We start from the raw sequence: 110097 nt of genomic DNA, 5'->3' as shown, positions 1-110097 counted from the left end.
GCAAAAGGCCCGGCTCTTGCGCGTGCCCTGCTCGCCCGTGGTTTCCCAGTGGCTCGGCGTGCCGGTGGTGCGGACATCGGCGCCGAAGAAAGTGAGGTGCGAGCTGTGGCCGGTGCCGCTGGCAAGCTGGCACTGGCGGCACTGGCAATGGTTCATGTCGACTGGCTCGCCGATGACTTCATAGCCGATCGCGCCGCAGGCGCAGCGGCCGGTATAGGGCAGGCTTCCGGGCATCGTCCGCTCCTTGCTGGATCGTGGTTCAGTCGGCCTCGGCCTCGGCCTCGGCCGCGACGGTGCCGACCCGCTTCACCACGTTTTCCCAGCCGCGGTGCATATTGGTGAAGGCAGTCTCGTTGCGCGGCAGCTCGAAGCCCGAATGGGTGAGCTGCAGCAGCGTGCCGCCGGCCACCGCCGCGAGATCGAAGGTGACCACGGTGTCGAGCCGCGAGCCATAGCCCGCGTTCGCGGCATGGCCGCCGACCCAGCTATAGGCGAAGCGCGTGTTGGGGACGACGGTGAGCACTTCGCACCGGATCGTGCCGTCCCATTCGCCGGCGGGCGTGGTCTGATAGGTGAAGCGGTTGCCCACCACCGGCTCGAAGCCCCTGGGCTCCATCAGCCAGCGCCCCATCAGCGCGCCGCTGGTCAATGCCTTCCAGATCAGCTCCGGAGCGTGGGGAAGCAGTTCCTCGACGAGGATCTGCCGGGTGGCGGCATCGGTTTCGGTCATGGGTCGATTTCCTTGAGCAGGCTGCGGAGGTCGGAGAAGCGATCGCGCCAGAACAGGTCGTAGTGGCGCATCCAGTCGAACAGCGGATCGAGGCCGTCGGGCCGCGCGCTGTAGAAGACCTGGCGCCCCTGCGGCCGTTCGGCGACGAGCCCGGCCTGTTTCAGCGATTTCAGATGTTGCGAGATCGCTCCCTGGGTGACGCCGCTGCCGCGCGTGAGCTCGGCGACGCTGATCTGGTCGCTGCGCACGATCCGCTCGAACACCGACCGCCGGGTGGGGTCGGCAAGGGCGCGCATCACGGTGTCGAGGGGGGCTGCCTGGAGCATGAAGATCAATTAGTATATGCTAATGCATTAGTCAATACTAATTGATCTGACATCCGGATGGCCGGTCGGCCTGATCCGCGCCATGGCGGGTGGCTTTCACGCCGGCGACTCGCTAGGCTGTGCCATCGCTGGCAGTTCCGTTCGTAGGCGCCAGCGACTGAGAGACCTCCGTGCTCCCGCTTACGCAATGGGAGCCGCGCATTGGACCTCGACACGCCGCCAAAGGATCCGGCCGGAGAAGATGCGGCCAAGCCGTTGCGGACCAATGGTTTCCGGCGCAAGTTCGCCGAAGCGCGGCTCTCGCCCGAGAGCGTGGAGCGTCAGGGTCGCGTTGCGCGAATCGCGTTCGAGGCGCTGGGGCGCGACGGCGCCACTGCCTTTCTCAACGGACATGACGACGCGCTGGGCGGGCGCCCGCTCGACCTCGCCATTGCGAGCGCCGAGGGGCTGGTCGCCGTCGAGCAGGCGATCGCCGCGCGCCGCAGGGCGCAGTGAGGCACGGGGCGGCGCGCGATGCCGTCATCGTCACCACCCCCCGAACTGATCCGCGCACATGCGACGCTGCGGCGGGGCTCGCATTTCCTGGCGCTCGGCCTGGGCGGCCCCGGCGCGGCGCCGCGCGCGATCGAGGGGCGCCACCGGGCCAAGGTGATCGGCAACGGGCTGCGCGAACTCGATTGTTTCCTCAACCTGCTGGTCGGCGAGGCGGCGCGCTGCCGCGGCATTGCCATGCCCAGGGGCGAACGCAACACCGCGAACAAGCTCGCCCGGCTGCGCCGCGCGCTCCGCGTGCCCGATCCGGACCATGCGCGACTGATGGCGCTGGGGCGCTCGCGCAATTGCCTGTTCCACTGCGCGGGCACGGTACGGCGCGGCGACCGCCGCGGCGAAGCGGCGATGACCACGGGCTGGCACGGCGAAGGCGGCGCCCTGCGGCGCGTGCCCGTCGGCGCGGAGCTGGCCATTTCGCCCACCGATCTCTCCGAGGTCTGCCTCTTCTATCGCGATATCGCCGACCGCCTGCTCGCCGAGGCGCGCGGCATCTCGAACGGAACATCATGAACCCGAGCAACCCGCACCATTATGCCATCCGGATCGAAGCGGACGATATCGACGCGCTGGGGCATGTGAACAACGCGATCTACCTGCGCTGGGTACAGGCGGCGGTGGTCGATCATTGGGAACGGCTGGCTCCGCCCGAAGCGGTGGCGGCGCATCGCTGGGTCGCCGTGCGGCACGACATCACCTATCGCAAGCCCGCCTTCCTCGCCGACGCGCTGGTCGCGACGGTGGTGCTGGAGAGCGTGCGCCGCGAAAGTGCGTTCTACGACACGGTGATCCGCCGCGGCGCCGAGACGCTGGCCGAAGTCAAGTCGCGCTGGTGCTGCCTCGACGCCGCCACCCTCCAGCCGGCACGGCTGCCGGCGAGCACCGTGGCATGTTTCCTGCCGCCGGTGGGGATGGCCATCGCTTCCTAATTTGGCGGTCCCGCCTTTGCCTCCCCCGCACCGGGATGCTTTACTTCGGGCCAATATACCCATAGGGGGTATGGGTATGGCGCATCTCTCCCATGGTAACGACGCGCTGCTGGCGCGGGTCCGCCGGATCGGCGGGCAGGTCGGCGCGGTCGAGCGGGCGATGCAGTGCGATTCGAGCTGTGCCGAGATATTGCAGCTCGTCGCGGCGGTGCGCGGGGCAGTGAACGGGCTGCTCGACGAAATCATCGCCGACCATCTCCAGGCGCATGTCGCGCATCCTGCCCTCAGCGATGCGGAGCGCGCCCAGGGGGCCGAAGACCTGCTGGCGGTGATCCGCCGCTACGCCAAATAGGATCCCCCATGGCCACCCTGCCCGAAATCGATGCGTTGGCGCACGACCATGTCTTCCTCGGTGCCGCGCATGACGCGAATGCGCGGCGGACCTTGTGGGTGGTCTGGCTCACTGCGGTGATGATGGTGGGCGAGATCGCCGCGGGCTATTGGACCGGATCGATGGCGCTGCTCGCCGACGGCTTCCATATGGCGACGCATGCCGGCGCCCTGGCCGTTGCCGCTGCGGCCTATGCCTATGCGCGGCGGCATGCGCATAGCGCAGCCTATAGCTTCGGAACGGGCAAGGTGGGCGACCTGGCCGGCTTCGCCTCGGCGATGGTGCTCGGGCTGATCGCGCTGGGGATCGGCGTGGAATCGGTGCTGCGGCTGTTCGAGCCGATCCGGGTGGCGTTCGGCGAAGCGACGATCGTCGCGGTGCTGGGGCTGGCGGTGAACCTTGCCAGCGCGCTGCTGCTCTCGGGCGGGCATCATCACGGCCATGCCCATCGGCATGGCCACGACCATGATCATGGGCACGACCATGACCATCCCCATCGCGGCCACGACAACAATCTGCGCTCGGCCTATATGCACGTCCTCGCCGATGCGCTGACTTCGGTGCTGGCGATCGCGGCGCTGCTGGCCGGGCGCTATCTCGGCTGGGCGTGGATGGATCCGGCGATGGGGATCGTCGGCGCGGTGGTGATCGCGCGCTGGTCGTGGACGCTGATGCGCGACACCGCCGCGGTGCTGCTCGACCGGACCGACGATTCCGTTGCCATGGAAGTGCGCGCGCTGGTCGAGGCCGGGGGCGATGCCCGGATCGTCGACCTGCACGTGTGGCGCGTGGGCCCCGAGGCGCGGGCGGCGATCGTGAGCGTGGTGGGCGTCGATGCGGATGCGATCCGCGCCCGGCTGGCGCCGGTGCACGCGCTGGCGCACTTCACCGTGGAGTGCCGCTGACGCCGCACCCGGCGCATGGCCGGGCGCGGCGCGCGGAGCTCAGTCGATGGCCTCGATGCCCAGGGTCTCGAGGCGTTCGATCGCCGCCTTCATGTGCTGCAGCTGCTCCGGGGAATGGCCCTGCCATTCGGCGACTTCGCCGACCACGCGGAGCGGCGCGCGCGAGCGGTAGGAGAGCGTCGGGTTGCCGGGGAATTTCTGATCGGTGAGGTTGGGATCGTCGACGACCCCGCCGGTCGGCTCGACGATGTAGATCCGCGCGCGACCCGTGCCCCGGGCGAGCTCGGCGCCCCAGATCGCCGCTTCGAGCGTGCCGGTCAGATAGACCCAGCTCGCCTGCTTCCGAGCGCCATAGTTGGAGGCATGGCCGATGGCGATCAGGTCGCCATGGCCCAGGTCCGCGCGGGTGCCGTGATAATAGATCATGTGCCGTTCCCTCAGTTGCGAATCGAGGGCGGCTTCATGGAACAAGGGCCCCGGCTTGCCGCAAGCCCGGTTCCGCGTTAGACAATGATAGTGGGAAGAGGCCGTGGCGAAGCGCCGGCTTCCCCGCTCTCCTCCTCCATCGCGCACGCACCGCCGGCATTGCATGCCGGCCGCTCAATCGCGGCGGTTGAACCACCACCAGGCAAGACCCGCCGGCACCCCGTAGCAAAGGCCAAGATCGACACGCTCGATCGTCCATGGCCGATAGGCGCCGAAGAACAGCAGGCGATCGATCGCATGATAGGCGAGTTTGCCGGCCAGGGCGCCGCACACCGCCGCGACCAGCCCCATCCAGGGGCGGTCGCGCCAGCGGCGGAGCAGGCGGGCCGCGGGAATGCCGAAGACGAACAGGCCCAGTGCCACGAAGGGAAGCGCGATCAGCCCGTAGATCGCGACGATCGGGACCATCGCCCCTGCATCCGACCAGTCGAGGCCATCCGGCTCCGACGACCAGGCGAGCAAGCACTGAAGCGCAATGCCCGCATAGGCGCCGGTCAGCGCGGCGCTCAGAAATGCGGGCAGGCGGCGCGGATGCGCCGGGTCGCGCATGCTCGGATCGGTCATGGCGGCAAGCAGGCCTATTTCTTCAGGATATCCAGCGCCGCCGCGGTCATCGCCTCGGTCGCGGTGCCGATCACCGCTTCGGCGTCGGGCGCCCAATAGGCACTGTGAAGCGAGGGAAGCGGCTTCCTGCCATTGTCGGACGCGGCCCATTTGTCCGCCGGCACGCCGCCCACCCAGAAGATCAGGCTCTGGATCGACTGGTCGGCCAGCCAGTAGCGGCTGAAATCCTCGCCGCCCATCACCGCGCGGGTCTCGGCCACCCGGTCCTTGCCGAAGCGCGCCGTCCACAGGGACTTCATCCGGTCCGAGAGCGGCTGGGTGTTGAAGGTGGCGGGCGTGAAATTGTCGCGGACCTTGACCTCGGGCATGCGATCCTCGGGCACGCCGGCGGCGATCGCCTCGCCCTTCGCGATCCGGGCGATGCCGTCGAGCAGCAGCTTGCGGACCTCGGGCTTGAAGCTGCGCACGGTAAGCAGCATCGTGACGTCGCTGCCGATGATGTTGTGCGTCGAGCCGCCCTTGATCATGCCGACGGTGACGACCGCGGCTTCCTGCGGATCGACTTCGCGGCTGACCAGGGTCTGGAGCGACGTGACGATGCGCGCGGCGAGGACGATCGGGTCGCGGGTGGTCTGCGGATAGGCGCCATGGCCGCCGACGCCCTTCACCAGCACGTCGACCGAGTCCACGTTCGCCAGGGCATAGCCCGGCGTCACGCCGATCTGGCCGGCGGGCTGGCTGGCGCTGTCGTGGAAGGCGAGCGCGAACTGGGGCTTGGGGAAGCGCGTGAACAGCCCGTCGTCGATCATCGCCCGGGCGCCCATTCCGCGCTCCTCGGCGGGCTGGGCGATCATGACGACGGTGCCGTGCCACTTCGCCTTCATCGCGGCGAGGTTGCGCAGCGTGCCGATCCAGCTCGCCATGTGCGTGTCATGGCCGCAGGCGTGCATCACGCCGGTCTCGATCCCTTCGTCGTTGGTGGTGCGCACCTTGGAGGCGAAGGGCAGGCCGGTGGCTTCGGTGACGGGCAGGCCGTCCATGTCGGCACGGATCAGCACGACCGGGCCGGCGCCGTTCTCGAGCACCGCGACCACGCCGGTGCCGCCCACTTTCTCGGTGACCTTGAAGCCGGCCTTGCGCGCTTCCTCGGCGAGCTTGGCGGCGGTCTTCACTTCGTGGAGGCTGAGTTCGGGATTGGCGTGGAAGTCGCGATAGAATTCCATGAGCTGGGGCAGCGCGGCCCTGGTCGCGTCGTGCACCGGATCGGCGGCGGAGGGCGTGGAGAAGCTCATCGCAGTTGCGAGAAGAAGGTATCGAAGCATAAGGTTCCCCGCTGCATGGAGGTTTGAATGTCGCGTGGGGATGCCGGGCTGTCAAACCTCTCGCGCCGGGCGCTGCTCGCCGGTGCAGCACTGCTGGCGCTGCCGGCCCGGGCCTGGGCGGCCGAGGATTTCGCGATCGACTGGCAGGGGGGCGAGCAGACGCCTGCCATCGCCGCATCGCTCGCTGCGCAGATCGCGCTGGTGAAGGCGCTCCGGGTGTCGGACGCGGCGCGGGATTTCTTCGCGGCTCAGGTGATCACGGTGGACCTGCAGCCGGGCACCAGGACGCGGGCGGGGCCGCGCGGCGTGTTCTTCGCGCGCGAGACGCAGCCGGCGGCGAATCCGGTGCTGCTCCACGAGCTGATCCATCGCTGGCAGTTGCTCAGGATGCCGGGCGGGCGGGAGAATCCCGACGTGCTGCGCTTCTATGGCGAGGCGAGGGCAGGCGGGCGCTGGCCGGCCCAGTCCTATATGTTGACCAACCCGTTCGAATTCTTCGCGATGACGGCGAGCGTGGTCCTGCACGGCACCGCCGCGCGCCCGCCCTTCCGGCGCGAGAATGTGAAGGCGAAGGCGCCGGAACTCTATGCGTTCATCGTGAAGGAGTTCGGGCTGCGGGAATAGCGGAGGCGCGCGCCGCCCAGCTCAGCCCGCCGGGATCAGCTCGATCACGTCGAGCTTCGATTCGAAGCCCGGATAGGGCAGGACCAGCCGCCAGCGCGCTTCGCCGATGCGCTCGACATAGCCGATCATGTCGCGCGTCTGGTCGACGCCGTAGCGCAGGGGGGCGGTCTCGTCGCCCAGGACCATCACGCCGATGAACATGGGGCGCGCATCGGTGTTGGCGTAGATCAGCCCGTCGGGGCGCTGCTCGCCGTCGAGGCGGACGAAATGCGTCTCCGGGCCTTGCACGGTGATCCGGCACCGGCCGGCAGGATAGGCCGCGAAATAGGGCGTGAGCGGCTGCTGCGAGCCGAGCTTGAAGGTGCGGCAGCGATATTCGCCCGCGGGCGGCATCCCGGCGCCCAGCGCGCGATCGGGATCGAACAGGTCCGGCTCCGCCGCGATAGCCGCCGGTGCCGCTGCCTTGGCCGGCGCGAGCGCGTCGTCCCAGGCGCGGCGCCAGCTGCGGATGCGATCGGCGTCGGCCTCGGTCATCACCTTGCGCCAGCTCCAGCCGGCGGGCGGGCGCGTGGCGGTGGCGTCGCGATAGACGCTGCAGCCGGTAAGCCCGAGCACGAGCAACGCGGCGGCGGGAATCCCCTTCATTGTTCCAAGCCCCTTCTCAGGCCGCGGTCCAGCCGCCGTCGATCGAATAATTGGCACCGGTGATCTGCGCCGCCTCGTCCCGGCACAGGAAAAGCACCAGCGCGGCGACCTGTTCCGGCTGGACGAACTCCTTGGTCGGCTGCGCGTCGAGGAGCACGTCGTTGATCACCTGCTCGCGCGTCATGTTCCGCGTCTTCATCGTATCGGGGATCTGGTTCTCGACCAGCGGGGTCCAGACATAGCCGGGCGAGACGCAGTTCACCGTGATGCCGCTGGTCGCGACTTCGAGCGCGATCGTCTTGGTGAGCCCGGCAATGGCGTGCTTGGCCATCACGTACGCGCTCTTGTTGGGGCTGGCGACCAGGCTGTGCGCCGAGGCGGTGGAGATGATCCGGCCCCATTTCTGCGCCTTCATGAACGGCACCGCGGCGCGCGTCATGTGCCAGGCCGAGGACATGTTGATCGCGACGATCGCGTCGTACTTCTCGACCGGGAAGTCCTCGATCGGCGAAACGTGCTGGATGCCGGCATTGTTGATGACGATGTGCGGGCCGCCGAGTTCGTCGTGGCAGCGCTGGACCATCGCCGCGATCTGGTCGGGCTTGGTCATGTCGGCGGCGTCGTAGAGCGCCTTGGCGCCGCTCGTCGCCTCGAGCGCGGCACGCTCCTTCTCGATCGCCGCCGCGTCGCCGAAGCCGTTGATCATCACGCTCGCGCCCTCGGCCGCCAGCGCCTCGGCATAGGCCAGGCCGATGCCCGAGGTGGAGCCGGTGATGATCGCGGACTTGCCCTTGAGGAACATGGGATACTCCTAACGCTGGGTGAGATCAAAGGCGGCGGTGTTGCCGTCGAGGATGTTCTGGGCGACGAGCCGGGCATTGGCCATGGTCTCCGCCACTGCCATGCGCCCGGCCTGCCAATGCTCGTGCATCGAGCGCGCCGAGAATTCGAAGTCGCGCGCCCCGCCCTCCCAGGCATTGGCGCGATAGATCAGATGGACCAGGCTGACCGGATATTCGGAGACCCGGGCGCGGACCGCCTGCACCTCGGGATCCTCCAGCAGTTCGGGCGGCAGCTTGCTCAGCAGGCGGCAGACCATCTGGCGCTCCTGGCGCAGCCGCATCCGCTCGTCCGAGACGGCGCGGGTGCGGCTGGAGAAGCGGATCTCCTTCTCGCGCGCCAGCACGTCGGTGATCGTGCGCGGCAGCTCGTCGGCGGCGGGGAACAGGTCGACCTGGAAGATCAGCGTCTCGGCATCCTGCCGGTCGAGGACATGGGTGAGCGGCGTGTTGGAGACGAGGCCGCCGTCCCAATACCAGCAGCCGTCGATCTCCACCGGCGGCAGGCCCGGCGGCAGCGCGCCCGATGCCATGATGTGGCGCGCGTCGAGGCGTTCGTCGCGCGTGTCGAAATAGCGGAAATTGCCGCTCTTGATGTCGACCGCGCCGACCGAGAGGCGGACGGGCCCCTTGTTGAGCAGGTCCCAGTCGACCAGCCGGTCGAGCGTCTCGCGCAGGGGGGCGGTATCGTAGAAGCTCAGCGCCTCGGGCGTGCCGGGGACGGCGAAGCCGGGCGGCAGCAGGCGCGGGCGGAAGAAGCCGGGCACGCCGCCCAGCATGACCATGCCCGCCGCCCATTCGTGGCTCAGCTCGCGCGCGGCGTCGTGCATGGGCAGCGAGAAATCGGGGAGCGCGGCGGTGGCGTCTTCCCAGAAGGTGCGGATCGCGGCGATGCGCTTCTCGGGCGGATTGCCGGCGAACAGCGCGGCATTGACTGCGCCGATCGAGATGCCGGCGACCCAGTCCACCTCGATGCCGGCGCCCTGCAGTTCGTCGATCACGCCCGCCTGATAGGCGCCGAGCGCGCCGCCGCCTTGCAGCACCAGCGCTACCGTGTCCGGCAACGGGAGGCCGGGGGCCTGGCGGCGGGGACGTGACTCGGCGTCTGCCATGCGCCTGCCTTGGCCGAAACCATGCGCCGAGGGAAGTGCCTGTTTCGCGTTGGTTGGTGCGTGCAACGCAACGCCGCTTGGGGCATTGTCGCGGCGCGCCAACGAAGAGGGATGCCATGCGGCTCGACGATATCGACCCCACCGACAATGCCCAGGACCTGGGAAGCGGCGGTGGCGGGGGTGGCGGCGGCTTCGGCCTGCTGGGGCTGCTGCCGTTGCTGCTCGGCCGCGGCATGGGCTGCGGGAGCATCGCGATCATCGGGCTGATCGCCATCGCCTATTTCGCGATGAGCAGCGGCGGCGGCGGCGGGCTGCTTTCGTCGGGCGGCGCCGGCAGCGGCGTGGGCCAATCGCCCACCGCGGGGCAGAGCGGGCGCCAGGTGTGCACGGGCGAGCGGCTCGAATCGTGCCGCGTGATGCGGCTGGCGGACGATACCTGGGCGGCGATCTTCCGCGAGGCGGGGCGATCCTATCGGCCGGCGACGATCAAATTCTACCAGGGCCAGGTCGATTCGGGCTGCGGCTCGGCGAGCTCGGCGGTGGGGCCTTTCTACTGTCCGGCGGACCAGGGCGTGTATCTCGACACCAGCTTCTTCCGGGAACTGGAGCAGCGCTTCGGCGCGAAGGGCGACTTCGCCCGCGACTATGTGATCGCGCACGAAATGGGGCATCATGTGCAGGACCTGCTCGGCACCTCGGGCAAGGTCTCGCAGCTCCAGGCGCGGGCGAGCCGGGCCGAGGGCAATGCGCTGTCGGTGCGGCTCGAGCTGCAGGCGGATTGCTTTGCCGGCGTGTGGGCGGCGCGCAACAAGGAGCGGATCGAGCCGGGCGACATCGAGGAAGGCATGACCGCCGCCAACGCGATCGGCGACGATACGCTCCAGCGCCAGGCCCAGGGCACGGTGGTGCCCGAGAGCTTCACCCACGGCACCTCGGCGCAGCGCATGGCCTGGCTGAAGAAGGGGCTGGACACGGGCGATCCGGCGCAGTGCGACACGTTTTCGGGGAATATCTAAGCCCCTCTCCCGGCGGGAGAGGGGTTTCAAGGGGGTCATCGGCCGGCTATCCCGTCTCGATGACCGAAACCACCGCCGCCGAAGCCCCGCCCCGCCCCGCGCTTGCCTATCATCACACGCCGGGCGCAGGCCCGACGGTGCTGTTCCTGTGCGGCTATGCCTCGGACATGCAGGGCACCAAGGCACTCCATCTCGAGCAATGGGCCAGGGCGAATGGCCGGGCATATCTGCGCTTCGACTATGCCGGCTGCGGCGAGAGCGAAGGCGATTTCGAGGCCGAGACGCTCGCCAGCTGGCGCGACGACGCGATCCGGATGATCGACGAAGTCGCGCGCGGGCCGGTGGTGCTGGTCGGCTCGTCGATGGGCGGCTGGATCATGGCGATGATCGCCAAGGCGCGGCCGGAAATGGTCGCCGGCATGGTAGGCATCGCGGCGGCGCCGGACTTCACCGACTGGGGCTTCACCATGGAGCAGAAGCTGGCGCTGCTCCAGACCGGACGGATCGAGGCGCCCAACGACTATGGCGACCGGCCGACCGTCACCACCCGCGCCTTCTGGGCATCGGGCGAGGCGAACCGCGTGCTCGTCCAGCCGATCGCCTGGGGCGGGCCGGCGCGGCTGCTCCACGGGCAGAAGGACAAGGAAGTGCCCTGGGAGCACGCCCCGCGGCTGGCGGCGGCGATCCGTTCAGACATGGTGCAGACTCTGCTGGTCAAGGACGCGGAACACCGTTTCTCGCGCGAGCAGGACCTGGCCCTGATCGTGCGCGCGCTCGAGGAAGTGCTCGCCCTATGCTCCCTTTCCTGATCCTCGCCCTGCAGGCCGTGCCTGCCGCCGCGCCGGCCAAGCCCGCGCCCGCGCCGGCTCTCGTCGCGCCCGAGAAGGAGCCGCCGCGCTTCACCCAGTGCATGGACCTGGCGACCGGCGATCCGGTGCGGGGCCAGATGGACGCGATCCAGTGGCGCACCACCGGCGGCGGCGTGCTCGCGCGCCAGTGCCTCGGCGTCGCCTATGCGAACCAGGAGAAATGGGCGGCGGCCGCCGGCGCGTTCGAGGATGCTGCGCGCGAGGCGGAGACCGGCAAGGATCCGCGCGCGCCCAATTACTGGGCCTCGGCGGGCAACGCCTGGATCGCGGCGGGCGATCCGACCAAGGCGCGCGCGGCGATCGACGCGGCGCTGGCGACGGGCACGCTGGCCGGGCTCGACCTGGGCGAGGCGCATCTCGATCGCGCGCGGGCGATGGTGGCGGCAGGCGACATGGAAGCGGCGCGCAGCGACATCGACAAGGCGCTCACCTATGCCGACAAGGATCCGCTAGCCTGGCTGCTCTCCGCGACGCTGGCCCGGCGCGCGGGCGATCTGGGCCGGGCGGCCCGCGACGTTACCGAGGCGCTGCGGCGCGCGCCGGACGATCCCTCTGTCCAGCTCGAGGCAGGCAATGTCGCCGCGGCGAGCGGCAACGAGGCCGATGCACGAACGGCCTGGAACCGGGCGATCGAGCTGGCGCCGGGCACCGGCATCGCCACCGCGGCCCGCAAGGCGCTGGAGCAGTTCTCGGCGACGGAGAAATAGGCCCGGATCTTCCGCGAGCCGGCAGGGGTGAAGGGAACGGATGCGCAGGATCGAGTTCGGGCGTGGCGCGCCTGGGGCAGCCTCGTTGTTTCCGACGCTGCCGGCGACATCTTCGATGCCGGGCGGATCACCGCACATGGCTGGGAGGCCTTTGCCCGGCGTGCGCTGGTAGCCTCGCTCTATGCCGGGCTGATCGCGATGGTGCATCGGGGGGGTGGTCGATGATGATGCGGCGGAGCGGGCGGGCACTGGCGCGGGACATTTGAGGCTGGCGCTCGGGTCCGGGCAATCCTATTTTCGCCGCATGCGTTACCTCCACACCATGATCCGCGTGACGGATCCCGACGCCACGATCGCCTTTTTCGAGCTGCTGGGCCTCCGGCAGGTGCGGCGGATGGACAGCGAGCAGGGGCGCTTCTCGCTGATCTTCCTTGCCGCCGACGAGGATTCGAAGGGCCAGGGCCAGCGCGCCGATGCCGAGGTGGAGCTGACCTATAATTGGCCGGCCGAGGACGGCAGCCCGGCCGAAATCTATGCCGGCGGGCGCAATTTCGGGCACCTCGCCTATCGCGTCGACAATATCTACGAGACCTGTCAGCGGCTGATGGACGGCGGCGTGACGATCAATCGCCCGCCGCGCGACGGCCACATGGCGTTCGTCCGCACGCCCGACAATATCTCGATCGAGCTGCTCCAGGCGGGCGACCGGCTGGCGCCGGCCGAGCCTTGGGCCTCGATGCCGAATACGGGGCAATGGTAGGCCTTCTCGAAGCGCTTGGGGCGCGGGCTCCGATCGTGCAGGCGCCCATGGCGGGTGCCGGCGGCGCGGCGCTCGCGATCGCGGCGATCCGGGGCGGCGCGGTGGGATCGCTGCCTTGCGCGATGCTGACGCCCGCGCAGCTGGCCGCGCAGGTCGCCGAAGTGCATGCCGCCGCGCACGGGCCGCTCAACCTCAATTTCTTCTGCCATCACTTGCCGGAACCCGCGCCCGACGAGCGCGCCTGGCATGCCCTGCTCGCGCCCTATTATGCTGAGGAAGGCGTCGAGCCCGGCCCCGTGCCGCCGCTGCGCCGGCCCTTTGACGAAGCGCTGTGCGCGGCGGTCGAGAAGGCCCGGCCGGCGATCGTCAGCTTCCATTTCGGCCTGCCCGGGGAAGCGCTGCTCGCCCGGGTGCGGGGCACCGGCGCGCTGGTGTTCGGCAATGCGACCACGCCCGAGGAGATGCGCTGGCTTGCCGCGCGGGGTGTCGACGCGGTGATCGCGCAAGGGGCGGAAGCGGGGGGGCATTCGGGCTGGTTCCTTGGCGCGGCGCATCGGCCGACGCCGCTTGCCGTGCTGCTGGCGGAGGAGATCGCGGTGCCGGTGATCGCGGCAGGCGGGATCGTCGATGGCGCGGACATCGCCCGGGCGCTGGCGGCGGGCGCGAGCGCGGTGCAGCTGGGCACCGCCTTTCTCGCGGCGCGGGAGAGCGCGATCTCGGCGCCGTTCCGCGCCTTGCTGGGCACCCGGGTGCCGACCGAGTTCACCAACCTGTTCTCCGGGGGCGAGGCCCAGGGCATCCGCAACCGGCTGATGCGCGAGCTGGGGCCGATCCGCGGCGAGGTGCCGGCCTTCCCCTATGGCTCCAACGCGCTGGCGCCGTTGCGCGCGCATGCCGAGGCGGATGGCCGGGGCGACTATTCGCCGCTCTGGGCGGGGACCGGCGTCGCGCAGGTGCGGGCGATGGGCGCGGAGGAACTGGTCGGCACGCTCGTCGCGGAACTGGCGCAGGCGCGCGCGGGCGCCTAGTCTGGCGCCATGCTCCAGATCGTCCGCATCCCCGCCCTCAGCGACAATTACATCTGGCTGGTCCATGATCCCGCCTCGGGCGAGACGATCGTGGTCGATCCCGCCGTCGCCGATCCCGTGCTGGCGGAGGCGGACGAGCGCGGCTGGGCGATCACCGCGATCTGGAACACGCACTGGCACCCCGATCACACCGGGGGCAATGCCGGGATCAAGGCGCGCACCGGCGCCGAGGTGATCGCGCCCGCGGCGGAGGCGGCGAAGATCCCGACGGCCGACCGGCTGGTGCGGGAAGGCGACGAAGCGCGCATCGGCGATCATGTCGCGCAGGTGCTGGAAGTGCCGGCGCACACGGCGGGGCACATCGCCTATCATTTCGCCGGGGATGCGGTGGTCTTCGTGGGCGACACGCTGTTCGCCATGGGCTGCGGCCGGCTGTTCGAGGGGACGGCGGAGCAGATGTTCGCCAATATGCGGCGCCTCGCGCAGCTGCCGCCCGAGACCCGGGTCTATTGCGCGCACGAATATACCCAGTCGAACGGCCGCTACGCGCTGGTCGCCGAGCCGGACAATGCGGCGATCCGCGCGCGCATGGCCGAAGTGAACGCCGCGCGCGCGGCGGGCGAGGCGACCGTGCCGACGACGATCGGCCAGGAACTCGCCACCAATCCCTTCCTGCGCGCGTCCAGCGCCGCCCAGCTCGCCGAGCGGCGTGCGGCGAAGGATGCATTTTGATCGGCGAAGCGCTATGATGCGACGGTCGGGGGCGACAGGAGAATAGAGATGTTCCGCTTCGCCATTCCCGCGGTCCTCACGCTCGCCGCCGCCTGCGCCGCCAACGCCGCGATGCCGCAGCGGGCCGCCGATCGCGACGAGGCCAAGATCGCCAGGACGCTCGCCGGCCTTACGCCGGGCAAGCCGCAGGACTGCATCCCGCGCGAGCGGATGGGCGAGACCCAGGGCTTTCCGAACACGATCCTCTATATCGAAGGCCGCAAGAAGGTGTGGCGCAACGATGTGACCGGCAGCTGCACCGGGCTGGCGAGCGACGATCTGATGGTGGTCGAAAGCACATCCGGCCAGCTGTGCCGCGGCGACATCGTCCGCACGCGCTCGCGGCTGGGCGGCGGCATGCTGACCAGCAGCTGTGCGCTCGGCAGCTTCGTGCCCTACGCCAAATGAGGAGAGCCCGGATGCGCGTCCCCATCATCGCCGCGATGCTCGCGCTGGCCGGCTGCGCCGCCAGCAGCGAGATGCAGGCATCGCAACGGGCCGAGGCGCGGAACGACCTGGCGACGGCGCTCGGCGACCGGGTGCCGGGCGCGCCGCGCGACTGCATCAGCATCTCCGATTCCGACGGCCCGCAGATCATCGACGACCGCACCATCCTCTACAAGCCGGTGGGGCGGACGCTGTGGCGCAACGACCTGGGGAGCAGCTGCCCGGGCCTGCGGCCCTACACCACGCTGATCGTCGAGGTGCACGGATCGCAGCTCTGCCGGAACGACCGGTTCCGCGTGCTCGATCCGGGTTCGAGCATTCCGGGCGCCTATTGCATGTTCGGCAGGTTCACGCCGTACGAGAAGGCGAAATAGCGCCCCTCTCCCCGCGAAGGGAAGGGGGGCTCACTTCGCCACGCCGAGCCGGTCCATCACGAAGCCGAGATATTCGGACTGCTGGCGATAGCGCTCGAATCGGCCCGATTTGCCGCCATGGCCGGCCTCCATGTTGATGCGGAAGACGAGCGGGTTGGCGTCGGTCTTCTTCGCGCGCAGCCGGGCGACCCATTTGGCCGGCTCGTAATATTGCACCTGGCTGTCCCACAGGCCGGTGGAGACGTACATCGCCGGATAGGCCCGCGCCGCGACATTGTCGTAGGGCGAATAGCTCAGCATATAGTCGTAATAGCGCTTCTCGGCGGGGTTGCCCCATTCGTCGAACTCGCCGGTGGTGAGCGGGATCGAGGTGTCGAGCATGGTGGTGACCACGTCGACAAAGGGCACTTGCGCGACGATCACGCGATAGTCCTGCGGCGCCATGTTGGCGACGCCGCCCATCAGCAGCCCGCCGGCGCTGCCGCCCATCGCGGCGACGCGGCCCTTCGCGGCATAGCCCTGGTCGACGAGGAAGCGCGTCACGTCGATGAAATCGGTGAAGCTGTTCTTCTTGTTGAGCACCTTGCCCTGGTCGAACCATTTGCGGCCCATTTCCTGGCCGCCGCGGATATGGGCGATGGCATAGACCATGCCGCGATCGAGCAGGCTGGGGAGCATCGGCGAGAAGGCCGGATCGGTCGAATAGCCATAGCTGCCATAGGCATATTGGAAGAGCGCGGCGGTGCCGTCCTTCGCGAAGGCCCTTGCATGGACCAGGCTGACCGGAACCCTGGTGCCGTCGCGCGCGGTGGCCCAGACGCGCTCGGTGACGTATTTCGCGGGATCATAGCCCGGCACCGGCTGGACCTTGAGCACGCGGCGCTGGCCGGTCTTGTAGTTCACTTCGTACGTGGTGGTCGGCGTCACCAGCGAATCATAGGTGTAGCGCAGCCATTCGCTGCCCGGCTCCTCGTTGGTGCCGAGCGCCATGGTATAGGCGGGCTCGTCGGCCGCGACCGGGAAGGGCTTGGCGCCGGGGACGAGGATGCGCAGCTTCTTGTTGCCCTGGGAGCGTTCCTCGACGGCGAGGAAACCGTCGAAGGGCTTGAAGTCCTCGATGAACACCTCGCCATCGGCCGGGACCAGGTCCGTCCAGGCGGCGCGGCCACGGGGGAGATGCGCGTCGCGCACCGTCGCCAGCCGGTAATTGGGCGCCCGCCAGTTGGTGCGGACGATCCAGCGGTCGCCGAGATGATCGGCCTGGTAGAGGAAGTTGCGCTCGCGCGGGGCGATCACCGTGAAGGCGGCGGGGTTCGCCGCGGGGGCGCAGCGCTGCTCGTCGCTGACCGTGCTGTGCAGATAGATGCAGAGGTACCGATCGTCGGTCGTGCGGCCGACGCCCATGTAATAGGTGTCGTCCTTCTCCTCGTAGATCAGCCGGTCCGCAGAGGCGGGCGTGCCGAGGACGTGCGCCTTGACCCGCTTGGAGAGCAGGGTGACGGGATCCTTCTCCAGGTAGAGGATCGTCCGGTTGTCGCCGGCCCAGGCCACGCCGCCCTCGACATTGGGAATGCTGTCCGAGAAGGTCTCGCCGGTCGCGAGGTTCTTCACCTGGAGCACATATTGGCGGCGCCCGACGGTATCGAGCGTATAGGCGAGCAGCCGGTTGTCCGGGCTCACCGCGCGGCCGGCGATCTGGAAGAAATTATGGCCCTGCGCCATGGCCGGCTGGTCGAGGATCACTTCCTCGGGCGCCTCCAGGCTGCCCTTGCGCCGTGCGACGATCGGATAGTCGGCGCCGGTGGCGAAGCGCGTGTAGTAATAATAGCCGCGCTTCAGATAGGGGACCGAGCTGTCGTCCTGCTTGATGTGCCCGACGATCTCTCCATAGAGCTTGTCCGCCAGCGGCTTCTCCGCGGCGAGTACCGCGTCGGCATAGAGGTTTTCCGCCTTGAGATGGGCCAGCATCTCCGGGTTCTTCCGCGTGTCGTCGCGCAGCCAGTAATACTCGTCGTTGCGGGTGGCTCCGAAAGGCGCCTTGACCTCGTGCGGCTTCTGCGCGGCGACGGGCGGGGCCGGGGCTGCCGTCTGCGCATGGGCGGGCGCCGCGGCGGCGGTGGAGAGCAGGGCGGCGGCGAGCAGGCGCTTCATGTGGATCCCCGTGCGAAACGAATCGTGAAGGGATGGTGGCAAGGCACACAGTATCGGGAAAGCAAATTCCTCCCCGATCCGCTCGGGCGATTATCCCCTTCGGACAAGGAGGGTCCATTCTCGGCCGCTCGGCCGGGCGACGATCGATCCAAAAGCGGTCGGGCAGCAAAGCCCCAGTTGCAGACGTTCGTGTTGATCGTATCATTGATCGATGCGCCGGCAGATTGTCATTGGCGTCACGTTTGCAACCTGCTTTCTCGCGGGTTGTCAGCGTGCGCCAGAACATCCCGAGGTGGCGTTCCGCCACTGCATGCGCGACCAAGCAGTAAAGCTGGGCAAACGACCCACTTTCGCTGAGGCCCAGCAGTTTGCCAGAAACTGCGACGATCTTGCGATCGAAGCCGCGAAAGCAGCCGTATCTTCCGGATCGGCTGCCAACCTGCGAGATGGCAAGGCACGTGTCGTGGAGAGTTATGTCTGTGCCTACAGTCGCGACGGTGCTCGCTGCCCCCCTGTAATGTGACCGGAACGGCAGCTACCCACCCAATAGCTGCCGCTCAGCTGTGCGGCGGCCGATCCAAGAGTGGACCGGCTGCCAACGCCCCAGTTGCGGACGTTGCGCATAGCCAGCCAATCGGCGAAATCTCGTCTATGAATGACGGTATCACCTACGACCTCATGTTGCTGCTCGACCGGTTTGTGAGCGGTCGCGACACGAGCTTGGCAGCAGCCAGCCGATTAGAGGTACTTCTCGCGGAGGCGTACCCTGACGACGAGGTGGTTCAGGACCGCGCGGGCGACTTGGCTCAATATCGCCCCGGTGGCGGCGAGTTCCTTTTCGACGAGACGGAGATGCGCAGTCGCCTCGGCCGCCTTCGCGACTATCTCGCCGGGTAGCGAACGGCCGCTAATCACCCGTTCTCAGTCGCTTCAATCCCAATCGGTCGTGTCAGACGCGGTCAGGCTGCTGTCGCCCCAATCCCGGCCGTTAGATGAAACCAAATGCGTTCTTCGAAGCGGACTAGGCCAAAACGCTTCGCGCCGAGTTCGGGGCGCGACGGCCACGCCGCCAATTATCGAACTGCCTGTTCCCGGACCGCCGCGACACCTTGAAGGATGTTGTCGACTACGAACTTCGGTGCTTCGTGCGGCAGGCCATGGCCTGCGCGCTCGGCGACGTTCTGATGCGCATTGGTCGACAGCGACAGATATCCGCGCTGCATGCGCTGCGTTGCGTCTTCCAGCTTGACGGCGAGCGGCTCCGACAATCCGGGCACCATCCGGAAGCGCGGGCTATGTGTAGCGATGATGACCGGCTTGCTGCCGAGCGAGGTGAGGAGATGTGCTTGCCTGGCGCTTGCCCGCATATCCAGGCGTTCTTCGTTCTTGCTGGGATCTGCCTGCATGCTGATGAGGAAGGAACGTGCGTCGGTGACGGCCTTTTCCTCCCCCTGGGCGGGAGCGGGCAACAGCGCGAGCCATTTCGAAAATTGATCGGGATGCGTCGTCGACACCAGCACGAGGCCGGCGGTGTCGGATGGATATTTGGCTGCGAACACCTGCGCGTGGAGCCCGCCTACCGAGTGGCCGACCAGAAGATAGGGCCCCTTTATCCCGGCGGAGGACAGCGCGGCGTGCAGATCAGCTGCGGAATCGAGGCTGGAGCGTGACCCCGCCGGTGCCGGATCGCTCCCGCCGAGACCGGCGCGATCGTACAGGCAGACTCGCGTCGCCAGGGCCACTTGGTCGGCGATGGCCTGCCAGCCCGGGTCTTCGACAGGCGCCATTCCCATTCCCGCGTCGATCACCACGGAGGGACTGCCTGTGCCCTTGCAGGCTAGGCGTATCGAGCGCCCGCCTACATCGAAACGGCCGTCGATCGCCCTGTCGTCGCTGGTCGCAGCTGTTGCGGACGAGAGGAGGGCAACGCAGGCAATGAGCTTGGCGACGAGTGTCTGGTGCATGCTGGTTCCCGGTCGAAAGCAAAAACATAAGCGGCTGCGCGGACCCATGACAATGTCCGCTTTCGAAGACATCTTCCGTAAAGCTGCCTGTCTGCAAGCCACCCATTCTCAGCCATTCTGACCCAATTTTCCGGCGTCGCGAGCTGCCGGTCGGCAAGCGCCCCAATTGCGGACGCTCCTTTGCCACCGCTATACTCGGCCTGATCGATCCGCTGGTGGTATGCGCTCACATGAACGGCGAAACAGAATTTCGGAAACTCAGCATCCCGCTGAAGGACGTTCGTTCATGCGTGACGGAGGGGGGCTCCAGCGGCGCTGTCATTCTGACTGGCGGAGCTGCGGTCATCGTTGAGCACAGTGCTGAAAGGGCAGCGGCGGTGGCGTCTTATCTCCAATCGATGGGAATACCGATCTACGGATACGACGATGACATTCCCGATGACGTGGATTTCGACAATAGCGATGTGACTGTCGATCTAGCATAATTCCAACGGCAGCAATCCACCCAATAGCCGTCATCCCCGCGAAGGCGGGGATGACGAGAGAAGGGGGGAACCCTCGACCCGATCGGGGAGCAACCTTGCGCGTCTACAGTACGTAGCGGCTCAGGTCGGTGTTCCGCGCCACGGCGGCGAGCTGCCCGTCGACATAGGCGCCGTCGATCACCAGCGTCTCGCCCTTGCGGTCCTCGGCGCCGAAGCTGATGTCCTCGAGCAGCTTCTCCATCACGGTCTGGAGGCGACGGGCGCCGATATTCTCGACTTCGCCATTCACTTCGGCGGCGATGCGCGCGACTGCGCGGATGCCGTCGTCGGTGAAGTCGATCCGCACGCCCTCGGTGCCGAGCAGCGCCGCATATTGCTGGACCAGGCTCGCCTTGGTGTCCGAGAGGATCGCGACGAAATCCTCCTCGGTCAGGCCCTTCAGCTCGACCCGGATCGGCAGGCGGCCCTGCAGCTCGGGAAGCAGGTCGCTCGGCTTGGCGACATGGAAGGCGCCGCTCGCGATGAAGAGGATATGGTCGGTCTTCATCGGCCCGTATTTGGTGGCGACGGTGGTGCCCTCGATCAGCGGCAGCAGGTCGCGCTGGACGCCCTCGCGGCTGACCGAGCCGCCGCGCACGTCCGAAACGGCGATCTTGTCGATCTCGTCGAGGAAGACGATGCCGTTGGCCTCGGCATCCGCCAGCGCGACGCGACTCACTTCGTCCTGGTCGAGGCGCTTGTCGGCCTCTTCCTCGACGAGCTTGGCCCAGGCGGCGCGCACGCTCATCTTGCGGCGCTTGAGCGACTGGCCGCCCAGGCCCTTCATCATTTCGCCCAGGTTGATCATCTGCATCGGTGCGCCGGGGATCTCGAAGGGCATGCCGCCGGCCTGCTCGACTTCGATCTCGATCTCCGAATTGTCCAGCGTGCCCTCATGGAAGCGCTGCTTGAACGCCTCGCGCGTGGCGGTGGACGAGTCCTTGCCGGTGAGCGCGTCGAGCAGGCGGCCCATCGCCGCTTCCTCGGCCTTGTCCTTCACCGCGGCGCGGCGGCGCTCCTTCTCGAGCCGGATCGCCTCTTCCACCAGGTCGCGGGCGATCTGCTCGACATCGCGGCCGACATAGCCGACTTCGGTGAACTTGGTGGCCTCCACCTTGACGAAGGGGGCATCGGCGAGCTTGGCCAGGCGGCGGCTGATCTCGGTCTTGCCGCAGCCGGTCGGCCCGATCATCAGGATGTTCTTGGGCGTGACTTCGTCGCGCAGCTCGGCCGAGAGTTGCTGGCGGCGCCAGCGGTTGCGCAGCGCCACCGATACGGCGCGCTTGGCGTCCTTCTGGCCGATGATGTGCGCATCGAGCGCGGCGACGATCGCCTTGGGCGTGAGATTCTCGTTCATTTGGGGAAATGGGTTCTCTGGTTCGTTTCGGACCCCGATGTTGGGGGCCGCACGCGCCGCTTCAAGCCGTGCAGCGAAAGCCGGAGAAGAAGCCGCGCTGCTTCGCGAGGATCTTCGCGATCCGCTCGGGCTGGGGCGTGGGGTCCCATTCGCCATGTTCGAATGTGCCGCCGCAGACGATCCCGTCGTCGCGGGGAAACATATAGCCCATCTGCCCGGCGACGGCATATTGCACCTCGGCCTGGGGCAGCAGCACGGCGAGCTGGCCGCGTACCGGTTCGATCCCGGTATCGCCGAACAGCGTGCCGGCGCCCAGGCCCGTGCAGTTGAACACCAGCGTCTCGGGCAGCGCGAGGATGTCGGCGGGCGTGGCGAAGTCGCGGACCACGAACCGGCCGCCGGCGATCTGGACGTCGCGCATCAGCTGGCGGAGGAGATGGCCGCTCTCGGCATACAGGGTGCTGAACCGGCGGACGCGCCGGACCGGGAAAGGATGCTCGCCGGGGCCGAGGATCACGCGGTCGGTCTCATAGGTGCTGGAGAGATCGGGCTCGGCATCGTCCCCGGCCGGATCGTCGGGCATCTGGAGATAGGTCGGCATCCAGCGAATGCCATATTCCGCGCCGACCATGATCTGGAAGCGGCGCCAGCTATAGTCCATCGCCGCCTTGAACTGCGCGATCCATTCGGGCGTGACCCGATCGGGATCGTAGAGGCTGGCCGGATGCCATTGCCCGCCGGCGACGTTCGACGTGGTATGGGGCGGAAGCTGGGCGGCATAGAGCGTGACCTGGCGGCCGGCTTCCTGGAGCAGGCGCGCGGTGGTGAGGCCGACGATGCCGCAGCCGAGCACGGCAACCGGGCCGCCATGGCCGGGCAGGCCGAGATCGACCGCGAGGCGCGACGTGCCCCAGCCGAGCGTGATGCCGGCGCCGCCATGGCCGTAGTTATGGACGAGGCGCTTGTCCCCCAGCGGCTCGGCGCGGACGACGAAGCCCTGGGCGCGATAGGGACGCAGGCCCGCGACGGTGCGGATGACCCGGCCGGGCGCGACGTTGACGGCCGGCAGGCATTTCGGGCCGCGCGTGGTGCTGGCCAGCGCCGCCGGGCGCGGATCCGCCGCGCAGCCGGGAAGGGCCAGTGCGGCGGCGGAAGCGATCAGCGGGCGGCGGGCGATGTCCATGGCGCGCAGGGTAGGCGCGGAGCGGGGAGGCTCAACCCCGTTTTGGATAGGGGGAGGCATGAGCTGGGCTCATGGCACGGATTTGCCCCTCTCCTTCAGGGGGAGGGGAGAGTCATTCCCCGCTCAGCCAGGCCTCGGCCTCTTCCACGGTCATGAATATCCGCATCCGGGGATGCGTCTGGGTGCGCTCGGCCTGGAGCTTGTTCAGATGGCTGCCCACGACCGAGGCGGCGCGGCCCGAGGTGAGGGTCAGGCCGGCCTCGGCGATGCTGGGGAGGAGGTCGGCGACGTCGTTCGCCTGGACCGGGAAGTCGCGCGAATCGATCAGCACGTCGTAATCGTCGCGGATCGCGCGCACTTCCTGCGCCTTCGCGCCCGCCGCCGCCGCGAAGGCGCGCACCGTCTCCATCGTCCAGAAATCGCGGATATGGACCAGGATGCGGTTGCGGCGGGGATCATAGTCGAAGCGGAACCTTGCCCGGTCGCCCCCGGCGTCAGGCATCACTGTCGAGCATTTCCACGGTCAGCCGATCATTGGTGTAGACGCACAGCTCGCCCGCGATCTTCATGGCAGCCCGCGCGATCTTTTCGGGGTCGCTTTCGTAATCGACCAGCGCGCGCGCGGCGGCCAGGGCGAAATTGCCGCCCGAGCCGATCGCCGCCACCCCGCCCTCGGGCTCGAGCACGTCGCCGTTTCCGGTGACGACCAGCGTCACTTCCTTGTCGGCGACGATCAGCATCGCCTCGAGGTTGCGGAGATACTTGTCGGTCCGCCAGTCCTTGGCGAGCTCGACCGCGGCGCGGAGCAACTGGCCGTTATGGCGCTCCAGCTTGGCCTCGAGCCGTTCGAACAGGGTGAACGCATCGGCGGTGGCGCCCGCGAAGCCCGCGATCACCTTGCCGTCGCCCAGGGGCCGCACCTTGCGGGCATTGGGCTTCATCACGGTATTGCCGGCCGACACCTGGCCGTCCCCCGCGATCACCACCTTGCCGGATTTGCGCACGGAGAGAATCGTCGTGCCGTGCCACGCATTTGTTTCGCTCATGGCGCGGATATGGGGAGTCCCCTGCACGTGCCGCAAGAGGGGCGGCCCGGTGCCAGCGGATGGTCGGCGCGGGCCGAGGTGTTGCATCGACGACACATCGCAGTGCAGCAAAATTCAACGCCGACAACGCTGACGCATCCACGGGATTGACAGTTTCATGAAACCGGTTTCATGGGAGTTTCTGGCGGCAACCATAATCAGAACAACGCGCGCCACCGTTTGTAACCGGTTACAACTGGGTTGGGGAGGAATGACAGTGGGAATTTCGAGGAAGAATCGTCGCGTCCTGACGCGTGGCATCTCGGCGACGGCGATGGCGGCGGCAACCTTGTTCGCGAGCGGCGCGGTGCTGCTGCCGGGCATGGCGTCGGCGCAGGTGAGCACCGCCAGCGTGCGCGGCCAGGTGATCGGCGCCGACGGCAATGGCGCGGCCGGCGCGCAGGTGGCTGCGCGCAGCACCGCCACCAACCAGACCTGGCGCGCAACCGGCGATGCGAACGGCGGCTATACGCTCACCGGCCTGCGCCCGGGCGAATATGAAGTGACCGCCACGGCGGGCAGCGAGAGCACGACTCAGCGGGTGGTGGTCGCCGTTGGCCAGTCGGCCAGCCTCGATTTGACGATCGGCGGCACGGCGAGCGTGCCCGAGGGCCGGATCGTCGTCACCGGCAGCCGCCTCACCGAGACGCGGACCAGCGAAGTCGCGACCAATGTCAGCGTGACGCAGATCCAGCGCCTGCCGCAGACCGATCGCAACTTCCTGTCCTTCGTCGCGCTCGCGCCGGGCGTGAAGTATAATGATAGCGAGACCAGCAAGGGCTTCACCTCGGGCGCCTCGACCGCCAGCCAGGTCAATGTGTTCATCGACGGCATCAGCCTGAAGAACCAGGTGCGCGAGGGCGGCATCGCCGGCCAGCAGAACAGCCGCGGCAATCCGTTCGGCCAGTTGGCCGTGCAGGAGTTCCGCGTCCTCACCCAGAACTACAAGGCCGAATATGAGCAGGCCGGCGCGGCGATCGTCACCGCGGTCACCAAGTCGGGTACCAACGAGTTCCACGGCGAGATCTTCGGCCAGTACACCGACAAGGGGCTGAGCGAGAAGGCGTATCTCGACAAGCGCTACAACCGGCCCGAGCCGGCGTTCGAGCGCAAGCAATATGGCGTGTCGCTCGGCGGCCCGATCATCAAGGACCGGCTGTTCTTCTTCGGCGCCTATGAAGGCAATGACCAGAACCGCGCGTTCAACGTGAAGAGCACCGGTTCGCCGGGGGCGATCCAGCAGTTCGAGCAATATTCGGGCCGCAAGCTGAGCGACTTCGAAGGCGCGTTCGTCAGCCCGTTCCGCGGCGATTTCTACTTCGGCAAGCTGACGCTCACGCCGGACGATCGCCAGACCTTCGACCTGTCGTTCAGCCGCCGCCAGGAAACCGACATCCAGAATTTCGGCGGCATCATCTCCTATGAGAATGCCGAGAACAAGAAGAACAAGATCGATACCTATCTGTTCAAGTGGACCTACAACGGCGGCGAATTCACCAACGAGTTCAACGCGAGCTACCTGAACTACAACTTCAACCCGACTTCGCTGCACCCCGAGCTGCCGTCCTACGAATATGCGGGCGTGATCGTGTTCGGCGGCAAGGATTCGACGCGCAACGAGACCCAGCAGAACTACACGCTGCGCGACGACTTCACCTTCACCGGCTTTGACGGCCATGCGATCAAGTTCGGCGCGCGCGTCGAAGTGACCGACATCCAGTTCGACAACAATGCCTATGTCCAGCCGCGCTACACCTATCGCATCGATGCGGCGGGCACGCCGAACGATCCGAGCGACGACACCGACTTCTCCTTCCCGGCCGAAGCGCGGCTGGGCCTGGGCAGCGGCAAGATCAAGGCATCGAACACCCAGATCGGCCTCTACCTGCAGGACGACTGGAACATCACCGAGCGGCTGCAGCTGAATCTGGGCGTGCGCTGGGATTACGAGACCAACGGCTTCAACAACCATTATCGCACGCCCGCTGCCGCGGCGGCGGCGCTGCGCGCACTGCCGAAGACGTTCTATTTCAATCCCGAAAACTACATCACCGACGGCAGCAACCGTAAGCCGTTCGCCGGGGCGTTCGCGCCGCGTATCGGCTTCTCGTGGGACATCAAGGGCGATCGCTCGACGGTGATCTTCGGCGGCGCGGGCCGCTATTACGACCGCAACAACTTCAACAACACGGTCGACGAGCTGTCGCGCACGATCAACCCGGTCGGCGTGTTCCGCTTCTCGCGCAACGGCCAGCCGCGCTCGGGCCTGCCCACCGTGGCATGGAATCCGGCCTATGCCACCCGCGCAGGCCTGCTCGCGCTGGCGGCAAGCTCGACCAGCGGCCTGCCGGAGCTGTTCGCGGTGAAGAATGACGCCAAGCCCCCGGTGAACGACCAGTTCAGCCTGGGCGTGCGCCAGCGCTTCGGTGTGTTCGAGGCCTCGGTCACCGGCGCCTATCAGCGCGGCCGCAACGGCTATACCAACCTGTTCGCCACCCGGCAGAACAACGGCCTGGGCAATTGCTGCAACACCGCGCCGGTGGTGCCGTTCGGCTATGCCAACGTCCTGATCGGCTATGACGGGCTCGATACGCGCTACAAGGCGCTCTATTTCACGCTCGACAAGAACTACACCAAGTCCTCGGGCTGGGGCCTGAACATCGCCTACACGCTCTCCAAGGCGGAGCAGAATGGCGGCGACCTGTTCAGCCTCGATGGCCTGACGCCGGACGGCTATGGCTGGCGGCCCAAGGCCGGCGACGAGCGCCACCGGGTGGTGATCTCGGGCATGGCCGACCTGCCGTTCGGCTTCCGCTTCTCGACGCTCGCCACGCTGAGCAGCGGCGCGGCCTATCAGGTCACCGACGGCAGCCGCGGCTCGGACAGCGGCGCGGCGCTGCTGACCGCCGCCTATCCGGAGAAGAACTGCATCAAGGGCCTGTTCGCCTTTTGCGAGGTCAACGTCTCGCTGGCGAAGGACATCAAGATCGCCCGCGGCAATGTCGAGGCGGCGGTCGATATCCTGAACCTGTTCAACAACAAGAACTTCAAGGACTTCGACACCTATATGAACCCGGCGTCGAATCCGCCCGACCTGCTGCTGCCGGCAGACGCCGCCCACGCCGCCAACACGCTGACGCTGCCGCGGCGCATCCAGTTCCGCCTGGGCTACCGCTTCTAGGCCGGCCCCTGGCGCAATCACTTTCGGGGGAGGCGAGCCATGCGGCTCTCCTCCCCCTTTTCATGCGGGGAAGAACGATGCGTATCCTGTTTCCGCTCGGCGCCGCGCTGCTCGTGGCCGGTGCCGTCCAGGCGCAGGAGGCGCGCCGGACCTATGCCAATCCGATCGACATCGACTATCGCTACAATTTCGAGCAGGTGAACCAGGGCATCTCGTACCGCACCGGCGCGGACCCGGCGATCGTCACCCACAAGGGCAGATATTATCTCTTCCAGACGCTGGCCGACGGCTATTGGTCGTCGAGCGACCTGGTCCACTGGACCTTCGTCACGCCCAGCCGCTGGCCGTTCAACTCGATCGTCGCCCCCGCGGTGTGGAGCGACGGCACGCGCATCCTGATCCAGCCCTCGATGACGCGGGCGGAATCGATCCTGTCGACCAGCGATCCGGACGGCGGCAAGCTCGACTTCTTCGTGCGGCGAATGCCCGACCTGGTGGACTCGGTGGGGGAGGGGCACGTCCCCGCGCCCGGCGAGGACAAGGTGCCGCCCGGCCCCTGGGATCCGGCGCTGTTCAAGGACGAGGACGGCAAATGGTATATGTATTGGGGCTCGTCCAACGTCTTTCCGCTCTACGGAATCGAGATCGCGTTCGAGGACGGCAAGCTGGTCTACAAGGGCAAGCCCAGGCCGATGCTCGCGCTGCAGCCCGAACGGCATGGCTGGGAGCGCTTTGGCCAGGACCATAGCGGCACCCTGCCCGACGGCACGCCGATCAAGCCCTTCATGGAGGGTGCCTGGATGACGAAGGCAGGCGGCCGCTACTATCTCCAGTACGGCGCGCCAGGGACCGAGTACAACGCCTATGCCAACGGCACCTATGTCTCGGACAAGCCGCTGGGGCCGTTCGAATATGCGCCGTGGAACCCGGTCGCCTACAAGCCCGGCGGCTTCGTGCAGGGAGCGGGGCACGGCTCGACCTTCCAGGACGTGAGCGGCAACTGGTGGAACACGGGCACGCCGTGGATCGGATACAACTGGACCTTCGAGCGGCGCATCGGCATGTGGCCGGCGAAATTCTGGGCGGACGGGCAGATGTCGGTCTCGACCCGGTTCGGCGACTTTCCCCATTATGCGCCGACGACGAAGGTCGAGGATCCGGAGAGCCTGTTCACCGGATGGATGCTGCTGTCGTACCGGAAGGCGGCGGTGGCGTCGTCGACGATGGGCGAGTTCGCGGCGGATCGGGTGACCGACGAGAATCCGCGGACCTTCTGGGTGGCGGGCGCGAACAGGCCTGGCGAGACGCTCACCGTCGATCTCGGCGCGGCGAAGACGCTGCGCGCGGTGCAGGTGAATTTCGCCGACTACAAGTCCGGCCGCTTCGGCGATGCGCCGGACATCTATACCGAGTTCGCGCTGCAATCCTCGCTGGACGGAAAGCGCTGGCGCCCGCTGGCCCGGACCGAGCCGCCGCGCCGCGACCGGCCCAATGCCTATTTCCAGCTGCCGGTCCCGGTGGAGGCGCGATACGTGCGGTACGTGCACGAGCATGTCGGCGGTTCGAACCTGGCGATCAGCGACCTGCGCGTGTTCGGCAGCGCGGGCGGCAAGGCGCCGGCGATGCCGGGTGGTGTTGCGGCGAAGCGCGATGGCGACGCGCGCAATGCCCATGTGGCGTGGAAGCCGGTGAAGGGCGCGGTGGGCTACAACGTCCTGTGGGGCGTGCGGCCGGACCGGCTGACGCTCGCCTATCAGCGCTGGGCCGATCAGGGGCCGGCGCTGGAACTGCGGGCGCTCAACACGGGCGTCGACTATTGGGTCGCGGTCGAGGCGTTCGACGAGAACGGAGTCTCGCGGCGCACGCGGCCGGTGCGGATCAACTGACGCAACGCGCCCCCGGCTTGCAATGTAGGATCTTTGATTGTTCCCTATATGTTCCGTGTGAACTTGTGTGAGGAATCAATCATGGCTTATGTGACGGAAGCGCAGCTCGCGGCGCCGAATGGTGCTTCGCTTGTCGGCTTCGAGCAGGGCGGGGGCGCGAACGCCGAGACGGTCGAGACGGCACTTCGCCGCGTGCTGTCGCTCGAAAGCTTCGCGGTTGGCGACGGCGTGGCCGACGATACGTCGGCAGTGGTGGATGCGATCGCGCGGGCGGCGGCGACCGGCCAGGTGCTGGACGGCAACGGTGGCAGGTTTCGGCTCACGGGGACGATCTACCTTCCGACGCTGACGCCATTGAAGCTGCGCAACGCCACCTTCCTGATCGATCATGCAGGCCCGGCCGTCTCCGCCCATTCCGCGTCGGGCAATGAGGTGGCGCGATGCACCTTCGAGATGGTCAACCTGCGCGCCATGCGAGACTGTGCGGTCGCGTGGGAATGCGCCTATTGGCAATATTGCCAGTGGATCAATTGCCTCGTCGGTACGGCGGGCGGCACTGCCAAGTTCGGTACGGCATGGCAGCTTCGCTCCGTGTGTTACTGGAACACATTCTATTCTCCGGAAGTCGAGCGCTGCGATCGCGGCTGGGATCTGGATGATGCCAACGATACGCGCTTCTTCATGCCGCGCATGGTCGATTTCAGCGGGACGCCCGAAGCTGCGGTCGTCTTCAGCGGTCCGGTTTCGGGGACGTGCTGGTACGGCATCAGCTTCGAAGCGGCGTTCAGCGCGGCACCCATCCAGTTCGACGCGAATTGCACCCAGAACTATTTCTATGGCGGACGAGTCGAGAGGCGCGGCGCCACCGGCCCGCGCGCGATCGCATTCAACGGCGCCGTTGCGAACGGCATCGTGGGGATGGCGCCGGTCAACTGGAACGATTTCTCCGATACGATCGGCAATAACTTCGTCCAGTTCTACGGGCAGTTGCCGGGGGCCATCCTGAACGCTGGCGCCGGTCAGTTCTTCGTTTCCTCCAACACCGTGAATGCGGATACGCCAGGCGGCCAGATCTACAACACCGTCCGGAATCGGTTTACCGGATATCTTTCCGCCTTTGGCGCCAGGGATTTCGCGATGACGCCGGCGGTGAGCGCGCTCGACATGAACGGCGAGGCCATCGACAATGTCGGCACGCTGATCCTCTCGGCCGCCGCTACCAGCCCCGGTAGCGGGAAGGTCGCGTTCGGAAACGGCACGGGTTCCGCCGTGGGGGCGGCGGGAGGAGCCGATGCCCTTCCCGCCAGGCCGCTGGGCTATCTGACGGCCTATGTCGGCGCGACGGCGGTGAAGATCCCCTATTACAACGCCAGTTGAGGATAGAAGAAAGGCCGCGCGCTAGCCCGGCCTTTCGCCCGGTGTTTTCCGGGGGCTAGCCCAGCCAGCCCCCGGTGAACCCGGCCAGCTTCAGCCCTTTGCGGATCGGCGCGCAGCCCTGCATGCGCTTCCAGACGAAGTCGTTCCGATAATTCGCCGCCTGGAGCAGAATCGAGCCCTGGTCGATGCCGATATGGTCGGTGTCGTACCAGCCCTTGGCCGGATCGACGCGGCCGTTGGAGAGCGGCTTGTCGGTCCAGCGGAAGCTGGGGTTGAACGAATCGTAGAAGCCGTACTTGCCGTAGAGCAGGTCGCCATGCTCGCGGCGCATCGCCTCGGCCGCCGGGATCACGATCTCCGGCGCGAAGGGCAGCGAGCTGAGCGCCGCGGTGGGAGCGATGGTGCCGTCGTCGCGCCCGTCGGGCTGGCCGAGCGGGCCGCGCGCGGAATAGCCGAAGAACTCGGCGGTCCCGCCCTTGAACGGCAGCTTGAAATCGCCCGGGCCGTCACAGGCGGAGAGGCCCCATATGTCCTTGGACCAGCCGTCCCAGCCCCGGGGATTGGCGATGCAATAGGCGCGGTTGGCATAGGTGGAGCGGCGCGAATTCTCGAAATAGTCCATGCCGGCCTCGCGCATCACCTTGTCGCGGATGCCGCGGAAGTCGATCCAGATATGGCTGTACTGGTGGCCGAGCAGCGGCGCGAAGGCGATGTGGCGAGTCGGCCCCTCGCCCCGCCAGCAGTGCGGATAGGGGGCGGTCCACACCTCCCAGCTGTCCGCCGGCAGCGGATGTTCCGGGGCGGCCAGGCCCAGGATATAGACGAACATCCCCTCGTTATAGCCGGTCCAGCTGGCCGGGATCAGGCCGCGCTCCGGGTGCCAGCCCATCGACACGGCCTTGCGGCCGTCGGTGCGGAAGAAATTCCAGTCGGCGCGGGCATAGAGTTTCTGCGCGAGGTCGCGGATCTCGCGCTCCTTCGCGTCCGCCCGGTCGTAATATTGGCCGGCGAACAGCACCCCCATCAGCAGCAGGGTGGTATCGACGCTGGAGAGCTCGGTCCTGCTGAAACGCTCGCCGGTGATCATGTCGATGAAGTGGTAGTAGAAGCCCTTGTGCCCGATCCTGCCGGTCGGCTCGGGGCCCTGGGGCGCTTCCCAGAAGAAGCGCAGCGTGGTGAGGGTGAGGTCGCGCGCCTCGGCCCGGGTGATCCAGCCGCGCTCGACGCCGATCGGATAGGCAGTGAGCGCGAAGCCGACCGCGGCGACCGAGCAGAAGCTGGGTGCGGGATAGCGATCGGGGACCAGGCCGTTGTCGCGCCGCGCCGTCTCCCAGAACCAGCGGAAGGTACGGTGCTCGATGTCGGCGTAGAAGGGCGGCAGCGCGCGGATGGCCGTGCCCTTGTGCGCCTGGGCCGCGGCGGTGCCGGGCAGCGCCGAGGCCGCGAGCAGCAGCGAAGACTGCGAAAGTAGCGCACGCCGGTCGATCATGTCCAAAGCCTCATAGCCGATAGAGCAAGGGGTCCCCGTTCCGCCCCGAAAAATTGGGGGCGACGCGCGCGGCGCCGCCCCCGAGGGGGGTGTAACCGGGGGAAGGGAGCCATGGAACCGGTTACAGTCCAGGCCGAGAAGGAGACGGAGCCGCGGTCACGCATGCGCGGCTCCGTTCCCGGAAGCGGTGCGCGGCGCCGTGGTGGCGCGCATCACCAGTTCGGGAGTGAGGATCTCGCTGGCACGGTGCATGTCCTTGCCCTCGAGCAGGTCGATCAGCCGGGCGACGGCACGGGCGCCCATCTCGGCGATGTTCACGCGGACGGTGCTGAGCGAGAGATAGCGGGCGAGCGGCACGTCGTCGAAGCCGGCCACCGCGATGTCCTCGGGCACGCGGGTGCCGGCGTCGCGCAGCGCATGGAGGCAGCCGATCGCCATCATGTCGTTGGCGGCGAAGACGGCGTCGGTGCGCGTGGTGCTTGCCAGTATCGCGCGCGCGGCGGCTTCGCCGGCCTCCTCGTTGAAGTTGCCCGGCAGGATGCGCGGGGGCAGATGGTGGCGGGCGCAGACGGCGAGATAGCCCTCGGCGCGCTGGGCGGCGTCGAGATTGCCGTCGGGTCCGGCGATGTGGACGATGTGGCGATAGCCATTGGCGACGAGATGCTCGACCATCGCCTCGGCGCCCGCGCGATTGTCGAAGCGCAGCGCCGGACGGCCGGGCAGGTCGGCATGGCTGTTGAGCAGGATCGAGGGGAGCGCGGGCGGGATGGCCTGTTCGAGCGTCTCGGGCGCGATGTGCGGGGCCATGACGAGCAGGCCGTCGACGCGGCCGCGCATGGTGCGCAGCGCGACCGCCGCCTGGTCGCTGTCGTCATGCATGTTGGAGAGGAGGAGGAGATAGCCGCGCCGGCTCGCTTCCCTGTCCATGCCGCGGACGCATTCGGAGAAGAACTCGCCGTGCAGGTCCGGCAGGACGACGCCGATCGCGTGCGCGCGGGCCAGGCTGAGGCTGCGGGCGCCCGCATGGGGGACATAGCCGAGCTCGTTCGCCGCCTTGATCACTTTCTCGCGGGTTTCGGCGCGGACATTGTCGAGGCCGTTCAGCGCGCGCGACACCGACGCGACCGAAACTTCGGCGCGGCGTGCGACATCGCGGATGGTGGCCTCGCCCATTTCAGTCCCTTCTCCCCGATCGACGCGTGTTTTCCCGCGTTTCAGACCGCTTCGGCGATTGCAATACAACCCGTCCGCGAGTTATGTAACCGGTTACGGCGGGCGGCGACAAGCAAAAAAGTTTCGCGGCCGGCCGGGTGCAGACAATTTCCGTCGGCGTTCAGCGGCGGGCGTTCAGGAGAGGAAACGAGATGTTCGACACCAGGATTTCGCGACGCGCGGCTCTCATGGGAGCCGGAGCGGTCGCGGCCTGGGCCGCGAGCCCGGCGCGCGCGATGCTGCAGGCGGCGGGCAGCCTGCCGGTGCCCGCCTTCATCGATTCGCTGATCGCCAAGATGACGGTGGAGGAGAAGGCCGGGCAGCTCACCATCCTGCCCGCGGCCTGGGGCGGCGGCGTCGCCACCGCGCTCAATCCGCCCACCAACGGGCCGAGCTTCGAGCAGCAGCTGGAGGAAGTCGCGAAGATGCGGCTCACCGGCGTGTTCAACGGCAACGGTGCCGAGATGGCCCGCCGGATGCAGACCGTCGCGATGACCAGGGCGCGCCTCAAGATCCCGCTGCTCTTCGCCGCCGATGTGATCCATGGCCATCGCACGATCTTCCCGGTGCCGGTGGGCGAGGCGGCGGCGTTCGATCCCGATCTCGCCGAGCGTACCGCGCGCATGGCCTCGTACGAAGGCGCTGCGGCAGGCATCGACTGGACCTTCGCGCCGATGGTCGACATTGCGCGCGACCAGCGCTGGGGCCGCACCATGGAAGGCGCGGGCGAGGACACGCTGCTCGGCGAGGTCATCGCCGCGGCGCGGGTGCGCGGCTTCCAGGGCAAGGACCTGAAGGCGAACGACGCGATGCTGGCCTGCGCCAAGCATTTCGCCGCCTATGGCGCGGCCGAGGCCGGGCTCGACTATTCGACCGTCGACGTCTCCGAACGGACGCTGCGCGAAGTCTATCTGCCGCCCTTCAAGACTGCGTTCGACGAAGGCGCGCTTTCGGCGATGGCGTCGTTCAACGAGATTTCGGGCGTGCCCTCGACCGGCAGCGAATGGCTGATGCGCAAGATCCTGCGCGACGAATGGCGTTTCGAGGGCTTTGTCGTCTCCGACTATACCGGCGACATGGAAATGATCGACCACGGCTTTGCGGCGGACGCGCGCGAGGCGGCGAAGCTCGCCTTCCTGGCCGGCGTCGACATGAGCATGACCAGCGGCTTCTACCGCGACCATCTGCCCGATCTCGTCGCCAAGGGCGAAGTGCCGATCGCGCTGGTCGACGAATCGGTGCGCAAGGTCCTGGCGATGAAGGCCCGGCTCGGCCTGTTCGAGGATCCCTTCCGCCGGATCGACGCCAAGCGCGAAAAGGCGCGCTCGCGCACCAGGGAAGCGATCGCGCTGTCGCGCGAGAGCGGCCGCAAGTCGATCGTGATGCTCAAGAACGACGGCGACCTGCTGCCGCTGCCCAAGAGCGGCAAGAAGATCGCCATCATCGGGCCGTTCGCGGAAGGGAAGCGCGACATCAACGGGCCCTGGGTGGTCTATGGCGACAATGCGCTGGCGATCGACCTGGCCAGCGGCGTGCGCGGCGCGGTGGCGGACAAGGGCTCGGTGAGCGTGACGCTCGGCTCGGGCGTCGAGGCGCCGCTGCCCGGCGGCATCGCGGCGGCGGTGGCCGCGGCCAATGCGGCGGACGTGGTGATCCTGGCGATCGGCGAGAGCGAGAACATGTCGGGCGAGGCGCAGTCGCGCGCCGAGATCGTGATTCCCGCGCCGCAGATGGAACTTGCGGAAGCAGTGGCCCGGACGGGCAAGCCGATCGTGGTGGTGCTCAAGAACGGCCGGGCGCTGGCGCTGGACGGCGCGGTGCTGGCGGCGCCGGCGATCCTCGTCACCTGGTTCCTGGGCTCGGAGGGCGGCAACGCGACTGCCGATGTGCTGTTCGGCGACTACAGCCCGGCCGGGCGCCTGCCGTGCAGCTTCCCGCGCTCGCCCGGGCAGCAGCCCTATTACTACAACCACAAGCCGACGGGCCGGCCGAACCCGGAGGGGCCGCTCCAGCCGTACAAGGCGCATTATCGCGGCATCCCGAACTCGGCGCTGTTCCCGTTCGGGCACGGCCTGACCTATGGCAAGATCGGCTATTCGGACCTGTCGGTGCCGGGGACCCTGGCCTGGGACGGCGAGATCGCGGTTTCGGCGAAGATCACCAATTCGGGCAGCCGCGCAGTCGAGGAAGTGGTGCAGCTCTACATCCGCGACCGGGTGGCGAGCGTGACGCGGCCGGTGCGCGAGCTGAAGGCGTTCCGCAAGCTGGCGCTGGCGCCGGGGGTGAGCGAGACGGTGACGTTCAAGCTGCGCCGGGAACAGCTGCTGTTCATCGGCCGCGAGAACAAGCCGACGGTGGAGCCGGGGCTGTTCGACCTGTGGATCGCGCCGTCGGCGGAAGCCGAGGGCGTGAAGGCGCAGTTCACGCTGGCGGCCTGATCTCCTGGATCCTCCCTCGCGAGGCGGGGGAGGATCTATTCGGAATGCCCCTCCAGGTCCTTCACGATCCGGGCATGCGCGCCCTTGCCCAGCGGGTTGAGCAGCATCAGCACGCACGACAGCGCCAGGAACGCCAGCGGCACCAGCGCGATGGTGAGGCGCATCGCGGCGAGGGTCGCCTCGCTCTGCCGGACGTTGGCGACATAGCCGGCCGCGTCGAAGCCGCTTGCGAGCAGCAGCGTGGCGACGCCGATCGCGATGCGCTGGAGCAGCGCGGCCATGCCGAACACTGCGCCTTCGACGCGCAGGCCGGTGGCCTTCTCGCCATATTCCACCGTGTTGGGCAGCATCGCCCAATAGGCGAAGTGCAGCCCGACGATCAGCGCCTGCATCGCCACCAGGAAGAGCTGCATCGGCGCGGCCCGGTCGATATGCGCGCCGGCGAACAGCACCAGCCCCGCCATGCAGAAGCCGGCGGCCAGGAACCATAGCCCGCGCGTGCCGAGCAGGCGCTGGAGCAGCATCCAGAGCGGCACCGCCGCCGCGCCGACCACGCCCATCCAGGCAAGCGCGCTCTGCCCCGCCACATCGTCGCCGATGAAGTACTTGAAATAATAGAGCACCGATTTGTTGAGGATCGTCACCGCGACGATCATCGCCATCATCGCGAGGTTGAGCGTGACGAAGGCACGATTGGCGGCGAGGCTGGCGAGGCTGGCCGCGATCGAGGGGGGCTGGGTGCGCGCGGGCACGACCTGCTCGCGGTAGCTGGCGCCGACCAGCACGAGGATCGCGGTGCCCAGGATCGCGAACAGGATCGCCGCGCCGAGATAGGCCTGGGCGGGAACCGCGCTGCCGCTCAGCCAGGCGCCGAGCGGCAGCGTCCCGCGCGCGACCAGCACCGCCGCCATCGTGCCGAACAGCATGCGCATGCCGGCCAGGAAGGCGCGGTCGCGGCTGTCGCTGCTCACCCGCGCGCTCATCGCCAGATAGGGCACGTTCACCGCGGCATAGGCGGTGCGGAAGAGCAGGTGGCCGGCGAAGATCGTCGCGATGCCCCACCATCCGCTTGCAAGGGGCGGCATATAGGTGAGGACGAAGGCGAGCCCCAGCGGGATGCTGCCCAGCATCAGGAAGCGGCCATAACCGCGCCCGGGCTCGCGCCGGTCGGCGATCGCGCCGGCGAGGAAATTGGCGAGCCCGTCCCATACCGAGGCGATGGTGTAGATCGCGGCGGCCCGCGCCACCGGCAGGTCGAGCGCCTCGGTGTAATAGAAGAGCAGGAAGAGCATGATGCTCTGCCAGTAGAGGTTGAAGGCGAAGTCCCCGAAGGCGAAGAGCAGCAGCCGGAGGCGTGCCGGCGCGGCGCGGAGGCGGGCGATCATCGGGCCTGTCTAGCGCGGCGCGGGCGCCCCCGTCACGGGCTTATCGCGCGCGCGCCAGGCAGGGGGCGGGGCACCCGTCGACGGGCGGGCTTGCGCGGCGGTCCGGGCTCCGGATACGGCTGTCGTGCCGGGGAACGGCGGGCGGCGTTGGAGGTGCGCGATGGACATTCGGCCGGCCGACATCCGACGAGTCGAATGTCTCGACGGACTGCGCGGGCTGGCGGCGCTCTGGGTGCTGTTCGGGCACCTCGTGATCCTCACCGGCTTCCGCCTGCCGGTGCTGAGCAAGCCCGATCTCGGCGTCGACCTGTTCATCCTGCTCTCCGGCTTCCTGATGGTGTTCCAGTATAGGCTGCGCGCCGGTGCGGAGGATTGGCGTGCGCCCGGCACCTGGGCGGCGTTCTGGGCGCGCCGCTTCTTTCGCCTCGCGCCGCTCTTCTACGTGGCGCTGGCGGCGGCGCTGCTCGCCGGGCCGGCCCTCTATGCCGACCGGGTGGCGATCGACAGCTTCCTGGGCCAGCCGCTCCAGCCGCGCGAGCGCTATGCCGATGCGAGCCTTGCCAATATCGCGGCGCATGCGAGTTTCGTGTTCGGCCTGCTTCCCGACTATGCCTTCCGCACTCCGCTGCCGGACTGGAGCCTGGGGCTGGAGATGCAGTTCTACGCTGCCTTTCCGTTCCTGGTGCTGCTCGCGCGGCGGATCGGCTGGGTGCCGGCGGCGCTGGTCGCGGCGGGTGCGGCGCTGGGGCTGGCGGTGATCGCGCATCGGCTGGGGCTCGATTTCCCGATGCCCGCTTTCCTGCCGCTCAAGCTGCATCTCTTCCTGTGCGGCATGCTGATCGCCGCCGATCCCGGGCCGGGCCGGGGGCGGATCGGCGTCCATCTCGTCGTGGCGATGCTGCTCGCAGTGATGCCGGTGGGGGGCGATCACGACCTGCTGCACATCGTCGTGCGTGAGGCGCTGGTGCTGGGCTTCTTCGCGCTCGTCCATCTGCGTTCGCTGGGCGCCGTCGACCGGGTCGCGCGGTTGCTGGGCGGCAAGCTGTTCCACTGGCTGGGGGAGCTTTCCTATGGCGCCTATCTTATCCACTTGCTGATCCTGTATCCGGTCGCGGCGGGCGTGACCGCGCGTTTCGGCGCCGGGCTTGGTGCGGCCGGGCGATTCGCATTGACCGGCGCGATCGTGGTGCCGGCCACCTATGTCCTCGCCTATGTCACCTACAGGCTGGTCGAGTTGCCCGGGCAGCGTCTTGGCAAGGCCGTGATCGCCCGGGTCGCCGGCGACCGGGTGCGTGCGCGCCAGACCCTGCCCGAGGAGATCGCGGCGCCCTGACCGGGATGCGCAGGCGCGCGCCCGCGCGAACGCGAGTGAGGGTTCGCAGTATCGGGGTCATGGCTGAGGGCAGGGCCCCGAAAGGGGCGGATCGGCGATCGATCGATGAAATGGTCGGGGCGACAGGATTCGAACCTGCGACCCCCACACCCCCAGTGTGATGCGCTACCAGGCTGCGCTACGCCCCGACCAAGGGTGCGCCCTCTAGGCCGGACCGGCGCGGGATGCAACCCATGGGCGACAATAGTTGCGCCGGGGTGTGCCGCATGTTAGCGCGCCGCGCTTGAACGGTGCGGATTCCTCCGCCCATAACAATAATAATCAGGACCCCATGCTCATCACGCCAGCACATGCACAGGCCGCAGGCGCGGCAGCCCAGGCCAACCCGATGGGCGGCGTCCTCGGACTTGCGCCGCTCGTCCTCATCTTCGTCGCCTTCTACTTCCTGATGATTCGCCCGCAGCAGAAGCGGATGAAGGATCTTCAGAACGCCGTGAACGCCGTGAAGAAGGGCGATCAGGTCGTCACCGGCGGCGGGCTGCTCGGCAAGGTGACCAAGGTCGACGAGACCGAAGTCGAGATCGAGCTCGCTCCCAATGTGAAGGTCCGCGCGATCAAGGCCACGCTCACCAGCGTGATGCCGGCCGGCGGCGCGAAGCCCGCGAACGACTGATGCTCGACTTTCCCCGCTGGAAGATCACGACGATCCTGGTCGGCATCGCGATCATGATCGCGCTGTCGATTCCGAGCTTCTTCCCGAAGAGCGCGCGCGACCATTGGCCGAGCTGGGTGCCCAAGCCGGCGATCAACCTCGGCCTGGACCTCGCCGGCGGCAGCTTCCTGCTGTTCGAGGCGAACACCGACGACGTGCGTCAGGCCAAGCTGACGCAGATGCAGGATCAGGTCCGCGCCGAGATGCGCAAGGACCCGAAGATCGACATCGGCGACATCTCGATCCAGGGCGGCAAGGTCAGCTTCATGCTGCGCGACCCGGCCAAGGTCGATGCCGCGCGCGAGAAGCTGCTGGCGATCACCGGCACGGGCGTGGGCACCACCGGCCAGCGCCAGTGGGACGTCGCCGTGGTCAATTCGTCGCAATTCGTGCTGACGCCGACCGAGGCGGGGATCAACGAAGCGATCGATACCGCGATGGGCGATGCCCGCGAAGTGATCGAGACGCGCATCAACGCGCTCGGCACGGTCGAGCCGACCGTGGTGCGCGAAGGCACCAACCGCATCGTCGTGCAGGTGCCGGGCCTGCAGAACCCGACCGCGCTCAAGGCGCTGATCGGCCAGACCGCGGTGCTCGAGTTCCGCCTGGTCGATGTCAACGCCGATCAGAACGCGGTGCAGCGCGGCGAGGCGCCCGCCGGCGATGTGATCATGCCGTACCAGGCGGGCGGCAAGGTCGCCGTGCAGCGCCAGGTGATGATCAGCGGCGACATGCTCGTCGACGCCAAGCAGACCTATGACCCGCAGACCGGCGCCCCCGGCGTCACGCTGCAGCTCAACGGTGCCGGCTCGAAGCGCTTCGCCAAGGTGACGCAGGAGAATAGCGGCAAGCCGTTCGCGATCATCATCGACGGCGTCGTGATTTCGGCCCCGAACATCAACGAGCCGATCCTGGGCGGCAGCGCCGTGATCAACGGCGGCTTCACGGTGGAGAGCGCCAACCAGCTCGCGATCGCGTTGCGCTCGGGCAAGCTGCCGGTGAAGCTGAAAGTGGTGCAGGAATCGACGGTGAGCCCCGAGCTCGGCGCCGATTCGATCCGTGCCGGCGTCACGGCCTCGATCATCGCGGTGATCGCGGTGATCGCGTTCATGATCCTCACCTATGGCCGCTTCGGCATCTACGCCACGCTGGCGGTGATCATCAACGTGCTGGTCATCCTGGCGGTGATGGGGCTGCTCAACGCCACGCTGACGCTGCCGGGCATCGCCGGCTTCGTGCTGACGATCGGCACCGCGGTGGACGCGAACGTGCTGATCAACGAGCGCATCCGCGAGGAGCGGCGGCGCGGGCGCAGCGTGAGCCAGGCGGTCGAGCTCGGCTACAAGGAAGCCAGCCGGACGATCTTCGAGGCGAACGTGACGCACGCGATCGCCGGCCTGATCATGGTGATCCTGGGCTCCGGGCCGGTGCGCGGCTTCGCGGTCGTGCTGCTGATCGGCATCGCGACTTCGGTGTTCACCGCTGTCGTGTTCACCCGCATGCTCGTCACGATCTGGTTGCGCCGTAACCGGCCGACCGAAATCCACATTTAACGGAAGCGACGCGCATGCGGCTCCTCAAGATCATTCCCGACAATACGAACATCGGGTTCGTACGCGTCCGCTTCATCGCCTTCGCGGTCACCACCTTGCTCACCGTCGCCGCCGTGGCGCTGGTGGCGATCCACGGGCTCAACATGGGCGTCGATTTCGTCGGCGGCGTCTCCATCGAGGAGAAGTTCGCCAGCCCGCCGCATCTCGACCAGGTGCGCGAGACGGTGAACGAGCTCGGCTTCGGCGAGGCTGCGCTCCAGCAGCTGGGCGGCCAGAACACGGTGACGATCCGCCTGCCGGTCCCGCATTCGACCACGCCCGACGCGGTCGACAAGATGGTGGAGACGGTGAAGACGGCGCTGGCGGCGAAGTTCCCGGGCGCGACCTTCAGCACCTATTCCACCGTCTCGGGCAAGGTCTCGGGCGAGCTGGTGAACAAGGGCATCCTGGCCGTGGTGCTGGCGATCATCGGCATCGCGATCTTCTCGTGGTTCCGCTACGAATGGCAGTTCGGCATCTCGACCGCGGTGGCGATCATCCACGACGTGCTGATGGCGCTCGGCTTCTTCGCGGTCACCGGCATGGTGTTCGACCTGAACATCGTCGCCGCCGTGCTGACGATCATCGGCTATTCGATCAACGACAAGATGGTGATCGACGATCGCATCCGCGAGAACATGCGCAAATACCGCAAGATGGGGATGAGCGAGCTCATCGACCTTTCGGTCAACGAGACGCTGCCCCGCACGGTGATGACTTCGCTGACGATCATGCTGGCGCTCGCTTCGCTGCTGATCTTCGGCGGCCCGGTGCTGCGCGGCTTCACCGCCGCCATGATGCTCGGCATCGTCGTCGGCACCTATTCGTCGATCTATGTCTCGTCGTCGCTGCTGATCACGCTGGGGCTGAAGCCGGGCCCGCGCGAGGAGAAGCCCTCGCCGGCGAGCGGCGCCGAGCGCGTCCGCTGAGCCGATGGAAGTGAAGCGCGCCAGCGCGGAGGGGCCGGTCATCTCCGGCTTCTCCGGGCGCGGCTTTCGCGTCGACGAGGGCGTCTATGAAGGGCTGCTCATCACGCCCGAGCGCGCCGATGGATGGGCGCCGCCGCCGATCGCCGAATTGACCGAGGCCGATCTCGCGCCCCTGCTGGGCCTGGAGCCCCGGCCCGAATTCCTGCTGCTCGGCACCGGCAGGACTTTGGTGCGCCCGCCGCGGGCATTGGCCGAGGCGCTGGGCGCCAGGGGCATCGGCATCGAGGCGATGGACAGCCGCGCCGCGGCCCGTGCCTGGGGCGTGCTGCGCGCCGAACTGCGCTGGATCGCCGGGGCGCTCTACCCGCTGGACTAGTTTCCCGGAGGGGAGGCTTTCCGCATCGCTCGAACATTGGGTATGCTGCCCGGAAAGGGAGAGGCAGCATGATGATTCTCGCGCTCGCGCTGGCCATGGCCGCTGGGTCGGACACGCCGGACTATCGCAATTCCGCCAACTGGCTCTGCCGGCCCGGCCGGCAGGATGCGTGTGCAGCGGACCTCTCCACCACGGTGGTCGCCGCCGACGGTGCGCGCCGCGTCGAGCCGTTCAAGGCTGCGCGTGCGCCCCAGTTCGATTGTTTCTACGTCTATCCTACCATCTCGCTCGACCCGACGCCCAATAGCGACATGATCCCGGGCCCCGAGGAGAAGCGCGTCGCCCAGTTCCAGGTGGCGCGGTTCGGCGCCAATTGCCGGGTGTTCGCGCCGGTCTATCGCCAGGTCACGCTCACCGCGCTCAGGAGCCTCATGGGCGGCGGCGCGCCGGCGATCGACCGCGACATGGCGTATCGCGACGTGAAGGCGGCCTGGGACGACTATATGGCCCATGACAACAAGGGGCGCGGCGTGGTGCTGATCGGGCACAGCCAGGGCTCGCTGATCCTCACCCAGCTCGTCGCCCGCGAAATCGACGGCAAGCCCGCGCAGAAGCAGCTGGTCTCGGCGATGCTGATCGGCAGCTCGGTACCGGTCCCGATCGGCAAGGACGTGGGCGGCATATTCCCGACGATCCCGCTGTGCCGCAGCGCCGATCAGGCCGGATGCGTGATCACCTATGCGAGCTTCCGCGCCGACTCGCCGCCGCCGGCTGGCAGCCGCTTCGCCAGGGGCGACAGGCCCGGCGTCGAGGCGGGCTGCACCAACCCGGCGGCGCTGGGCGGCGGCAGGGCCGTGGCGCATGCCTATCTCAATGCCGGGGGCAACATGCTGATCCCGGGCCCGGCCGAGGCCTGGAGCAAGGACGGCGCGCCCGTCGCCACGCCCTTTGTCAGCGTGCCGGGGCTGATCTCCACCGAGTGCGTCGACAGGGACGGCTTCAACTATCTCGCGGTGACGGTAAACGCGGATCCGGCGGATGCGCGCACCGACACCATTCCCGGCGACGTGAAGGTGGGCAACGCGATCCTGAAGGACTGGGGCCTGCACCTGATCGACATGAACCTGGCGCAGGGCGACCTGGTCGACCTGACCGCGCGCCAGTATCGCGCCTGGGCGAAGAAGCGCTAGGCGCGGCCTAGGTTCTTTCATCGTCATCCCCGCCTGCGCGGGGATGACGGCATAAAATCAGATACTTGTTTGGATTTCCAACCTAGCGCGCCGGAGAGATGCGCATCAGCAGCTGGCGCCAGAAGGGAATGGAGATCAGCGCGACCTGGCCGAGGAACGGCACGACAAGGCTGACGACGAAGGCAGTGACCGAGCCGAGGAACGCCGCCAGCCCGCGCTGGCGGATCATCCTGCGGTGCTGCTCCGACACATGCTCGCCCACCACCGGCGGCGCGGTGAGGATGCGCTGGACGATGATATTGAAGATCGAGATCAGCACCATCCAGCCGCAATAGAAGGCCGTCGGCACGCGGTGGCCGAAATACTCCGCCGTGAAGGCAGTGAAGAAGGGCATCGCCGCGATCGTGCTGAGCAGGAGCAGATTGGGTGCGAACAGCACCGGGCTCCACTGGCGGGCGCAATCGAAGGCGCGGTGATGCCCGGCCCAGAAGGCGCCGATCGCGAAGAACGAGACGAAGAAGCCGATGAAATTGGGGATCAGCTTGTTCAGCGCCTCGAGGAACGCGGCATCGGTATAGGGTGCGGTGATGTGCGGCACATGGATCTCGATCACCAGCAACGTGATCGCGATCGCGAACACCGCGTCGGAAAAGAACGCCATGCGCTCGAGACCGTGCGCCGGCCCCTCGGCGTGCGGTTTGTCTTTCATCGATACTCCCCCTCTGGTTCGGCGGCGTGCCTAGCAGAGGATCAGCGCGTCGTCTTGGGCGGCGTCGTCTTGGCGCGGCGCGTGGTGGCGCGCGGCGTGGTGGCGGGCGCCTTGGCCGCCGCGGCCTTGCGCGGTTTCGGTGCCGGCTTGGGTGCCGATATGGTCGCGGGGGCCGGCTTGGCTGGAGCCGCCTTGGGCTTTGCCGCGGTCTTGGGCGCCGCCGGCTTGGCCTCGGCCTTGGTTGCGGGCGCCTTGGCGGCGGCCGGCGTCGCGGGCGTCTTGGCCGCGGATGCGGGCTTGGCCGCACGCTTCGACGGTGCCTTGGCGGCCGGCTTCGCGGCGACGGTGCGCGTGCGCTTCGCCACCGGCTTGGCCGCGGCAGGGGCCGATGCGGGCGTCGGGGCGGGCGGGGAAGCGGGAGCGGCCGCTTCCTCGGCCTTCTCGCTGGGCTTGAGCTTGGCGGCCAGCGCGACCAGGCCCGCGGCGAGCAGATCGTTCACCACCGGATGCTTGGCCAGCGCGTCAAGCTGCCTGCGCAGTTCCTTGGGCAGTTTCATCCCGGCGATGCTCTTGGGAAGAAAGCCCTTCTTCTCGGGCTTGGTATCGCCGGCCCGCTTGTCCTTCTTGCCCGCCATCACTCGGTCTCCACCGCTGGTAACTTCACTGTCATGAATGTCACGGACCGACGCCGCCTAGTCAACGCGGAAAAGGATCACTCCTCTTCCGCTTCCCAATCGGGTTCGAACTCTATCTCCAGGTCGCCCGGGCCGATCGGCGTCTCGGGCGGCTGCTCCGCCTGGGGCAGGATGTAGTAGACGAGCGGCGGCGCTTCGGCGGGCCGCTCGGGCAGGTTGCGAAAAGGGTCCATCGTCCATCTCTCTCCGTTACGCCCCGGGCACGAACGGCGGGCGGGGCGAAGCGGTTCCCTCAGGTGCCGTGGCGGCGATCGACGAGGCGCTGGAGAAACGCGTGGAGGCGGGTGCTGTTGGCGGCCCAGGTGAACGGCGCGGCGACGGCGCGGGTGTCGGCCGGAGCGGGCGGCGCCGCGATCAGCGCGCCCAGGGCTTCGGCAAAGGCGGCGGGGGCGCGCGGAACGATGCTGCCGGCCGCCGGCGCCGTGACCACCTGGCGGGCCCCCCCCACATCGGGGACGACGATCGGGGTGCCGCTCGCCAGCGCCTCGAGCCATGCATTGGCGAGGCCCTCGCGTTCCGAGGCAAGCGCCATCGCATCGGCGGCGGCGAGCGCGGCGGCGACGCGATCGGGAGGGATCGAGCCGAGCAGCCGCACGCGGTCGCCCAGGCCGAGCTGCTCGATCCGCGCCTCGAGCCGCTTGCGATCGGGGCCTTCTCCGGCGATCCACAGCGTGACGCCGGGAAGCGTCGAGACAGCGTCAATGACGATATCGTGCCCCTTGATCGGAATCAGCGCGCCGACCGAGAGGACGAGCGGCCCGTCGATGCCGAGCTCCGCCTTGGCGGCGGCACGGTCGCGGGGCGCGAAGCGGGCCAGGTCGACGCCGGTGGCGATCGTCTCGATCTTCTCGCCCGGAATGCCCATGGCGATCATGTCGGCGCGCAGCGCATCGCTCACCGAGAGCACGCCGTCCGCCCTCCGGCCGGCGGCGATCACTTGTGGCCCGATGGTCTTGCGCCGGCCCCAGTCATGGATGTCGGAGCCGCGCGCCTTGATCGACACGGGCACGCCGATGCGCTCGCCGAGCAGGACCGCGGCGGGGCCGTCGGGGAAGAAGAACTCGGCGGAGATCACGTCGAACGGGAACTCCCTGTGGATGGCGCGGAGCAGCGGGGCGAGCGCGGCGGCGAGGGCCCGGGCATGGAAGCGGCCGCCGGTGCCCGGCAGGTTGCGGAAGCGGGGGCGGTGGACGGTCAGTCCATTCCAGGTCTCGCGCTCCGGCAGGGCGGCGAGACGGGCGTAGCGGGAAAGCCGTGCCAGCGGCCAGGGCGGCAGGCCGAGCGGGGCGACGACACGCACTTCCGCATCCTCCCGTTCCGCCAGCGCCCGGGTCTGGCGCTCGACGAAGATGCCGAAATTGGGGCGCGACGCATCGGGGAAGAGCGTCGAGAGGACGAGCACGCGGAGCATGTTCCCGCCTATAGCCGGCAAGGGTTAATGGGCCGCTCGCCATGCGAAAACGGTTCGCCCGGCGCGTTCTCCGGGCGAACCGTTTCCTGTTGCCGGCAGGGGATCAGCGGCAGCGGCGCTTGCCGCTGCGCTCGATCTCGCGGCCCGCCACCGCGCCGGCCGCGGCACCGAGCAGCGTGCCGACGGTGCGGTCGCCGCGCGTGTCGATCGTGCGGCCGACCAGCGCGCCGGCCACGCCGCCGACCACCAGGCCGGTGGTGCCGTCGGGCTTGCGGCAATAGCTGCGGCCGTCACGCCCGCGCCACTCGCGATAGGCATAGCGCTTGCGATCGCGGCGATCCTGCGACCAGTTGCCGTCGACGCCGGCCTTGGCGATGGCGGCGGCGTTGGCCGCGACCGGAACCACCGCGACGGACGGCACGGCCACGGCGATCGCGCCGAGCGCGAGAATGAATTTCCGCATGTTACACTCCTGATGCACTTTGGGGCAAACCGGGAACCTAACGTTTCGGTTCCGAACTAGTTTCATGAACGGAAGACAACATATCGTTCATCGGAGGGAAGGAAAATGGACGAAGCGCGGGCGATCATCGAGCGGCTGCAACTGGTGCCCCATCCCGAAGGCGGCTGGTATCGCGAGACCTGGCGAGCGGCGCCGGGCGCGGACGGGCGGGCCGGGGGCACCGCGATCCATTTCCTGCTCGAGCGGGGCCAGCGCTCGCACTGGCACCGGGTGGATGCCGACGAATGGTGGCTCTGGCACGCCGGCAGCCCGCTCGCGCTCCACGTCGCCGACGCGGCGGACCGCGATCCGGCGACGACCCGGCTTGGCGGCGACGTGACCGCCGGCTATGCGCCCCAGTGCCTGGTCCCGGCGAATCGCTGGCAGGCGACCGAGGCGCCGCACGGATGGGCGCTGGTGAGCTGCATCGTCGTTCCCGGCTTCGATTTCGCCGGGTTCGAATTGGCGCCTCCCAATTGGTCCCCGCGCAATAATATTGCCTAGTTGTCCACGTTATCCACAGTCTTCACAAGTCTGCAGGGGTATTTCGCGCTTTGCGCGACTCGGGTTCGATGACACCATCATGACTGTAGACGGAACGGTCCGGCGGCGGGAAACCAAAGCAAGATCAGAGGTTTACACGGGCCGGAAACGGTGCAGGTGCCTTCGGGAAACCGCATTCGGAGATGGTTCGGGGATGCGAGGCCCCGGAAGTTGCGAAGCCGAAGTGCCGCCCAGGCGCTGCCGAGGTTTCGAGGGACGCCGGAGCATGGTTCGGCCGGAAGCGGAGGGTGCTGCGCAAGCATCGCCCGAGGTGGAAGGACGAAGCGGAAAGGGGTCGGAACCCTGGTTCGCGGAAAGGGGTGCGCAAGCGCCCGGTTTCGGGAGCGAAGGAACGGCCCGCCGGGAGATTGGCCAGCCGGACGCGCTGCGCAAGCGATGCGGAAGGACCTGGAGGGATCGAGCGGAGAGAAGCATCCAGCAAGGCTTCCGATTTCCGGCCCCCGGCCGAAGAGACGAAGCGGGCCGCCGAGGCTGGTAACCGCAACTCCCCTTCGGGGTGAGTGGACAACGGCCAGCCTCGACGACCGACCCGAGGTTCGCATGCCCTTGCCGGCGCGAGCCGAGGATGCCGCCGAAACCATGCCGACGATCCGTCCGGATCCACGGCAGCAGTCCGGCGACACGGGGCCTGGCAGCGATGCCGGGCCCCTTTTGCGTTGCGCGGCGCCGCCCGGCCGAGGTTCGGAACCCGGGTCGGGGCACATTCAGCGGAGCCCGCCACTCCCCCGCAGGCGGGGGTGGCGAAGGAAATCGAGGTCTTAGCCCCGGCTCGACAACTCAGGCACCTGTCCGCAGCCCGGCGCATGCCCCACATGGCGCCGGCAAGGCAGGCGAAATCCTGCATTGCAGGCACCGGGCAAGCGCCGGAACGGCGCGACGATCAGAGCAGGGTCGCGTCGAGGCTGCTCTCCGCCTTGAGCAGCTTGGAGACCGGGCAATTGGCATGGGCACCGGCGGCCAGTGCCTCGAACTGCGCCTGGGCCAGGCCGGGGACGCTGGCCCTGAGCGTCAGGTCCGAGCGGGTGATGGTGAAGCCGTCGCCATCCTGCTCGAGCTTCACCGCGGCGCGCGTTTCCAGCGAGCCTTCGCTGAAGCCGGCCCGGGCCAGGGCGAAGCTCAGCGCCATGGTGAAGCAGCCGGCATGGGCGGCGGCGACCAGTTCCTCGGGATTGGTGCCGGGCTCGTCGGCGAAGCGCGTGTTGAAGCCATAGAACTGGTCGGTCAGAACGCCCGACTGGGTAGTGATATGGCCCTTGCCCTCCTTGCCGAAGCCTTCGTAGCGGGCAGTCGCGGTACGGGTCGTCATGGCATGCATCTCCCTCTTTGCCGGGCCCCTGATCTAGGGAATCCGGGGCCCGGCTTGAAGGCCGTCCGTTCGGACTAGCGGCAGCGCGCCTCGCCCTTCTCGACCGACGAGCCTACCGCGCCGCCGGCCGCCGCGCCGAGCAGCGCGCCGAGCAGTTCCGAGCCGCCCGGTGCGATCGCCGCGCCGAGCAGGCCGCCGGCCACGCCGCCGACCACCAGGCCGGTGGTGCCGTCCGAGCGGCGGCAATAATAGCGGCCGTCCTGGCCCCGATAGACACGGTCGTTCCGGCCCAGCCGATATTCGCGATAGCCGCGGCCCTCGCGATAATAGCGATCGGCATAATAGCCGCCATATGACGGATCGGGACGGTTATAGTCATAGTCGCGATAGCCATAGCCGCCGCCGGGCCGCGTGTCGTAATCGGTACAGCCGGCAAGCGCCGTCGTGGCCGCCAGGCCGAGGATCAGGATGCGCATCGGTCTCTCCTCCGTGAACCCGCTCGCCTGGGGGAATGCACGGGGGGCGGAAAAGGTTTCGCCTCCATCACGAAATTGGTGGGCGGCGGGGCCGGCGCTTCGCCGCCCCGCCGCTTGCGTCAGCTCTTCTCCTTGCCGGTGCAGGCGCCGGCGCGCTTCGCGTCGATCGTCATCGCCATGGTGCCGGCCTGGCCGCCGCTGGAGGTCACTTCGGTGTGATAGGAATCGGGGGAATAGGTGCCCTTGATCGTCATGTCGCGCTTCTGGCCGGCGGTCTCGCAGGTCATCTTCGCGTCGATCGTGCCGCCGGCCATGGTGAAGTGATCGTAGCGGCAGCTCTTGTCGCCGCCGAACATGCCCGCCTTGGGCGACTTGACGTCGGCCTCGGTCACGCAGCTGGCGAACTCCTGGCCCTTCATCATCTTGTCCTTCATCGTCTTCGCCATTTCGGGCGGCATCTTGTCCATGCCCGGCATGTCGAGATTGGTGATGGTGACCTTGCCGTCCCAATGGCCCGGCGAGATGAAGCTGCCGGAGCCCTGGGCCGCGGCAACCTTGTTCGAGACTTCCTCGACCGAGGCATTCTCGGCCGTGACCTTGGGCCCGGAATTACAGGCGGCAAGGACCAGCGGCAGCAGCATGATGAAGCGCTTCATCGGAATCCCCTCTTTCAGTTGACCTGCCCCGGACGGGGCTATGCCTTGAACGCGGAAAAACGGCATGTGGCCCCGCCCCCGCGCTCGACTGGGCGCACGAGGAGACCGGATGGACGGAAGCGTTATGGAAAGGGATGGGCCGGGGCCAGGCCGAAAGCCGGCCCCGGAAGAAAGCGCCGGCTCCTAGCCGAGCACCTCGATCGCCGCGGCGCGGGCAATGGCGCGCTGACGCTGGCTGGTCTCGAGGGGGAAGAGGCGGCGGTGCGGCGGCACAAAGGCCTGGAAGGGCCGGCTGGCGCCGCGGATAATCTGGGTTTCGTGTATTCGATTGAAAAAGTTCATGTAGTTTCCTGTGTTGTTGATCGGATGGCCGGACTGGCCGCCTCTCGTGCAATGCGCGAGCTGACGGTTCGTTCCTGGCGGACGGCCATTTCGAGCCATGCCGCTTCTGCCCGCAGCCGCTGTTCGCGGACATTTTCGAGCGTGGCGGCATCGGCCTCGGCACGGCATTTCGCCGCCTGAGCCCGGAAATCGGGTTGGTTTGCCACGGGTGCGTTCTCCAAGAGAGGACGTTGGGGTGGCGGCGCCCCCGCAAGGGAGCGGAAGACGCCGCCGACGGCCGAAGCCGCCTGTCGGAGTCCGTTATTCGGCCGGCGACAGATTGGCGGCCGACGGGCGGCCGCGCTTGTCGTTCTCCAGCTCGTAGTTGACGCGCTGGTTCTGGCTGAGCGTGCTCATGCCCGAACGCTCGACGGCGCTGATATGGACGAAGTGATCGTCCTTGCCGCCATCGGGCGAGATGAAGCCGAAGCCCTTCGTCGCATCGAAGAACTTGACGGTGCCGGTATAGCTCATGTGCTTTCTTCCTCATGTTATCGGCCGCGCCCAGTGCGAGCGGACCTCGCGCTGCAAGGGGCAGATGGAAGGAAGAAGGGGCCGCAAAGCGCCGAAAACCGTCGAAATGCGACTGTAGCATCTAGTATGTGGGGAGCGGGGGCCGAAAGCGCAACCCCCCGGCCATGACGGCACCGTCCAGCCGGCCGTCTCGATGCCTGTGCGAGCCGCGATTCCCGCCGCGTGATCGCCGTCACGCGTGCCGGTGCCGGGCCGGCGCTATCCCCCGGGGCGGAAGGCCTGGCCTTCGTTCAGGGAGAAGAGACATGAGCTACAGGATCGCATTGGCCGCCGCCGCGGCCGCCCTGCTGGTGCCGATGGGTGCGCAGGCACAAGAGACCCTCGCCCCCAGCGAGCTGGCGCGCGACGCGCTGCCGGCCGATGCCGATACCGCCCGGATCGAGATCGCCCGCGCGGACCTGGCCGGAGCGATCGGCACCTGGTCCGGCGTGCGCAACTGCGGCGACGCGGCACGGGTGAAGGGGCTGATGCAGGCGGCGTTCGACCGCTGGATCGGCCAGCAGGTGCAGGCGCGGCCGGGCAGGCTGCTGATCACCTATGGCTGGGAATCGAGCAGCTGGTCATATCGCAACGGCAGGAGGCCCTGGCCCAGCAATGCGCGATACTGCCGGGGCAGCTTCGGCAGCGCCAAGGTCTATGCGCGCTTCTATTGAGCGAGGGGAGGGGCACCGCCCCTCTCCCCAACCCTCGCCCCGGGGCGGGGAGAGGAAGCGCTATTCCGCCGCCACGGGCTCCTTCCGTGCACCCCTCTTCTCGAGGAGCGGCGCCAGATACCTGCCCGTAAAGCTGCGCGGTTCCTTCACCACGTCCTCGGGCGTGCCCTGGGCCACGATCTCGCCGCCCTTGACGCCACCTTCGGGACCCAGGTCGAGGATCCAGTCCGCCGTCTTGATGACGTCGAGATTATGCTCGATCACCACCACGGTGTTGCCCTGCTCGACCAGCGCATGGAGCACTTCGAGCAGCTTGCGGACGTCCTCGAAGTGCAGGCCGGTGGTCGGCTCGTCGAGGATGTAGAGCGTGTTGCCGGTGGCCCGCCGTGCCAGCTCCTTCGCCAGCTTCACCCGCTGCGCCTCGCCCCCGGAGAGCGTCGTCGCCTGCTGGCCGACCTTGACATAGCCCAGGCCGACCTCGGCCAGCATCGCCATCTTGTCGCGGATCGGCGGGACGGCCTTGAAGAACTCGACTGCGTCCTCTACCGTCATGTCGAGCACCTCGGCGATGCTCCTGCCCTTGAACTTCACTTCCAGCGTCTCGCGATTGTATCGCGCGCCGTGGCAGACGTCGCAGGTGACATAGACGTCGGGCAGGAAGTGCATCTCGATCTTGAGCACGCCGTCACCCTGGCACGCCTCGCAGCGGCCGCCCTTGACGTTGAAGCTGAACCGGCCCGGCTTGTAGCCCCGCGCCTGGGCCTCGGGCAGCCCCGCGAACCAGTCGCGGATGCTGGTGAAGGCACCGGTATAGGTCGCCGGGTTCGAGCGCGGGGTGCGGCCGATCGGCGACTGGTCGATGTCGATCACCTTGTCGAGGTGCTGGAGGCCGGTGATCCGGTCATGCTTGCCGGCGAGCAGGCGGGCGCCGTTCAGCTGGCGCGCGGCGGCGGCATAGAGCGTGTCGATCGTGAAGCTCGACTTGCCCGAGCCCGAGACGCCGGTGATGCAGGTGAACGTGCCGAGCGGGATCGATGCGGTGACGCCGCGGAGGTTGTTGGCGGTGGCGTTCTCGACCGTGAGCTTCTTGCCCGTGCCCTTGCGGCGCTTGGTCGGCACCGGGACTTCGCGGGTGCCGTTGAGATAGTCGGCGGTCACCGAGCCGGTGGCGGTCAGGATCTGGTCGAGCGTGCCGCGCGCGACGACCTCGCCGCCATGGACGCCGGCGCCCGGGCCCATGTCGAGGATATAGTCGGCGGTGCGGATCGCGTCCTCGTCATGCTCGACGACGATCACGGTGTTGCCGAGATCGCGCAGCCGGCGCAGCGTGGCGAGCAGCATGTCGTTGTCGCGCTGGTGCAGGCCGATCGACGGCTCGTCGAGCACGTAGAGCACGCCGGACAGGCCGGAGCCGATCTGCGAGGCAAGGCGGATGCGCTGGCTCTCGCCGCCCGAAAGCGTGCCCGAGGTGCGATCGAGATTGAGATAGTCGAGGCCGACATTGTTGAGGAAGCCCAGCCGCTCGTCGATCTCCTTCAGGATCGCGCGGGCGATCTCGCGCTGCTGGTCGGTCAGCGTGGCGGGGAGCGCCTTGAACCAGCCGAGCGCGTCGACCACCGAGAGGCGCGTGGCGTGGCTGATATCCTCGCCCGCGATCTTGACCGCCAGCGCCTCGGGCTTGAGGCGGGCGCCGCCGCAGGTCTCGCAGGGATGGGCCGCCTGGTACTTCGACAGTTCCTCGCGCATCCAGGCGGATTCGGTCTGGAGCATGCGGCGGTTGAGGTTGCCGATCACGCCCTCGAACGGCTTCTTCACATCGTACGACTTCTTGCCGTCGACGAAAGTGAGGGTGACCGGCTTGCCGCCGGTGCCGTGGAGGATGATCAGCCGGACCTCGCCGGGCAGGTCGCGCCAGGGCGTGTCGAGGCTGAAGCCGAACTCGCGGGCAAGGCTGCCGAGGACCTGCATGTAATAGGGGCTGGGCGGGTTGGACTTGGCCCAGGGGACGACCGCGCCCTTCTTGATGCTGAGATCGTGATTGGGGACGACCAGATCCTCGTCGAACACCAGCTTCTCGCCCAGGCCGTCGCATGCCGGGCAGGCGCCCTGGGGCGCGTTGAACGAGAAGAGGCGGGGTTCGATCTCGGGGATGGTGAAACCGGAGACGGGGCAGGCGAACTTCTCGGAGAAGACGATGCGGTTGTCGGGAATGCCGGCGCCCTTGAGGCTGCCGCCGGTGGCGTTGAACTCGGCGCGGGCTTCCTGGACGCGGGCGCCCGTCACTTCGGCGACGCTGGCGTCCACCAGATCGACATAGGCCAGCCCGTCCGCGAGCTTGAGCGCGGTCTCGAAGCTCTCGGCGAGGCGGGTGGCGATATCGTCGCGGACGACGAGGCGGTCGATCACCACTTCGATGTCGTGCTTGTATTTCTTGTCGAGGGCGGGGGCCTCCTCGATCAGATAGGTCTCGCCGTCGATGCGGACGCGCTGGAAACCGGCGCGCTGCCATTCGGCGAGCTCCTTGCGATACTCGCCCTTGCGGCCGCGCACGACCGGAGCGAGGAGGAGCAGCCGGGTGCCCTCGGGCAGCGCCAGGACGCGATCGACCATCTGGCTCACCGTCTGCGCCGAGATCGGCAGGCCGGTGGCAGGCGAATAGGGAATGCCGACGCGCGCCCAGAGCAGGCGCATGTAATCATAGATCTCGGTGACGGTGGCGACCGTCGAGCGCGGGTTGCGCGACGTCGTCTTCTGCTCGATCGAGATGGCGGGGCTCAGGCCTTCGATATGATCGACATCGGGCTTCTGCATCAGTTCGAGGAACTGGCGGGCATAGGCGCTCAGCGACTCGACATAGCGGCGCTGGCCCTCGGCATAGATGGTGTCGAAGGCGAGGCTCGATTTGCCCGAGCCCGAAAGACCCGTGATCACCGTGAGCGTGTCGCGCGGAATGTCGACGTCCACGCCCTTCAGATTGTGCTCGCGCGCGCCGCGGACGGAGATGTGGGTAAGCATGCGGGAAGCCTGACTGTTCCAGTTATGTTCCGATTATAGGGAGCACGCCGGCGAGGTCAACGCGCGAGATCGCATGTGGGGCCACGGGGCGGGCGCGGCAAGGGCGGCGCGGGTTGCGGCGGCGTGACGGCCGTCACGCGCGGCCGGGACGGGGACGCGGCATGGTGGCGCCAGATCAGGGAGACCGACCATGGCCACGCCGCTTGCATTCCAGCACGCCTATGACGCGATCCAATCCTATGTCGCCGAGCGCTTTCCCGAGCAGAGCGACGCCTGGGACGGCATCGTGCCCTCGGGACCCGAATGGGGCTTCACCGCGCCGGGCTGGCGCGCCGCCGCCAGCAGGATCGTCGCCGCCTTCAACGCATTGCTGCCCAGCGGCGTCTCGGTGAATGTGCCGGCGGCGGCGAAGGACAATCATTTCGACAAGCCGATGATCGAGTTCCAGCGCTATCTCGCCGCGCTGGCCGATCGCCGGGCGAGCGTGCGTGCGCTCGAGCGGCTGGAGGTCTGACATGGTCCGCCCTCCGCGCATCGCCGGCCTTGTCGTGCTTGCCGGCGCCCTGGCCGGTGCGGCTGCGCCCGCCCGGGCACGCGACGTTCCCGCGCCCGACGCGGTGATCGCCCGCGCGTGCCTGGGCCGGGTCGGCCAGGCCATCGATCAGGCGGCGCTCGGAGAGGCGCTGCTGGTCGAGGCGGGCAGGCGCCCCGCCGACTGGGCCTGGCAGGGCGCGGAGGCGCAGCGCGACGCGAGGATCGGCCGGATCCTGGAGCAGCTGCGTCGTCATCCGGACAGCGCGGAAGCCGCGCATCCCGACCAGGCCTTCCGCGACCTGGAGCGCGAAGGCGTGGTCGCCCGGCTGGGGCGCATCGCCATGGGGGCGGCCGAGCCCGCGGAAGACGCCTATCTGATCGCGGGGGCGATCCAGCAGCTGGAGACCCGGCTGATGGCAAAGGCGAGCGAGGACGATGCCTTCGCCATCGCACCGCACCCGGCGCGCCGCGGCTTCCTGTTCCGCGAGGAAGCGCCCGGCTGGACGTTCACCTGCCGGCCGCCGGCAACGCCGGATCCGGGCTATATCGCATCCGCCGAGAAGGTGACGGCGCCCTATGCCTGGGCGATCCGGGCCAAGCCCGAGGAACTGGCGCTGACCGGCAAGGACCGCAAGACCGCGGGCGCCGCGACGATCGCCGTCGACCGCACCAACACGATCCTCGACGATGGCTCGATCAAGAAAGTGAGCAACTTCCGGATCGACGCGACTCTCGGCTATCGGATCACGCCCGCGACTTCGGCCGACACGGTCTATCTCTACGATCGCTACGTCCTGTCGCGCTCGCGGACGCGGCCCCTGCCCAAGCTCGATCCGGGTGCGAAGGAAAGCGATGGCGATACCGATGCCTTCGAGGCCGGTTTCCTGACCAGCGCCGAGCTGACGCCGAACGCCGCCGCGGCGAAGCTGTTCGTCGATGCCAAGGCGGCGACCGTCTATGATTTCGCCAAGGATGGCGCACGGCTGAAGGGGGCGATGCTGTTCCGGCCGGTGCTGGACGCAGACATCGGCATTTGCGGGCTGGAGAGCTATGGCGCGAAGCTCGGCTGGCTCAAGACCCGCTGCCGGCTGCAGATCGACCTGGAGGCGTCGCGCATCCTGCGGCGGGGGCGCATCGAGCGGGGCGACTATGACAATTTCGTCGCGCTGGGCGTGCGGCCCTCGTTCGAGGCATTCGTGCCCACCGGCGGCGAGACTGCGCTGCTCGGATCGGTCAACTACCGCATCCTGCCGATCCTCGACGGCAAGCCCAGGCATATCGAGCGGCTCGACATGAGCCTGAAGTTCCGTTTCTGGACGGAAACCACGGCCGGCGTCGATATCGGCTTCGCCTATTCGAAGGGGCGCAACGAACTCTCCTACGAGAAGGAGGATGTGCTGAGCATCGGGCTGGGCCTCATCTATTGAGGCGTGGTCCGGCCGGTGCTTCGCGTTGGCATGGCTTCCGTGGGATGCGGAAGCGCGATCGGGAGGATGAAGATGACGACGACGGCCATGACTCCGTTCGGAGAATTCTGCCAAACCTATCTCATCACGGCGGCGACGGCGGCAGCGTGGGGGAAATGGTTCCTCGCGGCGGGCTTTGCCGCCGGCACGCTCTATGCGCTGATCGAAGCATATAGGCGGTGGAAGGCGCCGATCGTCCAGGCCGACGGCACCGGGCTTGTCGGCGGGACGACGACGGGCCTGCCGATCAAGGACCTGGCCGATGCCCTGCGCGAGCTGGTCGCCGCGCTTGCCGCCGCGCCGGTGTGGCTGGGGATGGTGGCGGCGGGCATCTTCGCACTCTGGGTGACCGGCGCGATGGTTCCCGACAGATGCACCCAGCCCGACACCTACAGGTCGCCGCAGAATCCGGCCCCGCCGGCCCCGGGCGCGAAGTAGCCGGGGCACGCCGCCGGCGGGCCGCGCCCTGGCCTTCCTTTCGCAAAGCTGCATATGCATTTCACACGCCGTTCAGCGGCGCGGGCGGAAGCTCGCGGCACGATACAGGAGGGCAGGGCGATGCGGTTCGAGAGGATGATCCGGCTGACGATGCTGACCGGGGCGGCGTTCGCGCTGCCCGGCGCCGGCGTGGCGCTGGCCGGGGCGGCGCCGGGCACGGGCCAGTCCGCGCCGCAATCGGCCGACGACTATCAATGGATCGACCAGGCCGATGCGTTGTGGGACGCGATCGGCGACGCGCCGCCCGACTTCGCCTTCGCCTTCGAGGGACAGGAACCCTGGGCCTGGCAGACGACCGACGGCTACACGATTATCGTGGAGGATGCGGGGACGGGCGGGATCCGCAGCTATTATTTCGCGCCGGGCGCGTCCGGGCCGTTCCTCGCAGTCGAGCCGGGGATGAGCTTCGCCTATGTGCGCGGACGGCTTGCCATGGTCTATGACGCAGATGGCGAGGCGGCGCCCCGGGCCGAGTTCGGCGATTATGACGATGCGGCCGGCGATCTCTACGCGCGCGCCGTGCGGCTGCGCGAGGCGCTGGCGGGGCGCGACTATCGTCCGGTCGATACCGATGCCTGGATCGATGCCAGCCCCTATCTGCTCAGCTTCATCCAGGTCTGGGACAGCGGGCGCAGCCGCTATCCGGGCTGGAACCGCTATCACGACCGCAGCGACGCCGCGGCCTGGCGCCGTCGCCTCGAGGCCGAGCAGCACCGCCGCCGCGAGGCGGCCGAGCGCTTCCGCCACTGGCGCGAGGGCGGTTTCCAGGGCCCGCCGCCGGGCCGTTTCCATCCGCCGGGCCGCGGGCCGCATCAGCCGGGCCGGCCGGGGGCGGGGCGCCCGCCGCAGCCGGGCCGGGGCTGGTCGCGCCAGCCGGGCCGCCCCGGCGGGCCGGGAACCAATACGCCGCCGCGCCCGGGCACGCCGAACCTGGAGCCCGGCGGTCCTCCGGTCCCGGGCCGCCCGCCGATGACGCGCCCCTGGAGCGGCGGGCCGGATGGGACGCGCGTGCCCGGCTGGCGGCGTGGCCGCCCCGAAATGCCGACACCGCCCGGGGCGCCCGGCGCGGGGCCGGATACGGGCAATCCGCCGAATTCCGGCCCGCGCGAGCCCCGGCCGGGCGGCGGCACCGGCTGGCAGCGCCCGGCGTCCCCGCCGCCGGTGGTGACGCCGTCGCCCGCGCCGGTCCCGCCGCCTGCCGGGGCGGAGAACCCGCCCGCGCCGCCGGCATGGTCGCGCCCGGGCTGGAGCCGGCCGCGTCCGCCGGCGGAGGGGGACAATGCGACGCCGGTGCCGCCGCGCCCGATCCGGCCCGAGGGCGGCTGGAACCGGCCGCGCCCGCCTGCGGAGGGGGACAATGCGACGCCCGCGCCGCCGCGCCCGGTCCGGCCCGAGGGCGGCTGGAGTCGTCCGCGTCTGCCCGCGGCCGGGGAGGGCGCGACTCCCGCCCCGCCCCGTCCGCCGCGACCGGAAGGGGGCTGGCAGCGGCCCGCGCCGCCCGCACCCGGCAGCGCACCGCCGCCACGGCCGAACTACACGCCGCCGCCGCGCCCCAGCGCGCCGCCGCCGGCTCCGCGTCCGGCTCCGTCGCCGCGCCCGCCCAAGATCACCGCGGAAGACATGCCGCACTAGGCGGTGCGGAAGGGCAGCAGTGCCGCATAGCTGCTCAGCGGCGCGGCGCCGGGCAGCTCCATGCCGCGTCCGAGCAGGAAGGCGTGACGGACGATTTCCGCTTGCTGTTCGATGCCGTAGCGCAGGAAGGGGCGGCCGGGCTCGAGCACATAGCCATAGCGGCAGAAGGGATGGCGCCGCAGCGGCAGGAACAGGCCCTGCTGGTGCTGCCAGACATGGACGAGCTCGTGGACGAACAGCCCCTGCAGCGCGAGCGGCGCGGCGGCGAAATCCTCGCGATAGAGGCCGGATGCGGGATTGAAATGGATCGTGCCCAGCGGCGCCATGGTGGTGTTCCGCGGCTGGAAGAACGCCCATTTGCGATTGGCGACGAAGGCGCGGGCCGGATCGAGTGCGTCGCCGAACACCGAGCGGGCGAGCTCGGCTTCGCCGGGGGTGAGCGGGCGGGAAGCAGGCATGGGCCCTAGATGGCGCGGGCGGACGGGCTTGTCATCCGTGCGCCGGCTCGCCAGATAGCGCCTTCCCGAATTCCCAAGGAGTGAGCCGCCATGCGCCAGGAACCGATCGTCGTTCGCCCGATCGTCTTGTCCTGCCCGCAGGTGTCCCATGTCTTGCTTCGTAACCCTGGATTCGCTTTCCGCCGCCACGCCTGAGGGCAGGCCGCTCTTCGATGATCTGACGCTGGCGCTCGGGCGGGAACGCACCGGGCTGGCGGGGCGCAACGGTTCGGGCAAATCGACCTTGCTGGGCATCGTCGCGGGCGAAATGCCGCCTGTGGTGGGGAACGTCACGCGCGCCGGCAGCATCGGCGTGCTGCGCCAGGAATGGCCGGGCGGGTGGAACGTCGACGAAGTGCTCGGCGTGCGCGAAGGGCTGGCGCAGCTGGCCCGGGTGCTGGCCGGCGAGGGAAGCGCGGAGGACCTTGCCGAAGCCGACTGGACCCTGGAGGAGCGCGTGGCCGCCGCGCTTGCCGAGGCGGGGCTGGACGCGATGGCGCTCGACCGGCGCGTGGCGACGCTTTCTGGCGGCGAGCGAACGCGGGTGGGGATCGCGCGGCTGCGCCTCGACGCGCCCGATCTGCTGCTGCTCGACGAGCCGACCAACAATCTCGATGCCGCGGGCCGCGCGGCGGTGGCGGCACTGGTGGATGGGTGGCGCGGCGGGGTGCTAGTCGCCAGCCATGACCGCGAACTGCTCGAGCATATGGACCGGATCGTCGAACTGACGCCGCGCGGCGTGCGCGTGTTCGGCGGTGGATGGTCGGGCTTCGCGGCGGCGCGGGCGGCGGAGCGGGCGCGGGCGGCGGCCGAAGTGGAGCGGGCGGGCGACCTGCTGCGCGGCGCCGAGGCGGGGGCGCAGCAGGCGCGCGAGCGCCAGGCGCGGCGCGACCGGGCGGGCCGCGCCTATGCCGCGAGCGGATCGGCGCCGAAGATCCTGCTGGGGCGGCAGAAGGAGCGGGCGGAGAATTCGGCCGGGCGCGGCGCGGGGGTCGGCGAGCGGCTGGTCGGCGATGCGGAGGCGCGGCTGGTGGCGGCGCGGGCCGGGGTGGAGGTGGTGACGCCGCTCGTCATCGACTTGCCCGCCACCGGCCTGCCGGCGAACCGGCGGTTGCTGGCGTTCGAGGACGCGGCGCTGGAACGGGCGGGGCGGGTGTTCGGGCCCTGGCGGTTCGAGATCACGGGGCCGGAACGCGTGGCGGTGACCGGCCCCAACGGCGCGGGCAAGACGAGCCTGCTCAGGATGGCGGCGGGCGTGCTGGCGCCGGAGCGCGGCGCCGTGCGGCGGGCCGAGGGGCGGGTGGCTATGCTCGACCAGCATGTCGGGCTGCTCGATCCGAGGGCTTCGGTGCTCGACAATTTCCGGCGACTGCACCCCGGCGCCACCGAGCGCGAGGCGCATGCCGCCTGCGCGCGCTTCGCGTTCCGCAACCGGGATGCGCTGAAGCGTACGGGCGATCTCAGCGGCGGCGAAAGGCTGCGCGCCGGGCTGGCCTGTGTGCTCGGCGGCGAGATAGTGCCGCAACTGCTGCTGCTCGACGAGCCGACCAACCATCTCGACATGGAATCGATCGAGGTGATCGAGGCGGCGCTGGCCGGCTTTGACGGCGCGCTGCTGGTGGTGAGCCACGACCGCGCGTTCCTCGAGGCGATCGGGGCGGGGCGGGAGATCGCGGTGGGGCGATGAGCGTTCAGCGTTCCAGCGCCAATACCCAGGCGCGCTGGGCCTCGGTGTCGGGAATGGACAAGCCGCGCGCTGACTCGATCGCCGTCAGGGCTGCGACGGGATCCATGCCGTCGGCTACCAGCATCGCTGCCGCCATCAGCGAGGATCGGCCGATTCCCGCGCGGCAATGAATGGCGATCGGCTTGCCTGCGCTCGCGATTTCGGCGGCGAAGCGCACCGCCTGGCCGGTATCGTCGGGAAGTCCGCGGTCGGGGATCGGGAAGCGGTGGAAAGCGATGCCGCTGTCCGCGCAGAGCCCGGCTTCGCGCTGCAATGCCAACGCCTCGACTTCCTCGTCCTCCAGCCAGTCGTCGGCGCGCGGCAGGGCCATGATCGCGAGCCGGAGCGTGTCGGGGGTGTCGATCCAGTAGAGCGTCGAGGGCATGTCGCGCCCGGCTAGCCCAGCGGCGGTTCGGCGGGGTCGCCGTGCATGTCGATCTCGCGCACGCCGCGGGTGCGGCGGGCGGTGTTGACCAGCTCGCGCAGCTTCTCGCGGCGGGCGCGGGCTTGGGCCACGTCGCGGATCACCAGCGGGGCGTCGCGGGTGGTCTCGTCCGACGAGGCGATGCTGATCGTGCCGATGTCCGCCAGCTGGTTGACGATCGAGAAGTCGATACGGACGTCCTTCACTCGGTAGAGCTCGATCTCGTCGATCGACTTTCGGAGAATGCCCTTGTGGAGGATCAGCCGATCCTCGGTGACTTCATAGGCGATGCCGAGATTCTCGAACCATTTGAGGATCAGCACCACGATCGCGACGACGAGCAGCAGCGGCGCGACCCAGGCGGCGCCGGCCAGCATGCCCTGGGCGAGGAAATAGAAGGTGCCGGCCAGCCCGAGCAGGAAGAGAAAGCAGGTGCCCCAGCCGGCGAGCGTGCCGACCAGCCAGCCGAGCGTGGAGGAACGGAAGCGATCCAGGACTTGCGGCATGCGTACGGGCCTTCCCTGCGGTGTTGGCAGGGGAGGATAGCGGATGGCGCCGCCACATCAACTCGGGCGAAAAGCTCAGCTGGTATATTTGTCGCAGGTCGAGCGGGTGGCGGCGGGCGCGGGATTGAAGAGCTGCGAGAAGTCGCGCCGGTCGCGCACGATGAAGGATGCGACATAGTGGAGCCTGGCCGGGCCCATGAAGCTGGAGCCGAACAGGCGCTGATAATCGTAATTCACTTCGACGAAGATCAGCCCCGAGCCGCTCGGCGCAGTGACGACGGCGCCCGGATCGCCCATGCCGGCACTGGCGGTGCCGGCATTCGCCTGGGTGGCGTCGGTACCGGCCGTCGCGCTGGCGGTGCCGTAGCTGGAATCATAGCCGGTCCCGCTCTTGAGCCCGAAGCAGCGCTGCCAGTGGATGCGCTGCACCGGCGCGGTGTCGTAGCTCTGCTGGACATATTCGAGGCTGGAGAGCGTCACCCGGCCGTTGGCGCCGATCCCGAGCGCACTGCCCTGGAGGCGCGCGGCCTGCAGCGCGTTGTTGATGTCCAGCTCGCGCAGCTGGACGGTGGAGGCCGTGCTCATCATGCCCATGCGCGAGCCATTGTCGGCCAGGCTCGCAGTGAGCTGGCTGACCCGCAGATTGGCGAGCGCGAGGTTCGCGGTCTCGACCCCGTAGCAGCCGAGCACCAGCACGACGGGAAGGGCGAGGGCGAATTCGAGCATGGCCAGCCCCGACCTGGCGGCGGCGAAGCGGCGGAGCAGCGCCGGGACGCGATGCGGGCTCATGTGCAGATCGTCGCCGGCGACGGGATGTTCTGCGTGGCATAGGGCTGGTTCATCAGCGTGGTGGTGGCACTGAGCGTGGCGGTGCCCGGCCAGCCGAACAGGCGCGTGACCGGGAACAGCCGGCCATAGGTGATCGCGGCGGTGTAGACAGTGACGTCGTTCGGCCCGCCCTGGCCCGCGCGCCCGGCATCGGCGTCCCATTGGCCGTTGCCGTTGACGTCGGTGTAGCATTCGCCGGGATCGCGCACGCCGTTGCCGTTGGTGTCGACGAACGGCTCGGGCGCGACGGCGCTGAAGCTGGTATAGCTGCGCCGGACGGGATAGCCGGCGGCGAAGGCGGCGCCGGGCGCCACCGCCCGGACCTGGGCCAGCACGCGCGCATCGATCGAGGCGGGGGTGGCGCCCTGGATGCCGCTGTCCCGCCCGGCCTTCTGCACTGCGCCGGTGATCACCGACTGGACATAGGCCTGATAGCCCAGCTCCATCATGCCCATCATCAGCACGAGCATCACCGGCAGCACGAAGGCGAACTCCACTACCGTGACGCCGCGCCGGTCGCGCCGGAGCCGGGCGAGAGGGCGCCCGCTCATTGCGACACCCGCAGCATCGCCACCTGCTTGGCGATGGTGGCGAACGCCGTCGACAGGCCCGCGCCGGTGGTGGTGGCGAGCGCCTGGTTGGTGGTGGTGGCGCAGGACTGCATCTGGGTGGTCGCGCTCGAATCGATCGTCACTGTCCAGATCTGGATGTTGCGCGCCTTGGCCGCGGCGCATTCCGCGAGGAAGCGGGCATTGTGATAGGCCTTGAGGTTGGTGAAGTCGCCGCCGCTCACCCGCCGGTCGTAATATTCGTTGCCGTACATGCCGTAGATCGACGTGCTGGGGGCCATGTCGCCATCGGTGAGGAACACGATCACGCGGTTGGGCGCCTGGCGCGCGGGCCAGGGCGCGGTGTCCGCCGCGAAGAGGCCGGTGGGCGAGAGCAGTCGCGTGCCCCAGATCATACCGGTGTCGTGATAGGTGCCGCCGATCGGCCGGAAGTCGCTGGCGTTGACATAGCTGGAGACCTGGGTCCGCGTCATCACCGCCAGGCGCGAGACCGGCTTGCCGCACGAGACATAGCCGAGCTGGTAATAATAGGGGGTGCCGATGTTCGGGCTGCTGCTGCTGTCGCCGGTCGAGGTGGCGGTGGCGGTGCTCGAATAATTGTTGCGGGCATAGAAGAGCTCGGGCCACATCGGCTTCCACTGGGTGTCGATGTTCGAATTGGGCACGAGGTCGGGATCGAGATCGGGCGGCAGCGTCGAGGTGTTGAAGCTCATGGTGCCGGCGGTGGTGGCGCGCTCCTCGAGGCAACCGGTCCAGCGATTGGTGGCGCCGGTGGTCTTGCTCGGATCGGTGACCGTGCTGCCGGCGACGAAGCTGCGCACGTCGAAATTGAGCTGCTGGTATTTCCAGATCGGGATGCCGAGCAGGTTCCCGGTCTGGCTGCGCGATTCATAGTTCCACTGCGTGTTCGCGCTGCCCGTGCCGCCCACCATATAGGCCGGGGACAGCGCGATGATCGCCTTCCCGGCGTTCACGGTGGAAGTGTAGGTGACGAAGCCGTAGCGGATATGGGTGGAGGGGTCGGCCGCGGCGGCGAGCGTGTCGTAGAAGTTCAGCACCGCCGAGCGCAGCGCCGAGATGCGCGAGCCGCTCTTCTCCGGCACGTAATAGGCCGTGCTGCCCGGATAGCCGGCGACGCTGTCATTGCCGCTGCCCGCGCCGTCGGCGGGGCGGGCATAGCTGGTGGTGCCGGCCGAGCCGACATAGTTGTTGCAGGTGTTGTCGTCGTCCTGCGGCAGGCAGGCCATCGAGCCGGTGGTGTCGAGCACGAAGATCACGTCGGTATCGCCGACGTCGTAGCTCGCCTGGCAGGTGACGTTGATCGTCTGGCTGGGGACGCCGAACATCGACAGGATCGTCATCGGCACCACTGCCTGGGCAGTGCCGGCGACCTGCGCGTCCGACGTCTTGCTGGGCGTGAAGCTGGCGGTGCTGGTCTTGAACCAGCCGGTGCGAAAATTGTTGTTGAAGAAGGTCTGGGCCTGGGCGGTCGCGGTCGCGTCCAGCGTGGTGTTGCCGGCCGAGGTGTCGGTCATGAACTTGCGGCCGGCCAGCACGCCCGCATCGCATGCCTGCTGCAGCCGGGTCTTGACGACGTACATGCGGGCGGAATCGATCGCGCAGCCGCAAAAGGCGGCCAGCGGGATGAGCATGGCCGCCATCATCGCCAGGGTATTGCCGCGGCGATCCCGCGCGAGACGCGCCAGGAACCCCGCGGGACATTGCCGATCCTGCTCCACGATACGCTCCGCACCGGGACCTGCTAAGGTCCACAATCTGGAGCACTTTTTCTTCCGAAACCGAAAAAGAGATGGTTGCCGGGGGATTAGGGAATTCACCCCGGAGGGATTCTACGGAGGGCGTGGGACCGGAACTTGAGCGAGACCCTGATTTCCCTCGTCATTCCGGCTCGAGGCCGGAGTGGTGGAACATGAGTCCTCAGCCTAGCTTCCCGGTGCCGGATCACCCGCGCCGACCACTTTGGCGTCGAGCGCGATCGTCCTGCCGCTGGCGAAGGACAGCTGGAGCGGGACCGTCTGGCCGGGCTTCACCGCCGGCCCGATCGAGAAGAGCATCACATGACGGCCGCCCGGCGCGAAGGCGAGCTTGCCGCCGGCGGGGATGGCAACGTCCTTGAGCGGGGCCATCGACATCATGCCATGCTCGCCCTTCATGCTCTCGTGCAGCTCGGCCTTCAGCGCGGCGCGCGAGGAGACGGCGAGCAACGTGTCGGCGGTCGCGCCGCCCTGCACGGTGAAATAGGCCGCGCCCGGCTGGCCGGCGACGGCGGGCAGCCGGACCCAGGCATTGCCGGCGGAAAGCGTGCCCGCGGGCGCGCAGGCGGAAAGTGCCGCCACCGTAACGATCGTCGAGAAACGCCGCATCCGCCTTACTCCCATTTCGGGAAACCCTCTAGAAAGCCCTGCTTCTTGCGGCAAGCGCGTGTGCACCTATATCCGGCAACGTGACCGGTTCTCCGCGCTGCCTCCAAGCAGGGGCGCGGGGGCCAAGTTTTTTGATTTGAACTGGGGGCCAACGAGGGACCATGGCTAAAGTTATCGGTATCGACCTGGGGACGACCAACAGCTGCGTGGCAGTGATGGAGGGCGGCAAGCCCAAGGTCATCGAGAATGTGGAAGGCGCGCGTACCACGCCGTCGATCGTCGCCTTCGCCAAGGATGGCGAGCGCCTGATCGGCCAGCCGGCGAAGCGCCAGGCAGTGACCAATCCGGACAACACGGTTTTCGCGGTGAAGCGCCTGATCGGCCGCCGCTTCGACGATCCGGTGACCAAGAAGGACACCGAGCTGGTGCCCTACACCATCGTGCGCGGCGCCAATGGCGACGCCTGGGTGCAGGCCGGCGGCGAGGACTATAGCCCGTCGCAGATCTCGGCCTTCATCCTGCAGAAGATGAAGGAAACCGCCGAGGCCTATCTCGGCGAGAACGTCACCCAGGCGGTGATCACGGTGCCGGCCTATTTCAACGACGCGCAGCGCCAGGCGACCAAGGACGCCGGCAAGATCGCGGGCCTGGAAGTGCTGCGCATCATCAACGAGCCGACGGCGGCGGCGCTCGCCTATGGCCTCGAGAAGAACGACGGCAAGACGATCGCGGTCTATGACCTTGGCGGCGGCACGTTCGACATCTCGGTACTCGAGATCGGCGACGGCGTGTTCGAAGTGAAGGCGACCAACGGCGACACCTTCCTGGGCGGCGAGGATTTCGACGCCAAGCTGGTGCAGTTCCTGGCCGAGGACTTCAAGAAGGCCGAGGGCATCGACCTCACCAAGGACAAGCTCGCGCTCCAGCGGCTGAAGGAAGCCGCCGAAAAGGCCAAGATCGAGCTTTCGTCGGCGCAGACCACCGAAGTGAACCTGCCCTTCATCACCGCCGACGCCAATGGGCCGAAGCACCTGGTGAAGACGATCAACCGTGCCGAGCTGGAGCGCCTCGTCGAGGACCTGATCCAGCGCACGCTTGAGCCGTGCCGCAAGGCGCTGGCCGATGCCGGCGTCAAGGGTTCGGCGATCGACGAAGTGGTGCTGGTCGGCGGCATGACCCGCATGCCCAAGGTCCGCCAGATCGTGAAGGAATTCTTCGGCAAGGAGCCGCACACCGGCGTGAACCCCGATGAGGTGGTTGCGATCGGCGCGGCGATCCAGGCCGGCGTGCTCCAGGGCGACGTCAAGGACGTGCTGCTGCTCGACGTGACTCCGCTGAGCCTTGGCATCGAGACGCTGGGCGGCGTGTTCACTCGCATGATCGACCGCAACACGACGATCCCGACGAAGAAGAGCCAGGTCTATTCGACTGCCGATGACGGCCAGCAGGCGGTGACCATCCGCGTCTTCCAGGGCGAGCGCGAGATGGCGGCGGACAACAAGCTGCTCGGCCAGTTCGACCTGGTCGGCATCCCGCCGGCGCCGCGCGGCGTGCCGCAGATCGAAGTGACCTTCGACATCGATGCCAACGGCCTGGTCAACGTGTCGGCCAAGGACAAGGGCACCGGCAAGGAGCAGCAGATCCGCATCCAGGCCTCGGGCGGCCTTTCGGACAGCGACATCGAGCAGATGGTCCGCGACGCCGAGAGCTTCGCCGAGGAGGACAAGAAGCGCCGTGCCGCGGCAGAGGCGAAGAACAATGCCGAGAGCCTGATCCACACGACGGAGCGCCAGCTCCAGGAAAATGGCGACAAGGTCGATGCCGGGTTGAAGGCGGAGATCGAGGCGGCGGTGGCCGAGGCCAAGGCCGCGGTCGATGGCGGCGATGCCGACGAGATGCAGGCCAAGAGCCAGAACCTCGCCCAGGTGGCGATGAAGCTCGGCCAGGCGATCTACGAGAAGCAGACCGCCGAGCAGGCCTCGCCCCAGGCGGGTGCCGGCGCGGCGGCGGGTTCGGAGGCCGGTGGCGAGGAAGTCGTCGATGCCGAGTTCTCCGAGGTGGACGACAACAAGGCGTAACCAACGTCCCCTCCCTCTCCCCGCATGCGGGAGAGGGCCGGGGAGAGGGGGAGACGGGGTGGCGATGCGGATGCTTTCCGGCGGCGTGCCCCTCTCCCAACCCTCTCCCCTGACGGGGAGAGGGCTTTTTGAATGACCACCGAAGTCGATTATTACGAGCTGCTCGAAGTCGAGCGCACCGCGGACGACGTCACGCTCAAGTCCGCCTATCGCAAGCTCGCGATCAAATATCATCCGGACAAGAACGCCGGGTGCAAGGATCACGAGGCCAAGTTCAAGGCGATCAACGAAGCCTATGACTGCCTGAAGGATCCGCAGAAGCGCGCGGCCTATGACCGGTTCGGCCATGCGGCGTTCAAGAACGGCATGGGCGGCGGCGGCGCCGGCCCGCAGCCCGATTTCGGCGCGTTCAGCGACATCTTCGAAAGCGTATTCGGCGAGTTCATGGGCGGCGGCCGGGGTGGCGGCCGCCAGGTGCGCCGCGGCGCCGACCTGCGCTACGACATGGAGATCACGCTGGAAGAGGCCTTTCACGGCAAGACCAGCGAGATCACCGTCGACGTCTCCGGGCATTGCGACACCTGCGATGGCACCGGTGCCAAGCCCGGCACCCCGGTGAACCAGTGCAAGCAGTGCGGCGGCCATGGCAAGGTCCGTGCGCAGCAGGGCTTCTTCATGGTCGAGCGGACCTGCCCGGTCTGTCACGGCGCCGGCGAAGTGATCGAGCAGCCCTGCCGCGACTGCCGCGGCGAGGGGCGGACCGACAAGACCAAGACGCTCAAGATCAACGTGCCGCCGGGCGTGGACGAAGGCACCCGCATCCGCCTGCAGGGCGAAGGCGAAGCGGGCGCGCGCGGCGCGCCGGCGGGCGACCTCTACATCTTCCTGCACGTCAAGAAGCACGCGATCTTCGAGCGCGAGGGCACGAACCTGTTCGCCCATGCGCCGATCAGCTTCACCACCGCGGCGCTGGGCGGCGAGATCGTCCTGCCCGGGCTGGATGGCGAGAAGCACGTCGTGAAGATCGCGCCGGGCACCCAGAGCGGCCGCGAGGTGCGCCAGCGCGGCGCCGGCATGCCGGTGCTGCAGGGGCGCGGGCGCGGCGACCTGGTCGTCGAACTCGTCGTCGAGATGCCGACCAAGCTGACCGCGAAGCAGCGCGAGCTGCTCGAGGAATTCCGCGCGACCGAGACCGGCGACGAATGCCCCCAGGCGACGGGCTTCTTCGCCAAGCTCAAGGCGGCGCTGGGCTAGGTCGAGAACTCAAGCAAGCATCTGATTTTCCTTCGCCATCCCGGCTCGATGCCGGGATGGCGCTGGTATTGCGGCAAGCCCCTATCCCGGCACGCGCGCATCCCCCTTCTTTGCACCGCTTCGGTCCGGTTCGCTCCCATATGGGAGCTGCCCCGGTCGCGATCGCGCGCCGATAATCGCGGGCCTGGAGGGGCGGGAGAAAACCCATGTGGGCTTGGCTCAAGGCATTGCTGGCGCGGCTGTTCGGCGGCGGGGCGCCGAAGCCCGTGCCGCCGACGCTGGCGGAGGAGGAATTCCGGCCCGGGCCCCCGCCGCCTTCGGGCATGCAGCAGCTGCTGGTGATGAACGGCGTCTTCCCGCAGGGCGGCTCCGCGCCCGCGCAATTCACCGTCGGCATGATCGAGAGCTTTGCCGGCAGCTACCCGGCCTATGGCGCCAGGCCGTGCACTGGCGGCACGCTGCCGATCGCGTCGAACCAGCCGCTGATGGCGGTGATGGGAACGAGTTTCGGCGGCGACGGAATCATGACCATCGGCGTACCCGACCTGCATGCCCGGGTCGCGATCGGCGGCGCGCCGGTGGGCGGGGTGCGGCCGGGCGCGCTCGTCCTCGGCTGGCTGATTGCGATGGATGCGAGCGTCGACGCGCCGCTGCCGGGAACGGTGATGCCCTTTTGCGGGACGGTGGTGCCGGCCGGCTGGGCGCCCTGCGCCGGCGCGACGCTGTCGGTCCAGCAAAATGCCGCACTGTTCGCGGCGATCGGCACCGCGTTCGGCGGCAATGGCACGACCACCTTCCAGCTGCCGGACCTGAACGGCGCGGCGCCGGTGGGCCTGGGGCCGGGCATGGCGCTCGGCCAGAAGGTGCCGGGCACCATCGGCGGGCTGGGCCTCAACTATATCATCAATACCGGCGATCTTCTGGCTCCCGGCAGCGGCGATGGCGAGCCGCCGGCCTATTATGCCTATGCCGGGCAGGTGACGGCCTATGCCGGTGCGCAGATCCCGCAGGGCTGGGCGGCGTGCGACGGCAGCATGCTGGCGATCTCCGGCTATCCGACGCTGTTCCAGGCGATCGGGGACATATGGGGCGGCGACGGCAAGACCAGCTTCGGCCTGCCCGATCTGCGCGGCCGGATGATGCCCGGGGCCTGAGCCGCCGCGATTTCGTTACGTGAACGCAAGCTGCAAGGCGAGTTCAGCATCGCATCAGGGCGAATCGTCTAGACCCATCCTCGTTCCCGGTGCCGAGCCACCGGCCAAAGGAGGAGAAGAGATCATGCGTAAGATGCTTCTGGGCCTCGCGGCCATGGCCGTTGCCCTTCCCGCCCTGCCCTCGACCGCGATGGCGCAGCGTTATGACGGCTATCGGGGCGACGATGGTCGCTACGAGCGCGGCTATGATCGCGGCTATGACCGTCGCGGTTACGACCGGGGCTATGACGATCGCGGCTATTATAACGGCCCGAGCTGGCGCGGCCGCGACGGCCGCAACTATTGCCGCCGTTCGGACGGCACGACGGGCCTGCTGATCGGCGGTGTCGCCGGCGCGCTGGTCGGCCGCAGCATCGATCGCTACGGCGATCGCACCCCCGGCACGCTGCTCGGCGCCCTGGGCGGCGCGCTGCTCGGCCGGGCGATCGACAAGGACAGCAGCGGCGGCCGTCGCTGCCGCTAAGTCCCGGTGACTTGAAGATGGAGGCAGGGGCCCGGTGGAAACGCCGGGCCCCTTCTCGTTTGGCACGAGGCTCAGGCGGCGCGGGCGGCCTTGAGCGCGTTGCCCCACCAGGCGATCTCGTCGAACAAGGTGGCGCGGGCGGCGGCGAGATGGGGATAGTCGTCGAGCGTCTTGCCCTGCTGGAGGACGCCGAGGAACGGCTCCATGCCCACATTCACCTCGGCCCTGATCGGTGCCATGTGCAGCTCGACGGCGATGCCGCGCAGCTGCTCGATCGCGCGGGCGCCGCCGACGCCGCCATAGCCGACGAACGCCACCGGCTTGCGGCGCCATTCGAAGGTGGCGGAATCGAGCGCGTTCTTCAGCACCGCGGTGGGCCCATGATTATATTCCGCGGCAGTGACGATGAAGCCGTCATATTTGCCGACCTTGTGGCGCCAGGCCTCGGCGGCGGGGTGCGAATAGACGCCCTGGGTCCAGGACGGGGGGACGGGCTCCTCGAACAGCGGCAGATTCTGGTCGCGCAGGTCGAGCGTGTCGAGCGTGAAGTCGTCGCGCGCGGCGGCGCCGGCGGCGATCCATTGGGCGGGAACGTCCGCGAAACGCTGCGGGCGCGTGCTGCCGATGACGAGTGCGAGGTTGAGCATGGAAATTTCGACCCTTTCCGGTTACGAATCGTAACAGGGGATCAAATGATGCGGTGGGCGCATCGCCACAAGGAGGCACATTTCTGGAACCCAGGCACATCCATGTAAGCGGGGGGCATGCAAGCGAAGGGCATGCGAGCGGACGGCATGAGGGCTGCACGCCGGTGCGCGAGATCCTCGCCAAGATCGGCGACAAGTGGAGCATCCTGACGATCATGATGCTGAGCGGCGGCACCAGGCGGTTCAGCGAGCTGCAGCGCGGAATCGAGGGCATCTCCCAGCGGATGCTGACGCTCACCCTGCGCGGGCTGGAGCGCGATGGGCTGGTGACCCGCGAAGTGTTCCCGACGATCCCGCCGCGCGTGGAATATACGCTGACGCCGCTGGGGCGTTCGCTCCAGCAGCCGGTGATCGCGCTCGGCCAATGGGTAGTGGCGAACCTGCCCGAGATCGACACGGCGCGGCGCCGGTTCGACGCGGCGGCGGAGGATCGGGGCGGCAATTGAGCGAAGGGAGCCCGGCGGAGGCGCCGGGCTCCCTTCGTCCCGCTCAGGCAAAGGCGCGGCGGAACAGCGACAGGCCGTGGAATTCGAGCGCCGCGAGCCCTGCCACCGCCAGCGCCTGCACGGCGACGAAGGCGGCGCCGAGCGGATTCGGCGCGAGCAGGGCGATCACCGCGAAGCTGGCCGCGGTCCAGCCCAGGTTGAGCAGGGCGATGGCGCGCACCGGCCATTCGAGCCGGTCGGCCTGGCGCGCCGCCCACAGCATGAACGCGGCCGAGGGGAAGAGCAGCAGCCCGGCCTCGAACAGCAGCGCCGCGGGCAGGTCGAGCAACCCGGCGAGCGGCCCGGCGGCGGCGACGAGCAGCGCGCCCATTCCCAGGCAGGTGACTGCGTCGATCGTGAGCACGGCGCGGAGGAAATGGATCGGATTGGTCATGGGTCGTCTCCCTTGCTGGTGATGACGCAAAGCTGACGGCATCGGCGCGCCGGGTCGATTACGCGGGAGGTAATGGAAACCGGCGCAGCTTGCGGGCAGAGAAGCGGCGAAGGAGACGATCCGTGCAGCCAGCCATACGCCCGCTCGGCGACCAGATCAGGGAATGGCGCCGCCGCCGCCGGCTGAGCCAGATGGACCTGGCGCTGGATGCGGAGATATCGACCCGGCATCTGAGCTTCATCGAGACCGGGCGCACCCGGCCGAGCCGCGAGATGGTGCTGCGCCTGGCCGACCAGCTCGCGCTGCCGCTCCGCGAACGCAACACGATGCTGCTCGCGGCGGGGTTCGCGCCGCTCTACGCCCAGCGGGCGCTCGACGATCCCGCCCTAGCGGCGGCGCGGCGGGCGATCGACCTGGTGCTGAAGGGGCACGAGCCCTGGCCGGCCCTGGCGGTCGACCGGCATTGGCATCTGGTCGCGGCCAATGCGGCGGTCGAGCCGCTGCTCGCCGGCTGCGCGCCGCACTTGCTGGCGGGGCCGGTCAACGTGCTGCGCCTGAGCCTGCATCCCGAGGGGCTGGCGCCGCGGATCCTGAACCTCGCCGAATGGCGGGCGCACCTGCTCGAGCGGCTGCGGCGCCAGGCGATGACCACCGGCGACCAGGGGCTGGAGGCGCTGGTCGTCGAGCTGGAGGGCTATCCCTTTCCGGACGGGGCGGGGCAGCTGGAGGACATGGGCGGCGTGGCGATCCCGCTGCGGCTCGCCACGCCGCTGGGCGAACTCAGCTTCATCAGCACCACCACCGTATTCGGCACGCCGCTCGACGTGACGCTCGACGAACTGGCGATCGAGGCCTTCTATCCGGCGGACGCGATGACGGCGGAGCGGCTGCGGGGGCTTTGAGGGATGGGGAATATGGTCCTCGGCCTGGTTGAGCCTCATTCAGCCTAGCCCGTCATTCCCGCCTGCGTGGGGATGGCGAAAGAAATCAAGGTCTTGATCGAGGTCTAGGACGGATCGACATTTGGGCGCGCGATGAGAGCCGGACCGCGCCTCTTGCTCCCCGGCGAAGGCCGGGGCCCAGTTGCAACATCGTTCGAGAGGTTCGTGTATCTCGCTAGCGTCCCGATGCTGGGCCCCGGCCTTCGCCGGGGAGCCGCCTGGGACCGCCAGTCTCGTAAATGTCGATCCGCCCTAGGCTGGGGTTCATATTCTTCCATCGCCACCCACGCGCGGGCCGGGATGACGGCAGGAAATCAAATATTTGCTTGAGCCCCCGAGCTACCGCCCGTCATCGCTCCAGTGGGGCGGGTCCGAGACCAGCTTGATCACCCCATAGGTCGCGCCGACCCTGTGGAGATCGCGGTTGGTGTCGCCCGAGCGCGGAGCGGCGATCTCGCGCGGCTTGCCCTGCTTGTCCCTCACCTTGATCGTGCCGTTCCAGCCGATCGTCATGTCGATCGCGCGGCCTTCGATATGGCGTGAAGTGAGCGAGGGCTCGAAGGCGATCTGGAACAGGTCGCACATCGCTTGCGCGCCGGCCTTCGACCTGGCGAGGTCGCCATGATCCCACCGGATATCCAGGCCGGGCAGGACAGGGACCTTGTTCGGCGCGACCAGCCCCTTCGCCACCCGCCAGCTGTAATGCATCAGCTGCGCACGCAGGGCGTTGCGGCGCGTGGCGGAGATCGTGACGCTGGCGCCCGCGTCCTTCAGTGCCTTCAGGAAGGCGGCGACGTTGTCGCGGAAGGGCTGGACCAGGTCGGCGACGGCGGCGCTGTTCGGATATCTGGCCTGGTTGGCGTTCCACCATTCCGCACCCGCGAGCGGCGGGCGGGTGCCCTGGCCGGCGGCGAGCGCGAGCCAGGTCCTGCCGCCGGGGCCGATCAGGCCGTCCGGCCTAGCTGCGTCCAGCACCTGCGCCTGGTAGGCGGTGATCGCCGCAATGGTGCGCGTGCCGCATTCGCCGCTGGTCGGGAGCGGCTTCTGGCCCGTGGCGCCGAGCCAGTCGTTGAGGAGGTGCTGGACGACCAGCACGTCCGCCAGGTCGTTGACGCCGTTCTTCCCCACCGATGCGCCGATTGGCATGCGACCCCTCCCTGAGATTCCCGTCCCTGGAAGAGAGGGGAGCTTGCGAGTCGTATCCGGCGAAATCCTACATTGAAAGCAGGTCGGAGATCGCGCGGGAGATGCTGGCGAGCGTATAGGGCTTCTGGGTGACGAGGGCAGCGGCATGCTCGCTGGGAAGCTTGAGCTGCTCGCCATAGCCGGTGGCGAAGAGGAAAGGCACCCCGGCGGCGGTGAGGTCGTCGGCAAGCGGCAGGCTGGTCTCGGCGCCGAGATTGACGTCGAGCACCGCGGCCTCGAACGTTTCGCGGGCGATCTCCTCGCGCGCCTGGGCGAGCGTGCCGGCGGTAACCACGCGGTGGGCACCGAGGCGCGTGAGAATGTCCTCGGCGTCCATGGCGATGATCAGGCTGTCCTCGACCAGCAGCACCACGCCCGAGAGCAGCATGGGCGCGGCGGTGCCCGGCGCGGGCGCGGCCGCCGCCGCAGGGTGGCCCGCGCGGTTCGGGTCGATCTCGATATAGCGGGCGGGCACCCGGAAATCGGCTTCGAGCCCGGTGAGCGGATAGCGCACCTCGGCGCGGCCGCCCAGGTCATAGGGGATCGAGCGCGTGATGATCGTGGTGCCGAAGCCTTGCCGTTTCGGCGGTTGCACGGCGGGGCCGCCGCGCTCGCGCCATGCGATCGCCAGGTCGCCGTCGCGCTCGATCCGCCAGTCGATGGCGACCGAGCCATTGTCCGAGAGCGCGCCATATTTGGCCGAGTTGGTCATCAGCTCGTGCAGCACCAGCGCCAGCGCCGAGAAGGCCTGGGGATGGAGCAGCACCGCCGGCCCGTCGGCTTCCACCCGGCCCGCCTTGCCGGCGAGATAGGCGGCGGCCTCGGTCTCGATCAGCCGCAGCAGGGGTGCCGCGGACCAATTGTCCTGGGTGATCTGGTCGTGCGCACGGGCGAGGCTCTCGATCCGGCCTTCGAGCAGATGGATGGTGTTGCGGGCATCCGCCTCGGGATCGAGCGACTGGCGGACGAGGCCGCGGATCAGGCTGAGGATGTTGCGGACGCGGTGGTTCAGCTCCGCGATCAGCAGTTCCTGGCGCTCGGAGAAGCGGCGGCGCTCCTCCTGGGCTTCGTCGCTGAGGCGCAGCACGACTTCGATCAGCGACGCGCGCAGCATCTCGGCGACGCGCAGCTCGGCGTTCGAGAAGGGCTCGGAGCGGCCGCGGACTTCCTGGCTCCATAATTCGAAGCTCTTGCGCGGCGTGAGGCGCGGGCCGTTGGGGCCGAGCTGCGCGGGCTTGTGCGGGTCGCCGGCCCATCTGACCGTGCGGATCTTCTCCTGGCGGAACAGCAGCACGTAATCGCGCGGGCGGCGCGAGATCGGGATCGCGAGCAGGCCGGCGGCGACATCGTCATAGTCGGCGGCGGCGGGAAGAGTGTCTGCGAGGCGATCGGTCGAGAAGATCCTGCCCGCGGCCATTGCGTTCAGTCGGCGGGTGATCGCCGGGAATGCAGCGGGCGGGGGCGTCATGCCGGAGGAGGAGACCCTGCCGTCGAGCCAGATCGCGATGCCGTCGCACGGCACGGTTTCGCGCATCATCGTGCCGAGCCATTCGGGATTGTCGAGCAGCGTCGAATCGCCGGCCACCGCGGCGAGAAGCCGATCGCTGGCGGAACGCGCCGCCAGCTCATAGGCGGCGAGCTCCTTGCGCTCGCGGCTCTCGAGCTTGAGCGCGAACATCTGGCCGAACAGCTCGGCGATCGAGCGCCGTTCGAAGCTGGGGCAGCGTGCGGCATAATGATGGCAGGCGAACAGGCCCCAGAGCTGACCCTCGACGATGATCGAAATGGAGAGCGAGGCGCCGACTCCCATGTTCTTCAGATATTCGATATGGATCGGCGAGACCGAGCGCAGCACCGACAGGGAAAGGTCGATTGGCGTGCCGCTCTCGTCGAGCCGGGGCAGTACGGGCACCGGCTCGGCATTCACGTCGGCGATGATGCGGAAGGGGGTGCGGACATAGAGCTTGCGCGCCTGCTGCGGGATGTCGCTGGCGGGATAGCGCAGGTCGAGAAAACTGCCGATGCCGGTGCGGGCAGCCTCGGCCACCACTACGCCCGAACCGTCCCGATCGAAGCGATAGACCATCACCCGATCGAAGCCGGTCAAGGCGCGGACCTGGCGGGCGCCTTCGCGATGGAAGGCCGCGGCATCGGCGGTCTCGTCGAGCCGGGCCATCATCGCGCGGATCGCCGAGCCGATATCGGTGGAGGCGTCCTCGCTGCAATCCTCGCCCTCCAGCACGATCGTGTCGCCGATCATGTGCAGCGCGAAATCGAAGCAGCGGCCGCTGGCGATCCGCAGCCCGAAGACCCGCTCTACCGCGTCGCCGCCGCGCAGCATGGCGAGGCGGTTGCGCAGCGTGTGGACGGCGTGTTCGCCGAGCAGCGGGATGGCGGAGGTGCCGAGCAGGTCGTCGGCGGGTTGTTCGAGGAAGTGCTCGGCATTGGCCGAGACGCGGCGGATCAGCCAGTCGACCGAAAGCGCAAGCAGGAAGCCGAAGGGCTGGACGGCGCCCAGCGCATGAATCGGCTCGCGATCGCAATTGGTGAGATCGACTTCGAAATCGCGGTTACTGGCCAATCTCTGCCCTTCGCCATTTCTCCGCCGAACGCTCGAACGCCGTGAAAGTGGCAAGCGCTGCGGCGAGAGCGGCGTCCAGCGCGAGCGGTTCGCGAAGCAGGCCGTCGATAACCCTCAGTAGTTGCTGCCACTTTTCGGCGCGCTGATCTGCATCAAGATAGGCGCGGGGAAATCCGGCGGGCAGGCGGCGGGCAAGAAACTTGCCGCCGAGACGCGAGCCTTCGAGGACGTAGAGGGTACCGGCGATGACGGGAGCGTCCCAACTTCCGTCGTCCCCGCGAAGGCGGGGATCCAGGGCAATGGAGGACATCGCCTGCGGTTCCGGGTCCCCGCCTTCGCGCGGATGACGAAAGGCAGAGCGAAGGAAGGCCAGGTCCTCGCTGAGCAGATGTCCGCGTTTCCGCTCCTCCCAGTCCGCGATTACCCGTTCGCCGGGCAGCTCCGCTTCCAATGGCCACACCACATCGGCATGGGCGGCGAGGAAGCGGGCATAGCCTTCCCGGTCGGCCAGGTCGAAATCCGCGAACGCCGCATCGACGCGGTCATGCGCGTTGGCCGTCGCCTCGCGCAGCGCCTTGCGGCTCGGCGTCAAGCGAAGACGCGCTCGAAGATCGTGTCGACCTGCTTGAAATGATAGCCGAGGTCGAACTTGTCCTCGATTTCCGCCGGCGAGAGCGCGGCGGTCACTTCCGGATCGGCCTTGAGCAGTTCGAGCAGCGAGAGCTCGCCGTCCGATTCCCACACCTTCATCGCATTGCGCTGGACGAGCCGATAGCTGTCCTCGCGGCTGACGCCGGCCTGGGTGAGGGCGAGAAGCACGCGCTGGGAATGCACGAGGCCGCCCATCCGGTCCAAATTCTTCTGCATGCGCGCCGGGTAGACGAGCAGCTTGTCCATCACGCCGGTGAGGCGGGCCAGGGCGAAATCGAGCGTGATCGTCGCGTCCGGGCCGATATAGCGCTCGACCGACGAGTGCGAGATGTCGCGCTCGTGCCACAGCGCGACATTCTCCATCGCCGGGATCGTCGCGCTGCGCACCATGCGGGCGAGGCCGGTGAGGTTCTCGGTCAGCACCGGGTTGCGCTTGTGCGGCATCGCCGACGAGCCCTTCTGGCCGGGCGAGAAATATTCCTCGGCCTCGAGCACTTCGGTGCGCTGCAGGTGGCGGACCTCGACGGCGAGGCGCTCGATCGACGAGGCGATCACGCCGAGCGTGGCGAAGAACATCGCGTGGCGGTCGCGCGGGATCACCTGGGTCGAGACCGGCTCGACCGCGAGGCCGAGCTTGGCGGCGACATGCGCTTCGACGCGCGGATCGATATTGGCGAAGGTGCCGACCGCACCCGAAATGGCGCAGGTGGCGATGTCCGCGCGGGCGGCGGCGAGGCGCTCGCGGTTGCGCTTGAACTCGGCATAGGCCTCGGCGAGCTTGAGGCCGAAGGTGACCGGCTCGGCATGGATGCCGTGGCTGCGGCCGATCGTGGGCGTGAGCTTGTGCTCATGGGCGCGGCGCTCGAGCACTTCGAGCAGCCGGTCGAGATCGGCGAGCAGGATGTCCGAAGCGCGGGCCAGCTGCACGGCCAGGCAGGTGTCGAGCACGTCCGAGCTGGTCATCCCCTGGTGCATGAAGCGGGCCTCGTCGCCCACCTGCTCGGCCACCCAGGTGAGGAAGGCGATCACGTCGTGCTTGGTCACGGCCTCGATCGCGTCGATCGCGGCGACGTCGATCGCCGGGTTGGTCGCCCACCAGTCCCACAGCGCCTTGGCGGCGCTCTTCGGCACCACGCCGAGCTCGGCCAGCGCCTCGGTGGCGTGCGCCTCGATCTCGAACCAGATGCGGAAGCGCGCCTCGGGCGACCAGATGGCGGTCATTTCGGGGCGCGAATAACGGGGAACCATTGCAAGCCTTTCGCCGGGGGTATGGCGGCCCCCTAGCAAGCGCGCCCTAGACTTTCCAGCGGAAGCGCCCGGTGATCGGCCAGTCGAGCAGCGCATCCTCCTCGCGGGCGCCGCGGCCGATATTGTGGAGGATCATCGGGGCATGGGCGCCGGGCAGGTCCGAGACCAGGCCGATATGCGTGGCGGTGCCGCCCATGCCGTTCGCGGGCGCGGAGGTGAAGATGTCGCCCGGCAGCCAGCCCTTGCCGTCGGCGGGCACCGGCAGCGCGGCGCCCATGCGCGCGAGGAAGCGGGCGAGATTGGGCACGCGCCGGTGATCGATGCTCGGATCCGGATGGGCCAGCCCCCATTTGCGGGGATAGGCGGCGAAGTCCCGCTTCATGTCGGCATGGACCAGCGCCTGGAGATCGATCCCGAAGGCGTCGCGATAGGCGCGGATCAGCACATCGGTGCACACGCCCTTCTCCCGCGGCACGTCGCCATTGGGGAAGGCGAGCCGGGTATAGGTCGAGTCGTAGCTGCGCGTGACGCCGACCTGGGCGCGCGCGGCGGAGACCAGCCTGGCGGCCGGGCCGCTGGCGGCGAGGCGCGGCGGCCGGGGCTCGTCGGCCTTTCCCGATGCCTTCGGGGCGCCGCCGCAGCCGGCGAGGCCGGCGGCCATTCCGAACAGCAAGGTGCGGCGATCGAACATCGCGCCATCCTGCACCGCCCGTGACGCATGCGCCACAGGGCAAATGAAATGCGGCAAATCGAGCCGGTGGAGGGGCAGGGTGAGGCTGGTCGCGATGAAATCGGGAACATGATCGCCGGACCATGGGTTGATATGGGGAGTTTCTAAAAATAACATCAGGAGAAATATGAATACATCTCCTGATCAGTTTAGGAGATATATTCATGATGAAGTCGATTATTCTCACTACTTCTATGTTGTTCGCTGTTCCTGTCTTTGCGCAGGAGGTGCCCGTGCAGGATAATACGCAGCCGGCCCAGGGTGCGGCGCAGGAAGCGTCGCCCACGCCCGGCCAGCCGGCGGCTGCCGCCTCGGCGGCGACCGGGCCCGTCGCGACTCCGGCCGCCACGCAGGAGCAGGTCGCCCAGGCAGTGGGCCGCGACTTCGGCAGCTATGACAAGGATGGCGACGGCAGGCTGGACGCGACCGAGTTCGCCGCCTGGATGGGGGCGCTGCGCAAGGCCGCGGAGCCGAACTTCCAGCCGGGAAGCGCCGAGGCGGCGACCTGGGCCAACCAGGCCTTTGCCAGCGCCGATACCGACAAGAGCGCTTCGGTGAACAAGCAGGAACTCACCGTGTTCCTGACTCCGAAGCAGCCGGGCTGATCCCGTCCCGTCGCGCCCGCGCATGGCGCTTGCTCCCGAACGGCCGCCGGACTTGCCTCCGGCGGCCGTTTGGCTTGCCGGCCGCTTCTCGCAAACCCGTCCCTAGATCAGCCCCTGTCCCCTGAGCGACGCGTGCCCCTCGCGCCCCAGGATGATGTGGTCGTGCACGCCGATCCCCAGCCCCTTGCCCGCAGCGACGATCTGGCGCGTGATCTCGATGTCGGCGCGGCTGGGCGAGGGGTCGCCCGAGGGATGGTTGTGGACGGTCGATCACGGAAACCCACTCTGAAGCCTGATGCCTCCCGGTAAAGCACTAAGAAGCATGGATATTCACGCCTTACGAAGTGGATCGATCTATAATCCATAGGGGCCGGTATTCGCAAAGTAGGGATGCCTAATTGGGGCTGTTAGTCTCATGTTGGACTGAGTCGCAATCTGCATGGGCGAAAATTATATTGAATCAGCGCCTTAGTTGGGTGTGCACGAAGGGTGGTTGGAAGGGTGATTGATGGGGTGATTAATCTCCGACCTAGTGCTGGACTGGTCACTTCGCTAGAAGATCTTCACTCGAACGGCTGATCCGGCGCCATTTGGGGTAAGCCGCCGGGCAGCGATACGCCCCAATGTCAGTCGTTCAACGGGTCTGGGCCGCCGGCCGAAAGTGGACGTTCGTTCAGGTCGCGCCTCTCGCGCAAACGAAACTGGGCCATGCTGATCGATTACATCTCCTGGGGGCTTAGGGCGAAGTGGAGCGGCTGTACAAGCAAGCACCGATGCCGCACTCAGTGACCGCTAGGCCAACTACCCTTTCGATGCCGACCTGGCTTTGATCGTTCGCGAATATGATTCCTTTGCCTGCTAGTATCTCTGCCGCGCCGGGCTCGGCTCTGATCGAATGGCTAGCCCCGAGAGGCGGGTTGCCCGGCTCATTCTAGCGGCGAATGATATCGGCGATTTTGTCGATGTTTTGGCAATCTTAGAGCCGCCCAGAACCCTCGAGAACAATGGCAACGTCATTCTTGTCAGTCACTGTACGCCTCGTTGTCTGGCTCCGGATCGTCGTCCGGATACGGTCGGCCGTCGAAATTCAGGGTCCGATAGTGCTCGGTGTAATGCGGCCCAATCGCGAGGTGTTCTAGATCCAGCGCCGGGTTCGGCATTGAGGTCGTGAAGATAATCTGATGGGTGAGGCGCACCCGCTTCGACAGATCGACGATCATCTTCTGAAAGTTGTAACTGCGGACCTGCTCCATCCCCTTGTCCTCGACATTGTCCATAAGCAGGAATCGGGGGTGATAGAATTTCTCGTCCGATGCTGCTGCACCAAGCAGTGCGAGGATCGCCGCATTCTTCAACACGACGTTACTGCTCTCGGCGAAATTGAGCTTGCCATCGACAAGGATGGCATCATCCTCAAAATCGACCGTCACCTGACGGGGATCCGCAAACTCCTCCTGCCGCTTCAGATCCCGCTTCAACAACTCTTTGGTCATGGCCCCAACTAGGCCCATTGCCTGGGTGACGCGTCCGCCACTCGCCATACGCAGCGAGTCGATGCGCGCCGTCACTACGTCGACCGATTTCTGCGCGTCATCGCGCTCAGCGATCAGCTTGGCCACCTTTTCGGCCAATTCCCGCACCGATCCCAGATAGGCGATCTGCTGTCCGATCTCGCCGATGCGCTGGTTGAGGCCGGCCAGGCGGGCCTCACGCGGTGACGCAGCGAGCTCGAACTCGGATTGGAAGGCGATGGAACGCTTGGTCATTGCCTGGCGTGCCGAACGCAGTTCCTGGCCCGTCTTCTGCAGTTCGAGCTCCTTGCCCTCGAGGATCTGGCGGGTTTCGCGCAGCTGCAAGCTGATGTCGAGCTTGATCTCCAGATAGCGGGCGCTCTCGCGTTCAGGGTCAACGGGCTTGGTGCACACAACGCAGCGTCCGCTTTCCCGCTCGCCGTCCAGAGGCTCGAGACAGGCGGGGCAATAGGCAAAGTCGATCGCACCGAGCGCGTCGGCGATCGACGAAGCGGCGTTCACCTTGCCCATCGTCTCCTCGAGATAGTCGACGAAGACGTCCAGGTCGGTTATTTCGAGGCCCAGTCGTTCGCTCTGCTCCTCGATGCGCCGCAGCGACGTGCGCTGGCCGCGCAATTCCTTCACTGCGTCGGTTCGCCGGTTCTGGAACTCCTTTTCCGCATCTTCGGGCTCGTCTTCGTCAAGACTGCCGATCTGCTCGACAAGCCGGTCGGCCTCCGTCGACAGCGCCGCGATCCGCGCGCCGAGCTCGCCAGTGTTCATCGAGCCATAGTCGCTCGGGATGGCCTCCAGCAGCGAGCGGAGCCGCTGTTGTCGATCCTCGAGCAGCTTGGTCGCTGTCCGAAGCTCGACTTGGGCTTCATAAAGCGCATAGCTGTTGGCGCCGAGCAGCAAGTCGCCAACCGCCGCGCGGATGTCGCGCGTGTCGAACCGTTCGAACCTGAATAGGCGCGGAGCCGGCGTACGCTGATCGGAATAGAGCAGGCGCATTATCTGGTGGGCGGTGACGTTCGCCCCCTCGTCGCTCGGCGCCTCGGGAATGCCGGATGCGCGGAAGAGCACCTGCGAGAAGCCCAGTTGCTTCTCGCTCTGTCGGCGGATCGGATAGCGTTCCCATCCCTCAATCGGACTTTTCTCAGCGTCCTCGAGCCGGCCATAGAAGACGGTTATCGGCTCCTGCTTCGCGCCGATCAGCCGTCTTAGCGTGAGGGTGGCGGACGCGGTCTGGATTTCTGCGCGGACCTCGTCGCACTGGCGTGCGCGGTCCTTCCAGTCGTCGAACTCGCCGCCGAACACATAGAAAATGAAGTCGGCGATGGTCGATTTGCCCGAGCCATTCTCGCCGCGAATGACATTAACGCCGAGATGGAAGCGCTCGTCATAGACGGCGCGACCATGGGAGAAGACTTTCAGTCGCCGGAGCGCGAGCAGGCTGAAGCTCATGTGCCAGGCCTCCGCAGGCCGGTACTCAGCCGCAACTCGCCGGGCGCGTCAGCGCCGATGCGCGCGAAGCTCTCGACCAGAAACTCGACCACGCGGCGCTCTGCCTGGGTCACGAACACGGTGTCGGCAATCTCCGGCAGCTTGTCGCCGCCCTCGATACGACCCTGGCGCAGGGGCTCGATCGCGACGAAGCCCTTGCCTACGATGGTGCGCAGCGCCTCTTTCTGCACGGGCTCCATCTTCGCGAATAGCATCTGCGACGATGGATAGCTCAGGAAGCCCTTTTCCGGGCGCATGACCGAGAGCGCCTGGAAGTCTTTGCGTGTCTCGGAGTCCATCCGGGTCTTGTGGAGTAGGGCTGGGCTCGCGAGATAGAAGTCCGAGACATAGAGCCGCTCGGGCGTCATGTCGCGCTCGGACCATGCGACGATCAGTGCCAGCATGCGCCGGACCGTGTCGTAGACATCAAGGTGCGGATACCAGAGCCGGACGTTCATTGTGGATCCCAACGGATGTGGCATTGCTCGGTCAGAAAGTACAAGGCCTCGACAACCTTGCGCGCCGAGACGCGCCGCTCGACGAACTTGGCGACCACGGCATCGATGACCTGGGTCTGGAGCGCCTGCTGAATCGCCTCATCGCTGGCAGCCTTGCAGATTAGCGGCAGGTAGACGTGCATCTCAAAGCGTTGCTGGACTTCATCGAGGAGATTGTCATTCGCCTCCTTGGCAGCTGCGTGCAGGCCGAGCCGGATATAGCTCTGGGCGAACTTGTTCTGCGCCTCATTTGCGAAGGCATATTCATGCTCGCGGTTGGCCGCGGTCAGCTTTTCGAGAAGATCGCGTCGATCGCTTGCTTTTTCCGCGAAGTCGGTGCCCTCGAACTGGAAGGGCTCGTCCGCTTGCCCATCCGCGATTGCGGGGCAGGCTTCCGCGAACTTCCTGAGCTTACGCGCGAGGCTCAGATAGACCGGCGAGTTTCGGCTGGCTGGCTTGCAAATCGAGATATGGTCGGCATCGACCGGAATAGGATTCACCCCTGTGACACCTGGGTTCGCGCTTTCCTTGGTGACAATGATCGCCCCCTTGGTCGCGAACTTCTCATAGAAGACCACGGTCTCGATCGGTCGCTTCGCGGCAGTCGTCTTGTATGACGCGTTCAGCTCGTCGAGCTGGGCGTTGCCAGCCTTCAACGTCTCAATGTTTGCCGAGGTCGTGCGGGGCAGGAAGAATTTGAGGGTCGAGGCGACGCTGGATCCGTTGTGCGGCGTCGCTAGGAACGCGACGAACCGGGTGTTGCCGGCGATCGCCGACCAGTCCGAATCATCGGCCTCATTGCCGGTACGGATGATCTGCTTGGCCAGCAGGCCACCCAGGCTGTGGCAAACCAGTGCGATGGGTCGCCTCCCTAGCCCCATGCCGGCAAGCTGCTCGAGTACCGCCTTTGCGCGCTCGTAGAGCGACATGGCCTGCTCGATCCACTTCGCCCACACATCTGCCGGATAGCCCAATGTATAGACATTTGCGTTAGGCAGATCCTTGGCGAGCCAGAGTGGCCAATAGGCTTTCGCCGGATCCTCGGTACTGCTCGTCCACGAGGCCTTGGGGTCGCCAGAGAGCCCGTGGATGAAGATGAGGTCAAATGTCCCCGAGCCGCCCGCAATTCGCTCGATTGAAAACGACATACGCCTGACAGTCACCCCCTTAGGAACGCCCCCCGGCGATCCTGCATCGAGATGTGATAAGCGAGCCGAAGATGGATGTAAATTTCCCAACGAGATGGAGCCAATTCATCGGATGAACTGGCGCCTGGCGTCGCGCGGTAAGAAAGGCGCCTTCATCCCTTGGTAGACGCTTTTACTCGCTGCTTCGAGCGATTGCGAAAATCTCTGTGGTCAGCCGATGGAAGCGCAAGATCTATGATCTTGTGACTAGACCGTATCGGCTCAATACACTGATAATCTGAACCATTATGAATCGATTGGTGTCCGTGTCGACAAGTGGGGCTTCAACGCGGATCAACGGCAGATGGCAGCTATCGAGCTTACCGCGCCAAAAGCGGATTGTCGGCTAGCGGCCCAAGAGCAGCCGGACGGGTTCGGCACGAGCCGCCGGTCGGCAAAGCCCCCCACATATTAGTGATTTAGTGCGAGCATGATCGCACCCGTAAGCGGCCATTCGTTCATTCCGCTAGCTCCGATGATGGCAATCGTAGTATGGATCTGCTGGCGGGCACGGACCACCTGGCGCGAGCAAATCCGCTTATATGGCCCGATGGCCTGAGCCTAAAATTCCCTCACGCCGCCAGCAGCGCCGCGATGCGGAGACGCTCGAGCGCCGTGGCCCACGGCGGGACGACGTTGGCGAGCAGGTCGAGGAAATTTGCGAGCGTCTCCGCCGCATCGTGGTCGAGCGGACCGAAGGCGAGGTCTGTGAGCCTGGCGACGGCCGCATCCCTCATCGCGGGCGCGTCGGGTTGCGCCGCGGCCGCCGACACGGCGAACTCGGCGGTGGCTCCGATGCGCTCGCCACGGGCGTCCGGCTCCGCCAGGACGATCTCCATCAGCCGATCGGCGAGGTCGGCGGACTTCCACTTGGCCGCCGCGACGAACGAGAACTGGATCGCCTGGTTGCGATGTTCGCTGTCGCACCGCCCGACCAGCTCGGCGACGGCGTCGACCATCGGCGGCAGGTCGTTGGGCGGCCCTCCCGCCGACACCAGCACGTAGAGCATGTTGAGGGCCGGGACCGCTCCTGCGCCGACGATCTCGGGCGCCCACTTGTCCGATTCCAGATCCTCGCCGCGCCGGAACGTCGGGGAGAAGGCGTCGAGCGGTCCGGGTATCGCGAACATCGCGCGGGTGTGGTTGCCGGCGAAGGGGCCGACGCCCTTGGCGATGCCCTCGACCCACGGCTTCGGCCGTTTCTCGACGTCGATCGTGTCGAGCGCCGCGTCCATGCGCCTGATCATCTGGGCGGTGACCACGCTGGGATTGAGCCAGTCCCGGACCCATTCGCTCGACTCGACCCGTTCGAGGTGGCCGCGAAGCCGGTAGCGGGTCGCGATCCAGCCATAGGCGGTCGTGAGCAGTTCGGGCCGATCGAAGTCGTAGCCGGCCAGCGCCCTCGAGACGTTGCCGGCGTGTGCGAGTAGGGTCGCCCGCCGCTGCGGCAGGGGCCAGTCGAACAGCGCGTGCTCGAGGTCCGCGCTCGCCAAGACCATGCGGGCCGCGATGCACCAGTCGTGCGCGATCTGGTCGTGCCGGCCTTCCTCGCCGAAGAGCGCCTCCAGGATCCTGTTCCCGACGGCGACGCAAGCGGGCGACGTGTGCCGCGCGCAGCACGCCTCGAACGCGGCGACGAGACTGAACGCGTCGCCCTCCTCGATCAAGTCCCCGCACAGTCCCGCGACCTCCTCGTCGCCGAGCTCGGCCACCAGCTTGGGGAACTTGAAGTCCGGCGAAACGGCGAGCGGCGCAAGTGCGCGCGCGGCGTGCGCCGGTCCGGGGGCCGCGGCGTGCGCAGTCACCACGGCGTCGATCGTGGCGGCGAGGTCCGCGGCCGGGTCCGCGACGTCGAGGATGGAGGCGAGCAGGCGCTCGTCGAGCGTGGAGATGTCGGAGAAGTTCAGCGGATGGTCGGTCTGGCGCAGGGACGCCAGGAACGTCTCGGGCGAGGCGTGCAGTTCGTCCATCAGGATGACCATGAGGTCGGCCGGAAGCGGCGCGCTCGCGACGACGTCGCGCCAGCGCGCCGCGCTGCTCGGGGCGATCGTGTTCTGCGCAGCCAGCGAGTCGAACGTCAGCCGTCGCATTGCGGGATCCTTCGCGAAGAGCCCGGCCATGTCGAACCGGAGCGTCCCCCATGGTCGCGTGATCGCGGCCGAGCCGTCCGGCCGGGCGTCGCCGCTCTCGGCTAGCACGGTCCCGTCCACGGCCGTCAGCGGCGACGCTACACCGTCCATCGCGTCGCCGAGGAAGCGGGCGACCGCTGCGACCTCGACCTCGTGCTCGTCCACGACGATCGCGGCGCGCGTGCCGCTGAGTGCGGCGTGCACGGCCGCCTCGTCGACCAGCGCGTCGAGGTGGAACTTGGGGACGAGTCCGGCGACGAGCCGGTTGAGGCGCGCTTCCTGTTCCGGCGAGACCGGTCCGATGTCGGGGTCGACCTGTTGGCGCGGGGTGGTCAGCACCAGTCCGAGCCGGCTCCTGACGCCTGCGAGTGCGGCCCGGTCGCGACCCTCGAGACGGGGGCGGACGCGCGAAGCATACCAGTCGTGATATGCCTCGAGCCGTTCGGGCGGTACCTCGAACGGCAGGGCGAGCACGGCGTGGACGGCGATCGCCACCTCGTCGGGCCAGGCGCTGGCGGACGGGTCCGGGTCCCGCTCGATCCAGCCCGCGACATTGGGTAGGTTGTGGAACAGGAAGTCCGCCGCCTTGGTGGCGACCTCGACGTCGAGGTCGGCCCAACACTTCCTGATCGCCAGTGCCATCGATAGCGTAGCGCCTCGGAGCCAGTGCCGGTCGTCGGGCAGGAGCAAGGCCCGGCGCAGCAGGGGCAGATGGATGGAGTCACAGATCGCGCGCAGGTCGCGCGAGGGCCCGTGCGTCCAGTTCCCGATCGCCGCCGCGGCCGCGACCTCGTCGGCGTCCGTGGGGATCATCGCGACGCCGGCCTCGCGCAGCTTGCGGATCGCTGTCGCCCGACGGGCGGCAGTTATTCTGCCGGCCCGCACCAGCTGGTTGATCACGTCGATGATGGTGAGCACCGGGCGGCCGCCGCCCGTCCGATCGGTGAACGCGCCGTGGCGGTTCACCATCCGGTCGCCGGAGATGAGTGCCTCGACCCCGGAACCGTCCTGAAGCAGCGAGATGAGCGGGGCGAGCGCGGGATCGCGCTCGACGTTGCCGTCCTGGTCCCGAGGCAGGACCTCGGCGTCGCGCCGGAACCTGCCGATGACGGCCTTGCCGCTCGTCAGCGCCGACCGCAGCGTCGCCCGGACGGTTTCGATCGAACGCGCGAGTTCCTGCGAGTCCGAGCGCTGGCGGATCTCGTTCTCGGCCATGTCGACCACGGCCTTCGGGATGAAGACCTTCGCGCCCGCGCGCAGGAGCGGCTCGAGGATGCCCGCGTCGTCGAGCGCGTGCAGCGACACGCCGTCGACGACGAGCGGGCGGTCGAGGTCCGGCGGAGTCTCGTCCGGCCAGCTGCCGGAGCCTTCCAGCCGCTTCGCGGCCTTTTCCGTCTCCTCGACGCTGGTCTCCCCCAGCGCCGCCAGCGCAGCCGCGACCGCCCCCGGGCTCACCAGGCGTTCCTTGAATGGCTCGGCGTCCCGCATCTCCTCCATGAAGGTGCCGGCGACGTAGATTGGGAAGCCGTGGACGACCGACCCGCCCAGCCGCTCCGCTGCCGCGTGGAGGTCGTCGAACGGGTCGACGTCAGCGGGCACCGCGGGCAGCGTCTCGAGCCGGCCGTTGCCGGCGAGTTCCTTGATCCTGATCCCCTGCTCGACGCGCGCCGGCTGCGAGCGGTCCGCGCGCGTTAGGTCGTTGAACATGGACGGGAGCGTGCCGGCGGGGATCACGATCTCGGGGAACGCGCCGAGCGTGTCCTCGAGCAGGCCGCAGAGTTGGAGCGCGAGGATCGCGTTGGGGTCGAGCCCGATGCGGGTCGCGCCGGTCATGTCGACGTTCAGCCGGTTGCCGGCGACGAAGGGCAGGCACGTCCGGTGTCTGCCGTCCTCGATCGTGACGTTGGCCGCGAGACGCGAGAGCACGAGTTCGCTCAGCGTCGTCCCGAGCGGCGCCGCGACCATCGCCAGCGGCACGTCGCCGGACATGATCAGCCCGTCGATCTCCAAGCTGCGGCGGAAGTGCTCGTCGCGCAGCTCGATGACGTCCTGGAGCTTTCGGCGCTGCAGCGGGCCCGAGTCGCCGGACAGCTCGATGGCGCGCCGGAGCCACTCGCCGGTCTCGTCGCTCCAGTCCCGACCCCTGCGCAGCGCCTGGGTGAACGCCTGCATGAGGACGGCGGCGGTGTCCGGTGCGGCCGCAGCCGCGGCGCGCGTGAGTTCGTCCGAGATCGGGTCGTCCATGGCGTGGGCGAGTTCGGCCGCCTGGAGGAGTTGGCGGGCCGACCGGTGCTCGCGTCGGTCGAGGTCCTCCCGCACGAGCGGTGCCAGCCGGCGCCAGTCGCCGCCCTCGAGCGCGACGTTGATGTCGAGCTGGCGAAGCGAGACGTCGTCGGGTGAGGCGACCCGGAGCGGCGCCAGGCGGCGGTCCGCCTCGTCGAGCTCGCCCGCGCGGTATGAAGCCCAGGCCGCATGCGCCGAGAGCCGCGGATCGTCGTCGACGCCGGTCCCGATCTCCTCCAGGAACGCGTCGAGCGGGCCGTCCCTGCCGCTGTTGAAGTAGACGTTGCAGGCCCGGACGGCGTCCTCGGTCCGGTGCCGCCGACGCCACATCAGCGCCGAATAGTCCGCAAGCCTGTCATCCCCGCCCTCGCCGAGCGCGCCGATGAGCGCGAGCAGGTCGGGCTCGGCGTCGGTCGCCTCGAACCGGGCGAGCCGGATCGCGAGCGGATTGCCCCCTTCCTGCTCGTCGAGCAGAGCCTCGAGGCGCCCGATCGTATTCGGCTCGAGACGGCCCCGCCATTCGTCGAGGCGCGCGCGACCCTCGGGGATGCGCCCCTGCTGCGCGAGCGCCTCGATCTCAATGCCGACCGTCTGCCCGGCCCCAAGCGCCTCGACGAGCTGGTCGCGGTTGGCGTCGATGAAGGCCGTGAGCGACCCGCCGTCGTGGTCGTCCCGCATGGCGACCTGGAAGGCGGTGACGAGCTGCCCTTGGTGCCAGCCGCCCACGGCGCGAGCGCGGTCGAGGTTGGCGCGCAGGGTCGTCTCGTCGAACTCGATGTCGAAGGCCAGTGCCAGCCAGGCGTAGTCGACCACCTGCTCGTAGTCGGCGAGCTTGTCGTGCAACCGGTCCGTCGCCGCCTCGACCAGCTCGGGGTCGCCCGACAGGAGGTCGAGGTAGAGGCGATGGACATCGACGCTGACGGCGAAGGCAGCGTAGCGGTCCCCGGGGATCTGGGCCGCCAGGGCGGCGAGATCATCCCGCGCCGCGCCGAGCAGGCGCGCGCCTTCGGCATCGTTCCGGACCGCCGACGGCTGAGGGAGGTTGGACGTGCTCTCGATCGTGCCGAGGCGCTGGTCCGCCGGTCCGAGCATCGCGATCCGCATCCGCGCCCGCGCGTAGAGCAGAGTAGGATTCTCTTCGATCTGCTCGTCGCTCGCCGCCGCGTAGATGCCCTCGGCATCCTCCCAGCGATCGGCGATCGCCATCAAGGTCGCGACCGCCGGCACGAGGAACCCGGTCATGTCCGCGTGCGCCATGTGGCGGTCGACGTAATCGAGCGCGGTGGCGTCCCCGTCCCGGCCCCTGATCAGATCGATCGCTAGCGATACCGCGATGCGGTCGGTCCGGTCCTTCAGCAGGGTCGCCGCGGCGTTCCAGTCCTTCTCGAAGATCGCGATCCTCGCCCGGTCGGTCCCGAGGTCGTTCGCGCCGGCGCCCGTCGCGGCGTCGAGCCACTTGGCGGCGTCGGGCGCACGGCCGTTCCGCGCGAGCGTCGCCGCGGCCATCCGCATCGCGCCGCTCCGGGCGGCGGGTGGGGCTTCGCGAAGGTCCCCGCCGTCAGCGACGCGCTCGGCGAGCTGCACGGTGCGTTCGACCTGCTTTTCATCCACGATGGCGCGCCAGCGCGTCTCAGTCGCTACCTCCGCGAGGATGTGTTCCCCGACGATTTCCGCCGGGAACGGGCCGCCGGCCTGCCCGTCGACGACCTGTTGGAGCAGCGCGACCATGCGGTCGTTCCCGTCGGCGACGGAGCGGCCGACGTCGGCGATGTCCGCGGCGAGCCGCGCCGTGTTGCGGTTGCCGGTGGCGATGCCGAGCCGAGTCTCGGTCGAGGTCTTCGCGTCGAGCGTGAGCGACAGGAAGGCCACGGCGTGGTCGAACAGCGCGCCGCCATACCAGTTCGCGTCGCCCGTCGCCTCCAAGTAGAGGCGTTCGGCCTCTGCACGCTGCGCGTCGATCGCCTCCTGGGCCACGGACGCGAGCGTCGCGTCCTTGATCACCGCGCGCACCTCGGGAATGCGCAGCCATTCGCGCACCTCGGTCTCGGCGAACATCGGCGGGCGCGCGGATATCGCCGCCTTCAGGCGCTTGGCGATCGCGTCGGGAAGCGTGGCGGCATCGCCGGTGAGCGTGTCGAGCGCCTCCTCCAGCTCGCGGTCGACGGTGCCGGCGGCGAGGTCGGTCAGGGGCGACGCGCCGCGCCGCTTCCACTGGAGCATGGCCTTAGCGAGCAGCGCCTTGCCGCCCGCCTTCGCGCCAGTGCTCAGACCGTTGCCCAATGTTGGATCGATTCCCACCCGCCCCGTCGCACCTCTTCTACGTTCGCATCTGATATAGGGTACCGGACCGCAGATCGCTAAAGGCGTCGCATCCAATCCGGCTTGTTAGGCCCCGCCGCTGCTAGGTGATACGCTGCGCGCGCTAATGCTCTTCCTTGCGAAGGATTGTTGCGAAGGGCGCGCGGAATTGTGTGAGCCGCTGCTTACCGAACTCGCCTGCTGCTGAAAGACGCGTCCGTGAGTGGCCAGTCAGCAATGCGCCCCAATCCCGATCGCTGAGCGCGCGTCAGCTCGATCCTAGAAGAGGCGGTTCGTTCAGATTGGCGGGCACGCCAGCCCTAGTCCTTGGATCCGGGCAGGTGCGTGGCTACGGCCTCGTCGCTCCATTGCAGTTCTATCAGAGTTGGTAACTCCGTGCTCGAGATCCGTGGATGCCTTAGACTAGCTCAGACTAGTCTAGTTGGGCTTTGATTCAATCGAGGTGGTGATACCCTCCGATGCTCCGACGAGTCGTTCGGTGAGGAGAGAACATGCGCAAGATTACTTTCGCAGTCGCGTCACTCGCGTTGCTCACTGCTTCAACCTCCGCGTTCGCGGCGGGCCCGTGCAAGGACGCAAAGGGCAAGTTCATCAAGTGCCCGGCCACGCCGGCGGCGAGCGCCGCGAAGGCCACCACCGGTGGTGTTACCAAGGATAAGAACGGCAAGTGCCATGTGGCCTCTGGGCCAAAGAAGGGCCAATTCACCAAGTGCCCATGATCCCGCGCCGCGGAACGAAATGACGCCCCTGCGCGAGGAACAATGATCGAGGAAGGATCGCCGGCGCAATGCTGGCTCACCTCCGCGTTTCGCCGTGATGAACTTCAACGCGACGAGCAGCGGATCATCGAGTTCCTCGCGCAGGAGCGTGAATGGCAGAGATTCCGTGACGTCCGCGGCATGTCGCCTGAGGAGCTCCAGCAGTTTCGACGAAACTGGTACGGGTCACCGCCCTGGAAAATGGGAGAGCGTTGGAACGTCTCTTTGCGCGCCTCCGTAACATTCGCGTTAGTTATATCTATCGAATCCTGGAATTGGGCGGCGAATATATTCATTGTTGGAAAATGGCTTTTCGAGTTCGCGATTCGATAGATGTGATGCGCTATATTTATCCTCGTTTCGAGGGTAGGGCGCGGGAACTTCTTGTCGGCATCTTCCTCGCCCGCGATCTCACTATCTGTGATGAGTTTGAGATAGAAGGATCGCGCAGTGAAATCGTGATGCCGTTGGAGCGACTCCTCGTCGGTGCGACATCGCGCAGGGCCGCTCACCTGGTTCTTGCTCACAATCATCCGTCCGGTGATCATCGGCCAAGCCGAGCAGACAAGGAAGTGACGCGGCGGGTCTCAAGTATCTGTGACCTATGCGGTGTGCGATTGACGGATCATCTGATCATCGGCGCTCACGACGTCACGAGCTTCCGCGCTCTGGGCTTGCTCTAGCCGCCATTAGTTGGCGCGTGACCGAAGCGTCCTGATTCTACAGTAGAACCACCCGACAAGGCAGGGAGGTTGGCTTTCGCCCCATTCTCAGCCGTCCAGCGGCGCGGGGACCGATTCAAAAGCTGACCGGTTGCCAACGCCCCAATAGCGGTCATTTAGCTCGCCGACAGGCGTACCTGAAAGCCGCCGGCCGTTCGGGCGGCGCAAGAACGGTAGCTATCGGGTACTTAGGAACCAGGCGCCTCGAAGAAATGTTGCCGGCGATAACCGTCTCCTTACCTTGGTTCCATCGTGCTCCGGAAAGGGGCCGCGCATCGAAGCGGGTGCCGAACCACCGCGCTTCTACCAGGCATAGGCCAGCGGCGCCTCGCCACCGGGGCCGGGCCATATCTCATCCAGTTTCGTCAGCGTCTCGCCCGAGAGCGTGAGCGCGGGCGCCCTGAGGTTCTGCCGCAGCTGTTCGACCGTGCGGGGACCGCTGATCGCGGCGCTGACCACCGGGTTGTGGAGCAGCCAGGCGAGCGCCACGTCGGACGGCGCAGCGAACATGAGGCCAGTTGCGATGCGATGACGTGCGCGCGAGGTCATAACAGGCATCCCCTCAGCGAAGATGCTGCTCGAAGAAGGAGTGCAGCTTGTCGAGCGGGATCACGTCCGTTCGGTCGTAGAGATCAACGTGGCTGGCCCCGGGGATGATCATCAGTTCCTTCGGCTCTCCCGCCGCGGCGAAGGCGGTCTCGCTGAAATAGCGCGAATGGGCCTTCTCGCCGTGGATCAGCAGCACCGGGCGCGGCGAGATTTCCTTGATGTAGGTCAGGAGCGGCATGTTCATGAACGACAGCGGCGTGGTCCGCGTCCAGGCGTTGCCCGAGTTGACCGCACGCGCGTGATAGCCGCGCGGCGTCATGTAGTAGTCGTGATAGTCGACCAGGAACTGCGCTTCGTCACCCTTCAGCTCGTTGTAGCGAGACTGATAGGCCGACTTACCATCCGCCGCGTCGGCCCAGCGCTGTCGGCTGAGTTGCTCCAGCATCTGCGTCCGCTGTTCGAGCGTCACGCTGTCGTTGTAGCCCTTCGACATGACGCGGGTCATGTCGTACATGGTGCTCGCGACGACTGCCTTGACGCGCTTGTCCACCGCGGCCGCGTTCAGCGCCATGCCACCCCAGCCGCAAATACCGATGATCCCGATCCGCTCGCGATCGACCGAGGGATGCAGGCCGAGAAAGTCGACTGCTGCGCTGAAATCTTCGGTGTTGATGTCGGGAGAGGCGATATTGCGCGGTTCGCCGCCGCTCTCGCCGGTGTAGGACGCGTCGAAGGCCAGGGCAGCGAAGCCGCGCTCGGCCATGGTCTGCGCATACAGCCCTGACGACTGCTCCTTGACCGCACCGAACGGACCGCCGACAGCGAGCGCGGCAAGGCGCTTGTCCGCATGGTTCTTCGGCAGATAGAGGTCGCCCGCAAGGGTGATGCCATAGCGGTTCTTGAACCTGATCTTCTGATGATCGACGTTCGGGCTCTTCGGGAAGGTCTTGTCCCATTCGGTCGTCATGGTCTGCGTTTCCATCGTCCGGGCCTCCGCGTTGGAGATGTTGAAGAGCGACCCGGCGGTCAGGGCAGCCGCGCCTGCGCCGGTCAGTTTGAGCAACGCGCGCCGCCCTACGGGCTTGGCCTGCGCGGTTCGCGTGGTCGTGTCGGTCATGGTCATCTCCTCATTCCGGCTTGAGCATCTTACGGCCGTTGCCGATCAGCAGGATCGCGGCGGCGGCGAGGACGATGCTGCCGATGAAAGTCGCCTGGATCGAAAGGCTGTCGAGCAGCATCCCGCCCATAACGGCGCCGAGCAGGATGGAAGTCTGGATCGCCGCGACCATCAGGCTGCCGGCGGCTTCAGGCGCGTCGTCAGCATTCCGCGACATCCACGTCATCCAGATCACCGAGAACATGGTGTTCATCGCGCCCCAGATCGCCATGAACAGAGCTGCCGCGATGACCGAGAAGCCGAGCAGCAGCAGACCGATCGTCGCGCCGCCCATGACGAGCGCGGGCAGCTTGAGGAACGGTGCGACATTGCCTGTCAGAAGGCGATCCGCGGCCCAGGTGCCGAGGAAGCCCGCGCAACCGAGGATCAGCAGAAGGATCGATAGCCCCGTCACGCCGACGCCCGTGACCTGCTCGAGAAACGGCCGGAGGTAGGTGAACATGGTGAAGGCCGAACCCCATGACAGCATGCAGGCGATCAGCCCGCGCCGGAAATATGGACGCTTCAACAGGCCGAGCATGGTTCGGACATCCTGCTTCTGCGCGGTGGGCAGCGAAGGTAGGGCGACGACATGCCAGACGAGATTGATCGCGACGATCGGCGTCAGCGCCCAGAACACCTCGCGCCATCCGAACAGGCCGCCGAGATAGCTGCCGATCGGCGCGGCGAAAGCACCGGCAATCGCCTGCCCACCGAACATCAGCGCGAGCGCCTTCGGCACATCGTCCTGCGGAACCAGCCGCATGATCACTGCCGTTGCCAGCGACCAGAAGCCGCCGATGCAAATGCCGAGCAATGCGCGACCGATCATCAGCACCGCGAAACTCGGTGCAGCGGCGACGAGGACGAGCGACAGCAGCATGAGGGCGGTCGTCGCCACCAGCACCCATTTGCGGTTGAGCGTGCCCGCCGCGGTCGTGATAAGGAGACTGGCCGCGACCGCGAACAACCCGCTCACGGAGATCGCCTGTCCGGTCTGGCCCTCGGTCGCCCCAAGGCCATGAGCCATCGGCGTCAGCAGGCTGACCGGCATGAACTCCGACGCGATCAGCATCGCAACGCACAGCGCCATCGACATGACTGCGCCCCAAGCAGCTGTGGGCCTGTTTTCCTCGATCGCCAGGGCTGCCGCGGTCATTCTCTTCGCTCCCGTAACTTGCAGGAGCCATCTAGCGATTCCGCGATAAAGCAATTACCCGTGCAAATCCGCATGAACTAATCGATATGTACTAATAATCCTCTGGGAGGATCATGGCTCGAACCGACCTCAATCAACTGATCTGGTTCCAGGCCGTTGCCGAGGAACGCAGCTTCACCAAGGCGGCCGCCAAGCTCGGCGTCGCGCAATCGACGCTCAGCCATGCGATCAAGCAGCTCGAGGCGCGGATGGGCATCCGCTTGCTGACACGCACGACGCGCAATGTCGCGACGACCGAAGCTGGCGAGCGACTGCTCCAGACGCTCGCTCCGCGCATTGCCGAAATCGAGGAGGAGATCGCGGCGCTAACAGCGCTTCGCGACAAGCCTTCAGGATCGATCCGGCTCACCCTCTCGGATCATGCGCTCGAGAGCGTGGTCTGGCCGAAATTGAAGCCCGTGCTGAGCGTGTATCCCGATATCAGCGTCGAACTCCTCCTCGACAGCAGCTTCCGAAATATCGTCGAGGAAGGCTATGACGCGGGGGTGCGCCTCGGCGAAAGCGTCGAGCAGGATATGATCGCGGTACGGATCGGGCCTGATTGGCGGTTGGTGGCGGTCGCGTCTCCCGACTATTTTGTGGCGCGGGAGAAACCGCAGCATCCTCGCGAACTGGTCGGGCATGTCTGCATCAACATGCGGCACGAGACCTCGGGCGGCCTCTATGCCTGGGAATTCGAGAAGGACGGCAAGGAACTGCGCGTTCGGGTCGATGGCCAGCTCGCCTTCAACAACAGCTATGCCATGATCGACGCCGCCGCGAGCGGCTACGGTATCGCCTATGTGCCCGAGAGCATCGTCGAACGGCATATCGCGTCCGGCGAACTCGTCCAGGTCCTCGACGACTGGTCGCCCTTCTTCGATGGCTATTTCCTCTACTATCCGAGCCGCCGCCAGAATCTCCCGGCATTTCAGGTCATCGTCGATGCGTTGCGCCATCGCGGCTAGCGTCGCCAAGGTCCCGGAGACACATGTCAAATGTCCGCTTATCGAGCCTTAAATGCGAAAAGCGGATCGACCGCAATCGGCCCAAGAGCGGCCAGGCGGGTCTCCACCGGCGCGCTGGTCGAAGCGAGCGCCTGACGCAGAGCACTTTCTCCAAGCTCGCAGCAAGAATCAAAGGGCTTGCCGCACAGGACGCTATCGTAGCAGTCCACGAGGCGATGCCCGAGTTCGAGCAACTCGCAGCCGGTAAGCGTCGCGGCCGGTAGCCCCCTCACGGACCATTGTAACGAGCCGGCGTATCCGGGGCTGTGTCGATGGCTGTGCGCCGCCTTGCCCTGCCTGCCTAAGGTCGGCAGGTCGGTGACAGTGCAACAGGCTGTTGCACAATTGCTGACCAGGGGAGATTTCGTGGAGAGTACGGCCTACCTGACTATCGAAGAGGTAATGGAGCGATACCGAGGGATGATAACCGAGGGTACGCTCCGCAATTGGCGTTCAATGCGGATCGGTCCTTCGTTCCTCAAACTGGGACGGGCTGTGCTCTATCCCGTTACAGAGCTCGATCAATGGGATCGGTCGAATCTCGTTTTGTGCAAGCGAGTGAAGTCCCTGCCGTTGGAAAATGCCAGCACCGAAGCCCCTGGGCGGAGCATGGAAGCTGCCTCCGGTAGGGAGAAACTAATCTCACCGTCGGCTTCGGCGGCGGCGAAATAATGGTTGCCAGTAGCAGCCGGAGCCGGATTCGGGTGGTGGGTTCGGGTACAAAATTGGGGACGGTAATTGGGGTATGGGGAGTGGTTTCTACCCCCCAAACCGCCCCCAATTCGCTATTGTGCGCTATGGTTTACTTCACGCGGAAAACATAGTGATTGTAAGTGGATATGCGGGATCTGTCGTGATCATCCGCCTTGGTGTGGGGTGGTTGTGGACAAGGATCAGCGCCGCGGAGCCGAGCTCGATCGCGCGCCGGATCACTTCGCGGACATAGACGGCGGCCTCGTCGATCGTGCCTTCGCCCATCAGCTCGTCGCGGATCAGCATGTTCTTGGAATTGAGATGGAGGACGCGGAAGCGCTCGATCGCATGATGGGCCATGTCGGCGCGCAGATAATCGAGCAATGCCTGCCAATTGGCGAGTACCGGGCGCTCGGCGACTTCGGCGCGCAGCAGGCGGAGCGCCGCGGCATGGGCCGTCTTCAAGGCGGCGACGCTGGTCTCGCCCATGCCCTTCACGCGCGCCAGCGCCTCGGCATCCGCAGTGAGAAGCCCGGCGATGCCGCCGAATTCGTGGAGCAGCGCCCTGGCCAGCGGCTTGGTATCCTGCCGGGGAATCGCCAGTGCGAGGAGGTATTCGACGAGTTCGTGATCGAGCAGCGCGTCCGGCCCGCCCTCGAACAGGCGGCGGCGCAGGCGCGCGCGGTGGCCGCTATTGTCGGAACGTTCGGACATGTCCGGCTTGTTCCTGCAAATGCGCCGTTATTCAAGGCGAGGATTTCGCCGATTTGGCGGCGAGACCTGACCCGGAGTTGACTCGGTCCGCCAGCGTTCCTAAAGCGCCCGAGCAACGCGGCCGAACAGCCGGCGATGCTTGTATGTCGTCGGCGCTGTCGGCGGCTTTTTTCATATCTGGAACGCCTTGACCGCCTTGACCCAAGACCGTGCTCCGAGCGACCTTGACCGCCGCATCGCCGATGCGAAGGCGGCCGAGGCTGCGCGCACCGGATCGGCGGTTCCCAAGGCGCCTGCCGACGCCAAGGGCTACAAGCAGGGTTCGCGCGTGCTGATGGACCTGATCGGCATGCCGCTGGGCGGTGGAATCCTGGGGTATGCGCTGGACAGCTGGCTGGGCACCAGCCCGTGGCTGCTGCTGACCCTGCTCGTGCTGTCGATCGCGGCGGCTTTCCGCAACATCTACAAGATCTCGAAGGAGCGCGTTGAGTGAGCGCCGGCGCAATCAATCCGATGGAGCAGTTCGAGGTCGGCAAGCTGATCAAGTTCGATCTGCTTGGCTATGATCTCTCGTTCACCAACTCGGCCCTGTTCATGTTCGTCGTGGCGGCGCTGCTGTTCGTGTTCATGCTGGGCGGGATGAAGCGCGCGCTGATCCCGGGCAAGTGGCAGCTGATGGCCGAGGGCGCGGTGGGCTTCATCGATTCGATGGTGAACACCAGCATCGGCAAGGGCGGCAAGAAGTTCGCCCCCTACATCTTCTCGCTGTTCTTCTTCATCCTGTTCGCCAACCTGGTGGGCATCCTGCCGCTGGCGGTGGTGCCGGGGCTGCACACCTTCGCGGTGACCAGCCACATCACCGTGACCGCGGTGCTGGCCTTCTTCTCGTTCGCCATCGTGCTCGCGGTCGGCTTCTGGAAGCACGGCCTGAAGTTCTTCGGCCTGTTCGTGCCGCACGGCGCGCCGCTGTGGCTGATGCCGGTGATCATCCCGGTGGAATTCATCTCGTTCATGGTGCGCCCCTTCTCGCTGGGCCTGCGACTGTTCGTCGCGATGACCGCGGGGCACATCCTGCTCGAAGTGTTCGGCAGCTTCGCCGTCCAGGGCCTGAATGCCGGCGGCATCGGCTATGGCGTGTGGTTCGCCTCGATGCTGATGATCATCGGCGTGAGCGCGCTCGAACTGCTGGTCTGCGCGATCCAGGCGTACGTCTTCGCGCTGCTGACCTCGCTTTATCTCCACGACGCGGTGCACCTGCACTAAGTCGCGCTGTTCGTTTGTTTTTTGGATTACGTAGGGAGCTTGAAATGACTGACGTTGGTGCAATGTACATCGGTGCCGGCCTTGCGGCGATCGGCATCGGCCTGGCCGCGCTCGGCGTGGGCAACGTGTTCGGTTCGTTCCTCGAGGGCGCGCTGCGCAACCCGGGTGCCGCCGACGGCCAGCAGGGCCGCCTGTTCATCGGCTTCGCCGGTGCCGAGCTTCTGGGCCTGATCGCGTTCGTCGTCGCGATCCTGATCCTGTTCGTCGTTCGCTAACTGGTAGTCTCGAGGACAGCCAATGCCGCAGCTATCCCAAATCCCTGAGATCTACGCGTCGCAGCTCTTCTGGCTCGCGATCGTGTTTGCGCTCATCTATTTCGGGATCGGCAAGGCGATGGTTCCGAAGATCGAGCGTACGGTAGAGGACCGCAACGCCCGCATCGCCGGAGACCTCGCCGCGGCCGAGGCTGCCCGAGACGCGGCCCATGCGTCGGATGCCGCTTACGAGTCCGGGCTGGAATCGGCCCGGACCACGGCGCTCGCGACGCTGAGCCAGGCCAAGGACAAGGCGACTGCCAAGGCCGAAGCCGAAGTGAAGAAGGGCGATGCCGCGTCCGAGGCGAAGGTCGCCGAGGCAACCGTGCGCATCGAAGCGACCAAGACCCAGGCGCTGGGCGAGATCGAGGCCGGGACGGTGGATGCCGTCCAGGAGATCGTCGCCAAGCTCTCGGGCGTGACGGCCGACCGCGCGTCGGTCACCAAGCAAGTGAAGGCGGCGCTGGCCAATGGCTGAACAACCCCATGGCATGAAGGCGGAGACCGGCACCGTGGAACTCCATCATGAGCCTGAGGCGTTCGGCATCACCGCGCCGGGCTTCGTCGCCATCGCGATGCTCGTCGTGCTTGGCGTTATTCTGTGGAAGCGCGTGCCGGCGATGATCGGCAAGATGCTCGACGCGAAGATCGCTTCGATCCGCCAGCAGCTGGACGAGGCCACCGCGCTTCGTGCCGAGGCGGAGGCCGAGCTGGCCAAGGCCAAGGCGCGCAATGCGGCGAGCGCGGCGGATGCCGCGGCGATCGTCGAGCATGCCGAGGCCGAGGCCAAGGCGCTGCTGAAGAAGGCCGAGGCGGATGCCAAGGAACTGACCCGGCGCCGCGCCAAGATGGCCGAGGACAAGATCGCCGCTGCCGAGCGCGCCGCGATCGCCGCGGTTCGCGCCAAGGCGGCCGATGCCGCCGCCGCTGCCGCTGCCGCGATCATCGCGGAGAAGCATGGCGCCGAAGCCGACAAGAAGCTCGTCGACCAGACGATCGCCGGGCTTGGCCGCCTGAACTGACGGCCCGCTTCGGCGAGGCTCGTTCGAAAAGGGCGCGCATCCAGGGGGATGCGCGCCCTTTTCGCGTCCGCCCTTCCCGTGCTGGCGGGATGGAGGGCGGGCGGCTAGGATATCCGCATGACCATCCAACGCTGGCTCCAGCTCGCCACGGCCCTCACCGCGCTGCTGCTCGTCTTCCTGATCGGAGTGGCCTGGCACAGCGCCGTGGAGGACCATCGCCAGGCAAGCGATATCGGCGCACGGACGCACGAGACGATGGAGCGCATCGAGGCGCGGGCGAACGCGCTGGAGAATGAAGCGGGGCGATAGGATTGCGCGGCGCCTCCCCCGGCGCGCCGGGGGGAGGCGTTGGAAATTCACGCCGCCGGCTTGCGGAACTTGTAGATGAACTGGTCGGTCTTGCCCCGGATCTCGGGCGTGAAGACATTGGCGGTGTGCGGATCGTTCGGATTGCGCAGCAGCGGCAGCTCGCCTTCGAACTTGAAGCCGGCCGATTCGATCTCCGCGCGCGCGGCGGCGGGATCGATGCGGTGGAGCGTCTGCGGCACGGCGAAATCGGGATCGGTGTTGGCGACATGGTCGATCACCAGCAGCACGCCACCGGGCTTGAGCGAATCATAGAGCTTCTTCGCGATGCCCCTGGCGGCGCCCGGCGCCGCCGCCTTGAGGTGCAGGTCGTGCCAGTTCTGCACCGTCACGATCGCGTCGAGCGGCTCCGGGAAGGCGAAGCTCCTCAGGCTGTCGCGCAGCGGCGCGACATTGGCGCGGCCCTCCACCGCGGCCTTCTGCTCGTCGGCATAGGCGGCGCGGTACTGGATGAACTCCGCCGGCTGATAGGCATAGACCTTGCCCTTCGGCCCCACCGTCGGCGCGAGGATGCGGGTCCAATAGCCGCCGCCCATGATGAAGTCGGCCACCTTCTGGCCCGGCGCGATGCCGGCAAAGGCGAGGATTTCGCCGGGATGGCGGGCGGCGTCGCGGTCCTTCTCGGCCTGGGGGCGGCCCGCATCGCCCAGGGCGGCGGCGATGGGGGCGGGGACGGTCTGGGCCTGGGCGGCGAGTGGGGCAGCCAGCGCGAGCAGCGCGGCGGACAGGACGAGCTTCATGGGACGACTCTCCTAAGATGTGTGCGCGGAGCATCGCACATCCTCGTGACGGTTCAAGGCGCTCTCCTGCCGCCATCGCGCCTTTCGTCGGGATGACGAGAAGGGGAGTGGCGGTCGTCCTCCGCACCGCCTAAATCCCGTGCGACGATGTCCGATCCCAACGCGCCCGACCGCTTCAACGAAGAGACCGCCACCTTCGCCGTGCGCGGCGCCGATGCGCCCGATCTGGAAGCCGGGGTGGCGGCGATTCGCAACGTGCTCAAGACGCTGCCGGCGCGGCCCGGCGTCTATCGCATGCAGGACGCGCGCGGCGACGTGCTGTACGTGGGCAAGGCGCGGGCGCTGAAGAACCGGGTGACCAACTACACCCAGGTCCAGCGGCTCTCGAAGCGGCTCCAGCGGATGGTGGCGCAGACGCGATCGATGACGATCGTCACCACCAACAACGAGGCCGAGGCGCTGCTGCTGGAAGCCCAGCTGATCAAGCGCTTCCGACCGCCCTACAATGTGCTGCTGCGCGACGACAAATCGTTCCCGTTCATCCTGCTCAGGCGCGACCATGATTTCCCGCGCATCCAGCTCCATCGTGGCGCGCGCAAGGTGAAGGGCGACTATTTCGGGCCGTTCGCAGGGGCGGGGCAGGTGCGCAAGACCCTGAACGCGCTCCAGAAACTGTTCCTGTTGCGGAGCTGCACCGACGGCTTCTTCAACACGCGCGACCGGCCGTGCCTGCTCTACCAGATCCGTCGCTGCTCGGCACCGTGCGTCGATCGCATCACGCCGGAGGCCTATGAGGAACTGGTCGACGACGCGCGCGACTTCCTGATGGGCAAGAAGACCCAGGTGCAGGCCAAGCTCGGTGCGCAGATGCAGGCGGCGGCGGAGGCTCTTGATTTCGAGCTGGCGGCGATCCTGCGCGACCGGCTGAAGGCGCTCACCTTCATCCAGGGCAGCCAGGCGATCAACGCCGAGGGCGTGGGCGATGCCGACATCTTCGCGCTCGCCTGCAAGGGCGGCGTGATGGGCATCCAGGCCTTCTTCATCCGCGGCGGGCAGAATTGGGGGCATCGCAGCTTCTTCCCCGCGCACACCAACGACGTGTCCGAGGACGAAGTGCTCTCGGCCTTCCTGATGCAATTCTACGAGGAAGTGCCGCCGCCCCGGACGATCTTCGTCGATCGCGACCTGGCGGAGGCCGCGCTGCTGGCCGAGGCGCTTCGGGAACGCGCCGGGCACAAGGTGGCGCTGGGCGTGCCGCAGCGAGGGCCGCGGCGGCGGCTGCTGGAACAGGCGACGCGCAATGCGGCGGAAGCGCTCGACCGGCGACTGGCCGAGGGGACGACCCAGGCCAGGCTGCTGGCCGAGATCGCCGACATCTTCGAACTGCCCGAAAGCCCCGAGCGGATCGAAGTGTATGACAACAGCCATATCCAGGGCACCAATGCGCTGGGCGCGATGGTGGTCGCGGGGCCCGAGGGCTTCCAGAAGAACCAGTATCGCAAGTTCAACATCAAGCGCGCCGAGACCGTGCCGGGCGACGATTACGGGATGATGCGCGAAGTCCTTGCCCGCCGCTTCGCCCGCGCGCAGGACGAGGACCCCGACCGGCAGGGCGGGAGCTGGCCCGACCTGGTGCTGCTCGACGGCGGGCGCGGGCAGCTGAATGCCGCCCGGGCAGTGCTGGAGGACCTGGGCATCGAGGACGTGTGCCTGGTCGGCGTCGCCAAGGGCCCGCACCACGGCCGCGACGGACGCGAGGTTTTCCACCGGATGGACGGGCGCGAGCTGATGCTGCCGGTCAATTCGCCGGTGCTCTTCTATCTCCAGCGGCTGCGCGACGAGGTCCACCGCTTTGCGATCGGCGCCCATCGGCAAAAGCGCGCCAAGGCGATCGGAGCGAGCCCGCTCGACGAAGTTCCCGGGATCGGCCCGGCGCGCAAGAAGGCGCTGCTGATGCATTTCGGCACGGCGCGGGCGGTACGTGCGGCAAGCCTCGAGGATCTGCAGAAGGCGCCCGGCGTAAGCGCGGGAGTCGCGCAGCAGATCTACGATCATTTTCATATGCGATAAATATTTTCCGCACGATTTCCGTGCGAAATCTTCGCGCGGGCCGGCTTGCCGCGATCCCTGGAAAGGCTAGATACGGCGGCGAAAACGGGGGGTTCTCATGTACCGCAATGCGCTGGCGTCGATCCTGTTCCTTGGCGCGTCCGGAGTGGCGCATGCCGGCGAGAAGCCGCTCTACCAGCCGGTGCCCGATTGGGTGCGGCTGGCGCCCGAACCCGCAGCCACCGGCCTGACCGATGACGCGCCGGCGATGGTCATCGGCGATGTGCAGGCCCGCATCGCAGACGGGCAGAGCTGGACCTATTACGAGCGCGCTACCCGCCTCGCTTCGATCCTGGCGGTTTCGCAGGCGGGCACCATCAACCTCGAATGGCATCCGGCGCATGGCGACCTGATCGTGCACGGTGTCGATATCCTGCGCGGCGGCAAGCGGATCGATGCGCTGAAGGGCAAGAGCTTCACGGTATTGCGGCGCGAGCAGGGGCTCGACGAGATGAAGTTCGACGGCCGGCTCACTGCCACCCTGGCAGTGGAGGGGCTGCAGGTCGGCGACGTGCTCGACCTGCGCTATTCGGTCACCATGAGGGATCCAGCTCTCGGCGGCAATGCGGTGATCGTGGGGCCGGTCGTCGCCGAGCCCATCAAGGTCGGCTTCGTGCGGACGCGGCTGCTGTGGCCTACGGGCCAGGCAGTGAAGTGGAAGACCTATCCGGTGGGGGCCGAGCCGCAGGTGCGCGATGCGGGCGGGTGGCACGAGCTGGTGTTCAAGCTGCCGGTCGCCCGGCAGCCGGAGATGCCCGCGCGCATGCCGGGGCGGTTCGCAAGGCCGCCGATCGCGGAGGCGACGACCTTTGCCGACTGGCAATCCGTCTCCAAGGCGATGGCGCCGCTCTATCGCGTCGACGGGCTGATCGCCCCCGGCAGCGCGCTGGCCGCGGAAGTGGCGAAGATCGCGGCGGCGGAGAAGGACCCGCGCAAGCGCACGGCGGCGGCGCTGGCCCTGGTGCAGGGCAAGGTGCGCTACCTGTTCCGCGGCATGGACAATGGCAATTACGTGCCGCAGACGCCCGCCGAGACCTGGACGACCAAATACGGGGATTGCAAGGCGAAGACGCTGCTGCTGCTCGCCATCCTCCGCGAACTGGGGATCGAGGCAGAGCCGGCGACGGCGAATCTGGCCAATGGCGATCTGGTCGCCGAGCGGCTCGCATCGCCCGCTGCCTTCAACCATGTCTTCGTGCTCGCCAGGGTGGGCGGCCAGCTGCTGTGGCTCGACGGGACGGGCACGGGCACGCGCCTGGAGGACATAGACGATGTGCTGCCCTTCGACTGGGTGCTGCCATTGCGCGCCGAGGGGGCGGGGTTGCTGCAGGTGCCGGCCCGCGCGCCGGTACGCGCGACCGGGGCGACTGTGTTCGATATCGACCTGACCGGCGGCATCGATGTTCCGGCACCGTTCGAAATGAAAGTGACGACGCGTGGCGCCGCCGAGGGCGGGCTGAAGGCGTTGATGGGCCTGCGCAGCAAGGAGAGCCTGCTGGACATGTTCCGCAATCTCGTGCCCGCGTTCGGCCAGGACATGCTGCTCACCGGCAGCGACGTGAGCTTCGACGAGGCGAGCGGCACGGCGACGATCGCGTTGTCCGGCATCCTGAATCGGAGCTGGCGGTACCAGGATGGGCGCTTCCGGCTCGATGCCGCGGCGCCGATCGCCTATCAGATTCCCGATCGCACCCGGGCGAACTGGAAGGACATTCCGATCGCCACGGGCAATCCGATGCGCACCTCGAACGCGATGCGGGTGCGGCTGCCGGAAATGGGCGGCTATGTGCTGGAGGGCGATGCCGCGCTCGACGCCACCTTGCCGGGCGGCAAGCGAGTCGTGCGCCGGGCGACGCTGGCCGGCGGCCTGCTTTCGATCGATACCGAGGATGCGCAGACCGGGGCCGAGATTGCCCCGGCGGAGATCCCCGCGGCGCGCGCGAAGCTTGCCGAGCTCAACAACCGCGTGCTGCGCGTGCGGACGCTGCCGGGCGCACCGGGCCCATGGCGCGGGGTGGAGGCCGCCAAGCGCGCCGGCAAGTACGACAAGGTGCTCGCGCGCTATGCCGCCTATATCGCCGAGAAGCCCGAGGACGTTTCGCGCTATCTCGCGCGGGCACGCTTCCTGGCCAAGATCTTCGAGCGCCAGAAGGCGCTGGCCGATTTCGACAAGGCGATCGGCATGCAGGCAACGGCCGCGACCTATCGCGAACGCGCCGCGCTGCACCGGGCGCTCGGGCACAAGGCGGAGTCGCTCGCCGATCTGCGTGCGGCGCAGGAACTCGATCCGGGCAACACCGGCACGCTCTATGCGCTGGCGAGCGAACTCGCCAAGCTCGGCCGTCTGGACGAAGCGCTGGCTCTGCTCCAGCCCAGGATCGACGAGGAAGGCGAGAACCAGCCGGACCTGCTGGCGGCCAAGGGAGCCGCGCTGGGCCATGCCCGCGATGCCGCGGGCGCATTGGCGGCCCTTGACGCGGCGATCGCGAAGCGGCCGGGCAATGCCGGCTTCCTCAACGGGCGCTGCTGGATCAAGGGCACGCTGGACGTCCAGCTCGATACCGCCCTGAAGGACTGCACCCGCGCGATCGAGCTGGGATCGGGCGGCGCCGCGGCGGCGGCGCTCGACAGCCGGGCCCTGGTCTATTTCCGGATGCGCCGGTTCGAGGAGGCGCTGGCCGATATCAATGCGGCGCTGGAGCAGCGGCCGGCAGCCGCGAACAGCCTGTTCCTGCGCGGCCTGATCCTGCGGCGGACCGGCGATGCCAAGGCAGGGGATGCCGCCCTGGCCGAGGCCGAGCTGCTCTTCCCCCAGGTCAACGAGGATTTTGCCCGCTACGGGATCAAGCCCTGATCCCCGAGCGGGCATTCGGCATTTCTTCATGCCCGTGCGATACTCGGGCACCATGGCTACCCGGGTCTTCATCACGATCGATACCGAGATCATGTGGCGACACCATGTCGCCGGGCTCGATGTCGACACGATCGTCCAGCGCTCGCTGGAGCCCGCCAATGTGGGCGTCGCCTGGCAGCTGGAGCAGCTTGCCCGGCACGGCCTCAAGGCCTGTTTCTTCGTCGATCCGATGCCGGCGCTGGTCTATGGGCTCGACCCGATCCGGCGCGTGGTCGGCGCGATCCTGGAGGCGGGGCAGGAAGTGCAGCTGCACCTCCATCCCAACTGGACCGGCGCGCATGCGGGCGACAAGGGCGCGACCTATGGCGCGTTCGAGCTGATCGACTATAGCTTCGACGAGCAGGTGGAACTGCTCGCGGGCGCATCGGACATGCTGGTCGCCTGCGGCGCCGCCGAACCGGTCGCGTTCCGCTCGGGCAGCTATTCGGCGAGCGACGACACGCTGGGCGCGCTGGCCCAGCTCGGCTTCGAATATGATTCCAGCCATAACGGCTCCGAACATCCCTGGCCGAGCGCGATCGGGCTGGAGCCGCGCCAGATTGCGCCGATCGCCCATCGCGGGATCATCGAGGTGCCGGTCACGCTGATCGAGGACCGCGCCGGACATCTGCGCCATTTCCAGATCTGCGCACTCTCCGCCGGCGAGATGCGCGCGGCACTCGACCATGCCGTGGTGCGCAGCCATGCGGCGGTGACGATCGTGAGCCATGGCTTCGAGCTTGCAAATCGTGCCGGGACGCGGCCTAACGCCGTGCATGTGCGTCGCTTCGAAGCGCTGTGCCGCATGCTGGCCAGCCGCCGGGGGGTTCTGGTGACCGAACATTTCGCCGACAGGCCGAGAATGGCGCTCGGGCAGGAGGATGTGCCGCTCGGCCCGAGCCTGTTGCGCACGCGCTGGCGCCAGGCCGAGCAGCTCTGGTCGAACCTGGTCGAGGAGCGTGCCGCGTGAACGCGATGAGCGACGTTGCCGCCGAAGCGCCCCAGGCCAGGCCCACCAGCCTGAAGTTCGAGATCGGCGCGCGCACGCTGGCGACGATCCAGCGCCACCTGGTGCGCATTCCGCTGACGCTCGACCAGGCGCGGGCCGATCGGTTGCCGGTGCTGCCCCCCTTGCCGCGCGAGGCGCATGGCTATGTCGTCACGTCGCTGCCCGAGCATCTGGTGCCGGCGCTGGTGAACGCATCGGGCGACATGCTGCCCTTCATCCGGCAGCGCTACACGCGCTATTTCGCCGATTTCGGGATGGGGTTCGATGCCTGGTGGAACGGGCTCTCGTCCAACGCCCGCCAGGGCATCAAGCGCAAGGCCAGGAAGATCGCGGCGGAAAGCGGCGGCGAGCTCGATGTGCGCGCCTTTCGCGGGCCGCACGAACTGGAGGCCTTCCACGACGTCGCCCGTCGGATCTCGTTGCGAACCTATCAGGAGCGGTTGCTCGGCTCGGGCCTGCCGGACAGTCCGGAGTTCATCGCGACGATGCTCGCCCAGGGCGCCGCCGACCAGGTACGCGCCTGGCTGCTCTACGTCGCGGGCGAGCCGGCCGCGTATCTCTATTGCCCGGTGATCGAGGGTGGCGTGGTGATCTACGCCCATGTCGGCCATGATCCGGCGTTCAACGATCTTTCGCCCGGCGCGGTGCTCCAGCTCGAAGCGATGCGCGAGCTGTTCGAGGAGGGGAAGTTCGCCCGCTTCGACTTCACCGAGGGCGAGGGCCAGCACAAGCGCCAGTTCGCCACGGGCGGCGTGGCGTGCGTCGACCTGTTCCTGCTGCGCCCGTCGCTGGCCAATCGGGTGACGATGGCGGCGCTGGGCGGGTTCAACCGCGGCGTCGCCGGCGTGAAGGCGCTGGTGAAGCGGGTGGGGCTGGAGACGCTGGCGAAGAAGGTGCGCCGGGGATCCTGATTCCTCCCCGAGACAAGCTCGGGAGAGGAATTATATAGCAGTCCCATGCATCTTCGCGCCGAAGCCGTCATCCTCTCCGTTCGCGCGCATGGCGAGCATGGCGCGATCGTGCGGGCGTTCACGGAGGATCACGGCGTGCAGCCCGGCTATGTCCGTGGCGGGCATGGGCGGGCGCTGCGGCCGGTGCTCCAGCCGGCGAACCTGGTGCAGGGCGAGTGGCGTTCGCGGACCGAAGATGCGCTGGCCGGGTTGACGGTGGAGCTGCTCCACAGCCGCGCGGCGATGTTCTCCGAAGCCCTGCCCGCCGCCGCCTTCCAGTGGGCGACCGCACTTTCCGCCTTCGCCCTGCCCGAGGGGCTGCCCTATCCGCGGCTCTACGACGCACTGAGCGGCGTGCTCGCCGCGATCGAGGCGGCGCCGGCGGCGCGGGGCTGGGCGGTGGCGATGGTCCGCTACGAGCTGCTGCTGCTCGCCGAGCTCGGCTTCGGGCTCGACCTCGAGCATTGCGCCGCCACCGGCCGCAACGACGATCTTGCCTATGTCAGCCCCAGGAGCGGCATCGCGGTGAGCCGGATCGGGGCGGAAGGCTATGCGGATCGGCTGCTCCGGCTGCCGCGCTTCCTGGTCGAGGGCGGCGAGGCCGGATGGGGCGATATCCTCGACGGCTTCCGGCTCACCGGCCATTTCCTCGAGCGCGACCTGCTGATCGGAAAGGGCGCCGAACTGCTCGCGGCGCGGGCCCGGCTGGTCGATCGGCTGAAGCGCGCTGTTGCGTGACGGGCGCAAGGGCGGCAAAGCAGGCGACGACGACGTGGGGAGCATGAATTGCCACTGATTGCTGTTCTGCCCGGTGACGGGATCGGGCCGGAAGTTACGCGCGAGGCGCGCCGCGTGCTGGAAGCGCTGGCGCTGGGCCTCGACTTTGCGGAGGCGCCTGTGGGCGGCGCGGCCTATCTGGTGACGGGGCGCCCGCTGCCGCAGGAGACGCTCGACCTCGCCAAGAAGGCCGATGCCGTGCTGTTCGGCGCGATCGGCGATCCGCGCTTCGAGGCGCTGGAGCGGCGGCTGCGCCCCGAGGCGGCGCTGCTCGGCCTGCGCCGCGAGCTGCAGCTCTTCGCGAACATTCGCCCGGCGACGCTGTTCCCGGCGCTGGCCGATGCCTCGCCGCTCAAGCCCGAAAGGGTGGCGGGGCTCGACCTGGTCATCGTCCGCGAGCTGGTGGGCGACGTCTATTTCGGCGAGAAGGGCCGGCGGCACGATGCCGAGGGCCTGCGCCAGGGCTTCGACATCATGAGCTACAACGAGGCGGAGGTGGAGCGCATCGCCCGGGTCGGCTTCGAGATGGCCAAGCGCCGCCGGAAGAAGCTCTGCTCGGTCGACAAGGCGAACGTGCTCGAGACGTCGCAGCTCTGGCGCGACGTCGTCAACGAGCTGGCGACCGAATATCCCGAGGTCCAGCTCACGCACATGTATGTCGACAATGCCGCGATGCAGCTGGTGCGCGCGCCGGCGGCGTTCGACGTGATCGTCACCGGCAACCTGTTCGGCGATATCCTCTCTGACCAGGCGAGCATGTGCGCCGGCTCGATCGGCATGCTGCCCTCGGCCTCGCTGCGCGCCTGGAGCGGCGACAACGGCATGTACGAGCCGATCCACGGCTCGGCGCCGGACATTGCGGGCACCGGCAAGGCGAACCCGTGTGCGGCGATCCTTTCCGCGGCGATGCTGCTGCGCCATTCGCTCGGCAACGAGGACGCGGCGCAGACGGTGGAGGCCGCCGTCGCGGCGGCGCTTGCCGCCGGCGCGCGGACGGCGGATCTCGGCGGATCGCTGTCGACCACCGAGATGGGCGACGCGGTGCTCAGGGAACTCGCGTGATCCCCGATCAGCTCGAGCTGGCAGTTGTCATCCCGACGTTCAACGAGCGCGCGAACGTGCCGTTGCTGATCGAGAAGCTGGATGCGGCGCTGAAGGGGCGGAACTG

General features: G+C 67.7%; 110 protein-coding genes, 1 tRNA gene and 2 pseudogenes (1 of these 113 only partly in view). 58 read left to right on the top strand and 55 right to left on the bottom strand.

The features are described 5' to 3' along the window. The 3 genes in view from FHR20_RS21985 to FHR20_RS21975 are tightly spaced (at most 25 nt apart) and all read right to left on the bottom strand, a layout consistent with a single transcriptional unit that may run on beyond the window. Nucleotides 1–234, bottom strand: partial view of a GFA family protein gene (locus tag FHR20_RS21985; RefSeq protein WP_167301567.1) — the 5' portion only. The gene continues 210 nt to the left of window position 1, outside the view; the window shows 234 of its 444 coding nt (coding positions 1–234); the start codon lies at nt 232–234; its stop codon lies beyond the left edge, outside the window. 25 nt (nt 235–259) lie between these two features. Beyond that, on the bottom strand, nt 260–730 hold the full coding sequence (locus FHR20_RS21980) for an SRPBCC family protein (protein WP_167301566.1): 471 nt from the start codon (nt 728–730) through the stop codon (nt 260–262). Next, a complete protein-coding gene (locus FHR20_RS21975) occupies nt 727–1056 on the bottom strand; it encodes an ArsR/SmtB family transcription factor (protein WP_086130816.1) in 330 nt (109 codons plus the stop codon). Before FHR20_RS21975 ends, FHR20_RS21980 begins: the two co-directional genes overlap by 4 nt. Before the next feature lie 201 nt (nt 1057–1257). Between FHR20_RS21975 and FHR20_RS21970 the strand changes: the two genes are divergently transcribed. The 5 genes from FHR20_RS21970 (at nt 1258) to dmeF (ending at nt 3830) form a co-directional block, all read left to right on the top strand. Then, nucleotides 1258–1551, top strand: a complete 294-nt coding sequence (locus FHR20_RS21970) for a hypothetical protein (RefSeq protein ID WP_167301565.1) — start codon at nt 1258–1260, stop codon at nt 1549–1551. A gap of 18 nt (nt 1552–1569) precedes the next feature. Further along, a complete protein-coding gene (locus tag FHR20_RS21965) occupies nt 1570–2118 on the top strand; it encodes a hypothetical protein (protein WP_167301564.1) in 549 nt (182 codons plus the stop codon). Then, nucleotides 2115–2534 (top strand): acyl-CoA thioesterase, encoded by a 420-nt coding sequence (locus tag FHR20_RS21960; RefSeq protein WP_167301563.1) that lies wholly within the window; start codon nt 2115–2117, stop codon nt 2532–2534. Before FHR20_RS21965 ends, FHR20_RS21960 begins: the two co-directional genes overlap by 4 nt. Nucleotides 2535–2610: 76 nt before the next feature. Then, nucleotides 2611–2886, top strand: coding sequence for a metal/formaldehyde-sensitive transcriptional repressor (locus tag FHR20_RS21955; RefSeq protein WP_167301562.1), 276 nt, complete (start codon nt 2611–2613; stop codon nt 2884–2886). A gap of 8 nt (nt 2887–2894) precedes the next feature. Beyond that, nucleotides 2895–3830: a CDF family Co(II)/Ni(II) efflux transporter DmeF gene (gene dmeF, locus FHR20_RS21950; RefSeq protein WP_167301561.1), complete on the top strand. Its 936-nt coding sequence runs from the start codon at nt 2895–2897 to the stop codon at nt 3828–3830. A 39-nt stretch (nt 3831–3869) separates the two neighbouring features. Here dmeF and arr read toward each other — a convergent pair whose 3' ends face one another. The 3 genes from arr to FHR20_RS21935 all read right to left on the bottom strand — a co-directional run bounded on the left by arr (nt 3870) and on the right by FHR20_RS21935 (nt 6202). Further along, nucleotides 3870–4256, bottom strand: coding sequence for an NAD(+)--rifampin ADP-ribosyltransferase (gene arr, locus FHR20_RS21945; protein WP_167301560.1), 387 nt, complete (start codon nt 4254–4256; stop codon nt 3870–3872). A 174-nt stretch (nt 4257–4430) separates the two neighbouring features. Then, a complete protein-coding gene (locus tag FHR20_RS21940) occupies nt 4431–4880 on the bottom strand; it encodes a hypothetical protein (RefSeq protein WP_167301559.1) in 450 nt (149 codons plus the stop codon). Between the two features lie 14 nt (nt 4881–4894). Continuing rightward, nucleotides 4895–6202 (bottom strand): amidohydrolase, encoded by a 1308-nt coding sequence (locus FHR20_RS21935; protein ID WP_167301558.1) that lies wholly within the window; start codon nt 6200–6202, stop codon nt 4895–4897. A 27-nt stretch (nt 6203–6229) separates the two neighbouring features. On the opposite strand from FHR20_RS21935, the gene FHR20_RS21930 reads away from it, so the two are divergent. Next, nucleotides 6230–6826 (top strand): hypothetical protein, encoded by a 597-nt coding sequence (locus FHR20_RS21930; protein WP_167301557.1) that lies wholly within the window; start codon nt 6230–6232, stop codon nt 6824–6826. A 21-nt stretch (nt 6827–6847) separates the two neighbouring features. Here the strand turns inward: FHR20_RS21930 and FHR20_RS21925 are convergent, their stop codons facing one another. The 3 genes from FHR20_RS21925 to FHR20_RS21915 are packed head-to-tail and all read right to left on the bottom strand — an operon-like array spanning nt 6848 to nt 9422. Continuing rightward, entirely contained in the window at nt 6848–7471 is a 624-nt protein-coding gene (locus FHR20_RS21925; protein WP_167301556.1) for a DUF4893 domain-containing protein, read from the bottom strand. 16 nt (nt 7472–7487) lie between these two features. Next, a complete protein-coding gene (locus FHR20_RS21920) occupies nt 7488–8273 on the bottom strand; it encodes a 3-hydroxybutyrate dehydrogenase (protein ID WP_167301555.1) in 786 nt (261 codons plus the stop codon). 9 nt (nt 8274–8282) lie between these two features. Then, nucleotides 8283–9422 carry a patatin-like phospholipase family protein gene (locus FHR20_RS21915; protein WP_167301554.1) on the bottom strand — a complete coding sequence of 380 codons (1140 nt, stop codon included), beginning with the start codon at nt 9420–9422 and terminating at the stop codon, nt 8283–8285. 116 nt (nt 9423–9538) lie between these two features. Here FHR20_RS21915 and ypfJ point away from each other — a divergent pair, with 116 nt between their 5' ends. The 9 genes from ypfJ (at nt 9539) to FHR20_RS21870 (ending at nt 15394) form a co-directional block, all read left to right on the top strand. Next, nucleotides 9539–10438: a KPN_02809 family neutral zinc metallopeptidase gene (gene ypfJ / locus FHR20_RS21910; protein WP_167301553.1), complete on the top strand. Its 900-nt coding sequence runs from the start codon at nt 9539–9541 to the stop codon at nt 10436–10438. A gap of 59 nt (nt 10439–10497) precedes the next feature. Next, on the top strand, nt 10498–11247 hold the full coding sequence (locus FHR20_RS21905; RefSeq protein WP_167301552.1) for an alpha/beta fold hydrolase: 750 nt from the start codon (nt 10498–10500) through the stop codon (nt 11245–11247). Further along, complete coding sequence (locus FHR20_RS21900; protein WP_167301551.1) at nt 11232–12014, top strand: tetratricopeptide repeat protein; 783 nt, start codon at nt 11232–11234, stop codon at nt 12012–12014. The genes FHR20_RS21905 and FHR20_RS21900 overlap by 16 nt, the downstream gene beginning before the upstream one ends. A gap of 27 nt (nt 12015–12041) precedes the next feature. Then, a complete protein-coding gene (locus tag FHR20_RS21895) occupies nt 12042–12239 on the top strand; it encodes a hypothetical protein (RefSeq protein WP_167301550.1) in 198 nt (65 codons plus the stop codon). Between the two features lie 79 nt (nt 12240–12318). After that, nucleotides 12319–12774, top strand: coding sequence for a VOC family protein (locus FHR20_RS21890; protein WP_167301549.1), 456 nt, complete (start codon nt 12319–12321; stop codon nt 12772–12774). After that, a complete protein-coding gene (locus FHR20_RS21885; protein ID WP_167301548.1) occupies nt 12768–13802 on the top strand; it encodes an NAD(P)H-dependent flavin oxidoreductase in 1035 nt (344 codons plus the stop codon). The genes FHR20_RS21890 and FHR20_RS21885 overlap by 7 nt, the downstream gene beginning before the upstream one ends. Nucleotides 13803–13811: 9 nt before the next feature. Continuing rightward, nucleotides 13812–14534: a hydroxyacylglutathione hydrolase gene (gloB, locus tag FHR20_RS21880; RefSeq protein WP_167301547.1), complete on the top strand. Its 723-nt coding sequence runs from the start codon at nt 13812–13814 to the stop codon at nt 14532–14534. A 48-nt stretch (nt 14535–14582) separates the two neighbouring features. Continuing rightward, nucleotides 14583–14981: a hypothetical protein gene (locus FHR20_RS21875; protein WP_167301546.1), complete on the top strand. Its 399-nt coding sequence runs from the start codon at nt 14583–14585 to the stop codon at nt 14979–14981. 11 nt (nt 14982–14992) lie between these two features. Further along, nucleotides 14993–15394, top strand: a complete 402-nt coding sequence (locus tag FHR20_RS21870) for a DUF6491 family protein (protein WP_208413813.1) — start codon at nt 14993–14995, stop codon at nt 15392–15394. 30 nt (nt 15395–15424) lie between these two features. Here the strand turns inward: FHR20_RS21870 and FHR20_RS21865 are convergent, their stop codons facing one another. Then, the gene (locus FHR20_RS21865) at nt 15425–17545 is read right to left on the bottom strand and encodes a S9 family peptidase (RefSeq protein ID WP_167301545.1); all 2121 of its coding nucleotides are present in this window, start codon (nt 17543–17545) and stop codon (nt 15425–15427) included. Nucleotides 17546–18196: 651 nt separating this feature from the next. Here FHR20_RS21865 and FHR20_RS21860 point away from each other — a divergent pair. After that, entirely contained in the window at nt 18197–18442 is a 246-nt protein-coding gene (locus FHR20_RS21860; protein WP_167301544.1) for a hypothetical protein, read from the top strand. Nucleotides 18443–18618: 176 nt separating this feature from the next. Here the strand turns inward: FHR20_RS21860 and FHR20_RS21855 are convergent, their stop codons facing one another. Next, nucleotides 18619–19509, bottom strand: a complete 891-nt coding sequence (locus FHR20_RS21855; RefSeq protein ID WP_167301543.1) for an alpha/beta fold hydrolase — start codon at nt 19507–19509, stop codon at nt 18619–18621. 230 nt (nt 19510–19739) lie between these two features. Here FHR20_RS21855 and FHR20_RS21850 point away from each other — a divergent pair, with 230 nt between their 5' ends. Then, nucleotides 19740–19994 (top strand): hypothetical protein, encoded by a 255-nt coding sequence (locus tag FHR20_RS21850; RefSeq protein WP_167301542.1) that lies wholly within the window; start codon nt 19740–19742, stop codon nt 19992–19994. Between the two features lie 103 nt (nt 19995–20097). Here the strand turns inward: FHR20_RS21850 and hslU are convergent, their stop codons facing one another. The 4 genes from hslU to hslV form a co-directional block, all read right to left on the bottom strand. Continuing rightward, nucleotides 20098–21390 (bottom strand): ATP-dependent protease ATPase subunit HslU, encoded by a 1293-nt coding sequence (gene hslU / locus FHR20_RS21845; protein ID WP_167301541.1) that lies wholly within the window; start codon nt 21388–21390, stop codon nt 20098–20100. Between the two features lie 61 nt (nt 21391–21451). Next, nucleotides 21452–22573 (bottom strand): FAD-dependent oxidoreductase, encoded by a 1122-nt coding sequence (locus FHR20_RS21840; protein ID WP_167301540.1) that lies wholly within the window; start codon nt 22571–22573, stop codon nt 21452–21454. 112 nt (nt 22574–22685) lie between these two features. Beyond that, nucleotides 22686–23075 carry a hypothetical protein gene (locus FHR20_RS21835; protein ID WP_167301539.1) on the bottom strand — a complete coding sequence of 130 codons (390 nt, stop codon included), beginning with the start codon at nt 23073–23075 and terminating at the stop codon, nt 22686–22688. Continuing rightward, complete coding sequence (gene hslV / locus FHR20_RS21830; protein WP_086130717.1) at nt 23068–23619, bottom strand: ATP-dependent protease subunit HslV; 552 nt, start codon at nt 23617–23619, stop codon at nt 23068–23070. Before hslV ends, FHR20_RS21835 begins: the two co-directional genes overlap by 8 nt. Before the next feature lie 313 nt (nt 23620–23932). Here hslV and FHR20_RS21825 point away from each other — a divergent pair, with 313 nt between their 5' ends. The 3 genes from FHR20_RS21825 to FHR20_RS21815 all read left to right on the top strand — a co-directional run bounded on the left by FHR20_RS21825 (nt 23933) and on the right by FHR20_RS21815 (nt 30102). Next, the gene (locus tag FHR20_RS21825; RefSeq protein ID WP_167301608.1) at nt 23933–26839 is read left to right on the top strand and encodes a TonB-dependent receptor domain-containing protein; all 2907 of its coding nucleotides are present in this window, start codon (nt 23933–23935) and stop codon (nt 26837–26839) included. 77 nt (nt 26840–26916) lie between these two features. Continuing rightward, nucleotides 26917–28725, top strand: coding sequence for a family 43 glycosylhydrolase (locus FHR20_RS21820; protein ID WP_167301538.1), 1809 nt, complete (start codon nt 26917–26919; stop codon nt 28723–28725). Between the two features lie 81 nt (nt 28726–28806). Beyond that, entirely contained in the window at nt 28807–30102 is a 1296-nt protein-coding gene (locus tag FHR20_RS21815; protein ID WP_167301537.1) for a hypothetical protein, read from the top strand. 55 nt (nt 30103–30157) lie between these two features. Here FHR20_RS21815 and FHR20_RS21810 read toward each other — a convergent pair whose 3' ends face one another. Continuing rightward, nucleotides 30158–31591, bottom strand: coding sequence for a glucoamylase family protein (locus FHR20_RS21810; protein WP_167301536.1), 1434 nt, complete (start codon nt 31589–31591; stop codon nt 30158–30160). Nucleotides 31592–31747: 156 nt separating this feature from the next. After that, the gene (locus tag FHR20_RS21805) at nt 31748–32764 is read right to left on the bottom strand and encodes a LacI family DNA-binding transcriptional regulator (protein WP_167301535.1); all 1017 of its coding nucleotides are present in this window, start codon (nt 32762–32764) and stop codon (nt 31748–31750) included. Between the two features lie 191 nt (nt 32765–32955). Between FHR20_RS21805 and FHR20_RS21800 the strand changes: the two genes are divergently transcribed. Further along, nucleotides 32956–35241 (top strand): glycoside hydrolase family 3 N-terminal domain-containing protein, encoded by a 2286-nt coding sequence (locus FHR20_RS21800; RefSeq protein ID WP_167301534.1) that lies wholly within the window; start codon nt 32956–32958, stop codon nt 35239–35241. A gap of 35 nt (nt 35242–35276) precedes the next feature. Here the strand turns inward: FHR20_RS21800 and FHR20_RS21795 are convergent, their stop codons facing one another. Further along, on the bottom strand, nt 35277–36626 hold the full coding sequence (locus FHR20_RS21795; RefSeq protein WP_167301533.1) for an MFS transporter: 1350 nt from the start codon (nt 36624–36626) through the stop codon (nt 35277–35279). Between the two features lie 160 nt (nt 36627–36786). Here FHR20_RS21795 and FHR20_RS21790 point away from each other — a divergent pair, with 160 nt between their 5' ends. Then, nucleotides 36787–37959 (top strand): acyltransferase family protein, encoded by a 1173-nt coding sequence (locus tag FHR20_RS21790; protein ID WP_167301532.1) that lies wholly within the window; start codon nt 36787–36789, stop codon nt 37957–37959. A 111-nt stretch (nt 37960–38070) separates the two neighbouring features. Here FHR20_RS21790 and FHR20_RS21785 read toward each other — a convergent pair. Beyond that, a tRNA-Pro gene (locus FHR20_RS21785) sits at nt 38071–38147 on the bottom strand. Nucleotides 38148–38290: 143 nt separating this feature from the next. On the opposite strand from FHR20_RS21785, the gene yajC reads away from it, so the two are divergent. The 5 genes from yajC to FHR20_RS21760 all read left to right on the top strand — a co-directional run bounded on the left by yajC (nt 38291) and on the right by FHR20_RS21760 (nt 42758). After that, complete coding sequence (yajC, locus tag FHR20_RS21780) at nt 38291–38632, top strand: preprotein translocase subunit YajC (protein ID WP_086130725.1); 342 nt, start codon at nt 38291–38293, stop codon at nt 38630–38632. Next, on the top strand, nt 38632–40224 hold the full coding sequence (secD, locus tag FHR20_RS21775) for a protein translocase subunit SecD (RefSeq protein ID WP_167301531.1): 1593 nt from the start codon (nt 38632–38634) through the stop codon (nt 40222–40224). The genes yajC and secD overlap by 1 nt, the downstream gene beginning before the upstream one ends. A gap of 14 nt (nt 40225–40238) precedes the next feature. Continuing rightward, nucleotides 40239–41192 (top strand): protein translocase subunit SecF, encoded by a 954-nt coding sequence (secF, locus tag FHR20_RS21770; protein ID WP_167301530.1) that lies wholly within the window; start codon nt 40239–40241, stop codon nt 41190–41192. Between the two features lie 4 nt (nt 41193–41196). Then, entirely contained in the window at nt 41197–41568 is a 372-nt protein-coding gene (locus FHR20_RS21765) for an Mth938-like domain-containing protein (protein ID WP_086130728.1), read from the top strand. 68 nt (nt 41569–41636) lie between these two features. After that, a complete protein-coding gene (locus FHR20_RS21760; protein WP_167301529.1) occupies nt 41637–42758 on the top strand; it encodes a DUF3089 domain-containing protein in 1122 nt (373 codons plus the stop codon). An 82-nt stretch (nt 42759–42840) separates the two neighbouring features. Here the strand turns inward: FHR20_RS21760 and FHR20_RS21755 are convergent, their stop codons facing one another. From FHR20_RS21755 to FHR20_RS21735, 5 genes are all read right to left on the bottom strand, one after another. After that, a complete protein-coding gene (locus FHR20_RS21755) occupies nt 42841–43467 on the bottom strand; it encodes a TMEM175 family protein (RefSeq protein WP_167301528.1) in 627 nt (208 codons plus the stop codon). Nucleotides 43468–43508: 41 nt separating this feature from the next. Next, on the bottom strand, nt 43509–44102 hold the full coding sequence (locus tag FHR20_RS23100; RefSeq protein WP_208413812.1) for a hypothetical protein: 594 nt from the start codon (nt 44100–44102) through the stop codon (nt 43509–43511). Nucleotides 44103–44179: 77 nt separating this feature from the next. After that, the gene (locus FHR20_RS21745; RefSeq protein ID WP_167301527.1) at nt 44180–44335 is read right to left on the bottom strand and encodes a hypothetical protein; all 156 of its coding nucleotides are present in this window, start codon (nt 44333–44335) and stop codon (nt 44180–44182) included. A gap of 59 nt (nt 44336–44394) precedes the next feature. After that, nucleotides 44395–45573, bottom strand: a complete 1179-nt coding sequence (locus FHR20_RS21740) for a glycosyltransferase (protein ID WP_167301526.1) — start codon at nt 45571–45573, stop codon at nt 44395–44397. 103 nt (nt 45574–45676) lie between these two features. Then, nucleotides 45677–46036: a glycine zipper 2TM domain-containing protein gene (locus FHR20_RS21735; RefSeq protein WP_167301525.1), complete on the bottom strand. Its 360-nt coding sequence runs from the start codon at nt 46034–46036 to the stop codon at nt 45677–45679. Nucleotides 46037–46141: 105 nt separating this feature from the next. On the opposite strand from FHR20_RS21735, the gene FHR20_RS21730 reads away from it, so the two are divergent. Further along, a complete protein-coding gene (locus FHR20_RS21730) occupies nt 46142–46579 on the top strand; it encodes a cupin domain-containing protein (RefSeq protein ID WP_167301524.1) in 438 nt (145 codons plus the stop codon). Between the two features lie 940 nt (nt 46580–47519). Here FHR20_RS21730 and FHR20_RS21725 read toward each other — a convergent pair. From FHR20_RS21725 to FHR20_RS21700, 6 genes are all read right to left on the bottom strand, one after another. Then, on the bottom strand, nt 47520–47945 hold the full coding sequence (locus FHR20_RS21725) for an OsmC family protein (protein WP_167301523.1): 426 nt from the start codon (nt 47943–47945) through the stop codon (nt 47520–47522). 74 nt (nt 47946–48019) lie between these two features. Continuing rightward, a complete protein-coding gene (locus tag FHR20_RS21720; protein ID WP_086130735.1) occupies nt 48020–48421 on the bottom strand; it encodes a glycine zipper 2TM domain-containing protein in 402 nt (133 codons plus the stop codon). Between the two features lie 119 nt (nt 48422–48540). Next, nucleotides 48541–49077: a DUF3617 domain-containing protein gene (locus tag FHR20_RS21715; protein ID WP_167301522.1), complete on the bottom strand. Its 537-nt coding sequence runs from the start codon at nt 49075–49077 to the stop codon at nt 48541–48543. 183 nt (nt 49078–49260) lie between these two features. Further along, a complete protein-coding gene (locus tag FHR20_RS21710) occupies nt 49261–49419 on the bottom strand; it encodes a hypothetical protein (protein ID WP_167301521.1) in 159 nt (52 codons plus the stop codon). After that, a complete protein-coding gene (locus tag FHR20_RS21705; protein WP_167301520.1) occupies nt 49416–49625 on the bottom strand; it encodes a hypothetical protein in 210 nt (69 codons plus the stop codon). The genes FHR20_RS21710 and FHR20_RS21705 overlap by 4 nt, the downstream gene beginning before the upstream one ends. 94 nt (nt 49626–49719) lie before the next feature. Next, nucleotides 49720–49932, bottom strand: coding sequence for a cold-shock protein (locus FHR20_RS21700; RefSeq protein WP_167301519.1), 213 nt, complete (start codon nt 49930–49932; stop codon nt 49720–49722). 305 nt (nt 49933–50237) lie between these two features. Between FHR20_RS21700 and FHR20_RS21695 the strand changes: the two genes are divergently transcribed. Then, complete coding sequence (locus FHR20_RS21695) at nt 50238–50645, top strand: hypothetical protein (protein WP_167301518.1); 408 nt, start codon at nt 50238–50240, stop codon at nt 50643–50645. A 60-nt stretch (nt 50646–50705) separates the two neighbouring features. Here FHR20_RS21695 and uvrA read toward each other — a convergent pair whose 3' ends face one another. Further along, nucleotides 50706–53660, bottom strand: coding sequence for an excinuclease ABC subunit UvrA (uvrA, locus tag FHR20_RS21690; RefSeq protein ID WP_167301517.1), 2955 nt, complete (start codon nt 53658–53660; stop codon nt 50706–50708). A 190-nt stretch (nt 53661–53850) separates the two neighbouring features. Between uvrA and FHR20_RS21685 the strand changes: the two genes are divergently transcribed. From FHR20_RS21685 to FHR20_RS21670, 4 genes are all read left to right on the top strand, one after another. After that, nucleotides 53851–54174 (top strand): hypothetical protein, encoded by a 324-nt coding sequence (locus tag FHR20_RS21685; RefSeq protein WP_167301516.1) that lies wholly within the window; start codon nt 53851–53853, stop codon nt 54172–54174. Nucleotide 54175: 1 nt separating this feature from the next. After that, nucleotides 54176–55621 carry a hypothetical protein gene (locus tag FHR20_RS21680; protein WP_167301515.1) on the top strand — a complete coding sequence of 482 codons (1446 nt, stop codon included), beginning with the start codon at nt 54176–54178 and terminating at the stop codon, nt 55619–55621. Nucleotides 55622–55693: 72 nt separating this feature from the next. Beyond that, nucleotides 55694–56098, top strand: a complete 405-nt coding sequence (locus FHR20_RS21675) for a hypothetical protein (protein WP_167301514.1) — start codon at nt 55694–55696, stop codon at nt 56096–56098. A 120-nt stretch (nt 56099–56218) separates the two neighbouring features. Continuing rightward, nucleotides 56219–57790: a hypothetical protein gene (locus FHR20_RS21670; RefSeq protein WP_167301513.1), complete on the top strand. Its 1572-nt coding sequence runs from the start codon at nt 56219–56221 to the stop codon at nt 57788–57790. Here the strand turns inward: FHR20_RS21670 and FHR20_RS21665 are convergent. After that, a complete protein-coding gene (locus FHR20_RS21665; RefSeq protein ID WP_167301512.1) occupies nt 57787–58248 on the bottom strand; it encodes a vgr related protein in 462 nt (153 codons plus the stop codon). The genes FHR20_RS21670 and FHR20_RS21665 overlap by 4 nt on opposite strands. A gap of 148 nt (nt 58249–58396) precedes the next feature. Between FHR20_RS21665 and FHR20_RS21660 the strand changes: the two genes are divergently transcribed. Further along, nucleotides 58397–59974 carry an ATP-binding cassette domain-containing protein gene (locus tag FHR20_RS21660; RefSeq protein WP_167301511.1) on the top strand — a complete coding sequence of 526 codons (1578 nt, stop codon included), beginning with the start codon at nt 58397–58399 and terminating at the stop codon, nt 59972–59974. Nucleotides 59975–59978: 4 nt separating this feature from the next. Here FHR20_RS21660 and FHR20_RS21655 read toward each other — a convergent pair whose 3' ends face one another. From FHR20_RS21655 to FHR20_RS21630, 6 genes are all read right to left on the bottom strand, one after another. After that, nucleotides 59979–60398, bottom strand: coding sequence for a protein-tyrosine phosphatase family protein (locus FHR20_RS21655; protein WP_167301510.1), 420 nt, complete (start codon nt 60396–60398; stop codon nt 59979–59981). Between the two features lie 11 nt (nt 60399–60409). After that, the gene (locus FHR20_RS21650) at nt 60410–60943 is read right to left on the bottom strand and encodes a PH domain-containing protein (protein WP_167301509.1); all 534 of its coding nucleotides are present in this window, start codon (nt 60941–60943) and stop codon (nt 60410–60412) included. Nucleotides 60944–61018: 75 nt separating this feature from the next. Beyond that, nucleotides 61019–61732, bottom strand: coding sequence for a TadE/TadG family type IV pilus assembly protein (locus tag FHR20_RS21645; protein ID WP_167301508.1), 714 nt, complete (start codon nt 61730–61732; stop codon nt 61019–61021). Continuing rightward, on the bottom strand, nt 61729–62322 hold the full coding sequence (locus FHR20_RS21640; RefSeq protein WP_167301507.1) for a TadE/TadG family type IV pilus assembly protein: 594 nt from the start codon (nt 62320–62322) through the stop codon (nt 61729–61731). Before FHR20_RS21640 ends, FHR20_RS21645 begins: the two co-directional genes overlap by 4 nt. Then, the gene (locus FHR20_RS21635) at nt 62319–64079 is read right to left on the bottom strand and encodes a TadE/TadG family type IV pilus assembly protein (protein ID WP_341786495.1); all 1761 of its coding nucleotides are present in this window, start codon (nt 64077–64079) and stop codon (nt 62319–62321) included. Before FHR20_RS21635 ends, FHR20_RS21640 begins: the two co-directional genes overlap by 4 nt. A 204-nt stretch (nt 64080–64283) precedes the next feature. After that, nucleotides 64284–64724, bottom strand: coding sequence for a copper chaperone PCu(A)C (locus FHR20_RS21630; protein WP_167301506.1), 441 nt, complete (start codon nt 64722–64724; stop codon nt 64284–64286). A gap of 161 nt (nt 64725–64885) precedes the next feature. On the opposite strand from FHR20_RS21630, the gene dnaK reads away from it, so the two are divergent. From dnaK to FHR20_RS21610, 4 genes are all read left to right on the top strand, one after another. Continuing rightward, nucleotides 64886–66802: a molecular chaperone DnaK gene (dnaK, locus tag FHR20_RS21625; RefSeq protein ID WP_167301505.1), complete on the top strand. Its 1917-nt coding sequence runs from the start codon at nt 64886–64888 to the stop codon at nt 66800–66802. Nucleotides 66803–66934: 132 nt separating this feature from the next. After that, nucleotides 66935–68056 (top strand): molecular chaperone DnaJ, encoded by a 1122-nt coding sequence (gene dnaJ / locus FHR20_RS21620; protein ID WP_167301504.1) that lies wholly within the window; start codon nt 66935–66937, stop codon nt 68054–68056. A 206-nt stretch (nt 68057–68262) separates the two neighbouring features. After that, nucleotides 68263–69210: a tail fiber protein gene (locus FHR20_RS21615; RefSeq protein ID WP_167301503.1), complete on the top strand. Its 948-nt coding sequence runs from the start codon at nt 68263–68265 to the stop codon at nt 69208–69210. Between the two features lie 124 nt (nt 69211–69334). Further along, entirely contained in the window at nt 69335–69733 is a 399-nt protein-coding gene (locus tag FHR20_RS21610) for a glycine zipper 2TM domain-containing protein (protein WP_167301502.1), read from the top strand. A 71-nt stretch (nt 69734–69804) separates the two neighbouring features. Here FHR20_RS21610 and FHR20_RS21605 read toward each other — a convergent pair whose 3' ends face one another. Further along, nucleotides 69805–70380: an NADPH-dependent FMN reductase gene (locus FHR20_RS21605; RefSeq protein ID WP_208413810.1), complete on the bottom strand. Its 576-nt coding sequence runs from the start codon at nt 70378–70380 to the stop codon at nt 69805–69807. A 164-nt stretch (nt 70381–70544) separates the two neighbouring features. On the opposite strand from FHR20_RS21605, the gene FHR20_RS22750 reads away from it, so the two are divergent. Next, nucleotides 70545–70886 carry a winged helix-turn-helix transcriptional regulator gene (locus FHR20_RS22750; protein ID WP_286711127.1) on the top strand — a complete coding sequence of 114 codons (342 nt, stop codon included), beginning with the start codon at nt 70545–70547 and terminating at the stop codon, nt 70884–70886. A 43-nt stretch (nt 70887–70929) separates the two neighbouring features. On the opposite strand, the gene FHR20_RS21595 is transcribed toward FHR20_RS22750, so the two are convergent. After that, the gene (locus FHR20_RS21595; RefSeq protein ID WP_167301500.1) at nt 70930–71319 is read right to left on the bottom strand and encodes a hypothetical protein; all 390 of its coding nucleotides are present in this window, start codon (nt 71317–71319) and stop codon (nt 70930–70932) included. Nucleotides 71320–71441: 122 nt separating this feature from the next. On the opposite strand from FHR20_RS21595, the gene FHR20_RS21590 reads away from it, so the two are divergent. Continuing rightward, nucleotides 71442–72221, top strand: a complete 780-nt coding sequence (locus FHR20_RS21590; RefSeq protein ID WP_167301499.1) for an MmyB family transcriptional regulator — start codon at nt 71442–71444, stop codon at nt 72219–72221. A 378-nt stretch (nt 72222–72599) separates the two neighbouring features. Here the strand turns inward: FHR20_RS21590 and FHR20_RS21585 are convergent, their stop codons facing one another. The 5 genes from FHR20_RS21585 to FHR20_RS21565 form a co-directional block, all read right to left on the bottom strand. Next, nucleotides 72600–73406, bottom strand: a complete 807-nt coding sequence (locus FHR20_RS21585) for a hypothetical protein (RefSeq protein ID WP_167301498.1) — start codon at nt 73404–73406, stop codon at nt 72600–72602. Between the two features lie 67 nt (nt 73407–73473). Next, nucleotides 73474–76026 (bottom strand): HWE histidine kinase domain-containing protein, encoded by a 2553-nt coding sequence (locus FHR20_RS21580; RefSeq protein WP_167301497.1) that lies wholly within the window; start codon nt 76024–76026, stop codon nt 73474–73476. After that, a complete protein-coding gene (locus tag FHR20_RS21575; RefSeq protein ID WP_243857714.1) occupies nt 76016–76618 on the bottom strand; it encodes a biliverdin-producing heme oxygenase in 603 nt (200 codons plus the stop codon). Before FHR20_RS21575 ends, FHR20_RS21580 begins: the two co-directional genes overlap by 11 nt. Next, nucleotides 76615–77925 carry an adenylosuccinate lyase gene (gene purB, locus FHR20_RS21570; RefSeq protein ID WP_167301496.1) on the bottom strand — a complete coding sequence of 437 codons (1311 nt, stop codon included), beginning with the start codon at nt 77923–77925 and terminating at the stop codon, nt 76615–76617. Before purB ends, FHR20_RS21575 begins: the two co-directional genes overlap by 4 nt. Before the next feature lie 46 nt (nt 77926–77971). Continuing rightward, nucleotides 77972–78616, bottom strand: coding sequence for a DUF1287 domain-containing protein (locus tag FHR20_RS21565; RefSeq protein ID WP_167301495.1), 645 nt, complete (start codon nt 78614–78616; stop codon nt 77972–77974). 272 nt (nt 78617–78888) lie between these two features. Here FHR20_RS21565 and FHR20_RS21560 point away from each other — a divergent pair, with 272 nt between their 5' ends. Continuing rightward, on the top strand, nt 78889–79260 hold the full coding sequence (locus FHR20_RS21560) for an EF-hand domain-containing protein (RefSeq protein ID WP_167301494.1): 372 nt from the start codon (nt 78889–78891) through the stop codon (nt 79258–79260). A gap of 102 nt (nt 79261–79362) precedes the next feature. Here FHR20_RS21560 and FHR20_RS21555 read toward each other — a convergent pair. The 5 genes and pseudogenes from FHR20_RS21555 to FHR20_RS21535 form a co-directional block, all read right to left on the bottom strand. Beyond that, nucleotides 79363–79524 (bottom strand): annotated as a pseudogene (locus FHR20_RS21555) (JAB domain-containing protein); the annotation flags it as partial. A gap of 758 nt (nt 79525–80282) precedes the next feature. Next, nucleotides 80283–82235, bottom strand: coding sequence for an ATP-binding protein (locus FHR20_RS21550; RefSeq protein ID WP_167301493.1), 1953 nt, complete (start codon nt 82233–82235; stop codon nt 80283–80285). After that, a complete protein-coding gene (locus FHR20_RS21545) occupies nt 82232–82732 on the bottom strand; it encodes an ABC-three component system middle component 5 (RefSeq protein WP_167301492.1) in 501 nt (166 codons plus the stop codon). The genes FHR20_RS21550 and FHR20_RS21545 overlap by 4 nt, the downstream gene beginning before the upstream one ends. Then, nucleotides 82729–83919, bottom strand: a complete 1191-nt coding sequence (locus FHR20_RS21540) for an ABC-three component system protein (protein ID WP_167301491.1) — start codon at nt 83917–83919, stop codon at nt 82729–82731. The genes FHR20_RS21545 and FHR20_RS21540 overlap by 4 nt, the downstream gene beginning before the upstream one ends. A 611-nt stretch (nt 83920–84530) precedes the next feature. Continuing rightward, nucleotides 84531–90650 (bottom strand): HTH domain-containing protein, encoded by a 6120-nt coding sequence (locus FHR20_RS21535; RefSeq protein WP_167301490.1) that lies wholly within the window; start codon nt 90648–90650, stop codon nt 84531–84533. A gap of 127 nt (nt 90651–90777) precedes the next feature. On the opposite strand from FHR20_RS21535, the pseudogene FHR20_RS22960 reads away from it, so the two are divergent. The 4 genes and pseudogenes from FHR20_RS22960 to FHR20_RS21515 all read left to right on the top strand — a co-directional run. Next, nucleotides 90778–90876 (top strand): annotated as a pseudogene (locus FHR20_RS22960) (transcriptional regulator); the annotation flags it as partial. 304 nt (nt 90877–91180) lie between these two features. Further along, nucleotides 91181–91408, top strand: a complete 228-nt coding sequence (locus FHR20_RS21525) for a hypothetical protein (RefSeq protein WP_167301475.1) — start codon at nt 91181–91183, stop codon at nt 91406–91408. A 42-nt stretch (nt 91409–91450) separates the two neighbouring features. Beyond that, the gene (locus FHR20_RS21520; protein WP_167301489.1) at nt 91451–91780 is read left to right on the top strand and encodes a hypothetical protein; all 330 of its coding nucleotides are present in this window, start codon (nt 91451–91453) and stop codon (nt 91778–91780) included. A 5-nt stretch (nt 91781–91785) separates the two neighbouring features. Continuing rightward, nucleotides 91786–92130, top strand: coding sequence for a JAB domain-containing protein (locus FHR20_RS21515; protein WP_167301488.1), 345 nt, complete (start codon nt 91786–91788; stop codon nt 92128–92130). Nucleotides 92131–92472: 342 nt separating this feature from the next. Here the strand turns inward: FHR20_RS21515 and FHR20_RS21510 are convergent, their stop codons facing one another. Genes FHR20_RS21510 through FHR20_RS21500 form a run of 3 tightly spaced genes read right to left on the bottom strand, consistent with a single transcriptional unit; the run spans nt 92473 to nt 95087 of the window. Then, the gene (locus FHR20_RS21510) at nt 92473–92718 is read right to left on the bottom strand and encodes an aldo/keto reductase (protein ID WP_243857712.1); all 246 of its coding nucleotides are present in this window, start codon (nt 92716–92718) and stop codon (nt 92473–92475) included. Nucleotides 92719–92731: 13 nt separating this feature from the next. Further along, nucleotides 92732–93835, bottom strand: coding sequence for an alpha/beta hydrolase (locus FHR20_RS21505; RefSeq protein ID WP_167301487.1), 1104 nt, complete (start codon nt 93833–93835; stop codon nt 92732–92734). Nucleotides 93836–93845: 10 nt separating this feature from the next. Next, entirely contained in the window at nt 93846–95087 is a 1242-nt protein-coding gene (locus FHR20_RS21500) for an MFS transporter (RefSeq protein WP_208413808.1), read from the bottom strand. Between the two features lie 59 nt (nt 95088–95146). Between FHR20_RS21500 and FHR20_RS21495 the strand changes: the two genes are divergently transcribed. After that, nucleotides 95147–96040: a LysR family transcriptional regulator gene (locus FHR20_RS21495; protein WP_167301486.1), complete on the top strand. Its 894-nt coding sequence runs from the start codon at nt 95147–95149 to the stop codon at nt 96038–96040. A gap of 846 nt (nt 96041–96886) precedes the next feature. Here the strand turns inward: FHR20_RS21495 and FHR20_RS21485 are convergent. Then, on the bottom strand, nt 96887–97486 hold the full coding sequence (locus tag FHR20_RS21485; protein ID WP_167301485.1) for a JAB domain-containing protein: 600 nt from the start codon (nt 97484–97486) through the stop codon (nt 96887–96889). 196 nt (nt 97487–97682) lie between these two features. Between FHR20_RS21485 and FHR20_RS21480 the strand changes: the two genes are divergently transcribed. The 6 genes from FHR20_RS21480 (at nt 97683) to FHR20_RS21455 (ending at nt 100394) form a co-directional block, all read left to right on the top strand. Continuing rightward, a complete protein-coding gene (locus FHR20_RS21480; RefSeq protein WP_086130825.1) occupies nt 97683–97979 on the top strand; it encodes an AtpZ/AtpI family protein in 297 nt (98 codons plus the stop codon). Next, the gene (locus tag FHR20_RS21475; RefSeq protein WP_167301484.1) at nt 97976–98749 is read left to right on the top strand and encodes a F0F1 ATP synthase subunit A; all 774 of its coding nucleotides are present in this window, start codon (nt 97976–97978) and stop codon (nt 98747–98749) included. The genes FHR20_RS21480 and FHR20_RS21475 overlap by 4 nt, the downstream gene beginning before the upstream one ends. Nucleotides 98750–98811: 62 nt before the next feature. Continuing rightward, nucleotides 98812–99024, top strand: a complete 213-nt coding sequence (locus tag FHR20_RS21470; protein ID WP_167301603.1) for a F0F1 ATP synthase subunit C — start codon at nt 98812–98814, stop codon at nt 99022–99024. Nucleotides 99025–99046: 22 nt separating this feature from the next. Beyond that, the gene (locus FHR20_RS21465; protein WP_167301483.1) at nt 99047–99541 is read left to right on the top strand and encodes a F0F1 ATP synthase subunit B family protein; all 495 of its coding nucleotides are present in this window, start codon (nt 99047–99049) and stop codon (nt 99539–99541) included. Then, nucleotides 99534–100085, top strand: a complete 552-nt coding sequence (locus FHR20_RS21460; protein ID WP_167301482.1) for a F0F1 ATP synthase subunit B family protein — start codon at nt 99534–99536, stop codon at nt 100083–100085. Before FHR20_RS21465 ends, FHR20_RS21460 begins: the two co-directional genes overlap by 8 nt. 117 nt (nt 100086–100202) lie before the next feature. After that, nucleotides 100203–100394 (top strand): hypothetical protein, encoded by a 192-nt coding sequence (locus tag FHR20_RS21455; protein WP_167301481.1) that lies wholly within the window; start codon nt 100203–100205, stop codon nt 100392–100394. A 47-nt stretch (nt 100395–100441) separates the two neighbouring features. On the opposite strand, the gene FHR20_RS21450 is transcribed toward FHR20_RS21455, so the two are convergent. After that, nucleotides 100442–101191 (bottom strand): class I SAM-dependent methyltransferase, encoded by a 750-nt coding sequence (locus tag FHR20_RS21450; protein ID WP_167301480.1) that lies wholly within the window; start codon nt 101189–101191, stop codon nt 100442–100444. A gap of 147 nt (nt 101192–101338) precedes the next feature. On the opposite strand from FHR20_RS21450, the gene uvrC reads away from it, so the two are divergent. The 6 genes from uvrC to leuB all read left to right on the top strand — a co-directional run bounded on the left by uvrC (nt 101339) and on the right by leuB (nt 109991). Next, complete coding sequence (gene uvrC / locus FHR20_RS21445) at nt 101339–103261, top strand: excinuclease ABC subunit UvrC (RefSeq protein WP_167301479.1); 1923 nt, start codon at nt 101339–101341, stop codon at nt 103259–103261. Between the two features lie 97 nt (nt 103262–103358). After that, the gene (locus tag FHR20_RS21440; protein WP_167301478.1) at nt 103359–106154 is read left to right on the top strand and encodes a DUF3857 domain-containing protein; all 2796 of its coding nucleotides are present in this window, start codon (nt 103359–103361) and stop codon (nt 106152–106154) included. Nucleotides 106155–106206: 52 nt separating this feature from the next. Next, nucleotides 106207–107163, top strand: a complete 957-nt coding sequence (locus FHR20_RS21435; RefSeq protein WP_167301602.1) for a polysaccharide deacetylase family protein — start codon at nt 106207–106209, stop codon at nt 107161–107163. Between the two features lie 5 nt (nt 107164–107168). Continuing rightward, nucleotides 107169–108113 carry a GNAT family N-acetyltransferase gene (locus FHR20_RS21430; RefSeq protein ID WP_167301601.1) on the top strand — a complete coding sequence of 315 codons (945 nt, stop codon included), beginning with the start codon at nt 107169–107171 and terminating at the stop codon, nt 108111–108113. 45 nt (nt 108114–108158) lie between these two features. Next, nucleotides 108159–108890, top strand: coding sequence for a DNA repair protein RecO (gene recO / locus FHR20_RS21425; RefSeq protein ID WP_167301477.1), 732 nt, complete (start codon nt 108159–108161; stop codon nt 108888–108890). A 48-nt stretch (nt 108891–108938) separates the two neighbouring features. Continuing rightward, nucleotides 108939–109991, top strand: a complete 1053-nt coding sequence (gene leuB, locus FHR20_RS21420; protein ID WP_167301476.1) for a 3-isopropylmalate dehydrogenase — start codon at nt 108939–108941, stop codon at nt 109989–109991. Nucleotides 109992–110097: the final 106 nt, after the last annotated feature.

The sequence above is a fragment of the Sphingomonas leidyi genome (genome assembly GCF_011761945.1).
Taxonomy (GTDB): domain Bacteria; phylum Pseudomonadota; class Alphaproteobacteria; order Sphingomonadales; family Sphingomonadaceae; genus Sphingomonas; species Sphingomonas leidyi.
This window is presented reverse-complemented; position numbering and strand designations above follow the sequence as displayed.

Excerpts from the sequence above, each read along its gene's own strand:
- FHR20_RS21715 (WP_167301522.1), bottom strand. The coding sequence starts at position 49,077 with ATGAAGCGCTTCATCATGCTGCTGCCGCTGGTCCTTGCCGCCTGTAAT.
- FHR20_RS21800 (WP_167301534.1), top strand. The coding sequence starts at position 32,956 with ATGTTCGACACCAGGATTTCGCGACGCGCGGCTCTCATGGGAGCCGGA.
- FHR20_RS21470 (WP_167301603.1), top strand. The coding sequence starts at position 98,812 with ATGTACATCGGTGCCGGCCTTGCGGCGATCGGCATCGGCCTGGCCGCG.
- FHR20_RS21540 (WP_167301491.1), bottom strand. The coding sequence starts at position 83,919 with ATGTCGTTTTCAATCGAGCGAATTGCGGGCGGCTCGGGGACATTTGAC.
- FHR20_RS21455 (WP_167301481.1), top strand. The coding sequence starts at position 100,203 with ATGACCATCCAACGCTGGCTCCAGCTCGCCACGGCCCTCACCGCGCTG.
- FHR20_RS21860 (WP_167301544.1), top strand. The coding sequence starts at position 18,197 with ATGAATGACGGTATCACCTACGACCTCATGTTGCTGCTCGACCGGTTT.
- FHR20_RS21930 (WP_167301557.1), top strand. The coding sequence starts at position 6,230 with ATGTCGCGTGGGGATGCCGGGCTGTCAAACCTCTCGCGCCGGGCGCTG.
- FHR20_RS21835 (WP_167301539.1), bottom strand. The coding sequence starts at position 23,075 with ATGCCTGACGCCGGGGGCGACCGGGCAAGGTTCCGCTTCGACTATGAT.
- FHR20_RS21665 (WP_167301512.1), bottom strand. The coding sequence starts at position 58,248 with ATGCCTGCTTCCCGCCCGCTCACCCCCGGCGAAGCCGAGCTCGCCCGC.
- FHR20_RS21680 (WP_167301515.1), top strand. The coding sequence starts at position 54,176 with ATGGTCCGCCCTCCGCGCATCGCCGGCCTTGTCGTGCTTGCCGGCGCC.
- FHR20_RS21760 (WP_167301529.1), top strand. The coding sequence starts at position 41,637 with ATGATGATTCTCGCGCTCGCGCTGGCCATGGCCGCTGGGTCGGACACG.
- FHR20_RS21655 (WP_167301510.1), bottom strand. The coding sequence starts at position 60,398 with ATGCCCTCGACGCTCTACTGGATCGACACCCCCGACACGCTCCGGCTC.
- FHR20_RS21695 (WP_167301518.1), top strand. The coding sequence starts at position 50,238 with ATGAGCTACAGGATCGCATTGGCCGCCGCCGCGGCCGCCCTGCTGGTG.
- FHR20_RS21975 (WP_086130816.1), bottom strand. The coding sequence starts at position 1,056 with ATGCTCCAGGCAGCCCCCCTCGACACCGTGATGCGCGCCCTTGCCGAC.
- FHR20_RS21565 (WP_167301495.1), bottom strand. The coding sequence starts at position 78,616 with ATGTTCGATCGCCGCACCTTGCTGTTCGGAATGGCCGCCGGCCTCGCC.
- FHR20_RS21595 (WP_167301500.1), bottom strand. The coding sequence starts at position 71,319 with ATGACCAATCCGATCCATTTCCTCCGCGCCGTGCTCACGATCGACGCA.
- FHR20_RS21505 (WP_167301487.1), bottom strand. The coding sequence starts at position 93,835 with ATGACCGACACGACCACGCGAACCGCGCAGGCCAAGCCCGTAGGGCGG.
- FHR20_RS21965 (WP_167301564.1), top strand. The coding sequence starts at position 1,570 with ATGCCGTCATCGTCACCACCCCCCGAACTGATCCGCGCACATGCGACG.
- ypfJ (WP_167301553.1), top strand. The coding sequence starts at position 9,539 with ATGCGGCTCGACGATATCGACCCCACCGACAATGCCCAGGACCTGGGA.
- FHR20_RS21920 (WP_167301555.1), bottom strand. The coding sequence starts at position 8,273 with ATGTTCCTCAAGGGCAAGTCCGCGATCATCACCGGCTCCACCTCGGGC.
- secF (WP_167301530.1), top strand. The coding sequence starts at position 40,239 with ATGCGGCTCCTCAAGATCATTCCCGACAATACGAACATCGGGTTCGTA.
- FHR20_RS21915 (WP_167301554.1), bottom strand. The coding sequence starts at position 9,422 with ATGGCAGACGCCGAGTCACGTCCCCGCCGCCAGGCCCCCGGCCTCCCG.
- FHR20_RS21815 (WP_167301537.1), top strand. The coding sequence starts at position 28,807 with ATGGCTTATGTGACGGAAGCGCAGCTCGCGGCGCCGAATGGTGCTTCG.
- FHR20_RS21740 (WP_167301526.1), bottom strand. The coding sequence starts at position 45,573 with ATGCTCCGCGTGCTCGTCCTCTCGACGCTCTTCCCCGATGCGTCGCGC.
- arr (WP_167301560.1), bottom strand. The coding sequence starts at position 4,256 with ATGATCTATTATCACGGCACCCGCGCGGACCTGGGCCATGGCGACCTG.
- FHR20_RS21850 (WP_167301542.1), top strand. The coding sequence starts at position 19,740 with ATGAACGGCGAAACAGAATTTCGGAAACTCAGCATCCCGCTGAAGGAC.
- FHR20_RS21440 (WP_167301478.1), top strand. The coding sequence starts at position 103,359 with ATGTACCGCAATGCGCTGGCGTCGATCCTGTTCCTTGGCGCGTCCGGA.
- FHR20_RS21515 (WP_167301488.1), top strand. The coding sequence starts at position 91,786 with ATGCGCTATATTTATCCTCGTTTCGAGGGTAGGGCGCGGGAACTTCTT.
- FHR20_RS21820 (WP_167301538.1), top strand. The coding sequence starts at position 26,917 with ATGCGTATCCTGTTTCCGCTCGGCGCCGCGCTGCTCGTGGCCGGTGCC.
- FHR20_RS21615 (WP_167301503.1), top strand. The coding sequence starts at position 68,263 with ATGTGGGCTTGGCTCAAGGCATTGCTGGCGCGGCTGTTCGGCGGCGGG.
- FHR20_RS21940 (WP_167301559.1), bottom strand. The coding sequence starts at position 4,880 with ATGACCGATCCGAGCATGCGCGACCCGGCGCATCCGCGCCGCCTGCCC.
- FHR20_RS21660 (WP_167301511.1), top strand. The coding sequence starts at position 58,397 with ATGTCTTGCTTCGTAACCCTGGATTCGCTTTCCGCCGCCACGCCTGAG.
- FHR20_RS21755 (WP_167301528.1), bottom strand. The coding sequence starts at position 43,467 with ATGAAAGACAAACCGCACGCCGAGGGGCCGGCGCACGGTCTCGAGCGC.
- FHR20_RS21685 (WP_167301516.1), top strand. The coding sequence starts at position 53,851 with ATGGCCACGCCGCTTGCATTCCAGCACGCCTATGACGCGATCCAATCC.
- FHR20_RS21980 (WP_167301566.1), bottom strand. The coding sequence starts at position 730 with ATGACCGAAACCGATGCCGCCACCCGGCAGATCCTCGTCGAGGAACTG.
- FHR20_RS21725 (WP_167301523.1), bottom strand. The coding sequence starts at position 47,945 with ATGACGACCCGTACCGCGACTGCCCGCTACGAAGGCTTCGGCAAGGAG.
- FHR20_RS21465 (WP_167301483.1), top strand. The coding sequence starts at position 99,047 with ATGCCGCAGCTATCCCAAATCCCTGAGATCTACGCGTCGCAGCTCTTC.
- FHR20_RS21885 (WP_167301548.1), top strand. The coding sequence starts at position 12,768 with ATGGTAGGCCTTCTCGAAGCGCTTGGGGCGCGGGCTCCGATCGTGCAG.
- purB (WP_167301496.1), bottom strand. The coding sequence starts at position 77,925 with ATGGTTCCCCGTTATTCGCGCCCCGAAATGACCGCCATCTGGTCGCCC.
- FHR20_RS21525 (WP_167301475.1), top strand. The coding sequence starts at position 91,181 with ATGCGCAAGATTACTTTCGCAGTCGCGTCACTCGCGTTGCTCACTGCT.
- FHR20_RS21810 (WP_167301536.1), bottom strand. The coding sequence starts at position 31,591 with ATGATCGACCGGCGTGCGCTACTTTCGCAGTCTTCGCTGCTGCTCGCG.
- FHR20_RS21450 (WP_167301480.1), bottom strand. The coding sequence starts at position 101,191 with ATGAAGCTCGTCCTGTCCGCCGCGCTGCTCGCGCTGGCTGCCCCACTC.
- FHR20_RS21495 (WP_167301486.1), top strand. The coding sequence starts at position 95,147 with ATGGCTCGAACCGACCTCAATCAACTGATCTGGTTCCAGGCCGTTGCC.
- recO (WP_167301477.1), top strand. The coding sequence starts at position 108,159 with ATGCATCTTCGCGCCGAAGCCGTCATCCTCTCCGTTCGCGCGCATGGC.
- FHR20_RS21670 (WP_167301513.1), top strand. The coding sequence starts at position 56,219 with ATGCGGTTCGAGAGGATGATCCGGCTGACGATGCTGACCGGGGCGGCG.
- FHR20_RS21630 (WP_167301506.1), bottom strand. The coding sequence starts at position 64,724 with ATGCGGCGTTTCTCGACGATCGTTACGGTGGCGGCACTTTCCGCCTGC.
- FHR20_RS21520 (WP_167301489.1), top strand. The coding sequence starts at position 91,451 with ATGATCGAGGAAGGATCGCCGGCGCAATGCTGGCTCACCTCCGCGTTT.
- dmeF (WP_167301561.1), top strand. The coding sequence starts at position 2,895 with ATGGCCACCCTGCCCGAAATCGATGCGTTGGCGCACGACCATGTCTTC.
- FHR20_RS21840 (WP_167301540.1), bottom strand. The coding sequence starts at position 22,573 with ATGGACATCGCCCGCCGCCCGCTGATCGCTTCCGCCGCCGCACTGGCC.
- uvrC (WP_167301479.1), top strand. The coding sequence starts at position 101,339 with ATGTCCGATCCCAACGCGCCCGACCGCTTCAACGAAGAGACCGCCACC.
- FHR20_RS21875 (WP_167301546.1), top strand. The coding sequence starts at position 14,583 with ATGTTCCGCTTCGCCATTCCCGCGGTCCTCACGCTCGCCGCCGCCTGC.
- FHR20_RS21855 (WP_167301543.1), bottom strand. The coding sequence starts at position 19,509 with ATGCACCAGACACTCGTCGCCAAGCTCATTGCCTGCGTTGCCCTCCTC.
- FHR20_RS21700 (WP_167301519.1), bottom strand. The coding sequence starts at position 49,932 with ATGAGCTATACCGGCACCGTCAAGTTCTTCGATGCGACGAAGGGCTTC.
- FHR20_RS21805 (WP_167301535.1), bottom strand. The coding sequence starts at position 32,764 with ATGGGCGAGGCCACCATCCGCGATGTCGCACGCCGCGCCGAAGTTTCG.
- FHR20_RS21645 (WP_167301508.1), bottom strand. The coding sequence starts at position 61,732 with ATGAGCCCGCATCGCGTCCCGGCGCTGCTCCGCCGCTTCGCCGCCGCC.
- dnaJ (WP_167301504.1), top strand. The coding sequence starts at position 66,935 with ATGACCACCGAAGTCGATTATTACGAGCTGCTCGAAGTCGAGCGCACC.
- FHR20_RS21435 (WP_167301602.1), top strand. The coding sequence starts at position 106,207 with ATGGCTACCCGGGTCTTCATCACGATCGATACCGAGATCATGTGGCGA.
- secD (WP_167301531.1), top strand. The coding sequence starts at position 38,632 with ATGCTCGACTTTCCCCGCTGGAAGATCACGACGATCCTGGTCGGCATC.
- FHR20_RS21905 (WP_167301552.1), top strand. The coding sequence starts at position 10,498 with ATGACCGAAACCACCGCCGCCGAAGCCCCGCCCCGCCCCGCGCTTGCC.
- FHR20_RS21485 (WP_167301485.1), bottom strand. The coding sequence starts at position 97,486 with ATGTCCGAACGTTCCGACAATAGCGGCCACCGCGCGCGCCTGCGCCGC.
- FHR20_RS21865 (WP_167301545.1), bottom strand. The coding sequence starts at position 17,545 with ATGAAGCGCCTGCTCGCCGCCGCCCTGCTCTCCACCGCCGCCGCGGCG.
- FHR20_RS21650 (WP_167301509.1), bottom strand. The coding sequence starts at position 60,943 with ATGCCGCAAGTCCTGGATCGCTTCCGTTCCTCCACGCTCGGCTGGCTG.
- FHR20_RS21605 (WP_208413810.1), bottom strand. The coding sequence starts at position 70,380 with ATGCTCAACCTCGCACTCGTCATCGGCAGCACGCGCCCGCAGCGTTTC.
- FHR20_RS21935 (WP_167301558.1), bottom strand. The coding sequence starts at position 6,202 with ATGCTTCGATACCTTCTTCTCGCAACTGCGATGAGCTTCTCCACGCCC.
- FHR20_RS21545 (WP_167301492.1), bottom strand. The coding sequence starts at position 82,732 with ATGAACGTCCGGCTCTGGTATCCGCACCTTGATGTCTACGACACGGTC.
- hslU (WP_167301541.1), bottom strand. The coding sequence starts at position 21,390 with ATGAACGAGAATCTCACGCCCAAGGCGATCGTCGCCGCGCTCGATGCG.
- FHR20_RS21765 (WP_086130728.1), top strand. The coding sequence starts at position 41,197 with ATGGAAGTGAAGCGCGCCAGCGCGGAGGGGCCGGTCATCTCCGGCTTC.
- FHR20_RS21720 (WP_086130735.1), bottom strand. The coding sequence starts at position 48,421 with ATGCGCATCCTGATCCTCGGCCTGGCGGCCACGACGGCGCTTGCCGGC.
- FHR20_RS21710 (WP_167301521.1), bottom strand. The coding sequence starts at position 49,419 with ATGAACTTTTTCAATCGAATACACGAAACCCAGATTATCCGCGGCGCC.
- FHR20_RS21735 (WP_167301525.1), bottom strand. The coding sequence starts at position 46,036 with ATGCGGAAATTCATTCTCGCGCTCGGCGCGATCGCCGTGGCCGTGCCG.
- FHR20_RS21825 (WP_167301608.1), top strand. The coding sequence starts at position 23,933 with ATGGCGGCGGCAACCTTGTTCGCGAGCGGCGCGGTGCTGCTGCCGGGC.
- FHR20_RS21790 (WP_167301532.1), top strand. The coding sequence starts at position 36,787 with ATGGACATTCGGCCGGCCGACATCCGACGAGTCGAATGTCTCGACGGA.
- hslV (WP_086130717.1), bottom strand. The coding sequence starts at position 23,619 with ATGAGCGAAACAAATGCGTGGCACGGCACGACGATTCTCTCCGTGCGC.
- FHR20_RS21610 (WP_167301502.1), top strand. The coding sequence starts at position 69,335 with ATGCGTAAGATGCTTCTGGGCCTCGCGGCCATGGCCGTTGCCCTTCCC.
- FHR20_RS21955 (WP_167301562.1), top strand. The coding sequence starts at position 2,611 with ATGGCGCATCTCTCCCATGGTAACGACGCGCTGCTGGCGCGGGTCCGC.
- FHR20_RS21960 (WP_167301563.1), top strand. The coding sequence starts at position 2,115 with ATGAACCCGAGCAACCCGCACCATTATGCCATCCGGATCGAAGCGGAC.
- FHR20_RS21510 (WP_243857712.1), bottom strand. The coding sequence starts at position 92,718 with ATGACCTCGCGCGCACGTCATCGCATCGCAACTGGCCTCATGTTCGCT.
- FHR20_RS21430 (WP_167301601.1), top strand. The coding sequence starts at position 107,169 with ATGAGCGACGTTGCCGCCGAAGCGCCCCAGGCCAGGCCCACCAGCCTG.
- yajC (WP_086130725.1), top strand. The coding sequence starts at position 38,291 with ATGCTCATCACGCCAGCACATGCACAGGCCGCAGGCGCGGCAGCCCAG.
- FHR20_RS21890 (WP_167301549.1), top strand. The coding sequence starts at position 12,319 with ATGCGTTACCTCCACACCATGATCCGCGTGACGGATCCCGACGCCACG.
- FHR20_RS21870 (WP_208413813.1), top strand. The coding sequence starts at position 14,993 with ATGCGCGTCCCCATCATCGCCGCGATGCTCGCGCTGGCCGGCTGCGCC.
- gloB (WP_167301547.1), top strand. The coding sequence starts at position 13,812 with ATGCTCCAGATCGTCCGCATCCCCGCCCTCAGCGACAATTACATCTGG.
- FHR20_RS21900 (WP_167301551.1), top strand. The coding sequence starts at position 11,232 with ATGCTCCCTTTCCTGATCCTCGCCCTGCAGGCCGTGCCTGCCGCCGCG.
- dnaK (WP_167301505.1), top strand. The coding sequence starts at position 64,886 with ATGGCTAAAGTTATCGGTATCGACCTGGGGACGACCAACAGCTGCGTG.
- FHR20_RS21640 (WP_167301507.1), bottom strand. The coding sequence starts at position 62,322 with ATGAGCGGGCGCCCTCTCGCCCGGCTCCGGCGCGACCGGCGCGGCGTC.
- FHR20_RS21460 (WP_167301482.1), top strand. The coding sequence starts at position 99,534 with ATGGCTGAACAACCCCATGGCATGAAGGCGGAGACCGGCACCGTGGAA.
- FHR20_RS23100 (WP_208413812.1), bottom strand. The coding sequence starts at position 44,102 with ATGGCGGGCAAGAAGGACAAGCGGGCCGGCGATACCAAGCCCGAGAAG.
- FHR20_RS21585 (WP_167301498.1), bottom strand. The coding sequence starts at position 73,406 with ATGCCAATCGGCGCATCGGTGGGGAAGAACGGCGTCAACGACCTGGCG.
- FHR20_RS21675 (WP_167301514.1), top strand. The coding sequence starts at position 55,694 with ATGACGACGACGGCCATGACTCCGTTCGGAGAATTCTGCCAAACCTAT.
- FHR20_RS21550 (WP_167301493.1), bottom strand. The coding sequence starts at position 82,235 with ATGAGCTTCAGCCTGCTCGCGCTCCGGCGACTGAAAGTCTTCTCCCAT.
- uvrA (WP_167301517.1), bottom strand. The coding sequence starts at position 53,660 with ATGCTTACCCACATCTCCGTCCGCGGCGCGCGCGAGCACAATCTGAAG.
- FHR20_RS21795 (WP_167301533.1), bottom strand. The coding sequence starts at position 36,626 with ATGATCGCCCGCCTCCGCGCCGCGCCGGCACGCCTCCGGCTGCTGCTC.
- FHR20_RS21730 (WP_167301524.1), top strand. The coding sequence starts at position 46,142 with ATGGACGAAGCGCGGGCGATCATCGAGCGGCTGCAACTGGTGCCCCAT.
- FHR20_RS21925 (WP_167301556.1), bottom strand. The coding sequence starts at position 7,471 with ATGAAGGGGATTCCCGCCGCCGCGTTGCTCGTGCTCGGGCTTACCGGC.
- FHR20_RS21745 (WP_167301527.1), bottom strand. The coding sequence starts at position 44,335 with ATGGACCCTTTTCGCAACCTGCCCGAGCGGCCCGCCGAAGCGCCGCCG.